General features: G+C 45.5%; 72 protein-coding genes and 1 riboswitch (2 of these 73 cut by a window edge). Of the genes, 11 read left to right on the top strand and 61 right to left on the bottom strand.

The window, feature by feature from the left end; all coding sequences use genetic code 11:
- The 28 genes from L6I86_RS01600 to L6I86_RS01735 form a co-directional block, all read right to left on the bottom strand.
- Positions 1 to 456 carry the start of an FGGY-family carbohydrate kinase gene (locus L6I86_RS01600; protein WP_236284162.1) on the bottom strand. The gene continues 1,065 nt to the left of window position 1, outside the view, so 456 of the gene's 1,521 nt are visible here — the first part of the coding sequence; it begins with the start codon at positions 454 to 456; its stop codon lies beyond the left edge, outside the window.
- Between the two features lie 10 nt (positions 457 to 466).
- Positions 467 to 3,496 (bottom strand): FAD-dependent oxidoreductase, encoded by a 3,030-nt coding sequence (locus tag L6I86_RS01605; protein WP_236284163.1) that lies wholly within the window; start codon positions 3,494 to 3,496, stop codon positions 467 to 469.
- Between the two features lie 31 nt (positions 3,497 to 3,527).
- Positions 3,528 to 5,660, bottom strand: a complete 2,133-nt coding sequence (locus tag L6I86_RS01610; protein WP_236284164.1) for a Sip1-related alpha-galactosidase — start codon at positions 5,658 to 5,660, stop codon at positions 3,528 to 3,530.
- 11 nt (positions 5,661 to 5,671) lie between these two features.
- Positions 5,672 to 6,649 carry an ROK family protein gene (locus L6I86_RS01615; RefSeq protein ID WP_236284165.1) on the bottom strand — a complete coding sequence of 326 codons (978 nt, stop codon included), beginning with the start codon at positions 6,647 to 6,649 and terminating at the stop codon, positions 5,672 to 5,674.
- Positions 6,646 to 7,278 (bottom strand): D-sedoheptulose-7-phosphate isomerase, encoded by a 633-nt coding sequence (locus tag L6I86_RS01620; RefSeq protein WP_236284166.1) that lies wholly within the window; start codon positions 7,276 to 7,278, stop codon positions 6,646 to 6,648. The genes L6I86_RS01615 and L6I86_RS01620 overlap by 4 nt, the downstream gene beginning before the upstream one ends.
- Before the next feature lie 25 nt (positions 7,279 to 7,303).
- On the bottom strand, positions 7,304 to 8,590 hold the full coding sequence (locus tag L6I86_RS01625; RefSeq protein ID WP_236284167.1) for a four-carbon acid sugar kinase family protein: 1,287 nt from the start codon (positions 8,588 to 8,590) through the stop codon (positions 7,304 to 7,306).
- Positions 8,587 to 9,246, bottom strand: coding sequence for a class II aldolase/adducin family protein (locus L6I86_RS01630; RefSeq protein WP_236284168.1), 660 nt, complete (start codon positions 9,244 to 9,246; stop codon positions 8,587 to 8,589). Before L6I86_RS01630 ends, L6I86_RS01625 begins: the two co-directional genes overlap by 4 nt.
- Complete coding sequence (locus tag L6I86_RS01635; RefSeq protein WP_236284169.1) at positions 9,247 to 11,679, bottom strand: alpha-mannosidase; 2,433 nt, start codon at positions 11,677 to 11,679, stop codon at positions 9,247 to 9,249.
- Between the two features lie 17 nt (positions 11,680 to 11,696).
- Positions 11,697 to 12,617 (bottom strand): class II fructose-bisphosphate aldolase, encoded by a 921-nt coding sequence (locus tag L6I86_RS01640; RefSeq protein ID WP_236284170.1) that lies wholly within the window; start codon positions 12,615 to 12,617, stop codon positions 11,697 to 11,699.
- Positions 12,618 to 12,665: 48 nt separating this feature from the next.
- On the bottom strand, positions 12,666 to 13,328 hold the full coding sequence (locus L6I86_RS01645; RefSeq protein ID WP_236284171.1) for an aspartate/glutamate racemase family protein: 663 nt from the start codon (positions 13,326 to 13,328) through the stop codon (positions 12,666 to 12,668).
- On the bottom strand, positions 13,318 to 14,697 hold the full coding sequence (locus tag L6I86_RS01650; protein WP_236284172.1) for a sedoheptulokinase: 1,380 nt from the start codon (positions 14,695 to 14,697) through the stop codon (positions 13,318 to 13,320). Before L6I86_RS01650 ends, L6I86_RS01645 begins: the two co-directional genes overlap by 11 nt.
- A 14-nt stretch (positions 14,698 to 14,711) precedes the next feature.
- Positions 14,712 to 16,754 (bottom strand): hypothetical protein, encoded by a 2,043-nt coding sequence (locus L6I86_RS01655; RefSeq protein WP_236284173.1) that lies wholly within the window; start codon positions 16,752 to 16,754, stop codon positions 14,712 to 14,714.
- Positions 16,754 to 18,022 (bottom strand): amidohydrolase family protein, encoded by a 1,269-nt coding sequence (locus L6I86_RS01660; RefSeq protein WP_236284174.1) that lies wholly within the window; start codon positions 18,020 to 18,022, stop codon positions 16,754 to 16,756. Before L6I86_RS01660 ends, L6I86_RS01655 begins: the two co-directional genes overlap by 1 nt.
- 67 nt (positions 18,023 to 18,089) lie before the next feature.
- Complete coding sequence (locus tag L6I86_RS01665; protein WP_236284175.1) at positions 18,090 to 19,394, bottom strand: ABC transporter substrate-binding protein; 1,305 nt, start codon at positions 19,392 to 19,394, stop codon at positions 18,090 to 18,092.
- 151 nt (positions 19,395 to 19,545) lie between these two features.
- Positions 19,546 to 20,397: a carbohydrate ABC transporter permease gene (locus L6I86_RS01670; protein WP_236284176.1), complete on the bottom strand. Its 852-nt coding sequence runs from the start codon at positions 20,395 to 20,397 to the stop codon at positions 19,546 to 19,548.
- A 14-nt stretch (positions 20,398 to 20,411) separates the two neighbouring features.
- Entirely contained in the window at positions 20,412 to 21,284 is an 873-nt protein-coding gene (locus tag L6I86_RS01675; protein ID WP_236284177.1) for a carbohydrate ABC transporter permease, read from the bottom strand.
- A gap of 16 nt (positions 21,285 to 21,300) precedes the next feature.
- Positions 21,301 to 22,302, bottom strand: coding sequence for a LacI family DNA-binding transcriptional regulator (locus tag L6I86_RS01680; RefSeq protein WP_236284178.1), 1,002 nt, complete (start codon positions 22,300 to 22,302; stop codon positions 21,301 to 21,303).
- Between the two features lie 422 nt (positions 22,303 to 22,724).
- The gene (locus tag L6I86_RS01685) at positions 22,725 to 23,534 is read right to left on the bottom strand and encodes a DeoR/GlpR family DNA-binding transcription regulator (RefSeq protein WP_236284179.1); all 810 of its coding nucleotides are present in this window, start codon (positions 23,532 to 23,534) and stop codon (positions 22,725 to 22,727) included.
- A 434-nt stretch (positions 23,535 to 23,968) separates the two neighbouring features.
- Complete coding sequence (locus L6I86_RS01690) at positions 23,969 to 26,566, bottom strand: glycoside hydrolase family 2 protein (RefSeq protein ID WP_236284364.1); 2,598 nt, start codon at positions 26,564 to 26,566, stop codon at positions 23,969 to 23,971.
- A gap of 16 nt (positions 26,567 to 26,582) precedes the next feature.
- On the bottom strand, positions 26,583 to 29,018 hold the full coding sequence (locus tag L6I86_RS01695) for an alpha-mannosidase (RefSeq protein ID WP_236284180.1): 2,436 nt from the start codon (positions 29,016 to 29,018) through the stop codon (positions 26,583 to 26,585).
- Between the two features lie 44 nt (positions 29,019 to 29,062).
- Positions 29,063 to 29,788, bottom strand: coding sequence for an MBL fold metallo-hydrolase (locus tag L6I86_RS01700; protein ID WP_236284181.1), 726 nt, complete (start codon positions 29,786 to 29,788; stop codon positions 29,063 to 29,065).
- A 93-nt stretch (positions 29,789 to 29,881) separates the two neighbouring features.
- Positions 29,882 to 30,799, bottom strand: a complete 918-nt coding sequence (locus tag L6I86_RS01705; protein WP_236284182.1) for a class II fructose-bisphosphate aldolase — start codon at positions 30,797 to 30,799, stop codon at positions 29,882 to 29,884.
- A 46-nt stretch (positions 30,800 to 30,845) separates the two neighbouring features.
- Entirely contained in the window at positions 30,846 to 33,548 is a 2,703-nt protein-coding gene (locus L6I86_RS01710; protein WP_236284183.1) for an alpha-mannosidase, read from the bottom strand.
- A gap of 11 nt (positions 33,549 to 33,559) precedes the next feature.
- Positions 33,560 to 34,441 carry a carbohydrate ABC transporter permease gene (locus L6I86_RS01715; RefSeq protein ID WP_236284184.1) on the bottom strand — a complete coding sequence of 294 codons (882 nt, stop codon included), beginning with the start codon at positions 34,439 to 34,441 and terminating at the stop codon, positions 33,560 to 33,562.
- Positions 34,438 to 35,388, bottom strand: a complete 951-nt coding sequence (locus L6I86_RS01720; protein ID WP_236284185.1) for a carbohydrate ABC transporter permease — start codon at positions 35,386 to 35,388, stop codon at positions 34,438 to 34,440. Before L6I86_RS01720 ends, L6I86_RS01715 begins: the two co-directional genes overlap by 4 nt.
- A 69-nt stretch (positions 35,389 to 35,457) precedes the next feature.
- Positions 35,458 to 36,810 carry an ABC transporter substrate-binding protein gene (locus L6I86_RS01725; RefSeq protein WP_236284186.1) on the bottom strand — a complete coding sequence of 451 codons (1,353 nt, stop codon included), beginning with the start codon at positions 36,808 to 36,810 and terminating at the stop codon, positions 35,458 to 35,460.
- Between the two features lie 322 nt (positions 36,811 to 37,132).
- Positions 37,133 to 38,746 (bottom strand): alkaline phosphatase family protein, encoded by a 1,614-nt coding sequence (locus L6I86_RS01730; protein WP_236284365.1) that lies wholly within the window; start codon positions 38,744 to 38,746, stop codon positions 37,133 to 37,135.
- 406 nt (positions 38,747 to 39,152) lie between these two features.
- Positions 39,153 to 40,826: a ribonuclease J gene (locus L6I86_RS01735; protein WP_276574785.1), complete on the bottom strand. Its 1,674-nt coding sequence runs from the start codon at positions 40,824 to 40,826 to the stop codon at positions 39,153 to 39,155.
- Between the two features lie 398 nt (positions 40,827 to 41,224).
- Here L6I86_RS01735 and L6I86_RS01740 point away from each other — a divergent pair, with 398 nt between their 5' ends.
- Positions 41,225 to 42,034, top strand: a complete 810-nt coding sequence (locus L6I86_RS01740; protein WP_236284188.1) for a hypothetical protein — start codon at positions 41,225 to 41,227, stop codon at positions 42,032 to 42,034.
- 120 nt (positions 42,035 to 42,154) lie between these two features.
- Positions 42,155 to 42,541 (top strand): WGxxGxxG family protein, encoded by a 387-nt coding sequence (locus tag L6I86_RS01745; protein WP_236284189.1) that lies wholly within the window; start codon positions 42,155 to 42,157, stop codon positions 42,539 to 42,541.
- 206 nt (positions 42,542 to 42,747) lie between these two features.
- On the opposite strand, the gene L6I86_RS35865 is transcribed toward L6I86_RS01745, so the two are convergent.
- Together L6I86_RS35865 and L6I86_RS01750 are read right to left on the bottom strand one after the other, a co-directional pair.
- Positions 42,748 to 42,876: a glycosyl hydrolase family 95 catalytic domain-containing protein gene (locus L6I86_RS35865; protein ID WP_420851833.1), complete on the bottom strand. Its 129-nt coding sequence runs from the start codon at positions 42,874 to 42,876 to the stop codon at positions 42,748 to 42,750.
- 133 nt (positions 42,877 to 43,009) lie between these two features.
- On the bottom strand, positions 43,010 to 45,592 hold the full coding sequence (locus L6I86_RS01750) for a GH116 family glycosyl-hydrolase (RefSeq protein WP_236284190.1): 2,583 nt from the start codon (positions 45,590 to 45,592) through the stop codon (positions 43,010 to 43,012).
- A gap of 55 nt (positions 45,593 to 45,647) precedes the next feature.
- Between L6I86_RS01750 and L6I86_RS01755 the strand changes: the two genes are divergently transcribed.
- Complete coding sequence (locus L6I86_RS01755) at positions 45,648 to 46,616, top strand: AraC family transcriptional regulator (RefSeq protein ID WP_236284191.1); 969 nt, start codon at positions 45,648 to 45,650, stop codon at positions 46,614 to 46,616.
- A 39-nt stretch (positions 46,617 to 46,655) separates the two neighbouring features.
- Here the strand turns inward: L6I86_RS01755 and L6I86_RS01760 are convergent, their stop codons facing one another.
- The 4 genes from L6I86_RS01760 to L6I86_RS01775 all read right to left on the bottom strand — a co-directional run bounded on the left by L6I86_RS01760 (position 46,656) and on the right by L6I86_RS01775 (position 56,446).
- A complete protein-coding gene (locus L6I86_RS01760) occupies positions 46,656 to 52,913 on the bottom strand; it encodes an OmpL47-type beta-barrel domain-containing protein (protein ID WP_236284192.1) in 6,258 nt (2,085 codons plus the stop codon).
- A 90-nt stretch (positions 52,914 to 53,003) separates the two neighbouring features.
- Positions 53,004 to 54,551 (bottom strand): ABC transporter substrate-binding protein, encoded by a 1,548-nt coding sequence (locus L6I86_RS01765; protein ID WP_236284193.1) that lies wholly within the window; start codon positions 54,549 to 54,551, stop codon positions 53,004 to 53,006.
- Positions 54,552 to 54,622: 71 nt separating this feature from the next.
- Positions 54,623 to 55,531, bottom strand: coding sequence for a carbohydrate ABC transporter permease (locus tag L6I86_RS01770; RefSeq protein ID WP_236284194.1), 909 nt, complete (start codon positions 55,529 to 55,531; stop codon positions 54,623 to 54,625).
- A gap of 12 nt (positions 55,532 to 55,543) precedes the next feature.
- Complete coding sequence (locus tag L6I86_RS01775; protein WP_236284195.1) at positions 55,544 to 56,446, bottom strand: ABC transporter permease; 903 nt, start codon at positions 56,444 to 56,446, stop codon at positions 55,544 to 55,546.
- A gap of 271 nt (positions 56,447 to 56,717) precedes the next feature.
- On the opposite strand from L6I86_RS01775, the gene L6I86_RS01780 reads away from it, so the two are divergent.
- From L6I86_RS01780 to L6I86_RS01795, 4 genes are all read left to right on the top strand, one after another.
- On the top strand, positions 56,718 to 57,569 hold the full coding sequence (locus L6I86_RS01780; RefSeq protein WP_236284196.1) for a helix-turn-helix transcriptional regulator: 852 nt from the start codon (positions 56,718 to 56,720) through the stop codon (positions 57,567 to 57,569).
- A gap of 278 nt (positions 57,570 to 57,847) precedes the next feature.
- Positions 57,848 to 60,181 carry a glycoside hydrolase family 2 protein gene (locus tag L6I86_RS01785; RefSeq protein WP_236284197.1) on the top strand — a complete coding sequence of 778 codons (2,334 nt, stop codon included), beginning with the start codon at positions 57,848 to 57,850 and terminating at the stop codon, positions 60,179 to 60,181.
- Positions 60,182 to 60,194: 13 nt separating this feature from the next.
- On the top strand, positions 60,195 to 60,845 hold the full coding sequence (locus tag L6I86_RS01790) for a D-sedoheptulose-7-phosphate isomerase (protein WP_236284198.1): 651 nt from the start codon (positions 60,195 to 60,197) through the stop codon (positions 60,843 to 60,845).
- Positions 60,842 to 61,810 (top strand): ROK family protein, encoded by a 969-nt coding sequence (locus L6I86_RS01795; RefSeq protein WP_236284199.1) that lies wholly within the window; start codon positions 60,842 to 60,844, stop codon positions 61,808 to 61,810. Before L6I86_RS01790 ends, L6I86_RS01795 begins: the two co-directional genes overlap by 4 nt.
- A 22-nt stretch (positions 61,811 to 61,832) precedes the next feature.
- On the opposite strand, the gene L6I86_RS01800 is transcribed toward L6I86_RS01795, so the two are convergent.
- From L6I86_RS01800 to L6I86_RS01815, 4 genes are all read right to left on the bottom strand, one after another.
- Positions 61,833 to 64,184, bottom strand: coding sequence for an AraC family transcriptional regulator (locus tag L6I86_RS01800; RefSeq protein ID WP_236284200.1), 2,352 nt, complete (start codon positions 64,182 to 64,184; stop codon positions 61,833 to 61,835).
- Between the two features lie 232 nt (positions 64,185 to 64,416).
- A complete protein-coding gene (locus L6I86_RS01805; RefSeq protein ID WP_236284201.1) occupies positions 64,417 to 65,514 on the bottom strand; it encodes an SGNH/GDSL hydrolase family protein in 1,098 nt (365 codons plus the stop codon).
- A 58-nt stretch (positions 65,515 to 65,572) separates the two neighbouring features.
- Entirely contained in the window at positions 65,573 to 68,056 is a 2,484-nt protein-coding gene (locus L6I86_RS01810; RefSeq protein WP_236284202.1) for a hypothetical protein, read from the bottom strand.
- Positions 68,053 to 69,495: an L-fucose/L-arabinose isomerase family protein gene (locus L6I86_RS01815; RefSeq protein ID WP_236284203.1), complete on the bottom strand. Its 1,443-nt coding sequence runs from the start codon at positions 69,493 to 69,495 to the stop codon at positions 68,053 to 68,055. Before L6I86_RS01815 ends, L6I86_RS01810 begins: the two co-directional genes overlap by 4 nt.
- 169 nt (positions 69,496 to 69,664) lie before the next feature.
- On the opposite strand from L6I86_RS01815, the gene L6I86_RS01820 reads away from it, so the two are divergent.
- Positions 69,665 to 70,453, top strand: a complete 789-nt coding sequence (locus tag L6I86_RS01820) for a helix-turn-helix domain-containing protein (RefSeq protein ID WP_236284204.1) — start codon at positions 69,665 to 69,667, stop codon at positions 70,451 to 70,453.
- A 67-nt stretch (positions 70,454 to 70,520) separates the two neighbouring features.
- Here L6I86_RS01820 and L6I86_RS01825 read toward each other — a convergent pair whose 3' ends face one another.
- The 8 genes from L6I86_RS01825 to L6I86_RS01860 all read right to left on the bottom strand — a co-directional run bounded on the left by L6I86_RS01825 (position 70,521) and on the right by L6I86_RS01860 (position 82,495).
- Positions 70,521 to 71,291: a sugar phosphate isomerase/epimerase family protein gene (locus tag L6I86_RS01825; RefSeq protein WP_236284205.1), complete on the bottom strand. Its 771-nt coding sequence runs from the start codon at positions 71,289 to 71,291 to the stop codon at positions 70,521 to 70,523.
- A 1-nt stretch (position 71,292) separates the two neighbouring features.
- A complete protein-coding gene (locus tag L6I86_RS01830) occupies positions 71,293 to 73,854 on the bottom strand; it encodes a glycoside hydrolase family 2 protein (RefSeq protein WP_236284206.1) in 2,562 nt (853 codons plus the stop codon).
- A 14-nt stretch (positions 73,855 to 73,868) separates the two neighbouring features.
- Complete coding sequence (locus tag L6I86_RS01835) at positions 73,869 to 74,966, bottom strand: SGNH/GDSL hydrolase family protein (RefSeq protein ID WP_236284207.1); 1,098 nt, start codon at positions 74,964 to 74,966, stop codon at positions 73,869 to 73,871.
- A 266-nt stretch (positions 74,967 to 75,232) separates the two neighbouring features.
- A complete protein-coding gene (locus L6I86_RS01840; RefSeq protein WP_236284208.1) occupies positions 75,233 to 76,033 on the bottom strand; it encodes a pyruvate, water dikinase regulatory protein in 801 nt (266 codons plus the stop codon).
- Between the two features lie 24 nt (positions 76,034 to 76,057).
- Positions 76,058 to 78,742, bottom strand: a complete 2,685-nt coding sequence (ppdK, locus tag L6I86_RS01845) for a pyruvate, phosphate dikinase (protein WP_236284209.1) — start codon at positions 78,740 to 78,742, stop codon at positions 76,058 to 76,060.
- Positions 78,739 to 78,927, bottom strand: a complete 189-nt coding sequence (locus L6I86_RS01850; RefSeq protein WP_236284210.1) for a GapA-binding peptide SR1P — start codon at positions 78,925 to 78,927, stop codon at positions 78,739 to 78,741. The genes ppdK and L6I86_RS01850 overlap by 4 nt, the downstream gene beginning before the upstream one ends.
- 260 nt (positions 78,928 to 79,187) lie before the next feature.
- A complete protein-coding gene (locus tag L6I86_RS01855; protein WP_236284211.1) occupies positions 79,188 to 80,225 on the bottom strand; it encodes a glycoside hydrolase family 88/105 protein in 1,038 nt (345 codons plus the stop codon).
- A 38-nt stretch (positions 80,226 to 80,263) separates the two neighbouring features.
- Complete coding sequence (locus L6I86_RS01860; RefSeq protein WP_420851828.1) at positions 80,264 to 82,495, bottom strand: rhamnogalacturonan lyase; 2,232 nt, start codon at positions 82,493 to 82,495, stop codon at positions 80,264 to 80,266.
- A 342-nt stretch (positions 82,496 to 82,837) separates the two neighbouring features.
- Positions 82,838 to 82,922, top strand: a riboswitch (cyclic di-GMP riboswitch).
- A 151-nt stretch (positions 82,923 to 83,073) separates the two neighbouring features.
- Between L6I86_RS01860 and L6I86_RS01865 the strand changes: the two genes are divergently transcribed.
- Entirely contained in the window at positions 83,074 to 84,816 is a 1,743-nt protein-coding gene (locus L6I86_RS01865) for a methyl-accepting chemotaxis protein (RefSeq protein WP_236284213.1), read from the top strand.
- 84 nt (positions 84,817 to 84,900) lie between these two features.
- A complete protein-coding gene (locus L6I86_RS01870; protein ID WP_236284214.1) occupies positions 84,901 to 87,963 on the top strand; it encodes an amino acid adenylation domain-containing protein in 3,063 nt (1,020 codons plus the stop codon).
- A gap of 175 nt (positions 87,964 to 88,138) precedes the next feature.
- On the opposite strand, the gene L6I86_RS01875 is transcribed toward L6I86_RS01870, so the two are convergent.
- The 15 genes from L6I86_RS01875 to L6I86_RS01945 all read right to left on the bottom strand — a co-directional run bounded on the left by L6I86_RS01875 (position 88,139) and on the right by L6I86_RS01945 (position 114,449).
- A complete protein-coding gene (locus L6I86_RS01875) occupies positions 88,139 to 90,868 on the bottom strand; it encodes an alpha-mannosidase (protein ID WP_236284215.1) in 2,730 nt (909 codons plus the stop codon).
- Between the two features lie 3 nt (positions 90,869 to 90,871).
- On the bottom strand, positions 90,872 to 93,985 hold the full coding sequence (locus L6I86_RS01880) for a beta-galactosidase (protein ID WP_236284216.1): 3,114 nt from the start codon (positions 93,983 to 93,985) through the stop codon (positions 90,872 to 90,874).
- The gene (locus tag L6I86_RS01885) at positions 93,982 to 95,301 is read right to left on the bottom strand and encodes a glycoside hydrolase family 125 protein (RefSeq protein WP_236284217.1); all 1,320 of its coding nucleotides are present in this window, start codon (positions 95,299 to 95,301) and stop codon (positions 93,982 to 93,984) included. Before L6I86_RS01885 ends, L6I86_RS01880 begins: the two co-directional genes overlap by 4 nt.
- A 45-nt stretch (positions 95,302 to 95,346) precedes the next feature.
- Positions 95,347 to 96,267, bottom strand: a complete 921-nt coding sequence (locus L6I86_RS01890) for a carbohydrate ABC transporter permease (protein WP_236284218.1) — start codon at positions 96,265 to 96,267, stop codon at positions 95,347 to 95,349.
- Between the two features lie 29 nt (positions 96,268 to 96,296).
- Positions 96,297 to 97,235, bottom strand: a complete 939-nt coding sequence (locus L6I86_RS01895; protein WP_028553304.1) for an ABC transporter permease — start codon at positions 97,233 to 97,235, stop codon at positions 96,297 to 96,299.
- Between the two features lie 75 nt (positions 97,236 to 97,310).
- Positions 97,311 to 98,789, bottom strand: coding sequence for an ABC transporter substrate-binding protein (locus tag L6I86_RS01900; RefSeq protein ID WP_236284219.1), 1,479 nt, complete (start codon positions 98,787 to 98,789; stop codon positions 97,311 to 97,313).
- A gap of 180 nt (positions 98,790 to 98,969) precedes the next feature.
- On the bottom strand, positions 98,970 to 100,490 hold the full coding sequence (locus L6I86_RS01905) for a response regulator transcription factor (protein ID WP_236284220.1): 1,521 nt from the start codon (positions 100,488 to 100,490) through the stop codon (positions 98,970 to 98,972).
- Complete coding sequence (locus L6I86_RS01910; RefSeq protein ID WP_236284221.1) at positions 100,483 to 102,306, bottom strand: sensor histidine kinase; 1,824 nt, start codon at positions 102,304 to 102,306, stop codon at positions 100,483 to 100,485. The genes L6I86_RS01905 and L6I86_RS01910 overlap by 8 nt, the downstream gene beginning before the upstream one ends.
- A 161-nt stretch (positions 102,307 to 102,467) precedes the next feature.
- Positions 102,468 to 105,620, bottom strand: coding sequence for a glycoside hydrolase family 2 TIM barrel-domain containing protein (locus L6I86_RS01915; protein WP_236284222.1), 3,153 nt, complete (start codon positions 105,618 to 105,620; stop codon positions 102,468 to 102,470).
- 82 nt (positions 105,621 to 105,702) lie between these two features.
- Positions 105,703 to 107,418, bottom strand: a complete 1,716-nt coding sequence (locus tag L6I86_RS01920) for a type 2 periplasmic-binding domain-containing protein (protein ID WP_236284223.1) — start codon at positions 107,416 to 107,418, stop codon at positions 105,703 to 105,705.
- An 82-nt stretch (positions 107,419 to 107,500) separates the two neighbouring features.
- A complete protein-coding gene (locus L6I86_RS01925; protein WP_236284224.1) occupies positions 107,501 to 108,370 on the bottom strand; it encodes a carbohydrate ABC transporter permease in 870 nt (289 codons plus the stop codon).
- 11 nt (positions 108,371 to 108,381) lie between these two features.
- On the bottom strand, positions 108,382 to 109,311 hold the full coding sequence (locus tag L6I86_RS01930) for an ABC transporter permease (RefSeq protein ID WP_236284225.1): 930 nt from the start codon (positions 109,309 to 109,311) through the stop codon (positions 108,382 to 108,384).
- Between the two features lie 12 nt (positions 109,312 to 109,323).
- Entirely contained in the window at positions 109,324 to 111,267 is a 1,944-nt protein-coding gene (locus tag L6I86_RS01935; RefSeq protein ID WP_236284226.1) for an alpha-glucuronidase, read from the bottom strand.
- Between the two features lie 231 nt (positions 111,268 to 111,498).
- Positions 111,499 to 112,296 carry an AraC family transcriptional regulator gene (locus tag L6I86_RS01940; protein WP_236284227.1) on the bottom strand — a complete coding sequence of 266 codons (798 nt, stop codon included), beginning with the start codon at positions 112,294 to 112,296 and terminating at the stop codon, positions 111,499 to 111,501.
- Between the two features lie 212 nt (positions 112,297 to 112,508).
- Positions 112,509 to 114,449 carry a beta-mannanase gene (locus L6I86_RS01945; protein WP_236284228.1) on the bottom strand — a complete coding sequence of 647 codons (1,941 nt, stop codon included), beginning with the start codon at positions 114,447 to 114,449 and terminating at the stop codon, positions 112,509 to 112,511.
- Positions 114,450 to 114,592: 143 nt separating this feature from the next.
- Here L6I86_RS01945 and L6I86_RS01950 point away from each other — a divergent pair, with 143 nt between their 5' ends.
- Positions 114,593 to 115,343, top strand: partial view of an AraC family transcriptional regulator gene (locus L6I86_RS01950; RefSeq protein WP_236284229.1) — the 5' portion only. 155 nt of this gene lie beyond the right edge of the window; the window shows 751 of its 906 coding nt (coding positions 1-751); its start codon is at positions 114,593 to 114,595; its stop codon lies off the right edge, out of view.

A 115,343-nucleotide genomic window follows, 5' to 3' on the forward strand; every position in this document is an offset into this window, starting at 1 on the left:
CCAGACGCTTCCATTCAGTGCCTCGGGCTGCGTATCTTGAATCCAAAGCAGCTTCGACAGTCCTTGCTTAAATGACGGGTGAAGTCCGCTTTGGCAAAACTGTTCATAAGCATCAATCTCCTGTTTAATCCGCCCCTCATGCGGGAGGGAACACGATTCAAACCACGGAATGATCATCGTTCTGACAGCGCCAGTTTGACGGTCCACTAAAAGCCCGCTTTCCGCCATACTCGTTATACCCACTGAACGAATCGAGGAGATGCCCTCCACCGCAGTAATGACTTCTCTGATAAGAGAACTGATGGTACTCCACAATTCGTGCGGGTCATAATAAACATATCCCTGCGAATGCTGATTCTTCAGATTGGCGCGAATTGCTGTAGCGAGAAGCCTGCCTTGCTCATCTACTACCCCAGCTTTTATATTGGTTGTTCCGATATCCAGCGCTAAAAACAAAGCAGCCACCTCATCCTGAGAAAGATCCCTTATATGTCCGTAAAATAGACTCACTGTTCGTTTCGATATCCAACTGTGTCTGAAGCGGATACGTATGCTGATAGGGCTGAACGGTATCCAGCCAACGATGTAAGCTCTCGGGGTCATTATCCAGCGCTTGCCCACCAAGCGCTCGTAGATGCTGGAATGCCTGCTTCGCTAAGAGCGATCGGCCATCACTTACGTATTGAATCAACACTTCATAGCCAAGCCTGCTTCCACAACGAGCCAGCGCCCTGCCAATAACCAGCTCCAGCATGGCTCTCCGTTCCAAAAAGTAGTCTGCTTGCGGAATACTCGTGCTCACCTGACCCTGTAAATAAGGAATCCGGTGCAAGTGTTCCAATACAGGAATGGCATTCCTATCTCCTAAACGCTCTGCGCCTTGACTAACCGCATCTATATAGTAGAAGAGGCCTAACCATGTATCTCTAAAGTCTTCTTCACTTGGCTTCATAAGCTCGACGATCCGTTCCCATACGGCAATTGCGCGTGAATCCTTCGTTTGTGCGAGGGAATATAACAAGTAAACGACATCAGGCATCGCACCATGATCAGGCGGCAGCTGGACATACATCATATCCGCAGTTCGCCGCGGAAGTTCGCTCCCTTCTAGTTCAGCCATAATCCTAGAGATCAATACTGGAACAGCCGCTTTGCTTCCTAGCATAGCTAATGCTTGCGCCAATCGGATCTCCCGCATCCCCGTTGCGTGCTCCATCGCCTCAATTAGGTACGGAACGATGATCTGTCCAAGGGAGCATATTTCCACAAAGGGAAGCGTCTCCCGATAAACTTCATTCATTCGCATGTTCGCGTATTCATAAAGCGGTTGATCCGATTCTATTTTATCAACCAAAAGTCTGAGTTCTGCGTTTGTATACTTCATTGGTGCAAGATGTCTCGTCTTAACGGTTTCAGGCAAAATCCCTTCTCGGATTAAGCGATCTTGCAGCTCCTCAATCCCAATATTCCTTGGGATGACTCCGGATCGAACAGCTAATGCCGCCGCAAGCGCAGCAACGCCGCCTAAATTCTCCAAATCAGACTGCATCCGTATAGCAGGTAGCGCATCATGCGTAGCAGAAATAGCTTTCCCTGCAACTAACAAGCCTTCAATCCCTTTCGGCAGCAGCAAGCGATAAGGAATTTCAATTTCTAAATTAGGAGGTATGAGTCCAATGTTAATCCAATCTGCTCCGCTGACCCCTTTGACATCATGGTTGCTAAAATGAATATTAATCACATCGGGCCAACTGCGTTGTAGAAGCTGATCAGATAGCTGCATAACAGTGTCCCCGACAATGTGTCGGCTTTCCCGCGTTGCCACATAAATGCCATGATCATGCAATTGGGGATCGCCCCTTCTGCGTCCAGCCATGATAGCGCGTGTATAGTCCAAAATATCCGATACATCCACCATACTTGTAAAATTGTTCTGTATCTTGTCCGGTTTGCTGTATTGCGCAAGCGAGTACCACATCACCGTGTGGTCTTTCGCAGATCCGTACACGAATTCCGCTCCTGCAAAAGCAGCCACATCGCCATCCCCTGTCGCGTCGATCACAACATCGGCGTAGATCGCAGCAGGTCCCCAACGGGTAGCAACCAGCACGCCGCATATTCGCTTCTCTTTCATCACCGCTGCATACGTAAAAGCATTCATCAGCAGATCAACGTGATTGCGCTCTGCTTCCTGCTGAAGAGCGAACATTTTGGCTTCGATGTTCCATTTATGGCCCTTGTACTCGATGGACTGCTGCACCTTCAGAACAGCATCATGAATACGAGCTGCGAAGCCTTCCCTTCTGCCGAACCAATAGCTGTCGACGCCACCAAACGTTCCTGTTCCACCCAGCCCTGGATTCATATCGACGAGCATCGTGCGAACGCCTTCGCCTCCTGCCGTGATGGATGCACAGGCACCGCTTGAACCTCCACCGATAACGAGAACATCGACATTTTTCATCGTGGGTACTTCCGTTTTCAACCTAATCCGCGAGTAAGCTAGATCAGTCTGTTGTTCGTAAGTTGTTTGAAGTAAATAAGCAGCCAGCTGCATACCCGCCTTTGTCGCTTGAATCGGATCTAAATTCTCAAGCGACTCTGGATTGACTTTTACTCCACCCTCATCGAATGCTACTGGACCGTAAAGCTCGAAAGACGACCCACAAAGCGTAGCCTTTCGGAATGCCTCAACAGACTGAATTAGAAATGCTGTCAACCCCATGCCTCGACGACGAGCTTCCAGTTCCCGTTCCCCAGCTGCTTCACGCTGATTCGCACTCCGAAGTTCCATCCAATATTCCACGTAGTAATGTTGCTTGTCTCGATATCCTTGAATCAGCCGTATTTTGTCTCCAAGCAAGCACAAACTTTGGGGAACCCTGACTTCTAGCTCTCCCTCAGCTTCTTCCGCCCACGCCACGCCGGTAAACTCTAACGTTCTTGCAAACGCTGCCGTTTTCCCAGAAGCAAATAAATCAACGGACTCACCGCTAAGCTGGGAGACGACACTTGTTTCCGTCATATCAATGATTCGATTGCAGCGGATAAATTGGCTGCCTGTTTTATTCGCAATCACAATGCCTTCCGATTGCTTTCCTGTTTCCTTTGTAACAATAGCAACTGGGAGTGAAGCATAAAGGAGCGCAACGCCGTTGGCTATCAGTATATCTTCAAGTGCCCGCTTCAGGCGGTCCGGATGGAGCGGCAAGTGTGTCCTGCTTTTCACAAACGATTCTTCCCAAGATTGCTCTATGGCAAATTGAATAAGCTCAGGGCAATGCGGGATATCACTCGAAGAAAGATCAAGCCACGGACGAAGAGGGGCGGTTAGTTCCCGCCCCAAATACGTTCGTGGCTCGATGATCATGACTTGTTGTCCGGCTTTAGCCAATTCCACCGCACAGGCGATACCGGCGAAAGACCCGCCAAGGATGACAACGTCTTTTCCTTCCAGTTCAGGTATGTCCGCTTCCCATTGGGCCTTCTTTTCCATGTCATCTCACCTCACTTGTACGTAGCTATTGTTATTCCGAAACGGAAAGAACGACCGTCAGCTTTCCTTCCAGCTTAGGAATGTCTACTTCATACAATTGTTCACTTACGGATACAACAGAAAGTGACTCGCCATTTACCCGTACAGCTATTTCCTTGCCTGCTGACACGAATCGGAACGTACCGCCTTCTTTTAATGAAAGAGATACGGTAGCACCTTCCGACTTCACTTCGCTTACTGCATCCGTAGCGATGTATTTATCAGTTAGACCAATTGGCGTTGCAGCTCCTACAATTGGAATAAATAAGTAAAGCGCGCATTGTGCTGGCTGAAGTACGAAATCATGCTGTTCGTTCAAACGCATCAACTTCATCTCGCCGGAGAAATGTTCGTAAAGCACGAATTGTTCGCCTTTTAATCCTGGAACGTCAGAAGGACGAACTGAGCCCTTCACTTCATCTGTAAACTTACCGATGTGGAATGCAGCTACAACGCCTGATCCTTGAGCCATATTCCATAATTTCAATGGGACTGTTTCTTTCGTAGGATCAAGGAATAGACAGTCTGCTGTAGGGCTTGGCGTTTGTTCACAGCGAATAATACGTCCATTTTGGTAAATAAGCGGCCATATTTTAGAAGCATCGGTGTTGCCTGGTGCATCGCTGAAATAAACGGGCCCACCGCTGACCGATCGCAGCACGGCATTTTGAATATCATCGTGATTCTTGGTCCAGTACATATCCCAGTCGCCGTAATAGAACGCCCCGTGATAGTACGAATTGTACGCATTTTGCAGCGCATGCTCAGCAAATCCAAATTCATCTTGCGGGACGAAGTCATCGCTGTTGCGAGAAACCGAAGATTTCGGACGGTGCCACATATTTTCAGCCGCCATCCCCATGCAGTTAATGATTGTGTTATTAAAATGTAACGACGCCGATGCTTCCAGCGCTTGATGGGCAGCAGCCGCAGCCTCACCGATCGACCACTCATGCTTCGTGAAATTTAAGACAGCGCTCTGGCTGTCGACTTTGACAAAGTCAATTCCCTGACGCTCAAGGAAAGAATGCCAGGCATGCCAGAAACCAAAGCCGCGCGCCGCATCCGGATAAGGAATTAAGCTCCCTCTAGCATTGTTGTAGAGATAGTCGCTATATTGCTTCGCCAGTGGAGATTCCGGATGAATGCCGCCCCAGTACCCTGCAATGGTATGCCAAACACCTACCCAACGAACACCATGCTGCTCTTTAAGCCTGCGTACCGTTTCGGCAAGCCCTTGAGGAAACTTTTCTTGATCCGCTTGGAAGGCGGATAACTTCTTATCGATCGTTTGTGACCAACCATCATCAATCATCACCCATTGAACAGGTAGTCCGGCCGCCTTAAGCTCTTCCGCTTTGATCAACAAACCTTCTTCATTGACTTGATGGTAAAAGGCATCCCAGCTGCACCAGCCCAGTGAATCCAGAATTTCAGGGTATGGCTTCTGAGCACGAGGCAGCGTCGGGTAATCAAGGGCATGCAGTGCAGCGTCAACATGCTGTTCTACTAATTGATAGGGATCTGTCCCTATGCCTAGGACAAAAGATAAGGTTTTACATTTCGATCTTCCGCCTTGATGTGAAGAGACCCTGATTTGCAAACCAGTCGCGGAGCCGCAGACATCGGTACGGAACTCAGGACCGCAGACGGGGAGCAAATGAAAATAGGAAGCATCTTTGCTCCACAGCAACGATTGCGTGCGTTCGGGTAAAGTTGACCAATCGTGATTAAAATGAGGTCTCGTCCACCAATCTTTATGTTGGTAGTTGGCCATTAAACCGTCTACTTGACCCATCTCTTCGATATGGAGGATGATGCCATTTTGTGCGGAAAAACAGCGTTGTTTTCCAAAATCATTTGCACTAATTAATTCACCCTGAACGGATGTTAGTACATAGGTTTCGTAACTACGAAAACGAAGATGTACAACAGCTGTATCTTCCTCATTGCCATAGGTTTGATTCGTTTCCGTATAAGTACCACGTTCATCCATACCTGGTGTTTCATCGCTAGCGCTAAATAGAAGCGGTATTGTCGAACCGGTGTCAAGTGTCACCGTTACGCTTATTCGACTTAGAATTGACTGCAAACCATTTGATCTTATTTCATTTCCTAGTACCATAAGGTCCTCCCTTAATTCCGCTGTTGTTCATAGGCATGAAGCGCAACCGATAAGCTGGCTGCATCTCCGACATGATCTTTTAAACCAGAAGGTACAATTCGGCAAACACCGAGTGAAATCGGTAAAGCCTCACGCTGCAGCTCCTCCATGACCAGAGGGGCAAGCATCGATTCCTGACGTTCATAAATGCTCCCAATGACAATGGTATTCGGATTAAGGATATCGACCAAGATTGCCAGTCCGCGGCCTAGCTGCTGACTAACCGTTCGAATGACCCTTAGGGCTAGTTCATCACCTGCATGGGCAGCATCAAACACATCTTTCGCTGATAGCTCATGGAGCTCCTTATTTACCAATAGAAGGACCGAATTCTTCACATGCAAACCATCTTCGACTAACTTTTGAGCCAGTCGGGCAATCCCGCCACCGCTGCAAAAACCTTCGAACGAGCCATATTTCCCATAGCCTAATGGTCCATCCTCCGCTAAGCGGATATGCCCAACTTCACCGGCCATATCATTGGCTCCCCCATAAATGCGACCGTTTAGGATAAGACCGGCACCCATGCCGGTTCCAAAGGTCAAGAAAACCATATTGTCCGAACCGCGACCAGCTCCCCATTTCCATTCGGCCAATGCACAAGCGTTAGCATCATTCTGCAAGCCAACAGGAACGCTGAAACGATCTCGAAAAGGCGTCAATACATCAATACGATCCCAGCCAGGCAGATTCGGCGGCGAAAGTACGAGACCATCTTTACTGCTCAAAGGTCCTCCACAACTGATGCCGATGGCTTGCAAAGTACCTCCGTTGTTGCGCTGCAGCAATAGTTCCAGTGCATCTCCAAGCTGCGTCAGTGCTTCTTCAGGCGTTGCAGGAGTGGGAAAGCTTATTTTATCTACAATGTGAATCGTATCTGAATTGCTAACACCAAGCACAGCCGCGCATTTCGTACCTCCAATATCCATACCACCTAGCAGAAGACTCATTCGAAGAATGCCTCCTCCAGCATCATACAAAGCGCATGATAGATCGGAAGATGGCGTTCCTGAATGTCTGGTGTTGAGCTGTAAGGTACACGAATGATGACATCGCAAAGGTCTTTTAAGCGACCCCCGCCTTCACCCGTCAGACCAATCGTCGTTACACCCATGGATTTGGCTACTTGCACCGCATGCACAATATTGGCCGAGTTACCGGATGTACTGAATACAACAAGTGTATCTTCTTGTTTGCCATACCCATAAACTTGTTGCGCAAAGACCATATCTGCCGCGACATCATTATTGAAAGCTGTTGCAAACGCCGTATGGCTAACAAGTGAAATGGCTGGAAGCGCCCCCTGCAAATGATCCGCTAAATAGGTCCCCTTTGCTTCACCGTGAACCATCATCTTGTCTCTTTGCTCCTTAGGGAGTTTACGTGGCGACATAAAACCTTTCATTAATTCGCCCACCACGTGCTCACAATCTGCTGCACTTCCTCCGTTACCGGCAAGCAGCATTTTGCCTCCCTTATCGAACGACAGCTCCATCGCTTCAAATGCTGCTTGGATCGAAGCGCGGCAAGGCGCCAAGTCGGGGTATTTCACCAAAAGTTGCTCTAACACTTTACTCATACTGCAATCTCCTTCCCACACATGTTTAGGTTTGTTTCAGATGTTCAATCGCTTCTATGAAAAAGGGTTCGCTGCCGAAGCTGCCTGATTTCAGAACTAAGAAACGCTCAGGCTTCTGGAGTGTTAGACAGGACGGCAGTCCTGGCTGAATTTCTTGCCATATGCATAGTCCGCCAATGCCAAGCTTCGCACAAACAGCTGCAGATGTTTCTCCACCTGCGATGAGCAGTCGTTGTTGTCCTGTCTCCTCGACGATAGACCTAATAACATCGGACAGGGCATCCGAAACGAGCTCAGATACCTCCGTATTATCGAAGCCAAGCTCCATCCCTTTCACTTTCGTCGCAGCCACCTTGAGCGGACTGTTCGAAGCGTGAATAAGGACATCGCGCCCTTCCTTGAGAAGGTTTGAAGCTTCGCCAATGATTTGGTCGCAATGTGACTCCCTATCCGAAGGATCGAATAACAGCAGAGAATCAAGCTCCAATGCGGGCAACCCCTGCCCTTTCGCGTAAGTAATTTGAGCAGCACTTTGGGGCATTAAGCTTCCTGCGACACATAAGACAGCTGATCTCCCAAGCTCAGGCAGTTGATTCGTAACCCCCGTTTGGATGGCACTCGGCTTTTCTAGCAGGGCTAGTTCCTCAGCTAAAGCGGAGCTGCCGCAAAGGATCGGTTCCTGATGAACCGCTTGCGCAATGATTTGAAGTGATTGCTGATCACGCACGTCTAGAATCAGGTAGTTGAAGCCATTGTTCTTCAATCTAATGATCTCAGCCATGATTACGGATGAGCCCTGTTCAATAATATCTATGGTTATGAGCCCTACACGCCTTGGCGTTTGTGACTGTAAAATATGAAGCAAATTGGATTCATGCATCGGATGGACAGGATCATTGCGAAACTCAGATTCTTCCAGTTTTTTACCATGCACATAATGAATGCCGTCTAAGGTTGTTCGACCATTTTTCGGGAAAGCGAGCACAACAATAGCAAAAGATGCCTCTAAGGCATCTAGCATGGCATCGAATTCAGCACCGATATTGCCTCGAAAAACGGAACACGTTTTATTGATAAAACGTGCGCAACCCGCTTCCTTCAGCTTCTTCGTCATCTGAAACACTTTATTATAGGCTTCCTCCGGCGTATCTAATCGGGAATGCGTGTCGAGGACGAGCACTTCCGGCTGCATACCGTCGTTCTGATACATCCATGCTTCCATTGGATAGACATGCGTCATGATGTTTGCCTTGGCATACATAATGCCGATGTCATTGGCCCCTGTAATATCGTCGGCGATAATACCAATCATTCCGAGTACCCCCTACGTGGCCGATAGCCCGATTCGTTCAAGAAGCTCTGAACCACATCTTCTGGCAGCGCTCGAAGCGTAATACCTGAGCTTTTTGCTGTCACAAACATCTTGCAAGCCATTTCAAGCGTATGCATGGCCATCCGTGCTTCCTTCACATTCGTATCGTAAACAAGCACACCATGATTTTCGAGGAAGAGAACATTGGCTTTGCGAGCTTTCTCACGCACCGCATCACCAAGCTCACGGGATCCAGGATGATAATAAGGAACACGTTCAATCCGTTCCAGGTAATACATCGTTTCAACAAACCATTCGGATGGCAGACGTTCTCCCGAGCAGGCTAGCATAGTACTGTAAAAGGGTGAAGCATGAAGTACGGCTCCTACATCAGGTCGTGATTCATAAATCGCTTGATGCATGGGCACTTCTTTCGATGGTTTCTTCCCTGCCACAGAAGACGTGGCACCCGCGGATAAAGAGCACTCGACGAAATCATTTTCGTCGAGCTCTCCTAAATCTGTACCGCTTGCTGTTATGAGATAATGGTCACCATGGGTTCGCGCACTGATGTTGCCGGCGTTTCCCCAAGCCAAACCATGATTTAGCATGTATCGCCCAGCTTCCTGCAACTGCTGCCAAACCGATGTTTCCATTTACTCCACGTCCCATTCCAGCATATTGGTTTCTTTGATCGGCAATTCCGGATTTTGCGGCACGCGGAAGGTTTTGATCTCGCATGGTTTAAAATCCGCCTTGATGACACGTTTCCATCGTGGCAATGCAATCTCAGCGGAGGTTGCTGATTTGTTCGTCTCATAGACACGAATAATGAGGTCATCATTATCTTCTGCCTTCTTAATTGCACTAACAACGATATTGTCTCGGTTGACGTTCACAAAGGAATCCGTCTGCGCAAGATCACCTTTATGGAACGATTCGATAACTGCAATCGGCTTGCAGTTTAGCTCCGCAGCGCGTTTCACTGTGCCTGCTTGCTCCCAAGTCCCTTCATGCGGCAGCAAGGAGTAGGAGAAACGCTGAATACCTTGATCAATGAAGGAATACTCGCCGTTCGGATCCGGTTCATAAGGCACATGATGCGCGTAAATAGGGCTTCTTAATACCGTCATCGCCATATCCTGGTTATGAATGCTATAGCTGTATTTAGCATCGTTCATGAGGCTGAGGCCATACATGATGTTGCCTTTGCGAGTTACGCCGGAATAATCAATCCACGTTAACCCTGGCTCTTCTTCACCATTATGCTCACGTTCAATCGTGCCGTACGGAATCTCATAAGTTTGCTTGCTAAAGATCACATTTACAGGGAACACCAGCTTCAACATTTTGAACGATTCACGCCAGTCCACCATCACCTGTACATCGATCTGATCGCGATCCGGGTACATAGCGAAATCTTGAACCAGTTTGGAATTGCCGTACTCGCTGACAACACGAATGACCGATTTCACAGGACCGTGTTCAACACGGAACACCTTTTTCGCTTTGAAGCTACCTGCTTTTTGGTTGAAATGCAGGACATCATGGCTCCACGTATCCGATTTATCATCAAGGACAATTGGCTTCGCCCCTTCGCCTTTCAACACTTCATGATCGACAACTTTATCATGCAAGCTTTTGATATACCCTGTTTCTTTATCAAACTCTAAGCGGAAACGCTTATTTTCCATCACTAAATCGCTAGCTTGGATGGGTTCACCAACAGGTTTATGTGAAGCTGATTCTGCTACCAATTTATACACACGATAACCCATGGATGGCAGATCAGCCATAAAACTAAGCCGGAATCGGCCATTCGCAGAGGCCTGAGATTGCACCGTCTGGAACGGTACCGGGTTCCCTTTGTCATCCAACAAAACGGTCGTTGGTTTAATACCGCCAACTTCGAGCTCCACATTCACTCGACTTTCCCAGACATGTGGATTGAATACAACGATTGGTTTCATCGTTACGTCTTGCTCTATGTTGATGTTCCAGGATAACGATTGAACGGCATAATTCAGCGATCGATCGGCTATAGCCATAGCTTCACCGTACAAATACATCGCATCTTCGTAAGCTGGTTCAAGACTCGTTCCCGCCAGAATGTCGTGGAACTGATTAAAGAGCACATTTTTCCAAGCTTGATTGAACTCAGCCGGATACGGTTGGCCTGTTATCCACGAAGCAAGTGCTGAGTATTTCTCTGCTGCCATAAGGCGATTCTCAGCCTTGCGATTCCAATGTTTAATGCCAGAGTGAGCCGCATAACAGCCACTAGCATGATGCTGCAAATCATCGTGTACAACGGGTAGGTTTAAATTCTTTTTCTCCATCTCCTGGAAATAGACATCTGGCGTTGCAAACTCAAGCTGAGGAAGCGATGGGTCCGCGTTCATGCGGCGAATACTTTCGATATTCTCCTTCGTTGGGCCACCACCGTGGTTTCCAACGCCATAGAACAACATCAGTTCGTTCAAAGGATCTTTGAATTCGCCTAGACAACGGCGAACATGGTTTTCCAAATCTTTGCCCCAAGACAAATATTCGTACATAATGCGGAAGGTCATAACTTGTGAGCCATCATCCGATTCCCACATGAACAGACGGCTTGGCAGCCCTTTTTCATTCGGCATCGGACGCATCATCACGTAATAATCCATGCCGCTCTTCTTTAGAATTTGCGGAAGCATCCCGTTATGTCCAAAGCTGTCTACGTTATAGCCGACTTTCGCAGTCACTCCGAATTTCTCTTTGAAATAATGTTGGCCATACAGACCTTGACGGACAAATGATTCGCCATTCGGAATGTTACAGTCCGGTTGAATCCACCAACCGCCTACAATGTTCCAGCGACCTTCTTGTACGCGTTTTTTAATTTCCGCGAACATAGCGGGCTCATTATTTTCAATCCACTCGTACATGGCCGCCGAGCTGGACGTGAAAATAAAATCTTCAGATTCCGTCATACGATCTAATGCGGAACGGAAAGTAGCTTTCGCTTCTTGGAAACCTTCCTGCCATTGCCATAACCAAACCGGATCTAGATGTGCGTTCCCAATCATGTACAGTTTGTTATCTTTCATTGAGAGAATCCCCCTATTTATTTATTGAAAACATCCGCTTTGCCAGCGCTGCTCAAAAATTCATTCATTTTTTCCATAACGGTTTGCGTTACCGCATCACGACCGATTTGAAGCATCTCTGGTGATAGGTTCTTACATTCTTCATTCGTCATGCGTTCTTCACGGCCAAGTGCCTTGAGCAAGGACAGCTCCAAATCCGTCGCAATATTCACTTTGCTGACTCCACCACCAGGTAGATGATAGGCATTTCGCATCATCTCAGGTGGTACACCGGAACCACCATGCAGGACCAGGTGTACCGGTGTTAATTTACGAATCTTCATTAAGCGATCGTAGTCAATTTTCGGCTGCTTCACGACATATACACCGTGAGCTGTACCACAAGAGACAGCAAGCGCGTCAATCCCAGTAATCGCAACAAACTCAGCCGCTTCGACAGGATCTGTGTACAATTCTTCATCCTTATCTGTCTCTACAAAATCAGTTGTTCCGATCATACCCAGCTCGGCTTCAACCGATACACCTTTGGCATGGGCATAAACGACAACCTCTTTACTTATGGCAGCATTCTCGTCAAAAGGCTTCTCAGAAGCATCAATCATGACGGATGTAAAACCTGCGGCAATGGCTTCTTTAATAGTTTCCAATTCCTTCGTGTGATCCAAATGTAGGACGACCGGAACAGTAATTTTCAACTCTTCAACTTGACGATAGAATTCTTCGCCGAACTCAGCTGCCGTAATTCCATAACGAATCAATTCTTTATGTGAAATTTGAACGATCAATGGAGAGTTCGCTCCTTGACCTGCTTGTAGAACAGCAGCAATCATCGGCGTGTAGCGCGGTGAGAAAGAACCAATCGCAAAATGGTGCGGTTCAGCTACCTCTAGTGCCTGTTTCAATGTGATAACGGGTGAATTCGTGGAAGTTCTTGTCATGGTTATAATCTCCCTATAATCCGATTTTTTATATCTATATTTTATAGTTTAAAGCTGCTCCATTACTTCTTTGACACGCATCATACCTAAACGTGGACTACTCAGAAATTGCGCTTGCTCCTCTGGAGCAAACTGTGAAATGACTCTTGCCATGGAAGCTTGTGCAAGAACGACCAGATCCGTCTTAGCAGCAAGCTCGCGAAGAACCTCCGCTAATTCCACATCATGACCCTCTTTATCCCCAGCTATCAGCTTCTGATAAGCCGATTTAGCGACAACAGATTCAATCAGGACCGTCTTGCCACCTTCCGCGGCTTTATCGGAAATCAATCGTTTCGTCGGTTGAAGTGTCGTTTCAAGCGTTGCAGCAACACCGATGGTTTCGGCTGAACGAACTGCAAACTCCGCCATCGCATCATCAATTCGGATAATTGGAATGCTCAGCTCAGGACGTACTCGGGCAACGAGCTCACCAATCGACGAGCATGCACTCAAGATACAAGCTGCTCCTGCTTTCTCTGCAATGCGTGCATATTGACGGAAGCGATCTGCAATTTCATCGATTTGCCCTCCGTTTGCCGCAAGCTGTGGCAAGATGGAATCATCCACCCAGTTCATCACTTCAACGCCTGGCAGAAGCTCATTGGCTAACGCTTTTAAACTATCGACAGTAACGGGTGTTGTATGAATAATGGCAAGTTTAGGCTTCATTTGTATCGCTCCTTTGCACCCTTTGTAGTGCTACTTCATAGTTTCTATATAATCCACTAGCGACTGAAGCATGAATGGCTGCACCGAACGCTGCTTCTTCTTTCACCTTTCCAAAGGTAATGGGCAGCTGCCATTTCAACTGTGCTAGACGCTGCATCGCAACATTGTGGCGTATTCCGTTGCCGGATGCGACGATCCTAGTTAGCTTACTGAGAATAGGGTTAGGAAACTGCTGTGTAAAACCAACTAATTCATCTAGGATGCCATGAAGGAAACCAGCTGTTAACTGTTGGGGATTGAAATTATCTGCTCGAATACCTTCAATAAAACCCGTGGATTGCGGATTCTCCCTAGTTCCGAAAAACTGGGTTCCTACTCGCAACGGCGGGATCGAAATCGTTATCGCTTCCTCCGCTAAGCGATTCATCGTCTCGTAGAGTCGGCATTCATCTCCCTCAGCAAATGCACCGAGCACCGCTCGGAAAAATTGTTCCAACACTTCATACGATTTACCACCGCTAAGCGAAGCCCCAACAAGCAAATACCCGTCATCTACAAACGGTCGCGTATTCAGCAATGGACATTGTATAAATTCAGGAGTGTATACCGACACCTGCGAACCGGTTCCCACATTAACAAGTAAATTACCTTTGAAAGAGGGAACCGCCCCCAGGAAGCTTGCTTGATTATCGCCGATCGCACAGACGACTGTCTTCCCATCAACCGTTTCCCCAACAAGTTGTCCGTTGGTTGCAAGCTCTGGCAAGAAGCTGTCATCCATCCCTGCATCGCTTAGTTTCTCCTTGGCAAATCGCCCAGTCTCTAGCGAATAAAGGCCAATACTTGCGGCATTTGTGCGATCCATGAACGGGGCAGCTTCCCCGCAGAGCCTCATCGCCACATAATCCCCAATCGTGCATAGCTTAGCAGCACGCAATGGAATTTCATCTTGCTGCGTCATATAAAAGTGCGTAACTAGGCCAAATCCTGTATGCATGGGATAACCTGTCCAGTCAGTTAATGTTGCTGCATAGGTCAGACCTGAAGTAAAATGCAAATCGCCACGACCATCCTGCCAAGTAAAGAGTGGGCTAACAGCCCGACCTTCTTCGTTGACATAGAGCACACCGTGCATTTGACAGGAAATTCCAATGGACTGAACGTTTATCCAGTCTTCGTGACAATCTGCGATTAGAACACCGACTAGTTCTACAATCCTATCCGCATTTTGGGTACGTTCCCAAAATTCCAAGGAGGGCATGGCTGAATCATTTACTCTAGAAACAGTCCGTATAACACGTCCATCTTCGCTATTGATCACGATGATACAAATGGATGTTGTGCCAATATCAATACCAGCCACATACATAGGGAGTTCTCCCTTCATCGATCGTTGAGATCTAGCTCATGTTCATAGGAAAGGGAAGCTTGTGACGCATATAAAATTAATCCAATGCACCAAGAATGGGACAACGTAAGCATCATGCCTTTGGGCTGAAAGCAATTGGTATTGTAGAACCTTTCGGTTACCATCCCTTTATAAGCATTGAAATCGCCATCTTCCCTTGCAATAAATTGCAAGAAACAAGAGATATGATCACGTGTACGATCGAGATAATAACGGTCACCTGTATACGTCCAAAGTCGTAACATCTCCGGTACGGCAAACAATCCATAATTGTGCAAGTGCTGGTTGGATGTCGATGCCTGATCCGCACCGCGTGAACAGTAATCGTATTGGGCAAGCAGGGAGTGCTTAGGGAATTGTAGATTATACGTCCAGCGGAATGTCATCATCCAGTCAGCTGCGCTTGACGCAAGCTCTAACCAGAGTGGTTGACGATTCCACTCATACAACAACACATACGAAACGACCGCATTGTAAGCATCTTCTGAAGTTGGTGTTAAATGAACGTCTTCTGGGGCACCATAGATGTACTCATCACGTATGAAACGTTCATAGTAGCTCCCTCCACGAACCGCAGCAGCAGAGAATGTCTCCTCTGCGAAGTAAGCAGCTCCTTCCAGTAAGGCAGCTATCCAAAGCATGCCGCCTGCGCCGTCCCACTCTTGCACTTCGCCAGTCTCACAATCGTAATAAGAGCCGAAGTTCCCATCGGAGCGTTGATGCGCAGTTGCATATCGAAGGTTGGACAGCACGGCGTGCTCCCAATCCGGATGTTCGATTCCTGCTTCTCTCTCGAATGCTAACGCCCGAACCAGGAATAGGGTTGCTTCCGATACTGTTCTTGCTTGAAGCCAAGTTCGTTTGGGATTCCAGCCAGCTGTCCAACCTCTTCCCAGCTCCCAGGAAGCCCAGAAAGTTCCGCTTGGCGCAAGCCCTGTAGCAATCTTGTTCAGGACTGCAATACCTGCATCCGTATAGGAAGCATTATTTATTCTTCTGCCGTACGTTAGTAATGCATAAGCATAAGGCACACCGCTTACCCAGCTGACATGCATATGCGGACGATCGCCCATACCTTTGACATTGTTGTTGAACTCTCGATCGAATGCCGCTGTTTCCCTTAAGATGTCGTTCTCTCGATCATAGTGCCATTCGTATAGTCCATGTGCGGTTAATTCTGCTGCTTGTTCTAAGCCCATCCATGGATTAAGTCCGTGATCCTTACGATGAATGGCATACATTTGACGAACAAAAGGATTATAACTATGTGGATCAGGTGTGCCCGCATACACATATAAATGAAGCTGAACTTGCTCACCTGGTTGGAAAGTATGCATAACGAGATCGGCAGGCGCTGGCACTGCGTTACCAATGAACGTGACCGGTTCCTCTCTGTAAGGGAAGTTAAGCCAAATCTCCGTACCCGATGCATTGCCTCGGAAGCCCAACCCACTAAGTCCAAGCGGGGACATTTCATCCGTACAAAGAGCACCGCACATGCCATCATTCCAAGCGAATACCGCAGGTAGAGCTGCACGGTCTGCACGGAAGGACCAATAGTCGGAGACCATTTGCTGAGGGTCTCCACCCTTAAAGTCATAACGCGGATAAGGACGCAAGTTCTTTTCAAATCGATTTTCTTTATAAAAAGCGCCCGGAATCATCCAATCCGGTTTACCCGCTCCTTCTAGCTGACAGCCAAACTGCAGGTTAACAGCAGAGGCTTCCTTGCCTGTATACTGAACATCTATAAAAACTTCGTAGTAGCTGCAAATATCGCTGTTTTGCTTCCAGCTGGAACTTACTTGAAAGTTCTCTGATTGCCCCGACACCTGAAATCCATCGGCTATCGACACTGCTTCACGCACAGGAACAATTTCTTTACCTCCGTTACGATCACTCACTGTTAATAATTGTGTAAACGATAGACTTGCTTCTTGCATGGATTCAGCGCGCATAATCTGAAATGCCTTCGTTCCACTTTTAGAACCGTCGTCCGCTACCTTCCACTGCATCATCACTGAACCTCCATGCCCTTCAGCTTATATATGTCAATTAAGTTCGTGCGGAAAATGCGATCGGCAAATGTCATCGCTTCGGATTCGTCAAGTGCGCTCTCGGCCACTTTTTCACTCAGAACATCTGCCACGACTTTCCTAGCCAACTTCTGATGCGCATAGGTGCCTTCGATAAAGTTATAATCGCCGCCAAAACCTTGTATTTTCGTCATAGGTACCATTTCAATGAATCCATGCAATATTTGTTTAGCTGCCGTAGGCGAAATAATATATACCCAAGTTAAATCGGCATACACGTTCTGGAAATTCTTCACGATGCTTAGATAAGGTAGATAATATGGATAGCCGCTGTGGAGCAGAACGAAATTCGTATCTTTGTATTCCAGCAACAATGGGATGAGCAATTCCACATTCGAGTTCGTGATGGTATTCCCATTGGATGAAACACTGACTTCATGGTGCCCTGTATGAATTTGAATGGGGAGACCGTAAGCCGTTGACCGTTGGATGATAAAATGAATCAAATAATCCTGCAGCGCCTGGGTTTCCGCTTGTGAAAGCGGCTCATCCAGCTTACAGCCCATTAGGCGATTAAAAGCTAGCTCCGCTTCATGAAAAGTCGGCTTTCCAGAAGCAAGGGAGCGCCAGTATGCATGCCCGAACTTCGTTGCAACCATGCCTTCCTGGACATATTTATGCAATAAGGTATCCACTGCATCTAAGTATTGGCTCAAATGATAGACGGTGACACCTGCCATCCGCTCAACAGTGGTAATATCCTTTAATGTTCGCAATTTGAAAGTGAAATCCATAAACATAATGGGACGAAAACGTTCGTATTCCAATTTCGTGGTTTGTATGAGTGTAAAAGCAAGATCAATACCAGACTTTTGGGCCATGACATGCTCATACCAATCAGGGTTGTGTGAGGCTTGCACGACTTTTTCGTTCGTCTCAAGTAAATTTTTCACGTTCCACTCGCTTAGACCATATAAATCTTCCATCGCTGTCCGAAACATCCGGGCATACGTTGTATTTTTTGTTTTATGCCAATAGTCCATAAATATCGAAGCTTTTTGTTCTACACTTATGGAATTTTGTCTTCCTAAAGCACCTAATTTCATGCCTGCGCTATGAAAATCCGAGTCCAAATAATGCAAAAGAGAGAATAAATCATGATTTTCATTTTTACGAATTTGCGGTGTTGCCAGATGTTCATGACCGTCAATGATGCGGATTTGGTTAACATAATCATGGAAGATGCTCATTAGCAGGTCTCTCTCCTTCTAAATATGCAGCTGCTTCTTTCGAAGCAGCCACTTTCTATATTTGCCATTACTGTAGTTCTGGGAACGCCGCTTTCACTTCTTTTTGGAAAGCTGCTACAACATCCGCATAGCTTTTGTTGTCAGTAATCCCTTGACCAGCTACTTTTCTCCAAGTACTAAGGATGGAATCGCTATATTTGTCGGACTTAATAACGGGCATCGACTTCATCATGGTGTAGTAAGGCTGAAGCACTTTCTGATCACCAGTAAGAGGAGATGTATATTTATCTACATTTGCATCATAAACGCTTTGAAGTGCTGGCAAGTTCCCTCTCGCTAGCAAATCTGCATTCTGCCATTCCGCACTTGCAGAGAACTTGATAAACTCATTTGCGATGTCTTTATTAGTCGTCTTATTGTAAATGGCGCGGAATGTTCCGCCGTTGTAGAAACCTTCCGGTGTTTTGGCAACGCCAAATTTACCTACCGCTTTATTATCTTTATTGCCAATCATGAACGATGCCCAAGCTGGCATGGCAACTAGAACAACACTGCCATCATTAAGCGCATTCCCCCAGCCTGCTGACATAAACGGAAGTTTAGCATCTACGTTGTTTGCGCGAATATTTTTCTGGGTGTTATATACTTTTTCCCACTTTGCATCGATATTTAATTTGCCATTCACATAGAAAGGTTGTGTATTGTAACTAGCAATGTCAAACAAATCACCCGTATTCGCAATCAAATGAACTTTGCCATCGCTATCTTTGGCTACTTTTTTACCAAGCTCAATGATTTTATCGTAGCTGTTCACCATTTCGCTGATTTGTGTTGGATCATCTGTTCCTAGGAACTTTTTCGCATTTTCTTTCAAATACCAGAAGCCGCCTGGAGAGGATTGGTCCGAGATCGCTTTGATTTTGCCATCTGATGATTTACCAAGCTCTGCAACGTATGGAATGTAGTTCTTAACAAGATCATTCGCACCAATTGGCGTCAGATCCATCAAAAATGGGGATTCTATGAATTTCCCAACATAGCTTCTTTCAAGGTCAAGCACATCGGGTACATCCTTGCCTGATTGTAAGGCAGACAACAATTTGATTTGATACTGATCGCCTGGGAACACCTTTACATCAACTTTTACATTTGGATATTTCTTTTCAAATGCTGTTGCAATCCCCTTTGTTCCATCGAAGAATGTCCATAGGGAAAGCGTACCCGAGAGCTTAGCCGGATCTACCGGTGCAGCTGTTGCCGCGGGACTGGTCGTCGCCGAATTATTCGTGTTCGATTTCGCTCCACATGCTGTCAAAACCCCTGTTGTGAGTACTGCTGTCATTAAAATAGATGCCCATTTTTGTGCTTTCAAGAGATATCGCCCCTTTGAAGTAAGTTGTATTGGTAGATCTACTGGCTTAGGAAATGAGAACAATGGCTTTGTTCCTATAGGATGAAAACGAATAGGTTAAGAACTTTCCTAACAAAATCTATCGAGCATCACTCCTCTCAATGCCTCTTAGTTATCCCTTAACAGCACCGGCTGCGACTCCGCTAATAATGCGTTTGGACATAAAAGAGAAGAAGACCAAAATCGGCACGACCGAGATCACGATCCCTACATATTGAGCACCAAAGTCAGAAGAAAACTGCGATTTGACACTCGCGATCATGACAGGCAACGTCTGCATATCGCTATCGAACAAAATAATCATAGGCACTAAGAAGTCATTCCATTTGCCAATAAAAGCAAAGATCGCTAACGTCGCAAGTGCTGGACCCATTAAGGGTAAAATAATCCGATGGAAAATTTGCATTTCGCCATATCCATCGATTCTGCCAGATTCGATAATCTCATTAGGCACTGAAGTATCAGCGAACTGTTTCACTAGGAAAATCCCGAAAGCGTTGTAAATCGAAGTAAGCAAAAGTGGATAGTACGTGTTTAGCATGTGAAAGACATCCATTAATTTATAAAATCCGATAATCCCTAACTGCCCAGGAATCATCATCGTTGCAAGCGTAATCATGAACAATACGCCTTTGTAGCGAAAATTGTATTTAGAAAAACCGTATCCAGCCAATGCAGCAAAATACACATTAATGAGGGTTGCTGTTACCGTGATGAAAACGGTGTTACCCAAACCTCGCCAAATGTTAACGGTCTCATTCAAGCGATGATAGTTCACTAAGAATTGATTGCCGGGTACAATCAACAGCTTCCGAGCAATGTCTGAGTTCGTATGTGTGGAAGTAATGAGCATGCTGTAGAAAGGAAGCAAACAAGTCAAAGCTATTGCAAGTAAGCCTACATAGATGATGATTTTCAAAACAAACAGATGAAGCTCAAACGGTTTCTTTTCACTTCTAACCAATGGATTGTCACCCCTTACTCATTTAGCTTGGAAGCTTTCGCTGTAATTGCCGTCAAAATCATGACAACAACGAAAATACCATATGCGACTGTCGCTCCATAGCTGTAATTGAAATTTTTGAACGCTGTCTCATACAAGTACATAACCATGGTTCTCGTTGTATTGTCAGGCCCGCTGCCTAGCATTAATGGGGCATCAAACAATTGCAGCCCACCGATTACAGAGGTAATGAAAGTAAATAGTAATACCGGACGCAGTAAGGGGAGCGTTATAAACAGGGTGCTTTGCCATTTGTTTGCACCATCGATCTTGGCTGCTTCATACACTTCATCCGAAATGGACTGTAAACCAGCGATAAATACAATCAAATTGAACCCGAAATATTGCCAGCAAATGACACCGGATACAATCGTACGTGACCACCAAGGACTGCTAAACCAGTTCACAGGTTCACTGACAATCCCTAGATCCATCAGCACCTTATTCACCGAACCTGTCTGCCAATCGAACATTAAACTGAACATGACTCCGAGCGTAATAGGCGTAATGATGTGCGGAAAGTAGTACACAGCACGGAAAAAGTGCTTACCACGAATCCACTTCTCATTCAAAATAATCGCAAGTACAAGTGCAATGATCAGCTGTGGAACAATCGACATGAGCCAGATAATCATCGTGTTCCCTATCGTTTGATAGAAGTACGTATCATGTAAAAGCCGTGTATAATTCGCAAAGCCGATATAAATTGGATCCGAAAATCCATCCCATTTGGTAAAACTCAAATAGAACGTATATAAAATGGGGATCAAACCAAAAATACCAAAACCAATAAAAAATGGCGCTATAAAGAGATATCCGTAATTCGACTTATTGATTTTTGAAATCATCGCTCACAACCCTTTTCTAAAGTGTGGTACAAGATTGACGAATGATCAGCGTTGGTTTATACAAATGGGCTGTACAGTCTACTTCTTCCGTGCCTTCGATTTGGGCAAACAGCCCTTCAGCAGCCTTAATTCCTACCTCTTGCAGCGGCTGGCGAACGGTTGTCAACTTGGGAGACACCCAACTTGATAACGTGATATCGTCAAAACCGACGATGGACAGCTGGTCAGGAACTTGAATTCCTGATTCTTGTATCGCGCGAAGTGCACCAATCGCAGTTTCATCACTGGAAGCAATGACGGCTGTGAATCCTTCTTGTTTCAATAGCTCTTTCATCGCTTCATAACCGCCTTGATTGGTCCAATCCGAGCTCACAATCCACTCCGGCCGGCATTCCATTTGTAATTCGTTCATTGTTTCATGTAGGCCCTTCAACCGATACTTGATCGGTCCCATATGAGCAGGACCTGAGATATAAGCGACACGTCGATGCCCTAATCCGTATAAATAAGTAACCAAATCTGAAACCCCAGATGCGTTGTCGATATCAACCGAAAATAACCCGTCCAATTCCCCATGATCGCCAATTAAGGCAAGTGGATACGGCACTTCCATCATTTGCTCCAGATCCTTTTGATCTCTTTTCTGGAAGCTAAGTAGAATAATACCGTCAACATGTCCTTCATATAGCAGATGTAGGAATGAAGCTTCTTGTTTAGAATTCGATGTTCCACTATAAAAAATACAATTGTATCCTTTTTTATTTGCAACGGCTTCTATGCCTCGAATAATGCCAGAGTAAAATATGTTCGAGATGTTATCGACAACGATACCGATTGTATTCGTCCGACTCATCACTAGTCTTCGTGCATTTTCATTCCGATGGTAATTCAGTGAGGAGATCGCCTTCTCTAAAGCTTCTTGTGTGTCTTTCTTAACTTTCTGTCCATTTAAATAGCGCGAAACCGTGCTCTTTGATGTATTTGCTACTCTTGCGACATCATGAATCGTTGGCCCCATCAATCTGCCTCCTATACGAATTGAATTTAGTTTATATGCGATGTGTTCTTCACTCGGGAACGTTCCCAAAATTAGGGAAGCGCAATCATTATCCTACCCAATAGACAGATTGTTTATTTCGGGAACGTTCCCATTTTTATCAAATTAAAAAGCATAATCTTCCGATTTGACTCATTTTCTAATTGGGATCGTTCCCATTTTACACTTAAAAAAAGACCAATCTGATGTTCAAGTCACGCTAAATTTCGGGATCGTTCCCAGAATCACTTGTGTCGTTTCTTCTTCTTCTTACATGTTATCGTTTTCAGCACAGAAAGTCAACGTTCAATTTCCACTCTTTCTACTTATCAAAATAAAAAAAAATTGAATCCTTTCAGATGCTCTCCAGCTTCTAAAAAGATCAATTTCCTAGTGTGTGCCTATTATCCTATCTCATCACCTTGCATCAAATGCTTCACAGGGCAGACCATCACTTGAACACCTGTTTGACTAATCTCTTCAAGAATACTGCTCTCAACCAAATCGCTCGTTACAAGGATGTCCACACCTTGAAAACTGGAAAACGAAATCAGTCCTTGTCGCTCAAATTTACTGTGATCGGCCACAATGACAATCTTCTGTCCAGCTGAAATCATAGCTCGTTTCACTTCAGCTTCGTAGAGGTCTGAGCTTGTAAATCCTTTACGCTTCGAGATTCCAGAAGCACCCAGAAATGAGAAATCCGCATTATACTTTTGTAATTCTAGCTCTGCCTGCGGCCCTACAAGGCTCATTGATTTCTTAATTAGCTTTCCACCGATTACAAAGACAGAGGCATCTTCATTCTGGCTACTTTCCTCTGCTACATTCAACCCGTTCGTAACAACCATTAAATTAGGGACATGACGTAAGTATCGAGCCACGCACCAAGTCGTTGAGCCCGAGTCCAGAATGACAATTTGTTGGCCTTCTACCAATGAGGCTGCCATCTTCCCTATAGCATCCTTCTCCTCGTAGAATTGAAACTTCCGCTGTTCCACAGGAGCAATGATTTGGCCGTTATTTTGCAGTTCGTCTACCAGAATAGCGCCACCGTAGTTTTTTTGGATAATGCCTTCTTGCTCCATGAGATTCAAATCGCGTCGAATCGTTTCTTCAGAGACACTGAATTCTTTTACCAGATCAGCTACTTTGACACTGCGCTCCTGAAAAAGCATTTCTTTAATTTTGGTTCTACGGTGTATGGCAATCATGCCTAATCCCCCTCTAATCCTCGAATACCTTTTCTTATATATTGGAGATAGATCGACTACACGTCATATGATATCATTTGCGTATAACAGTGTTAGGCGCTCTCCACCCCATATAACTGGAAAAACTCCATCTATTTATCCATTCCCAAGCTTAACTTTTAAAATAAATGGAAAAAAAACATCTAATTCTCTGTTTTCTTCCGCTTTCGACGTACGATCTTTCAAATAACTGCTTTCCTACAGTTATTTGAAGTGTGCAAAAAGACGAAATTAGATGTATGTTATCCAGTTATTCAAATACTGGAGTGTGTCAGGGGACTTAACATAATTAGAATTATTCACCTATTATGCAGATTCTAATATCGCTTTTCTTTGAAAGGTTGTCAATAGACATCCTTGCAACACTTTCATATCATGCAATGAACTGGCATTTACTAGTTAAATAAGTGCTGAATAGGACTGTTCCACGCGGATAATTCAAGGTGTCGCTCTGATTCCTTCACAGCGCTCCACTGCACCTGAATTTGTTTACTTTTTCCTGGGAGTAAGTGGAAGTCATTATCGGAATAATAAACAAACCCCTCTGCCAGGATAGGACGTGAATCTTCAAGATGTGTATGAAAAGCTGCTTGTGTACCTATATTGGTAATCGTTAACTGCCAAAGCGCCCCACTTTCAAGATTAACTTTTTCCACTCGAATGGCGGTTTCCTGCATGGACAGCAACGGTACCAAATTCGCTGTTCCGCTAAACGGATATCCATTCTGACAAATGACTTCATTGGCATCATTCATAAGACTGATCCGTAAGAAGAAAACGTCCTCATGCAGCTCCTTCATGGGCAGTTCCATTGTCCCCAACCACTTGGCGCTGTTTGCCTCCACTTCTCCATGCCATACGGCTTCGGCATATACTTTCCCACTAGCACCAACTAAGCTCCAGTGAGAAGTTAAACCATCAAGTCTGCCCCTGTCTGTTTGAACAGCCCAGATATCTGCGTTGAACGTTTCCTGCTCTCCCCAAGCAATCCTAGCAAAGCTGGCGGATACTTGAATCGATTGATAGGCTCTAGCAACTGCATAGTACACAGGTTTAGGTATTGTAAAATAATCAAGCGCAGAAGTACAATATGCGTTCGGGTAGGGTTCATTAAACTGCCAAGGCAATGTACCGCTATTCTGCCACATCCTTCGCAGATTTGATTCCACGGCATATCTTAGTCCCTCTGCTTGCAGCAGCTGACTTGCACGTATAAGTTCAGCAGGCTCTGAAAGTTGATGACCGAAAGATGACTGAATCATAGGTTCATTAATCCACCATGAGCCGCGGTGAAAGTAAACTGGATTATCTCGTGTTGCTGGCCACTGTTTCGATTCGGAAATCGTATGTTGCAGTGTTTTGTGATGCGTCATTCCCTCTACGCCGAACTCACTATGGAGCAGCGAGGTGCCTTTATTATAGAGTTCATATTGCTTAGACAACCCTTGAAACTCCCAAGGGCCATGCACATCGTGCTGTCCGGTAGGGTCCTGCTCAATATTGATCAGGCTATTCTCAAAGCATCGCCCAGTTGGCGAAGTAGGCAGCCACAGCGAATCTGGATGCAAGGCTTCAACGACTTTTCGAAGTGCTTCTAGCACGGGCTCTTCATCGTCAAGTGGTCGATTTTCAAGATCCTGTAGCTCATTTCCCCCACACCATAGGACTAGGGACGGGTGGTTTCGCTTCCTCGGAATGATGTGTTCGGCTTCCTTAACCATCATCGCAATAAATCCCTCATCTTCACTCGGCTTGTTCGCAATACCTGAGCTGGATTGAATGAATTCCTGCCAAACCATGATACCATACCGGTTGCAGAGTTCGTAGAAAGCATCCTTCTCTATCAAACCCCCGCCCCAAACACGCAGCATATTAACTCCAGCTTGTTTGGCTAGCATTAAAAGCCTTTCTAACTTAGCGGATTGTTCCCGCCCATACATGACATCCATGGGCACCCAATTCCAGCCTTTGATGTAGGTTTTATGCCCATTAACGAGCAGTACATAAGGTCTAGCCGTAGGATCAGGTGTATCGTTACGCTGCCAATCCACTTCTCGAATCCCACAAACCGTTTCTTTCGAAGAGCTAAGTTGGTAACTTACTTTCCCATGTTCATCAAGAACTTTTTCATATATATGAAGCTGTACTTGGTACAGATGAGCCTTGCCAGAACCGTTTGGCTGCCACAGCCGAGGCTGGCTTAGAATCACAGAGGATGTGAGTACGGTTTCCCCTTTATTTACAAAATGATAATTGGACTCGGAGCTGATCATTTCATCACCTGATAAAATGCGAGTTTCTAACCGGATTTCAGTTGGGTTCCCCGTAGAAAAGGTAGAAGTTATCGTGAGATCAGCCTGCCTATACTCCTCAGAGAGCTGCGACCTCACATAAATATCCTCGATACGAATTGGACCCGTGACATCCAAATAGACATCATCCCATATGCCTTGGTGAATCATCCGCGGACAGAAATCCCACCAATACGTCATCCGACTTTTGTGTTCACGCACATAGCTCGTTTTGCTCACTTGCGGCTGCTCATCAGGTGCTTTTTCAATCACAACAGACAATAAGTTTTCTCCCCCATAGTGGAGAGTGTCCGTAACATCAAATACAGCTGCCGTAAACATCCCTTTATGGTGACCAAGCTTATTGCCATTAAGGAAAAATTGCGCTTCATAATCAACCCCTTTGAAGTGGAGCTGGATATGCCGCCCTAAAAGTGAAGCATCGATATTGAACGTTTTCTTATAGATCCAAGTGCGTTCTGGCACCCACTCCGCCAAGAGGCTATTTCGCTCAAAATATGGATCTGAAACCTCACCATTCTGCCAGAGATCATGGAGGACGGTTCCTGGAACCGTCCCCTGCCTCCACCAGCGATAATCCTTGGTTTGTGGTTTTTCTGCATTTCGCCAGATCCAATCCTCACCCAAGAAGTCTTTATAGAGCCAATCGCTGCCGTTTAAACTGATTCTCTTCACTTCCATCGTATCACCTACCGCCTTACCACTCAATGAGATCGGTTTCCGTAATGGGTAGGCTCGGATCGGCAGGAACTCGGAAAGTTTTAATTTCACATGGTCCAAAGCGAGCAGAAATTTCTCGATCCATTCTAGGCAATCGAATGATGGCCTCCGTTGTTTCTCGGGTTGTCTCATAGGCACGAATAATTAAATCGTTGCCTTCTTCAGCTTTTTTAACAACGCTGACAATGATATTATCCTGATCAACGGTCAAAAAAGAATCCTTTTGCGGAAGCTCACCTTCATGATAGGATTCGATAATCGTTGTCGGACGTTGATTCAATTCCATCGCATGCTTAACAGTGCCAGCCTGTTCCCAGCTTCCTTGGTGCGGCAAGATTCTATACGTAAAAGTCTGAATCCCTTGATCAATAAATGAATAGTGACCCTGAGGTTCAGGTACAACTGGATCATGGTGGGCATAAATCGGGCTGCGAAGCACCGTGATCGCTAACTCTTTATTCATAATACTGTAGCTGTACTTGGCATCATTCATCAACGACACACCGTAAGATGTCCCTCCATGTTCGCCTCCATCCCTTAAAATACCGCCATAATCAACCCAACTTTGACCTGGTTCTTCTTCCCCATTGTGTTCTCTTTCCTTGAAACCATAAGGAATTTCGTATGTTTGCTTCGTAAATATCAAGTTAACGGGGAATACCAGTTTCAACATCTTGAACTGCTCACGCCAGTCCACGGTCACTTTGACATCAATATAATCCAATTCTTTAAATAGGGTAAAATCCTGAACGATTGTAGAGCTGCCAAATTCACTTGATACGCGAATGACGGATTTAACAGGGCCATGTTCCACGCGTTGCACACTTGTCGCCATGAAATCACCAATTTGGTTATTAAAATGGAAGACATTATGACTCCATGTATCTGACTTATCTTCAATAACAACAGGTCTAGCTGCGGGACCGCGGAATACTTCATATTGTACTTTCTTATCAAGTAAGCTGGAAATGAACCCTGTCTTAGGATCGAACTCTAGACGGAGCCTGTCATTTTCCAAGGCAAAGTCGTTCGCTTTGATCGGTTGCGCTGCTAACTTGGGTTCCGAGGAAGTTGTCTTTACCTTATACACCCGATACCCCATGGAAGGCAGATCTGCTATAAAGCTTAGACGGAATCTTCCGCCTGCCGTTGCCTGTGATTGTACTAATTGGAAAGGAACCTGTTTACCCGTCTCATCAACCAGTACTGTTGTATCTTTAATCCCACCAACCTCAAGCTCTACATTCACTCGACTTTCCCATGAATGAGGATTGAATACGACGATCGGCTTCATGCCATCTTCTTGTTCAATGCCGATATTCCAAGAAAACGATTGAATCGCATAATTCAAGCCACGCTCTGCAATCGTCATGGCTTCTCCATGCATGTTACGCGCATCCTCGTAAGCCGATTCTAAACTAGTTCCAGCGAGAATATCGTGAAATTGGTTAAAAAGGACATTTTTCCAGGCACGGTGATAATCAGTCGGATAAGGTTGTCCCGTCACGATTTCAGCCAGAGATGACCATTTCTCCGCTGCAAGCAATGTATTCTCGGCTAGGCGGTTCCAATGCTTAATACCAGAATGAACCGCATAGCAGCCACTCGCATGGTGTTGTAAATCGTCGTGAACGACTGGAATCGGCAGATTCAAGGCTTCCATATCAGCGAAAAATTCATTCGGCGCAGCCATTTCCATCGCAGGAAATTCAGGAAGGGCATTCATCCGCTTGATGCTGTTGATATTTTCCTTCGTCGGACCACCGCCATGGTTGCCAACACCGTAGAATACCATCAAGTTGCCAAATGGATCCTTAAGCTCTTCCATACAACGGCGTACGTGCTTTTCCAAATCTTTGCCCCATGTGCAATACTCGAATGGAATCCGATACGTCATGACACGGCTGCCATCATCCGATTCCCAGTGAAACAGTCGACCTGGCAAGCCTTTCTCATTCGGCATGGGACGCATAAAAATATAATAAGGCATACCGCTTTTGAGCAAGATTTGCGGCAGCATGCCGTGGTGTCCGAAGCTGTCAACGTTATAACCAACCTTGGCCGTTACGCCCAATTTCTCTTTGAAATATCGCTGACCATATAAACCTTGACGGACAAACGATTCCCCGCCAGGAATGTTACAATCTGGTTGAATCCACCAACCGCCGACAATTTGCCATCGGCCTTCCCGAACACGTTCCTTAATCTCTTCAAACATTTTTCGGTCGCTGTTTTCAACCCATTCATAGTTCGCTGCAGAGCTGGAAGTGAAAATAAAATCGTCATATTCCTTCATGCGATCAAGAGCAGAACGAAAAGTTGCTTTCGTTTCCTGAAAACCTTCTTGCCATTGCCAAAGCCATACTGGGTCTAGATGGGCATTACCAATCATGTAAAGTTTTTTATGTTTCATCGATTTCCCCTGCCTTATATAATAATTTGTTTATTCCATGATGATTAGTATTGAAAGGTTTCATACATTGGTTTAAACCATGGGTTAAAATAAACGCCTAGCTGTTTTCTCGCTTCTGCTATCTTGGTTTTGGCATCATAAACCAGTGTCGGGGGCAAATGACCGAAGGTCATCAAGTCAAAATCATAGGTCAACAACTTATCCAAAGAATAGCCCCAGGCTTCAATATCCGATCCTACTTTGGCATGGTAGCCTCCCCACAGGGTATCCCCGGCAATGAGAACTTTGTGAATGCCGTCCTTTAGTAAAATAGATACACTTCCTGGGGAGTGACCTGGTGTATGAATGATTTCCAATGAGAACCTGCCAATTCTCAATACCTCGCCATCGACTAATGTTCGGTGAACCTGTAAAGCAGGAAAAGGCATACCATATAGAAAAGCACCCGTTCGGTCATAATTCCCTAGTTCTACCTGCTCCCGATCATCTTCATGAATCCAAAATTCTGCTCTACTCTCCTTAGCTAACTGAGCATACCCTGATACATGATCCCAATGACCATGAGTCGCTATTACTTTCGTAATATCCTGCGGCTGAAGTCCAAGCTCCCCTAGGTTGCGCTTCAGTGCGGGATAGCCTTCCGAACTTCCACAGTCAATCAGCACAGGATCACTCCCGGTAAGTAAATAAGCACTTGCATCCCATGGATGTGTCAGCTTATCTCCAGAAATGACGTAGAAATCTTCGGCAAATTTGACTGCTTTTAACATGGGGTCTCCTCCTTATATAAAAATAACCCGAGACGCTAGTCTCAGGTCGGGACATTGCCTGCTCAACTAGCGTCTAGTTTTACTCCAATTCCATTAAACAAAATGGTCTGCTTGAGCCTTACTTCCTAGGAAATGACTCATTTTATCAATGACTGTGTCTTCTACAGCCGCTCGGCCTTTTTCCAAAAGCGAGGATTCCAGCGCCTGACATTCTGCATTCGTCAGCCTTTCTTCACGTCCTAGTGCTCCTAAGAAAGCAATTTCAAGATCCGTTGCGATATTCACTTTACTCACACCACCGCCTGGAAGACGAATGGCTCCTGCCATCATGGCAGCTGGCACACCGGACCCGCCGTGTAGTACGAGATGGACAGGTGTAAGTGAACGAATCGCCTGCAGTCGATCAATGTCAATCTTAGGCTGTCTGACCATGTAGACACCATGGGCAGTTCCGCAAGAAACAGCCAGCGCATCAATATTCGTTTCTCGTACGAAACGTTGTGCTTCTTGTGGGTCGGTATATAACTCCTCGTCTTTATCCGTCTCCACAAAATCTGTCGTTCCGATCATGCCAAGCTCAGCTTCAACGGAAACACCTTTAGCACGGGCATATTCGGCAACCTCCCGAGAAATGACGATATTCTCTTCTAAGTTCTTTTCAGAGGCATCAATCATAACGGAGGTAAAGCCTGCGTCAATCGCTTCCGCAATGGTTTCTAACTCCTTGGTATGATCCAGATGCAGGACAAGAGGTACGGTGATGCCCTCGGTTACCACTTTTTCATAAAATTCATCAGCAAACTCTTTCGGTGTAATCCCATATCGGATCAATTCTTTGTGCGAGATTTGGACAATTGCCGGTGATTTCATTTTCTCAGCTGCTCTTAAAACTGCCGCAATCATCGGTGTATATCTAGGTGAAAATGAGCCAATGGCGAACCCGTATTTTTCAGCTACCTCTAATGCTTGTTTAAGTGTAAGAACGTTCTTCGGTCTAATTCCAGTTGTCATGGTAATCTCTCCCTTATCTCTAATTATGTTGTACTCCGTTGCAATTTTAAAAGCTGATTTCCAGCGTAATAATTTCTGCGGCTTTGGCATTCACAGTAAATGCACCATCAGCTTGGATAGGTACGTTTTCCCTGTCCAACGGCTGCTCATTTAATTTCACATAGCGGACCTGCTGAGCTTTCTTCTTCATTTTTATTGTGGCCGTGGTTGCTTCCTTAGCCGTATTCCAGAAGCGCAGTAGGAGCGCATCGTTTTTTTCGGACTTTTTACAGGCACTAAGCATCAGCGAATGGTTGCCTTCTAAATCCAGAAGACCGCCTATTTTCGCTAAATCGCCATCATGCTTCACGGTTACTGAGCCATAGCTTGGTGTTAGATATTCATGTACCTCGGTACCTATCTTAGCTTCCATCCAATCGCCTCGATGGACAAAGATCGCGTACTCGGCCTCGTTCATCCCTCTACTCTGCGCTTCAGGCACAGGTGTTTCTGGTCCTGCTCCACCATGCCTAATCAGTGTATCTTCGCGTGATAACCAGCCGACAGCTCTTAACAAGGTGATAGCCAAGCTACCCTGCTCATCATCCAACATCTCATACTCGGTCAACCCTTTATTGGCAATCGTCATGCCTTTATCGCTGCCTTTTACACTGACAAATCCTTGCTGTGGCTTCTGCGGAACGTACGTTTCTGGCCAGCCATTCCCGGCATCCAACACTGCTGCTTCTCTTTCTACCACATCAAAATGGCCTTCTGCCTGTGAGACTCTGAATTTCTCTCCTAGCGGGAATAGTACCCTCAATCGATGGTCTTCCGCCTGATTGTTCCAAACCGTACGTACATCCACTCTATTAGATCCTGCCGCAAGTGTTACGTAATTCGTCATGTGGTAATCGACATAGACAACTTCTCTGCTTAATCGATTATCGCTGAGTTTCTTCGGTAACGACCAATCGATATCCACTTGAAGTGTTACTTTCGCATAGCCAGTCTCTGCCGCCGAAACATGTACCTTCAAGGGATTATTCTTCGTGGACAGCACTTGATCAATTAAAGGAGCTGCATAATTATAAGTGTCTCCAGCATCTCCACTGCTTTCGAATGCACCTAAATCCTCATAGATATGACCGGTTTGTTTGTTTGTGATTCGCAGTGTACCGTTGCGTTGGTTGACTTCCACACGAAGATAAGTATTTTCTATGGTATTGGAGCCAACTTGCACATCAGACTTGGGCTCACTACCTTTTATCTTGGCGGATGGCTGTAAGGTATTAACATACATCTGTTTAGGATCGCAAGCTGTTTCTCTGACTCGTAAGTAGAATGTCTTATAACCGAAGCCTGGAAGGTCAATGGCTGGAAAACTGATTTCTGTATAAAAATGTTTATCCGTCATCGGCTTCATTCCGCTGACATCTTTGACCTGGAAAGGAATCTCCACACCTTCTGAGTCCTCAAGGATATGCGATTTAGGATGAATCGCATGTTTCCGATCGACCCATACAGAAGCGATATCACTGCGCGTCCAGCTAAGTGAATTATGGATGACAATCGCCAGGGCATCTTCCCCCAAATCACTAGTATCAATCCGACTGTTGATATGCTGCACGCTTTTCTCCGTCAAAATATCAGCAATTTGTTTGGATTGGGCAAATCGAGGCAGCATCTCCCGATGAACTTCATCGATACTACAACCGCAAATACTATCATGCGGATGATTCTGAACGAGCAGCTCCCACGCCGTCCATAAGAGTTTCGCTTCATACTTGCGACCGTTCAACCAAGCTAGTGCTGAGAAGGGCTCTGCATAACGTTCCATAGCTAGCTGTCCGATGAAATTGTGACGTTTCAGATACATCCGAGCCGATAAGACGCCAGGTAACATATGAGGCAACTCTGCACCAAAATGACGAAGCTCGCCGTTGATAACCTCTAATGTAGGGTTCTGCTCACGAACAGCCTCGATAAACGACTTCGTTGTTCCCCAGTGCAGCTCAGCAACCTCGTTCAAATCCTCATTCACCTGACTGATTAATCGCGGTAATCGTGTATCGATGAGTCTGTGATCACCTCCGTAGGGCATTAGCAGACAATCTGTCGTAGCCCTAGGTGCCCCGCGCTCAATGGATTTTCTAACTCTTCCGTAGGTTTCCTCATAGGTCTTAACTGGATTATCAAAGTGGAGGAAATCCACCATATAATAGCCATCGGGGAACCAGTACGTAAACACTTGTGTACCATCTGGAGCTTCCCAGAGAAATTCTTGTTTAAAGTCGGGGGAAGAGCCTCCCACCCCTCGCCATACCATCGCATTATCGATCCCAAAACCATGAAGTATCTGCGGCATTTGTGAAATATGGCCAAATGTATCCGGAATATAACCGACATCTAAGTTCGTAAAGCCCAACTGTTCTGATAATCGATTCCCTAACATTAAATTACGAATATGCGCCTCACCACTGACGAGGAACTCATCCGGCAAAATGTACCAAGGACCACATTGAATACGATTTTCATGAATGAAACGCAGTAGACGCTCTTGATTTTCTGGCCTAATCTCCAAATAGTCTTTCAATACGATCGTTTGACCGTCTAGTAAAAAGCAACGAAATTCCGAATCATTTTCCAATGTATCCAATAGTTCATCTATGAGCTCGACCAATCGGATACGGAAATCCTGCATCGTCGCCCACCATTCTCGATCCCAATGGGTGTGATGGTAAACAAAAACACGATATTTACGATCCAATCCATTCCCTCCTAACCTTTTGTACCAGCGCTGATGTTCATACCTTCAATAAAATATCTTTGGAAAATAAAGAAGATGACGATGACTGGAACCATCACCATGACGGAACCTGCCATCAGTAAGTGCCATTGGCTTGTGCCCGAACTGACCTTGAAAGCTTGTAAACCAATCTGTAAGGTATACTTTGCTTCGTCATTCACATATAAAAGAGGACCCAAGAAATCGTTCCATGCACCTGTAAATGTCCCAATGGCTACCGTAGCAAGTGCTGGTTTGGCAAGAGGCAGCATGATCGAACGCCAAATGTAGATATGGCTTGCGCCATCGATTTTGGCAGCTTCGACGAGATCATTGGGTATTCCCAGATAAAATTGGCGGATCAGAAAAATATGAAACGCACTACCAAAAAAACCAGGAATGACAAGGGGTAAATAAGTACCTACCCAGTGTAATTTTGAAAACAAAATGTACTGAGGAATCAGTGTGACGAATCCTGGAATGATCATCGTTCCTAGAATAATGGAAAATAACAGTCCCTTCCCAGGAAAACGAATTTTAGCAAACCCATAGGCAATGAAAGAATTTGAAACTACATGTGCACACACAGCAACAGTAGCGATTAACAACGTATTCGCGGAGTATCTAGCAAAATTGCCTGCTTCCCATGCCTCTTTATAATTGGACCAAACGAATTTCTCAGGAAACCATGTTGGCGGATACGAAACGACCTCCTGCAGCGATTTCAATGAGGTTTGAATCATCCACCAAAATGGCATCAGAAAAGTAAGACTGCCGGCAATTAGAATTAGGGTTACGATCCATTTGGAGATCCTTTGTTTGGTTCGGCGGCTTTGATGATACGATTTCTTAGTGACTGTTGCAGCAACCGTCATCGCGAATCTCCTCCTTCATAGTGAACCCAATACTTGGAGAGCACCATGTTAATTATGGTAACGATAATGGCAATGAGGAAGAGGAACCAGGCCATCGCCATGGCATACCCCATGTCAAATATTTTGAACGCTTTTAGGAACATATGCAGATTGTAAAATAAAAGGGAGTTCGATGGTGACCCCGGAGAACCAGGATCATCAGACATCACGTAACCCTCTTGGAAAATTTGAAAACCGCCAATTAGGCTAGTAATAACATCAAAGAAAATAACTGGCGTAATCATCGGCACCGTAATATGCCATAGCTTGCGAAGGCTTGATGCCCCATCAATCTCAGCTGCCTCATACAGATGATCAGATACCCCCTGCAGAGCTGCGAGAAACAGCAGCATCCCACCGCCGACAGCCCACATTTTCATCATGACAATCGCATTCTTCGTCCACGCGGGATCCGATAGCCAAGCAGGTCCTTCGATCCCAATCCAGCCAAGCACGGTATTAATAAGACCTGATTCTGGGTTAAGCAGCATCATCCAAAGCATATAAACAGCTACACCGGACAATACGGTTGGCAGATAGTAAATCGTCCGAAACCATCGCATGCCGGGAATTTTCACATTCAATAAAACGGCAAGTAGCACAGACCCCATTGTTGTTAAGGGAACCGCAAGGGTAACATAATAAAGCGTATTTCGAAGCGATTTCCAGAACAACGGATCTTCTGTAAACATGCGCTTATAGTTGTCGAACCCAATGAAATCCATGCGAGACGTAATGTCATAGTTCGTAAAGCTTGCGTATAAAGAAAATAGCAAAGGACCCGCTGTAAAAACTAGAAAACCAATAAACCAAGGAGCAACGAAACCATAACCTTCAAGCGCTTCTCTCTTGTCTAACGACCATTTCCTTCTTTTTGGGGTGGTTGCTTTATGCAATTGGGGATTCACTTCTTTCCCTCCTTATGATAAAAGGGTGGCGCAGTAGTACACTACGTCTCCACCCTTATGATCTAATGCTTATTTAGTATTTGCTTTAACCAGATCTTCAACAGCTTTCTGTGCTTTGTCTAATGCTTCCTTCGGAGTTTGCTTACCTAGGATCGCATCATCAATTTGAGGATTCACCAAGTTTAAGAAGTCAGGCGCTGTTACAGGAACTGTTCCCAGTACAGTATCTTTCAAGTTATCTACCGTAAACTTATAGATAGGATCTTTAATCAACTCTGGATCATTGGAAGCTTTAATGTTGGAAACGTTGTCGAAGTTGAACTGTGCCCAATATTTCTGTGCATCAATATCCGTCATATACTTCAAGAACTCCCAGCTCTCATCCGGATGCTTAGCGCCAAATGGGATTTCAATTGTAAAGCCTCCGCCGTTACTCCAGTTTCCGCTGCCTGGTTTGAATTCAGGCATTGCTGCAACACCAAAGTCTTCTTTCTTAGCGGCAAAGTCACGAATTTGCGTCCAGAATGTGCCCGCATCAATTTTCATTGCTAATTTGCCTGCAATAAGCGGATCATTTGTTTTGCTGCCAAAGCTAGCCTTGAAAGCATCAACTTCCTTTTTGCCTAAACGAGTATCCCAGCTGTTATACCATTCCAGGGCAGCGATTCGGTTTGGTGAGTTGATATAAATCCCTTTGTCATCCAGCCATGGTCTACCACCATCAGCGTTGTTCAGGAACATATCTTGCCCACCTGCTATGCGAGGATGAAAGCCTAAGCGCTCAATTTTGCCATTGTTAATTTTATCGATTTTCTTAGAATACTCTTCTAATTCCGCCCATGTTTTTGGCGGTTTCTCTGGATCCAGTCCTGCTTCTTTGAAAAGGGCTTTGTTATAAAATAGGACGCGCGTATCTGTTACGAATGGCAGCGCATACACTTCGTTTTTGTACTGCATAGCATTTAATAAGTGCGGGAAGAATCGATCTTTAATATTTTCCTTTGCCAGGTAAGGCGTAAGATTCATCACTTGTTTTTTGCTTGCGCGCTGAGCCACTTGGCTAATATCCTGGATGATGACATCTGGCGGATTACCTGCAGCAATGGCGGCTAATTCTTTCGTCCAACCATCTCCATAAGGTAAGAATGTATGTTTTACCGTGATGCGATCTTGAGAAGCATTAAAATCACTAATAATTTTCTCAATAATAGGACGGCGTGTTGTAGAGCCCCAATGTGTCCAAAAATCAAGTGTAACTTTACCCTTCGGTTTCTCTACCGCAGCACTTGCCGCTGGACTTGCACCTGTTCCTGCTGATGCACTCGGACTAGCCGTTTTATCTGCGCTGCAAGCTGTCAACACTAATCCGGTGCTGAGCGCTGTACTGAGTAGAACCAACATGGATTTATTTGCTCTCTTCATACGGTTTCATTCCCCCTAATAAAATGATTAGACATACAATACCACATCGAGGACAAACAACCCCACACAATCAAGCGCTTACAATGTGGCTTCATGAAGCCTATACACATATAATACTCGCAATCCGTATATTGTCAATAATTTTTTAAGCGCTTACAGATGGTTTTCTGTGTTATTCAATTACAAAAACCACTAAAACCCACATATTATTGCAATAAGCAACAGTAGCTTTAAACGTTATAATCGGTGAAATGAGGTACGATAAGTAATCCTTGAAAATCAAATAACCCTACGATTTCTCGTAAGGTTTACTGTTCAACCATTATTGCCTTTTGGTATTCTCGTGGCTAATGAGTTCAAGTAAATATGACTTTAAATCGACGATTCGCTGGCTCCGGGGGCGATGTTCCGTCCCCGCAATGAGAACTGGAAATAGCGAGTCTGATTTGTGCAAAGAACCATGGGCTCCTCCCCCTTGATGTGCTGGGTTGCTTTTATCTATAAACTCGAACCCGGGTTTGGACGTAACGACGAAATATTCCCCATCATGAGAATTCAAAGCCGCGGATAGACGCTGCAGCGCATCCGGATAGTCACCATAATCTACCGTATTCTTTGCCTGATTCCATGTAAGATCCAGGACTTCGACACTTCCCTCGAGCGTCCATTTTTGTTTATAGGGATCTGTAAGGATACCATTCGGTTTATACCTCATTTCTTTCAGGGTATTCCCCTTGATGACGTTAATCCATCCGTTCTCTCTCCAAGCAATCATGTCGATCCGCTTTTCGGTACTTAATCGATCGGCGATATTGCGGTTGCTATATTTGCCATTGGCATTGTACACATAGGTCATTCTTTCGTTTGCAGCTAAGATCAAATCCGTTTGTTCCGTTACTAGTTCACCTGGGGTATTCAAATTGTAGTTTTGAAAAAGCTCGGTTAATTTTATAACCGGATTATCCCCTCTTGGTTGGACTTGGCTTACGCCGCTATCTCCTGCCACAATAAAAATCGCTTTACGCAGTGCTTCATCAAGAGAACCGTAGTTTTGCATAATGCCATTTATTTGCTGATCGACTTCAATTACCTTTTTCATATGGGATGGACCATCCCGATGTAACGCCTGATCCAATTCAGGAAAAAAAACATATAGAAAATCAGGGACTTGGCCGGTCTTTATTAAATAGGATGCGACATTCGCCGCGTATTCATTATTCATACCCATATGTTTCGTTGCATTCTCCGGTAAGTCTATGATACCTCGGAGGGGATTGGAAAAAGCGGCGAATGTGAAGAAATCCGGGCCTTTCACGGTCACTTCTTCGGGTAGCGATGTAGGAGCTGATAACCAGCTAGGAAAACTGAGCTGATGATCAGTTTTTCCTCGGTAGATGATTCCGTTCACGGCCCCTGACTTTAACCCCAGTTTGGCCAGGTCCTCATAGATCGTAGGTACATTTTTACTAAGGTGTTTGTTATTCAAATCAATGAAAACCTGGCTTAAAAAAGGATTGGGACCTCTTCGCATAACGTCTCTAACGCCTGTTCCATAATTGATCACGTCTTTATCAGCAGATGAGTACCAAACCAACCCAGGAATCCGATGCTTGTCAGGATAAGTTCCCGTTAGTAGCGTACTGTCTATCGTCACGCTCATCGTCGGAAACGAGCTCACAAATTCTTTGTGATATTGACCATGTTCCTTCAAGTATTTGAAGGTTGGAAGCCTATTTTTACTAATTCCTTCATCAATTGCGGAAGATAGCAAGGAATCCACATGTAGGAAGATAACCGGTTTTACCGAGATGGGTTTATCTAACGCTTTCATTTGGACGAGATCATTTTCTTTATTATCCGGTTTCCCGCAGCCAATTACTAAAACGAGTAAGAAAATCAATACTATCAGTTTGGTTCTTTGCAGATATCGATTCATAACATTCACATCCGGTACTATTATTTACTTATAATACTTAATATCTTCCAAAAAGTATTGAATGATTCACTCTAATGTGAAATTCCCAGATCTTTCGCAATCTCCCGCTACGTCCGCTATATAGAACAACCTCACTTCAATTGAAGTGAGGTTGTTTGTTGAGGCTACTGAGTTGTTTAATTATTTATTAACCGCCAGAATTATTATTTGCATCATCAATACCGTTATGGCTGCTGCTTTTGTTATTGTTACTTGGCTTTTGGTTTTTTTGCTTTGCTGATTTTATGCTTTTTTTCTGGTTTGTCATGACTTTCGCCCACCCATCTTAAGTAATTTGAAACATCGATATTATATGTTTTTAGAATTAATTTACACCATCCATATAGTGGTCGTTATATTACGAATATTAAACCTGAATGATAATTGGCAATATCATTGGCCTTCTTTTGGTCTGGGTATATAAATATTTGCCAATCGCTTCTTTTAGAGCTTGCTTATAAAGCCCCCATTGATTCGTTTTCGCATCTTGTAATTGTGTGATTGTCGTTAATGCAATCCGATGTACATCCTCCATCAATCCCTCGGATTCTTTTACATAGACGAATCCGCGGGATATGATATCTGGCCCCGATACAATTGTCCCATCCGACTTACTCAGGGTAAGCACAAAAATTAATATTCCGTCTTCAGATAAAACTTTTCGATCTCGTAACACAATATGACCAACATCTCCAATACCAAGCCCATCAACTAATGTATTTCCATTTGGAACATGACGCTCTTTACGAGCTTTGGAGCTTATAAAGTCTACAACCTCGCCGTTATTGATTATATAAATATTATCAGAATCTACACCAACTGCTTCAGCTAATAATCGGTGCTGATGAAGCATTCGGTATTCCCCATGTATAGGGATAAAGTATTTTGGCTTCATTAATGTCAGCATTAGCTTTAATTCTTCTTGACTTGCATGACCAGATACATGCATGCCTGTTACGGATCCAGATCCGTAGATGACTTTAACCCCTCTTGCAAACAAGTTATCTACAATGCGCGCTACGTTTCTTTCGTTACCAGGAATTGGCGTTGCCGCAAGTATAACTGTATCACCTGGGGAAACTTCGACTTGACGGTGTGTACCGCTGGCCAAGCGAGCTAATGCTGCCATGGGTTCCCCTTGGCTTCCCGTACAGAGGATGACGAGCTCATCGGAAGAATAACGATTCACATCTTGAGCTTCAATTAACATATCAGGGGGCATTCTCAAGTAGCCTAGGGATACAGCTATGTCTACGACATTGACCATGCTTCTTCCTAAAAGGGCGATTTTACGGTTCGTTTTCTCTGCTGCGACAATGACTTGCTGTAACCTGTTGACGTTAGATGCGAAGGTCGATAAAAATATTTTTCCAGTAGCCTTTGCAAATGCTTCCTCAATATGATCGCCAACGAAGCGTTCAGAAGGTGTGAATCCTGGCCGCTCAGCATTCGTACTTTCAGAAAGTAGAGCAAGTACACCATTTTGGCCAATGGCTGCCATTTTATGTATATCCGCATATTGTTCGTTTACCGGTGTTAAATCAAATTTGAAATCTCCAGTATGCACGACAGTCCCTTGCGGGGTATCGAAGACGATACCTAGGCAATCCGGAATGCTATGGTTCGTTCGAAAAAAGCTTACTGGAATGGCCCCTAAAATAAGGCTAGAATTTGCATCAATCTCATTCAAAGTAGTCGTGTTAAGAAGACCATGTTCTTTAAGTTTCCCCTTTATAAGGCCAAGGGTAAGTCGTGTAGCATAAATTGGCATATTCAACTGTTTGATTATATAGGGAATACCACCAATATGATCCTCGTGTCCATGAGTTATAACCAAACCCCTTACTTTATCTCTATTTTCAAGTAAGTAGGAGATATCAGGGATAATTAGATCTATTCCTAACAGGCTTTCATCTGGGAATTTGGACCCACAGTCGATAATGACGATATCTCCGTTATATTGAATAACGTACATATTTTTGCCAATTTCATTTACACCTCCTAGGGCAATGATGGAAAGCTTATCCTGGTTTGAGCTCAATATAAAAACCTCCATAGCTTGTACGATTAAGTTTTAGGTGAATTTCGACGCTTAACAATGGTACATATAAAACATTTCGCTTTTTTTCCTTTTAACAATTGCTCATTCTCGCAAAGTAAACAACGCATGGGATCACCTCTGTTGTATTGTACCCAAAAGAAATAATCAAAAATTCACTTTATAGTTACTTTATTCTATATCTAGGGGAACTCATGATCGACAAGTGGATTATCAATATTGGCTGCTGATTTCAATAAAATAGCTATCCCCGACATGGACGTTATATCGATAACGCATGGGTAAATAACCATTAATTCACAGGATAAAAGCAGGTTGAATCCTAATAATAATGTAGGCTTCTACGGCCAAGATAGATAATTTAGGAGGGACTAATTCAAATGAATCAATTCGGACAGCAAAGCCTAAACAATGCATCTCAATCATCCTATACAAACGGATACGCTAATTCTAATACTTCGCAGGACCCGGTCATTTCTCATTACGGCGGCTATCAAACACAACATACACAGGACAACGCATTTTCACAGAATGCTTCACAACCAGTCATTTCTCATTTTGGAGGTTACCAGGCTCAAAATCGGGAGCAGAGCGGACAGCCCTACCATCTATCTCAAATGAATGCTTTCTCTCAAAGCGCTTCACAGCCGGTCATTTCTCACTTTGGCGGCTATCAGGCACAGAATTCCCAGCACAACATGCAGCCAAGCCATGCATCCCAAATAAATGCATACTCTCAAAGTACATCGCAGCCGGTTATTTCTCATTATGGAGGCTACCAAGCACAGAGTTCCCAACACAACATGCAGCCAAGCCATGCATCCCAAATAAATGCTTACTCTCAAAACGCTTCACAGCCGGTCATTTCTCATTACGGCGGCTACCAAGCACAGAATTCCCAGCAAGGCATGCACCCTAACCATGTATCCCAAATGAATGCTTACTCTCAAAACGCCTCACAACCGGTCATTTCTCGTTACGGTGGCTACCAGGCACAGAATTCCCTGAACAGCATGCAGCCTAACTATGCATCTCAAATGAATGCTTATTCTCAAAACGCCTCTCAGCCGGTCATTTCTCATTATGGCGGCTATCAGGCACAGAATTCCCAGAACAGCGGATATCCACAACAAGGATCCATACCGTCATCACAACCGGTCATCGCGCATTACGGGTATAGCAGCAACTAATTTAAAGAAATAAGTAATTTGAGGACCTTCACTTCTAGTGTTAAGGGAGAGGAAAGTCCTCTTTTATTTTATGCCAAACTAGCGATGCCAAATAAAGAGTTGAGAGGAGATAGGAACATTATGAAAAAGATTCAAACTCTTACGTTTGCTATTTTATTAACATCAGCATTAAGTTTTGGAACAGTTGGAGCACATGAAAATGCAGGTGTTGGAATGAATTCTCCAACAGGTTCAACAAGTATAAATACAAATAGTAATGTGAATAATTACGGTCCTTATGGCACAAATACAGGAACGATTAGTTCACCTCCTGCGTCTCCCAGTACTAGGCTAAACCAAACAAATTACGGAACTGGGCTAAATACTTACTCTACTAATTCGAATACTATCCGCGCTTATGACACTGTAAATTCGGGATCGAATGCTTCGAACTGGGGTTGGCTTGGATTGCTTGGTCTGATTGGCCTAGCTGGAATGAGATCAAGAAATAACGTTGGAGAAAGATAAGCTAGTTGGTCAAGATTCACAGATCCTGAAATTTCAGCCAACATATATCTAAAACAGCGGAGCTCGGATCCCTTAACATCAGTGGGATCCTGCTCACTTTTTTTTAACAATGAAAATAACTTGGATTCAATCGATGGCTAATGATATCGACTGGCGTAAATTCATAGCGAATGATTGACTTTGTTTCAAACCTGACCATGTCACTTCTAATCCTTCAGTTTCGACCTTTGCGCAGCTTCGAATAGCTCAGGTTCCGACTCCGCTGTCAGCTGACTGCCTGGAAAGACACCAAACAAATGAGACACATGCCTATGATGCCTAGCCTTGTCTCTCAGATAGTCAAGGTCACGTCCGAAAGCATAATGCTCCCATACATGCTGACTTTACCAAGGTACTGCATTAGGCCAACTGGCCCAGACTGGATCTCCGACTCCAAAGTCCCTAACAGGAACCGCATGGCACCAAATGTCACTTACGGAGCTTTATTACAAGCGGATGTGTCGTATCTAGCGTATATCCACCAGCAAAATGTATCTCATTATCTTCGATTGTGTACGCCAAGTTATCGCCATTCGATTGAATTTGTTCAATAGCAATAAGTTGCTCCGCGGGAAGTTTAAATACCTTTAAGTGGAGTTGCCCTCCTAAAATTTGAAGGCGTATTTGCTCCTCACATTTCTCGAAGGTCCCCCAGCCTGCATCGAGTGACCAGAAGATACGGAATATCCCCTCTTCGAATTGTTCGGGTTTGAAACCAATCATGCCATTAACCATATTGTACTCAAATCCGCTGAAAGCCTGCAGCAAGGAGTAGCTTGCCATCGATCTTGCATAATTACTGCCGCACTCGATTTCGTTCCATGGATTGCGTTTTTCGCCGTCGTAACGATTACGAATAGCTTCCACGATTGATATCCCCTCTTCGATGAATCCTTCTTGAATCATGTGCGAGGCTGCTTGATATTCAAACCCCGTCATTGTTTCCGTATTGTACGTCAATGGAATAGCTGGTTTACTTATTCCTTCGGGCCATGTGCAGATCACAAGTCCCCCCTCATTACCCAGCGAGTACAACCTCCAGGTATTGGCCTCGTGTCTCATGCTGGTTTTAAAATTATATTGATACAGTGACTGCAAGGCGGTACGAGTTTGGCCTTTATCAAAAATTTCGCCTAACCCCGATAAATTAGCATGCCACTGCGCAATGACTTGGTCGATCACACAGCCTTCGGCTACCTGATATTTGATTTCCCCTAATTCCACATTCCAATAGTGACGAACCGTTTCCTCGTCGAATTGATCTAGCAAGGATTTATCCGATAAATCCACTCGTTGAACGTAATACTGGCCATTGAATAGGTGCTCATCTACCCACTGTTTACCGGTTTGAAACAAGTTGCTGAATTCCTCTGATGTCTTCTGATCGCCTAAGAACTCAGCCATTTCGGCTCCCGCTTTGAGCGCAGCCAAATAAAATCCGCTCAACCAGGAGTTTGGACCGTAAAGCTCCATATCCAACGTATGGTGTTGTTTGCCTACAAGAACTCCTCTCTTTTCGGTGTCCCACTTGTCCTCATTGGTGTCAGACCAAGCATATTCAATCGATTGCTTGATGGCGGGCCAGACAGATCGCAACCACTCCGTATCTCCTGAGATTTTCCAATCGCGATAAACTTTCATGACACCGCCGAATTGTCCGTCCGCACAGGCGCGGAAGTCCATCCTCTCGCGACCTAGAGGGAGCATCAAGCGGAATGACATTCTGCCATCCTCGCGTTTATTGTACGTGAAATCTAGATCCCTCATGCTGCGTTCCAGCCTCGGAAACAAAAACGGCAATGCGTAAGCGTAGTTCCACACATGTGTACAAGATCCTTCGCAACATCCGGTGTCCTCGATGACACCTTCAAATCCATAAAAAGAACCATCGGTTAGACGTAAGCTAGTCGCCGATTTAAGGACAGATAAGTTCGCGGAAACCGCGTCTTTGACAACATCAGGCACGGTGGAAGAAAACAGTGCTTCTTTAAATGTAAGTGTCCTTTCGTATAAATAATTCCAATGTTTAAAAGCATACTTCGCGCTTGCCCGAGAATCTTCAAACAGGGTCGCATAGTAATTTCGCCAGACATTAGGACCATCTGGATTCGGATTCCAATAATTATTCACATTCGGAAAGCTCCAACTAATTGTGAATCTAATCTTTTTCTTCTCGCCAGGCATCAGTTCCGCATGCGCAGCTAGCGATGCTGTATCTCTCCTGCGCACAGGTGGCTCATCCTCGCGGTACTGCCTGTTGTTCAATTGCCCAGGCTGCGTAAAGTCATGCCAGAACATCTCAAGATTATCGCACCACCCGCCACGGTACCAGAATTCTTGGTAGCTAATAGCTGCCGCATCTGTGGCAATCGTTATATCGCCAAAATAAGGATCTTCACTGTTAAACTGATTCGATCCTAACAGAATCGAATGGACGCCATCGCTTTCACTGTACTGGTGAACAACCTTCTCTGTTGGAATCGGATTGCCGGCAGACAGACATAACGTATAGGTGAGCGGCACTTCGTCCGTATTTTCCAGCTCCCACTCGAAAAAGGCAGCGGGAATACTGGAATCATCCTCTTGAAGGGGGATAAATGGATTAAAAGCTACTAATTCAATACGTCCTGGGAACCTTGATTCCGCGAACGACATTTCAGCAAATGGGAATTCTCCCCTGAACTCAACTTCTTCGAAATGCGGCATGCCTGCCATTGTCTGGCTCTCCGGTCCGAAGCCATATCCGCTATGTAAAGGAGCGTTTCGAACATGTTCACCTACGTAAGAAGCTTGCAAATCTCCATTTAACACGCGTGCATTAAGAACTTTCCCATGCCTTTCTGCTTTTATTGCAAAGTGGCTAAAACCGTTGAAGCTCTTTTTGTTTGGCCGATTAAAGATTTCCCAATCCACCAATCTTCCATTCCCCGACAAGCCTATACATCCACTTCCTATCCCACCTAACGGAAAGCTGATTTCTCGCGTTTTGGCGCCTTTATACACGTTTTTCATGTGTATCCTCCCATTGTAAAATGCTATACTTAAGTCATCTACTCCCTTTATCATAATGGAAAAACAAACTAAATTCTTTGTGGATAAACCGCTTTTTTTATGTAAAAAACAACTGCAATCGCATCGTGAAAGAGGTGTACTATTTGTGATTTTAGAAAATTATGCGGTTGCTCCTTTTATTCGTATCGCGGGTTATGCAGTCCGACCTCCGTTTATTTTAGGTGAGCGCAACTTGCTGGATTATATCCTCTTTTATGTGCAGGAAGGACAGTTTGAAATTCAACTTGGCGGTGATACCCATTTGTTGAAGGAAGGCGACCTCTGCCTGTTTCAGCCTGGTGATGTGCATACCATTAAGGGGATTACTCCTACGATTAATCCATATATTCACCTTGATTTTTTCTATAATCCTTTGAGGGAAAGCAGCTTTGTAACCCTGCCTGGGCAATTGGACATGACTCCCTACGCCTCTTATATGCAACCTAGGATGCATGATTGCCAGGATCTCCGAATCCCATTTAAGCTGGAGACGGCCCACTCGAATAAAATGAGAGATCTGGTGCTGAAAATGATCGAGTGCTGGCAGTCTCAAACGTATACTGGCGTCATGGAAGCCAATCAGCTTGCCCACGAATGGCTGACTCTTGTATTTAAACTCTATATGAAACCCCAAATGGTGTCGGTATCTCCCCAACCTTTTTTGAATTGGATCACGTCTTACTTTGCATTTCATATTTCCGAACCGATCAATGTCATCGATATGGCCAATAGAGCCGGGCTTTCGCCGTCTAGATTTAACGTGCTCTTCAAACAACATTTTGGCACGACACCTTACCAATATTTGTTGCATTTACGCATCGAACATGCACGAGAATTATTAAACGAAGGCGTCTCTATTCAGAAAGTGAGTGAATACTGCGGCTTTACGGACGTTCATCATTTCTCCAAAACATTTAAATCCATTATAGGTACTAGCCCTGGTACTTATAGAAGAAACGAAAAAAAAGAATGGTCTGCCTTTTGAGCGCAGCCATTCTTTTTCAAATGATGAGATCGACTTCTTTTACAATTGAAATATAACTGTAGGATCCGTTGCTACGTTCCGTACCAGTTCTCTGTACGTCCCATTGTAAGTCATGCCAAATGTATACGATCCAGGCAATAACTCCTTGCTAACGCCTCCGCTTGTTGTAGCGCCAATCGTCTGCCAACTTCCCGCATAGTAGGTTGCCACACCACCGTCTAACAGATTCCCTTGACTGTCCTTCAGCTGTACAGTGACCTTGACCGTCTGAAATACGACTACGGGGTCTGTTCCTGTATTTTGTACTATTTCCTTATATCTTCCCCCATACGTCATGCCAAAGGTATAGGAGCTAGGCAGTACCTCCTTGCTGATCTCGCCTCCGCTTGTATTGCCGATGGTCCGCCAGCTTCCTGCATAATACTTCACCGTACCACTATCGAGGGGATTCCCCAGACTATCCTTTAACTGTACCTTGGCCTTGACGGTCTGAAATACGACGACAGCGTCCGTTCCTGTATGTTGTACAATCTCCTTATACGTTCCCTCATACGTGATGCCAAAGGTATAGCCCTTATCCTGTAAAGATTTGCTTGCATTTCCCAAGGCATCCGTTACGCCAAAATCTTTCCATCCGCCGTCGTAGTATTTAACCACTCCGCCGTTTAAGGGATTGCCGGTACTGTCCTTGAGTTGAACCTTCACCGTTGAAGTGGCAAGATTGAAGCTTATGCTCTTGGCTGTCTCGCTGTTGCCCGCTGCGTCGGTTGCTCGGTATAGGACCGTATAAGCCCCCTGCTTATCAAAGGTGAGCGAAGTCGTATAAGGCGTCCATGTCGCGCCGTTATTCACGCTGTAGACGACCTGCCAAACGCCAGACACGTTGTCAGTAGCGCTTAATGTGACTGTAACAGGGCTGACGTAGGTACCGCTTGGTCCGTCAGGCGCAGATGGGGCTACGACGGACGTTGTTGTTGGAGCCGTTCCGTCGATACGGACATTGACGGTTTGCGTCGCTTCCTGATTACCAGCCAAATCCTTGCTGTAATAATCCAGCGTATGCACACCTTCGCCAGTGATAGAGATCGTATTCCCAGCGATGTAAGCTCCATGATCCAAGCTGTAGAACGTGCCCGCGACGCCACTTCCTGAGTCACTCGCAGTCAAGTGAATAACTTGAGCCGATGTCTGCCAGCCGGATGGTGCATCACTGACCGTAACGGGAGGCACATCATCGACGGTCAATGGTCTGACCTCTACGTCATCAACATAGAACGGAGTGCCGTTACCCTGAGTTTCGGTGTATAAAAACATGGTCGTTTCGGTTACAACACCCGTTTCATTAATAATCAGACTCCCTTGCACTTGTTTCCATTCTGTAGCATTTAGCGATGGACTGACGAACACAATATACTGCCTAATCACAGGATCACCGTCTACCTTATATTGCAAACCGATCCTGATCGTCTCGGTTGCGGTAGGAGCAGATGCTAGTTTCGCCCAGGTTGAATAGTAATAGGGTTTGCCTTTTACAAGTGGGACAGGAAATTTAACGCCTCCGTATTTATCTGTCTTCGTCAACAATAAGGACTGCTGGCCCGAATGATGTTCCGTCGAAGTCAGGGAAGGCACGGCCTGATAAGCGTAATTAGGAGGGGCTAACGTACTGCCTTCCATGCCAGGATCTACAATAAGGTTTGTGCCTTTTACCGCGTTCGTCGGTGCTGTTACCGTAACCGTTGTAATGGCCCCAATGCCCGAATCATCCGAGGTTGCTTTAATTTGGGTTATGCCCGTACCCACGCCTGTAACCATCCCATTGGCATCGACGACCGCCACAACCGTATTGGCGGATTCCCATTTGATCACCTTATTCGTTGCATTGGCCGGTGTTACCGTCGCGACAAGCGTTTGCTGATTGCCGAGCGGCAAGCTGAGTGAAGTTGGTGTTAGCGACACCCCAGTAACCGCAACCGTAGCATCTACGGTGACAAGCACAGATGCGACTTTCCCGCCATCTACCGTCGTTGCCGTTACGGTTGCCGTGCCCAAGCTTGCACCATACACCATGCCGTTCATATCCACGGTCGCTACACTTGGATTGCTCGAACGCCAGATTAATTCTTTATTGCTTACATTCACTGGTGTGAACCCAGGAACCAATGCTTTGGTTTTACCAACACCTACCATCATTGAGGTCGCACCAAAACTTATATTCGATGGATGAACCCAAACCGAACTTCCCGAATCTGTTATTGGCTTAACCGCAACGTCATCGACATAGTAAACGCCGCCTGGATTGTCAATCTCCGTATAGAGATACATCAGAACATTCGTTACGACTCCTGATTCTTGAATCGTGTAAGTACCTTCGATCTGTGTCCACTCTCCCGCTTTCAGACCAGGGCTTGTGAAAATAATGAGTTGCTTGGGAGGACCCCCGTCCAAGTTATATTGGATTCCCACCCTTAAAAATTCATTGGTCGTCGTGCCTGTTGCCAACTTGGCCCAAGCTGAGTACGTATACGGCTTGCCTTTTTCCACATTCACTGGAAAACTAATACTGCCGTAACGTGTCGATTTCGTGATCTTGACGGACTGATGGCCGCTATGTGATTGTGTCGTATCCTTTGCAGCAGTCGCATTCTGCAGCATATATTGTGAAGTTTTACTTCCTTCAAATCCCGGATCTTCAATGAGATTATCTCCTTTTAGTGCAACAGTTGGCTTTATTTCCAATTGTACGGAATCCAAACTGAAAGCTCCGGAAGCCGTAGTTGGCACAACTTGGAGCTGTTTGATAGTTCCCGTCCAAGCAGCTAAGCTTGATGTATCAAACACATACTCGCGATAAACGGAATCATTTGGGAGAATATGGGAAGAGATCATTTTCGCCTCATTCCAACTGGTATCCCCGGTCGTCGTAAAATAAATCTTCGCCTCTTCGCCGCTTGTCATATTGTTCATGCTGACTCGAATCCGCCTAATATCAGAAGCCGCAATATCCAAAACGTCCGGTGAAAGAATAGCAGGCTGCACACTTCCGGAAATCCCATTTGAAGTTCCGCTGAATACACCATTCGCCACGACGGGATTCGTGATTTGGCTGTTAGCCGTCCAACCGCTGCTCGTCGCAAAATCCCATGTGATCGCCGTTGGATACACACTCACTTTTTGCGCAGTGGCATCCCACTTCGCAACTGCGCCAAATGCTTGGCGAAGATAGCTGAGAGGCACCATCACCGTTCCGTTCGTAAGCTTGACAGGCGCATGCTCTAACGAAATCGCCTGACTTCCCTTATAAGCGATGCTATCGCCAACCTTTACTTTATAGACAACGTTATCTTTCACAGCCAACAGAGTATTCGTCGCAGGGTCCCATTCCGGCTTTGCGCCGATTTGCAGGTACATATCTTTCATGGGAACCATGACGATGCCATCTTGTAAAAGCGCAGGCTGGCTGAACGGTTTGTAAGTGCCGTCCACGTAAGTCCGAATACCCGGCTGCGGAGAATAAATTGTTCGAATGTAATCAATACTGATCGGTCCTACAGCCGAAATTGGATCGATCCGCATTTGCCGGATAGTCCCCGTCCAGTTCTTGTTTCTCCACGCCTCAACAATGTACTCCGTATAACCACTATCCAACGGATTTACAAAGAAGCCGACAGCTTTAGCCTCATTCCAGGTTCCATCTGTCTCCGTCGTAAAGAAGAAGCGGCCGTCAATATCATTCGCACTGTTCTTCATTCGAATCACAATATAAGGAATATCCTCTGCCTTAATCCCGAGGTGATCAGTGGAACGTATGCCGGGATCGGTATTGTTCGTTACCCCCGAAAAACTGCCGTCCTGTACGGTCACGCCCACAATCTGCTTCTCAACTGTCCAGCCCTCCGCGTCGCCAGGCGTATTGAATTCCCACATGTTCCCGTAGACATTGGTCATCACTGGCTGTGGTTGGTTCAAATTAGGAACCACTCTCCCCGAAGGATACAAGGTATTGATCCGATCCTTCTGAGTCTGCGTCGGTACGCTGTCCGTATGCTGTGTACTGCTTCCAAACACATTGCGAATGGAATCCACATAACCGAAACCGGCCAGCCCGGCAGGCATAATAAAGTGACCTTCTCCAAACTCATTCCAGTTATCTAACATCACCAGCTTCTTGCCAAGACTGCCCGCAGGAAGCGATGGCATAAAGCTATCCTTCGTCCACTGCGCCAATGACTGGAATTCCGACGGCGTCGCATAATAACCGAAGTTCAGGCCCCAAGCCGTATCATCTCTCCCCATGCTCAAACCGGGGATAATATCAATAGCACCAGCATCTTTCTCTTGCGTCATTTTCAGTTTCTGAAATTCCGGATGGCCACCGAAGGAGCCCCAGGAATACGCATATACCGCATCAAAGCCGACCGCTTTGCGGTTCAACAATTGCTGCGAATCCGTCCCGTTATACACATTCAGCAGAATAATATCCGCAAACCCCGCTTTTTTCACTTCGCTTCGTAAGTAGTCCAGTTCCGCCTTAGCGGTCGAAATACTGTTGCCAAAGGCTTTTATCATCTCCTCATAATTGTAGATCGTAAAGACAGGTTTATTATCAATGGTCAAATAACGCGGATCTTTAAAGTAATATTCAATCCAGTAAGGAACTAAGTTCGTTCGGAAATCTGTTGCGTCTTTGACTTTAGAGTTTAGATTTTCAAACATAATCGCAAATTTAGTTGTATGGCTATATTCGCTATTAAAGTAGCCGTTATCCAAAGCATGGGATAAATAAGAATCTTTAATCGGCATCCTATTGGTGTCTCCGCCAATGGGCCTGAACCAGCAGGACATCTGGAAATCGATGCCGTGCTCTTCCAGCCATTTCGACTCCCAATCCGCCGTTTCCGGATTACCTTCATCATAAAACCCAAGAAGAGGCGTCCGATCCGGGTAAGGCTGAATCATATCCCACCCCAGATGATGGCCTTCCCGCCACATCGGGCAGCTTTGAACGCCCACAAGCGGAGCGTCCATGCTCTTACTGACGGCAACAGGGGCCAGCACATAGTCGGCCGGGAGCGGCACCATTTTATACAAGAGAATATCATCGAGCCACATCTCTCCCCGATACGAAGCAGGGGTTGTAAATTTTATGCTATCAATGGCTGTCACGCCTGAAGCGAGCGCCACACCTTCCTCTTGAAGCTTATCATTGATATAGATATCCGCTGTAGCCGTCGCCCAGTTCACTTTGATCTGAATGTGCGTCCACAGATTTGCTAGATACTTGTAATCCAACGAGACAGTTTGCCCGCTGCCGTTGACATATGCCAAGTAATCGCCCGCTGTCGTTAATTTGATGACGCTCGTCGTTCCGCTCCTTAGCTCAGCTTCTAATACATCCACCTTCTGCTTGTAAAGAACCTTGAAGTCATAGGTAAAATTATCCGACATTGGCGATATCGCTTTCGACAGACTCATACTGCCGGTCGCACTGGCCGCACTCAGCTTCATACTATTGATATCTGGCTGAGGCGAACTAAGCATGCTGCCGACCGTGATTGCGCCGCCTGACGTAACTGCCGTCCAATCCTGCGGAATCGCACCACCGTCAACGACCGATATGAGCCTCTCATTCACGGCGTACCCTTTATAAAGTTTTAAAGGACCAAAGTAGAAATCCCCCATGGAGGCACCGCCTGTTTGCACTTGAAACCGGTTCAGTGTCGTTACCGCATTTTTGAAGGGTGCACCGTTCGCCTTCATCACACCATTGATATACACATCTGTTGTGTGCGTGTTCAGGTTGATAACGACCTTGATGCCATATTCGATGTTCGCCACATAGGTTTGCAAGGGAAGCACAGTGGTTGGGGACGTTTCCAGACTAAGCATATTGTTTTGTGTAATTAAGCTGACGCCTACGACCTCATCGCTGAGCAACTGCCACTTCAAGCCGTCAATGACTGACATAGGCTTAATGCGAAATTCCATGGTCAGATTACCTGCGCTCTGCGAAACAAACTTCTTGTTCATCGAAACAGGCAGTACCATGCTCGTATCGCTGATTTTGAAATTCGTGTTATACAGGGAGACCAGCGCCCCTCCTGCAGCACGAACATCCCACCCGGACGGCTGGCTATTCCCTGGCGTCAAGGCTGACATGAACGAAAAATCGTCGTCAATCAAATAACCCACTTCCGGATTGGCGACATCCGCTCTAACTTGCGTTGGCTGAAACATGAAAATGACAGCGTATACAAATAAAAATGTAACGATTATGCCTAACAGCTTTTTACCCATCATTAAACTCCCTTTCCTAATGAATTAGCTTTTATAAAAACAATGACCCTACTTATAATTAGTAGAGTCATTGTTGTCACGAGTTTAACTTTATTTATTACCAGCCTTCCAAGCATCATATTGCTTCTGGATTTCAGCCATCACTTTGTCTATGCCAGCATCCACCAGCTTTTTCTTCGTGTCCTCGACGTACTTCGGATAATCCGGCATGGATCCCGTCGTAAAGATCGGGTTCGCCTCTTTATTTACGGCATTGATTTGCGCAATCTCCGTTTTGACCGGCTCGTTATTAAAAACAAATCCGAGCAGACCCGAAGCCTTACCATTGTCATTTGTTTTTCTCATCGCTTCCAAAGCTTTCGTTGAATTCCAGTTGGAATCCCATTGATCCCAAAGCGGCCCAAGCCAGTTGTGCCAAATCGCCCACGTTTGTTCAGCACCGCTCTTGGCTTCGATCGTTGGGTTAGCATCTTTAACCGTACCCGATTTAACCGTGTAATTTTTACCTTCAACGCCATAAGCAAGTGTATTCAATAAGTACTTATCACTCCAAATATAATCGAGCAGCATCATCGCTCTTTCTGGATTCTTCGACGTTGCACTAATCGCTGTCGCAGCAGCAGTCATGGAAGCAGTTGAAATGGTCGGCTGGGAGCTGAATGTTTCAACCGTTGGGAATCCATAGGTGCTCGTCGATTTCGACCCATCCTCGGTATAACCACCTGAATCGCGCAGCACGGCATATTTCCCTGATTTCGCTTCAGCTAAATAATCCGTTTTAATCGCTGCATCCTTGGCAATATAACCTTTCTTATAGAAATCATTCATAATTCTATAATTTTCATAATTTTGCGGAATATCGAGCGTTTTGACGAATTTACCATCTTTCTCGCTAAAAGATATCCCGCCTACAACGGTTGTATAGTCAGGTAATCCTACGCCAGAGGTTGCTCCGTTTGCCGTCGCAATGACCGGAATGATGTTCGGCTCATTTTCCTTAATCGTTTTCAGGAATGGCTCTAAGTCACTAAGACTCTTAACGCTTTTATAATCAAATTTATATTTTTCAACTAAATCCTTTTTAAATACATACGCAGATGCCGGACTGTAAGGTGTCTGTGCAGGAATCGCCATGATTTTCCCTTTATACGTAACAGCTTTCCAAGCGCGAGGATCTACTTTCTTTAAAATATTTTGACCATACTTCTGCAATAAGTCATCGAGGGGCATAAAGGCACCCTTTTGCACATTCGCATTTAAGTTATTGGACGAATTGGAAGTAAATACGAGATCATAGGGCTCACCGGCAGCTGATTTCAGCTTGATTTTATCTTCCCAGCCCGCATTATCAATTAAATTAAAGTGTACATTGGCGTTCAATTTTTCCTTGATCAGTTTGTTCGCTGCCGCTTCAACCGCTTCCTGATCCTTCATATTGTCGATCGGTTTTGGCATGTACCAGCTAATATCCACATAATCTTTCGTCGGATTCGTACTGGCTGCCGTACTAGCAGCTGGGCTAGCGCTTTCACTCGTTTTGTCAGTTGTAGAGCAGCCGCTAATCACAATCGTTGTTGCAAGCAAGACGGATGTTCCTGGTCCGAACCATTTTGAAACTTTTGTTTTTTGACCTTTCACGTGGATTGCCTCCCTTATATTGTCTTTATATAATTTACAGACGCAGCGCGTTTCTCCTGCACCTGAAACTACTAACCTTTGACAGAACCTACCGTTAATCCCTGGACGAAATACTTCTGAAACAGCGGGAAAACAAGCAACATCGGTCCTGCAGCCAAAATACACATCGCCATGCGAGCACTTAAAGAAGGTACTTGCATACCTGGTTTCACAAGTCCATATTGGATGGCTTCACTCGAATTCAGATACTCCATATTTTTTAGAACACGAATAAGTAAATATTGCAGCTTCATTAAATTGTTCTGATCCATATAAAGCAAGGTCAGCCACCAATCATTCCAGTATTGGAGTGCAAAGAACAGACCTAAGGTCGCCAGCGCTGGTTTGGATATTTGCAGAACAATTTGGGTAAATATTCGCAACTCGCCTGCGCCGTCCATTTTAGCTGACTCAATAATGGCATCTGGTATCGTTTGCAAGAAACCTTTCATCAACAGCACGAACCAGCCGCTAATCAGATAGGGCAAAATGAGTGCCAAGATGTTGTTGCGGAGTCCCAACCATTTCACCATGAGGATATAGGAAGGAACCATCCCCCCATGAAAGAGCATCGTGAAGAAGATGAAGAACGCAAGGAACGTACGATAGGAATAATCTTTACGCGAAATGGCATAAGCGTAGGTCGTGGTTACCCACATCCCAATCAAAGAACCGATGATCGTCGTTCCGATCGTAACTAGATAGGAATTTAGCAGAACGGTTGGCTCACGCAGAATCACCTTATACGCATCTAACGTAAAGTTCTTAGGTATCATGGAATACCCAAATTTGATAATGTCATTTTCGGTTTGAAATGAGGTGCCGATAATGACAAGAAAAGGAAACACGCACACGGCACACAACAAGATAAATGAGATATGAATCACTAATTTTCCTATTGTCAGTGTAGGTCGTAACCGCATAGCTTTGTGTGGATTCATAGTCGATGCTCCTTAGAAAAGTGAATTTTCAGGATTAATCCTTCTTACGATCGTATTGGTAATCAAAACGAGGCAAAACCCGACAATCGATTGGAAGAAGCCTGCTGCCGATGCCATCCCAATATCCCCCATATCGATCAGTGAGCGATAAACGAAAGTATCAATGACGTCTGTCGTCTGATAAATTAAGGATGAATTCAACGTCACATTGTAAAACAGACCGAAATCACTGTAGCAGATACTTCCGATTTGAAGGATAACCAACATGGTAATCATCGGTTTGATCATCGGAATTGAGATCGAAAAAGCTTGCCTAAACTTACTCGCTCCATCAATTTTCGCTGCATCATAATACTCAGCATCAATACCCATCAGAGCAGCGTAATAGATGACCGATCCATACCCAAGCCCCTTCCAAACAGCAGCTGCCACTAGGATGTACGGCCAATACTGAGGTTCGCTGTACCAGAGGATGGGTGCTTTACCCACAGCAACCAAGATACTATTGATAACACCGTGATCCATATCAAACAGCGCCCTGAAGGCAAATCCAGCAACCACCCAGGAAATAAAGTAAGGAATAAACAAAATCGTTTGATACACCTTTACAAATTTTCGACTCAACTCAAATAACAATAAGGCAATGACGATGGAGAGAAATGTCCCCAATATTATGAAAACCATGTTATACAGGAGCGTATTGCGCAGAACGCGATAAAGGACATTGCCACTAAATAAGAAACCGAAATTGTCAAACCCGACCCAAGGGCTATTCCAAATTCCCAGATTGTACTTATAATTCTTAAAAGGGAGCAGCAATCCGTAAAGCGGCACATAATTAAAGAGTAAAATCAACAGGAAGCCTGGCAGTGCCAGCAGGGTCACTCCGATATTTTTCTTGAAAATTCTTACCATCCATCCAACACATCCTAGCTTTGTAATTTTGACTGCCATCTCGGTCGTTACCCCAACTTTAGGGGATGCCCTGGCGAATGTATATTATGAACTAGGTATTTTCCTCTAAAAATGTGTAGGTTAGGTCCCTTTCGACAGGATAGAAAACTCCAAATCAAGTGAGTTCCTCTAACCTTCGTAGTCATGGAAAGGAAACTGTGTTGTATCCTCCTCCTAAGGCGAATGACATTGTATACTACACACATGGGAAGACATGGAGAGGAGCGTAGACATGCGAAAAGGATCAGTGCCATATCGCTATATGATCGATGAATTTCTTACTCCGTCTTTTCATTTCAGTATCTCCGAATATGAAGTAAGCCGGTTTCACGATTTGCATGGTCATGAATTTTTTGAGATGGAAATTATTTTATCTGGAAAAGGCAAACAGATTTTGAACGGAGAATCCTCTCGACTCATCCCCGGCTCGGTTTACCTTTTAACCCCTGTCGATTTCCATACCATTATTCCTGATCCTGGTTTTCCACTTCGTTTAATTAATTTGAAATTTACCGAGGAGTGGCTCGATGAGGAATTGCGACTCTTACTCTTTAGCCAGCCTAATCGCTTGTCCATTTGCTGCGAGAGCGAGCAACTCATTTACATCGAAATGGAGTGCCGCCGATTATTGGCGGAAAGCATGGCGTCTCAAATCGGCAAAAAACAAGCAATCCGCGCCACGTTGGACAGATTGCTTGTTGATCTGCTGCGTATGATTCCGACTGATCCTCAGACTATCCTAGAAACGCCTTCCAGCGATGTGCCAGAACGGATCAAACTGCGCAAAGCCTTAAACTATATCGATTTCCATTTTCGTGAACCGATTACACTAAAACAAGCTGCAGCACATACACCATGGAGCCCGAACTATTTTAGCGAAAAATTCAGTACCATCATCGGTCAATCGTTTCAGCAATATGTGCAGGAGCACAGGCTTCATTATGCCCATAGGCTGCTGCTCAATTCCAGCTTGCCCGTTACGGAAATAGCGCTGGCATCCGGCTTTAATTCCTTGCCTTATTTTATTCGTTGTTTTAAAAGTAAGTATGGGGTGTCTCCGAGTGCTGGGCGGCGGGCTTTGTGAATTGCAGCCACTTCATTTACGATCCCAGGCTGGTTAGCTTTCCCCCTCAAATCTGGCGATGAATCTCATCCATATGCAATAACTCATGCTGCCTTCAAACCTGCTACACAACTCCACTTTAGGTGATGATCTCGGGAAAGTATATTACACATTAAGCAGTTTCATTCAAATTTAGTAATATCCGAAAATCGTGCAATTTTTCTGAACATACGGCAAGTTTTATCCTAACCTCCCTTATACAATGAGTTCATTGGCACTTAATTGAGGGAGGGTTTCTAATGACAAATGAACTGTGCCTGGACGGACAATGGAAGCTTGTTTATTATCCGCAAGGAGAATGGCAAATCCACCATCCAGATGAATTGAGCAAATTAGGTTTACCTTCTATTCATGCTTCTGTTCCCGGGAATGTGGAGCTGGACTTGGTAAGCAGCGGCCTGCTTCCTGAGCCCTTCCTAGGTACGAATATTAGTGAGCTTCGTCCTTACGAACTTTATGAGTGGTGGTACAGTCTAGAGTTCATCGCTCCGCCCCAGATGGAAGGCAAGAAAACCGAACTGGTCTTTCAAGGTGTAGACTGCATCGCAACCTATTGGCTGAATGGGGAGGAGCTTGGCTCCAGCGACAATATGTTTATCGAGGTAAGACTCGAGACAACGAATTCACTGCTCTGCCATAGTGTAAACAAGCTTTTTGTACGGTTGCGTTCCCCCATTATAGAGGCCGGGCTTCGCAGCACTGACGCCATTTGTTACGGGCCACTTACGAATGGCGAGCAGCTATACGTTCGAAAAGCGGCTCATAGCTTCGGATGGGATATTATGCCCCGCGCGGTTTCTGCAGGCATATGGCGATCCGTATCGTTGGTCGCAATTGAGGAGCATGCGTTGAACGATCTGTATTTCTATACAGTATCTGTTGAAAAAAATCTTTCGGCTGCAGAAATCGGACTGTTCTACAGAGTGGCAACTGATCCTGCGTATTTTTATCATGGATTGGAGATTCGGGTAACAGGCAAATCGGGAGCATCGGAGTTTCAGATTTGCAAGCCAGTGTTATTCAATGTAGGTTCCTTAACCATATCCCTCAAGAAACCACTGCTCTGGTGGCCGAATGGGTATGGGGAGGCCCATCTCTATGAGGTTACGACCGAATTGCTACATCAGGGACGTGTACTCGCTTCGCGTACGGAGCAGATCGGCGTGCGTCAAGTCCATTTGTTTCGCACAGAAACAACCACAATGGAAGCTGGCGGCGAATTTCTATTTAAAGTCAATCACACCTCGATCATGTGCAAAGGCTCAAATTGGGTTCCGATGGATGCGTTTCATAGCCAAGACGCACGTCGCTACGAGACGGCTCTCCAGCTATTCACTGAAACAGGCTGCAACATCGTCCGATGCTGGGGAGGAAATGTCTATGAGGACCATGCTTTTTTTGACTTCTGCGACAGTCATGGGTTGATGGTCTGGCAGGACTTTGCAATGGCTTGCGCTGTCTATCCACAAACGCCCGAATTCCGTGATGCCATGCGACTTGAGGCTCGCTCCGTTGTCAAAAAATTACGGAATCATGCTTCGCTTGTTTTATGGTGCGGGGATAACGAATGTGACGAGGCTTATCAGTGGTATGGTTTGCCTGATCCTAGTATGAATCAGATCACCCGTACACTGCTTCCGCAAGTTATCCAGCAATATGATCCTCACCGGGCTTATTTACCAAGCTCTCCCTACTTGTCTCCTGAGGTTATCCGATCAGGGAACATGAACTTAGCTCCTGAACGACATCTTTGGGGGCCGCGCGATTATTATAAAAGCTCCTTTTATAAGACGAGTACGGACCATTTTATCAGTGAAATCGGCTATCATGGCTGTCCGAATCTATCGTCAATCCAGAAGTTCATCGAACCCGATCATCTATGGCCATTTAACAGTAAGGATGAGCAATGGGTCGCCCACGCAACGGACGTTAGCGGCTCACAAGGTCATAACGCGACGCGTATCCAATTGATGGCGAATCAAATTAAGGAATTGTTCGGAGCCATTCCTGACGCTTTGGAGGATTTCATACTCGCATCGCAAATTTCCCAAGCTGAGGCCAAGAAGTTCTTCATCGAGACGACTCGGCTCAAAAAATGGCGTAAAACAGGGATCATTTGGTGGAATATGATTGACGGTTGGCCGCAATTCTCAGATGCCGTCGTTGATTATTACTATGGCAAGAAGTTGGCTTTTCATTACATCCAAAGAAGCCAAGTCCCTGTCTGCATCATGATCGATGAACCTGAGAATTGGCATGTGCGAGTAGCTGTAGGCAATGACTCCCGAGAATCCGCTGCTGGTTCATATCGCATTTGGGATGCCGATTCCAAAGAAACGCTTATGGAAGGTAGGTTCGAGGTGGAGGCGAACGGGACTGCCGAGCTTGGGAAAATCCCAATTTCCCATTCCAACCAGCAATTGTTTCTATTGGAATGGAACCTCAATGGACGAACCTATGGCAATCACTATCTGCTTGGCTTCCCAGCGTTTTCCTTGGAAACCTATAAAGGCTGGCTGCCGCAAATTGCCGCAATTTCTAACGATTTCCGAGCCGATGAGATTGGTCGATAAAGGGGATTTTACTATGGAGCGAATGTTAATCGAAAACTATATGCAGCAACTCGTGGAGCGATACCCAGACTTGGAAAGTTGTACATCTGACATTATTGCAGCATTCCAGTTATGCGCAAACACGTTCCATTTATCCGGTAAAATGCTGCTATGCGGCAATGGGGGGAGCGCCTCCGATTGTGATCATATTGCCGGTGAACTGATGAAAGGCTTTCTATCCAAAAGGCCTGTCCCCGTATCTTTTCGTGGTTCCTTAGTCAAAGCGTGGAATGAGCAAGAGGGAGCCTATTTAGCAGATCATCTGCAGCAGGCACTTCCCGCCATTTCACTTACCAATCACGCTGCCTTGATAACTGCGTATGCTAATGATGTAGAACCGGAGATGATTTTTGCCCAACAAGTGTATGGCTATGGGAAAAAGGGAGATGTCCTCCTAGCTCTCTCCACTTCCGGGAATTCTGCGAATATCCTTCGGGCTGTTCAGACCGCAAGAGCGATAGGAATGTCTACGATCGGATTAACCGGAAAACAGGCAGGCCGGTTAAAAGAGTTATGCGACGTGACCATTAGGGTGCCTTGGGAGCGTACACCGGATATCCAGGAGCGGCACCTTCCGATTTATCACATTCTATGTACGATGTTGGAAAGGGAGTTTTTCGGATGATGACGATCCTTGCTGGCATTGATATTGGAGGAACCAAGTGTGCCGTTACCGTCGGACGACGGAAGGATCATAATGAGATTACCCTACTTGGCAAAGTTCAATTTCCCACTCCCACAGATCCGTATCAGACCACTACGAAGCTTAATTCTGTCTTAGCGCAATTAATGCTTGAACAAGGTGGTTCACTCGCAGCGATTGGCATCAGTTGCGGGGGGCCGCTGGATAGCAAAACAGGGGTCATCCTTTCACCACCGAATTTGCCTGGCTGGGATCACATCCCCATTACTTCGTTAATCAAAGAACACTTTGGTGTTCCCGTTGGCTTACAGAATGATGCCAATGCCTGTGCGTTGGCAGAATGGCGCTGGGGTGCGGGCGTTGGAACCCGGAATATGATATTCCTGACCTTCGGTACGGGTATGGGCGCTGGCCTTATTCTGGATGGCAAGCTATATACGGGGACCAATGATATGGCTGGTGAGATGGGTCATATGAGGCTTGAGCCTACAGGACCCATCGGTTATGGCAAAGCCGGTTCCTTCGAAGGCTTCTGCAGCGGAGGCGGCATCGCCCAATTGGGTCGAATGAAAGCCGCGGAAGCTTTGGCGATTGGGCAACCTCCGAGCTTTTGCCAGTCCGAGTCGCAATTGGACGCGATGACAGCTCAGCAGATCGCGGAGGCCGCGCAATCAGGCGATCTTTTAGCCTTACAAGTATTTCGTACTGTGGGGGTACAGCTTGGAAAAGGGCTATCTGTCCTGGTGGACCTTCTAAACCCCGAGTTAATCGTAATTGGCAGCATTTATGCCAGACAGCGGGACCTGCTTGAAGCTTTCGCACTTGAGGAACTTCAAAGGGAGGCGCTCCCTCACGCTCATCGTGTATGCCGCGTTGTCCCTGCCGGGTTAGGAGAACTTGTAGGCGATTACGCTAGTCTGTCCGTTGCGGAATATCAGGTGATGTGACATAGCCAATGGCTTTGCTATCTTACTTTTGAATCAAATTCGTCATATTTCTCCGTAAGGCATATTCCTTCGGTGTGACCTTATATTTCTTTTTGAACAAGCTGAAAAAATAGGTTTCATTCAAGATCCCAACCTTTTCAGCAATTTCGTACACACTAAGGTCATCTTGGATAAGAAGGTCTGCCGCTTTGGCTAATCTAAACTCGTTAATAAAATCAGGAATCGAGATACGGGTAGCTTCCTTATAGGTCTTGCTTAAATTCCTTGTCGATATTTTCATCATCGAAGCGATCGAAGTCAAGCTCAAGGAAGGGTCTTGATAGTGGTTATGAATGTATTCTGTGACCGCATCTACCAAAAAGTAATTTAGTTTATTGGCATTTCCCTCGAAATCTTTTTTGAACGAATCTTGCAGGGCACCTACAATGATCTGATGAATCTCGGCAATCGTCTCCTTCTCCAAGATATTGCGACTGATCGAAGAGATGTGCAAAGATGGCGCAGCTGTCACTTTCATTTCTTCTAGCGTCTCAATAACTACATCTACAAGTCTAATGATGGAGACTAAAGCATTGTGATAGTTTAGCGTGCCCAGCTCTTCAAATAGATTCCCCAAAACCTCTTCTATTACTGCGGTGTTGCTCGATTTCATCGCTTCCACAAGCCATTCCTCATGATTTTTGGAATATCCTGTTTTTTTGCTTTCCACATTTTTCTTAACCGTTTCGTAGGTAATGACGGAGAAATGTCCTAGTAATAAGCGATACATCCCCTGATCGAGAGCCTTATGATACATGCCATTCAATTCCTGCATCTGACTCGTCTTTTCACTAATCGATGCCGTAAAGGAGATTTTAAAAAATCGGGAAACATTCTCTTGAACTTCTTTTATAAGCGAGTAGATATGTGATTGAAACTGATCATCTTCTTCCGGCATACTGACAATCAATACGACATGATCGTCCTTCATATCAAGTCCTTCGTTAGGGTACTTTCTAGCCATAATTTCTGATGCAATATTGATCATAGCAAAGCGAATCGTATCTTTATCCTTGGCATGGAACGCAAGTTGAAATTCCTTATAGTTATCAATCTTTAATAAACATATGGCATAGGAACCATCCAAAACCAAAGAAATCCTCATTTCTTTAAAAATGCTTTCCAATTCTGACCTGCCGATCGATAAGCTTTCCGTGAGCAGTCTGCTTAACCAATAATGCTTCATGACGTCTTTGTATTGCATCTTCTCCTTATCGTAATGATCGAGCATTTCCATAGATTGTCTATAAACGGTGTTCAAATAAGAGATCTCATCGACGACCTCGTCTTTGTCCGATCTCCGTATCCGATCCAGCATGATCGAATTCACCAGTTTCCCCACTGGACCATATATTTTCCGGGAAATAACAATGGATATCACAATTGCCATGACAAGAAAAATGAGCGTGATGATGATAATGCTATTTCTTAAGCTGTTGATATAGGTATAGATTTCAAGAACAGGCTGCGTTTTTAACAGCGTCATCCCCGTGTTGTCGACATTTGTGTAAGTGACTAAATATTTCGTTCCGCCATGCTTGCTTTGAAAAAAACCATCTCGATCGGCCTGTGGATGTGCTGTTTTATACGCCAAAAAGTCAGTTTTCAGCCACTTCTTGATGGCAGCATCATTGGTACCATTATCCAAGTACTCGCCAACCTGATCCAGAATAAAAACGTTGTCTCCCTTTTGTTTATCAATCATATTGATTAGATTAATATTCTCCAGCAACCACTCCGGTTTAACGTTAATAACGACAACGCCATCCGGCTTAGCCCCACTCACCGTCGTTTCGTATATGAAATAGGAGAATACATATTCAGGTTCGGTTACCCCATTTACCAGTTTCTTGATATCACGGAAAATCGGTTTCAACTTTGGCAGCGCTTGATCCGAATTAATAAAGTCGTAGAGCATCTGATCTTTAAAAAATAAAGGAAAACCCGTACTATAGGATTGATCCAGATTCCGATTATAAATGCCAATCGAGTGAATATAAGGAATAGCTGAAGTGACAGAGCTAACGACTTTAGACATGTGGCTTGACACTTCAATCATATCTTCCTTTTTCGCATACATAATAGCGGTTACATCACTGTTCAAGTAAAGAAATTTCGATAAATTGGAAATCGTTTGATCCATAAAAGACATATTATACTTGACCTGATAAAGTATTTTCTGATTAGCTGCATATTCATTTTTGACCAAAAGATTTTGCGAATTAATATAAATAACCGTTGAAAGAACAACAACAAGAATCAATATAGCTACGCTAATCCAAAGAACCATTTTTATAAAATAGGCTTTAGCTCCTAAAAAAGCTTTTATGTTCATGTCTTTATATTCCCCTTTATTCGAAGTGAAAGCGACTGGCATGCACCAGTCCCACCGCGCAATCCAATGCCTATACACCTACAATTTGGGTGTCATCTAAATGTAATTGAATGAAGTTGGAATGTATACTTTAATATAAGTCATTTCCTATAAATAAGGGAACTTAAAAAAAATCGCCCCGCCCGGAACTACGATCCGGACAAGGCGATTCACAAAATAGTCTAAAACGCTGTTAGAATATCAGCTTACCAAGAATAGGGCTAATTGTTTCCGCTATCCGAAAATAGCCTAAATCCGAAGGGTGAATACCATCTGTGGTACATTCCTGGTAATCCGCCCCTAACAACTCTGCACCGTCACAGAAGTGGAGATTCGCATCCCCTTCTTGCTGCAATCGCTCAACGATAGCCATTTGAAGCTGTTTGCGTTCTTCGCGACGGCGAAGCATGGTTTCGTCAAAAGCTTCCTTCGCTAGTCGAATCTGTGATAGGACGAGAATTGGAACTTCAGGATGGCGGGAACGATAAATCCGGATAAATTCAGGCAATGATTCCTGAAGCCGTTCTGTACTAGGCGTATTCGCTTCATAATCCAGAACAAGCAATGCCGGTTCATCGATTTGACTGATCAAATGGGCGAGCTCCGGCTCTCCTTGTGCATTTCCAGAGAAACCGAGATTCACAATTTCAATCGGAAATTTCCGACTTAAAATGTTGGAGTAAGCCATACCAGGTCTCGACGCGCAAGCGCCATGGGTAATGGATGTCCCGTATATAAGTACTTTCTTGTTGGTTGCAAAGCCAGGAAATTCAGCTACCGATGAAGAAGGATCCACACCTATCCAAATCTCCTTCACGCCTTGATATAGCGGAAGATTAAGTGTGATTTCCCGCATTTCCCATGGTAAGGATTCAAAGAGTATGGATTCGTATTCATTTTGCGACTGATCAAAGCGAGTGGTATTTACATAAAGCTGAGCTCCCGTTGAACCGATATAGCAATCAACCCCACATTGACCAGTGGCAGGCATTTGGTACATAGTGGCCCTGTCAGCCAGAATAACCCTTACAGAAAGTTTAGGTGAATCTGTCTGGAAACGAATCTGCACGCCTGCTGTATAATTCGCAAGCCGATCTACCTCTGATCGAATCGGATGGCTTGGTTCAAGTGGCAATCTTCGATATACGCCGTCTTGTTCCAGCCAAGGCAGTCCTGTTATCCGAAAAGGTTCACTTCGCGGTGAGTGCCATTCCCAGTCGTTTTTGGTATCTACTTCAACTTTCATACTACTGTCCAGCTTCTCGATCTCATTCTTCCTTGATGCATTCATCCGTTTTCACCAACCTTTTATATAACTGATGGTTTCAAGTAACTAGACGATTAGACGTCTACCATGAAATATCAATGCTCCCGCTAATTTGGGTTAATCGTATACAATTCCCCACCACTTTACCAAATAATTCCAAGTATTGCTCACCGTTCCTCACTTCAACGTCACCTGCTTGCAGCTGTGCAAGAGGCGGATAAATAGTAAGATCGGCCTCAATCAGATTATTCACACTAAAATTACGAAGCGTACGGTTATGCTTCCGAGGTGTTGGATCAGGCGATTTTTCTTTACACGTAATGCGAGATGTTTGCTTTTGCTTAACAAACACGCGGCATTCGTCATGAAACGTTCGATCAAGTGTATAAGCCGCAGTCGTTCCTTCTCCAATCATAACGGACTGCCCGATAATAAGTGGAGCGCCATCGGGGAATTGAAGCTGCAGCCCAACAGATGTATCCTGCTTACAGCCAGTAAGGATAAACGCATTGTCATTCCTTGTGATGAACATCAATGCTGATTCAGATGCTGCCTCTTCCTTCACCTGATACAAGGAGTAACCAAATTGTTGCAGGACATACCGTACGAAGAGCGAGGAATCCAGAAATTCTTTTTCCTGACGAATCGGCAAATGCGATACACCAGCAGATTGGAATGGCAACGAACCGCGTACCCACCCCACTTTGCCTTCATCCCATTCAGGTAAAGCTCTAGTTATCGTAAATGCACGTTCTAGCCCACTCTGATTCACACTTGCATGAATTTGCGTAGAGCGATCAGCCAGATCGTCCACAACTTCACTTAACCCACCCCCTGAAATGTGTGGATGATGGTGTAATTTATGATTCCCATCTCCTCTAATAGGCTCCTCATTCTTGATCGTATCTCCAGGCAAGGTAAGGTTAACGGAAAAAGCACCTTCAAGCTCAGGCTCGTTTCTGAGATTCAACAGGTTGAGTAGATCCGGATCAGCGACACGGCCATAGAAAATAATCTTTCCGCCACGACGAACATACTCGACGATTCGCTCCGCTTTCTCCCCTTTGATCCAAAAGGCCGAAGTAAATAAGATCGTATCTTGCAACTTATGGAGGGCCTCGTCCTGCATTGCGAAAAAGTCATCAGTACTAAGCACCGTATTCAGCGGCAAGCCTTGGTTAATTGCATTGCGCACAAACCAATCATGAAAGAAAACGTCGCTCGAATGCTCGCCCGATTCCGCCATCGCTTCATGTAATTCTCGGAACGGGTATAACCATGTTAAGATCCCTGGCTGGTCTGGTGCGTCTTTTAATGCTTTTTTAATATGAGGGATAACTTCCAACGGGATATCTGCATCCATATCGCCTTTTTCAGAATCGATGGTCAAAATCTCTACGACACCCGGACTCTCCAGTTCGCCCTCCGTGTTAACTCGAGCGACGGTGAGTGGACAATAAATGTCATGTGGCTCCCGATCATAGAGATCCCACCACGGATTTTGCCAGAACCAAGGATCATTGGCGTAGAAACGGAAGAGGTACGTCTCTGCAGGCAATACAGCGATACGGGACATATAGCCCGTGAGTTCTAAACCGAAATCATAGTTAAGAGCGCCCCATGGTGAGTTCGGCGGCGGATATTCCACATATTTTCTCTCATACAGATCAAGTAAGGGAATACAATCTTTGGCAAGATCCATGCCCGTTCCGTAGTTCGTCCCTCTGATTTCTGTCCGGAAATTCGGGCACTCTTGCTTGAAAATTTCCCAGAATGACAGCATCTTGGACGATAGCTCTTCATACTCCGCCATCGCAATCTGCGTGCCATCATAATTAGCTCCTAAATACGTCCACGGAAAGTACGACAGCGCGAATCCATTGGAAAACCATATATAATCAAAACCTAATGTAGGTAAAAAACTGGCACACTGGCGCCCCAGAAACTCGCCAAACGCTGTGCTTTCGGGAATGCCGTCAGGATAAGCCGCATAAGCTACGTGGTCCTCTTTCAGCTTCGACCAACTGCATACGACGGTATAGTCCGCCTTCAGTGAAATGAATTGCCCACCAACTTCGGCGCGATTGATTTCCGGGTGCAGCTTATATTTGAAATCCGAGTAGGCAAATTCAGGTCCTGCGTCAAAGGTGGCCCCCACTTCCATGCATATGCCATAACGCTCGGCTGCAATTCTTTTAAAAGACGCAATAATAACTTGCAAATCACCATAGGTGATTCGTGCCGGTTCACTCATGTAAGGCGTGGCGATGCGCGGGTCTTTGTCGTCCTTGATGTGGCCGAAATACTCCTCATTGGCAAATCCAATATAGCGGCCCCATTCAATCTCGCGCTGCAAATCGCCGTCCCAAACTAGGATCTCGCTTCCATCAGCGACCCACAGCAAGATCGAACAGCTGTCTGCCATGCCGATTAGTGGAAGCCATTGCCGAATAGCCTCGGTACACACAGCTTCGATAGCCTCAGGTGCCATACTCTTGAATGGCTTTAGACTCATTTCCAGTGTAACTCTCTGCAAGGACTTCTTTGGTTTTACGCGTATTGTCATATTACTTCCACCTCAATGCCTAGCACTTTGGCTACATGACGAATCTTGGAACCCACATGCCCTACACCAAGCGCAAAGTGATGCGTAGGACCTGCTGAGCACCATTTTTCCACGAATTCTGAAACACTGTAATCAAATTTACAACGTGTATTGGTATTGCCAGTCTGTGGAATTTCACCTTTGATGGATTCACCTTCCGTGGCGATCATTTTGTATTTGCCATTAGCGGTTTGTGAAATACTGAGCAAAGTAACAGGGCCTGATTTGATGCTGAATTCAACGCCGATGCCAGCTCCGCTTTTACCATGAAACAGATCCAATCCACGAATGATCGGCTGCCCGTCGCTAATTTTAATATTATGCGGCCCGTCATGTCCGACCAACACGATATCGTCGACAAAGTCACAAGGATGCAGCTCCGCGAACGAGCCTCCAGCATCTAGACGATCCATGATTAGCATCGCTGCGCATGTCTTCAAATCGGCTTCTCCGGCAAGCGGAACTCCTTTGCCTGTCAACAGCGAGTTGCCGAGCACCATGTTCGATCCGATCCTTTCATATTCATTATTGTCGAGACCCCGGTAATAATAGGCCAGACCTGTTAACCCATTTTCCACAATCAGCTTATCCAGCCCAACCGCAACTTTAGCTGACCAATCAAGATCCTCTTGTTTGATCGGCCTTGTCACGGGATCGATAAAAGGATCGGATATTTTGAAAACGCTTTTAATTTCATCCAGTTTAGTAGCTGTTTCCTTAGCCGTTACACCATTGACCAGCTTGGCTAAATCGCACATCTCCAGCATTTGCACATGCGAACCAAAAGCAGCCGTAAAAGCAGTAGGATCGGAGTTCATATCATACATACCTTCATAGGTATGTCCCATATAGCCGATCTTGGCATATTTGAATGCTCTGCGCGTATTGGCGACTTGGCACCAACCTTGTAACTCCGTCATCGCGCGTGGATCGTCATAAAGCGTTCCTACAATCATCCCTGCCGCAGGCTTTCCTGCCCGCACTAGCACGCCACCTATTTCTGGAAGTGAACAAATATTATCGTTAGCCAACTGCATATACGTCGTCGTATTTCTATAGTCAAGACGCTTCCTTGGCTGCAACGCAACAAGTACCGTCGGAACCGACAAGTTCAGGATCGGGGTAGCCGCCGTCGAAGACGTCACATACGTGCTCAAGAAGCAGAATAGGAAGTCAACATCCTGGCTTTTCAAATAGGATGAAGCGGCAAAAGACTTATCTACGGTATCGACAAAGCCTGCCGACACCACTTCAACGTCATGCTTACGAAGCATTTCCTCGAATTCACGTCCGTAGCCTTCCAGCTCCTCTTTTAACCCCGGAAATTGTACCCAATATGGCTCGTGACCTACCGTCATCACGCCAACACGCGCTTTTGCCTTTTGGAATAAACTACTCATTTCTCCCTCATCCTCTCCGCATATCTTTCATCTTAAGCTTAGTAAAATCAGGCTATTGAAACAATGAACTATACAATAATTATTTCAACAATTCTACGATTTCAGTTATACTATGAGAATGAGCACAAGACCTGACAGAGGCGAGAGTATCGTCCATAAGGAGCACGCTATGATCCAACCTGTTGCTATTTATTTCGAGCATTGTGAGCCGAATTGGCATGTACCCAAGAGTAAGACGAACAACCACATTTTAATCCTCATGACCAATGGAACCATTCACTATACCGTTGAAGATCACACCGTTACGATGCAAAAAGGCGATCTTTTATTTGTCCCTCAAGGTGTTTGGCGCAGCGCGATGAATTCAACCAAGGAACCGCATGATATGTACGTCGCACACTTTCATTATCAGGGGGATGGGGATGGACTTCCGCTGCTGATCACACCTGATCGCTGCTTAACCAGACCCTTCAACTTTGATTATATGAAGCAAAGATTTTCCTTGTTGACCCAGCACTGGCTGCGCAAATCCGTCTATTCAGACACCATCTGCCATGGCATCCTGCTTGAAATGCTCGCGGTAATCAACGAAGAAATTGATTCGCAATCCACACAGGGCAAATCCTATAGCATCGTTATGCTGCTTCAAGCCTACATACTCAATCATTATCACAGAACCATTACTTTAAGCGAATTAGCCGAATACGCGGATCGGACCCCTAACTATGTCAGTACGATTTTCAAACAAGTTACCGGACAATCCGTCACGGACTATATCCAGCAAATTCGGATTGCCGCCGCTTGCGACCTGTTGACCAATTCTCAGATGAATGTAGGAGAAATCTCCGATTTTCTCGGATTCTGCGAGCAGTCGTACTTTAACAAGGTGTTTAAAAAATGTACCGGCACCCTGCCCTCCACCTATATGAAAGAGAAAGTTCAGGTTTGGAAGTCTTAGGGGATAACTTACGTTCCCTTGCAAAATAAAATAGAGGCTCTCCCTTACGGGAAAACCTGTATTAGGACTATGTATTTTCCCCAAGTCTTTCTGCAATTCGGTGTAAGTTCTTTAAGCTAAGCTTCACGCAATCCATGGGATTACTTTGACATACATCCTGCTCCACAACGTACCACTCCACCCCATTCTGCTCTCCCCATAGCAAAATAGGATCGAAATCGATCACGCCTGTGCCAATTTCAGCAAACGCCCCTCGCTCATCGTTGGTCATATCTTTTAGATGCATCGTTGGCATCCGGTGGCTATATGGACGAATGAAAGCAGCTGGATCTTTGCCAGCTTTCTTCACCCAATAAACATCGATTTCCGCCAATATGGCATTATCCACTGATGGATCAATCACATATTCCAGAGCACTCTTACCATCAATACTTGTCTCAAACTCGAAAGCATGGTTGTGAAAGCTTAGTGTGAAGCCATCCTCCTGTACTTTCTTCGCAATCTCATTTAACTGGTTGTGAAATTGCCGGTAGCCCTCCTCATTTCGAAGCTCATGGGGGACGGAAGGACAGATTAAAGTTGTCGTACGACATAGTCGCGCCTCCGTAAGCACGCTCTCCAACTCACTACTTAAACGCTGATAAGAAACATGCATACCTGCCGTTTGTAAGCCTGTTTCTTGCAGCACGTCGGAAATCTCTTCTGCTGAGTAACTATGTAGACCTGCCAGTTCAACCCCTGCCCAGCCCATCTGCTTCAGTTCTCTTAGCACCCCAGGAAAATCTTGCTCGCATTCGTTACGCAAGGTATACAGTTGTACCGCAAATTTCTGTTTCATTTCATACGCCGCCTTCGCTATGATTTCGTGTAATTGATCGTGGCACAATCTGGTCTGTTGTGAGGGGAATTTCCCCGTGTCGTATCGTAATCTCCCGCTTCTCACCTGGAATCAAGTCAAAGTATTCGTCACTCAACTGAATCGTTTCATCCAATCCAAAATGCACCGCATGCGCAAAAGCTTCACTTGTAACCGTACAGCGAATTTGCCCTGGTTCAATGGCATGAATGTTTGACAGGATTAGTCGTGCGTCAGGCAAAATGAGATTGCGAAACACTTCGTTTTGTATCATGGCTGGCAATATTTCGCTGGATTCACCTAACGCTCTGACAAACAAACACGCCTCTCTCGAAGAATAGTCAAGTGCTGCCCATTGTAAGACGACTTCCCGCGAGAATGGCTGGAGTTCAACTTTTGCCTCCGTCGATTGCGTCCCGCTCCCATCATAGTAGATAAGTCCGTATTCTAGGACTTCACGAATCACGGAGCTAGTTTCATTGATCGCCGTAAGCTGAATCATCCCATCCTGCTCGCGTAAAATGAGTTTAACCGGTGCTAATGCTCGTTTCACAAAATAATACGAAATTTTGCGCGTTAGGTAATAATCAAGGATCGACCAGCCTACCTCCCCCCAGCAGTCATTGTACATCCAGAATAACGCGCCGGAACAAAACAACTTGGATCGAATCGCCTCAAGCGAATACCCCAGCATGACACCCTGACATAAGCCTGCGTATAGCAAGTAATCGTCGATTCCCATGTGTTCGGTAGTCAAATAATGCTTGTTTATACCGGCAAGTACCGTATCTTTTTCGAAAACATTCGTATGAAGCTGCCAAAGCTTGCTCTCGCGATCCAGTTCCTCACCATTGTGGTACTTATCCATGGAAGCCTTCCGACAAGGGCCAATGTAACCATACTCAGAGACAAACTTAGCGCTCACCTTGTCATATTCCTCTGGTGTGATTCGCTTTTCCATGTCGGCATGCATCATGCAATCATTCCAATGATGCGTGTCGCCCGATTGGTTGCCATTCGGATGGGCACCGCCGTAAGGCGAGCTATTCCAATAGGGAATAGCCGGGCAGTTCCGCTGAACAAGTCGGGGCGCGATGTCATTGTAACAGTCCGCTCCCCCATAGAAATTGGCAGCCTCCGTCTCATTCCACCATTCTTCAAAACCCCAATGATTCTCATTGTTGCCACACCAAAGCACGAGTGCAGAGTGATTACGAAGCCGCCGAGTTTGGTAATCGATCTCCCGCTCTACTTCGTCCCGAAACCAAGCCAAGTGATCTGGATATTTCGCGCAGGTAAACATGAAATCGTGCCAAATAAGAATCCCGTACTCGTCACATTTGTCATAGAAAATGTCTCTTTCGTAGATACCTCCTCCCCACACACGCAGCATATTGAAGTTCGCTTCCTTGGCTTCACTGAGCAGAGCTTCATATTTAGCATCCGTGACCCTAGCATAGATGGCATCAGCAGGAATCCAGTTTCCACCTTTACTGAAGACAGACACACCGTTAATTTCAAAAGTGAACGAACGTTCATCCTGACTCTCCAGGATTTTATCCATCTTTAGGTTCAACGTGCGTATCCCATATGAAAAGGAGGGATATTCCACAGCATGCGTTGTCGTCTGCAGCGTTGCCCGAATCGCATACAGCGGCTGCTCGCCCATCCCATTGGGCCACCAAAGCTTAGCATCAGGCACCTCCATCGGAATTGTGACGTAGTTCAGCCCGGAACGAAGACAACAATCCTTTTGAATAAGATGCACTTCCTTGCCATTAAAAAGCAGTGCCAGTTTCAACTCGGTTTCTAACGTTTGAAAAGGGTGCAGATTCAGAAGCTCCAATTGAAACTGTAAGTGTGCGGTTTTGCTCGCAGCATCCAAGCTTGTCGTGGTTACGTGAATGTCTCGAATTTGGAAACGATGGGCAAATTCAATACTCACCTCTCCCATGATCCCACACGTCACGACCCTTGGTCCCCAATCCCAACCAAATACATATTGCGGTTTTCTCAGCATGCCTCGACGATGATCGCCTCTGTGCCCGATCTGCTCGTTCTCATAAACCACTTTGGCCTCACTAATTAGCGCAAGATCATTCTCCGAATAGAGCTCCAACCCTGAAGTAACACGCACAAAGAGTTGATTAACCCCTTGTTGCAACTTGCCTTTCACATCACATGCAAACGGATAAAAAGCGCTGCGATGATGGCCCAGATGGCCATCATTCAACCAGATATCGGCTTCTACATCCAAAGATTCAAATCGAAGAATTATTTGGTCTGAAAGTAACTGCTCATCCGTCAGCATAAAAGTCTTCTTAAACCACCATGAGCGGTTCTCCGTCCATTCACTCGCAAAGCACTGATCCGCTACTAGCGGCTCTGCGATAATCCCTTGCGCGATGAGCGGCATATGCACATCGCAAGGCAAATCAGCCCGCAGCCAATTCTGCTGTTTATTTTTAACTTGTAAATAATCTGCCGTCTGGCGATAGAGCGGCTCCCACGTTAGCTGCCATTCTTCATTAAGAAGTAGTTTCATCGTCATCGCACCTCTTACTTAACTATTCCGATAAGTCCCAAATGAAAATTCGTCCCCGTGCAGTCCTCTCTATTGCCGTGAACAACCTCCAGCTCCATATGATGCAGTCCGTCCTCCAGATCATCTGCGATCCAGTAGATACGAAACCAGCCGCTATCTCCGCACCAATTAGGTCGATCCCGACAACTCGTGATCGCAGGACCTCCGTCGAGCTTATACGTGAATTCAGCTGATTTTTTGCCAAAATCAAAGGCTAACGCCACTCCCTTTCCTGTAAATGAAAAGGAAAGCTTCGCCCCGATCGCTGATGTGCTCAATATCTGATCAATCCAAGGCATATGAGCCGCTGCCCGTCTAATCATCCATGGTCCTTCCAACTGAACTTCGTCGAAGGAAAGCGTATTCACATGCCCCCAGTGATTGTTATTAAGCGGCGCTGCGAGCGGTATATAGATTTCGTATTTCTCCTCATCGGGAGACGCTAGCAATTCTTTTACCAAATAGTCGATTACACACTGTCCATAACTCAGACTGCCTCGATGCGTAGGATGAAGTCCATCCGGCAACCATTCGTCCCAGGTCATTCGGCCTTTCTTCACTTCCTGCCAGGCATGCAGTCCGACCCAAACCGTGTTAATGCCGTAGTGCTCGGCTAGCTCCTCGAATTCAACAATGCTGGCAGGGACCATACCCCTTGACATGTCCTCGTACATTTTCTGACAGTAGGTATAGACGAAAACGAGCTCACTACGCCCATCTGCCAAAAGTTTGCGAATCAAACCTTCTCTCGCCCTCATCCGCTGTTCAGACGGTGTATTGTAGTCATTGACGGCAAATTCAATGAAAATCAGATCGCATTGACGGTTAATCAATTCCCGGTCTGCACGGAAAACAGCCAAATCGCTGCCTGTCGCACCAATCGCTGCATTCTCTACAGTAATGCGTGCGTGAGGAAATGATTCTACAAACCAACGCGCGACTGGCTCCGGCCAATTCGCCATCACTTTGCTATCTGCGGTTATAGATCCACCAATGAAACCCAACGTTAATTGCCCTGTTTGCAACTTACTTTTGACTTGCGTTAACCGATTTCGAAACTGTATTGTCTCCATTGTGCATTCCTCTCCATGTGATTTTCGAGTGTGGTGAGCCATCTTGGCAGCAACCCAATCCTTCGTTTAAACATAGCTAACACAAGCTAGAAAGTATACTGTAAATTAGGTCAAAAATTCTAAAAATTGTACTAGTTAAGTTCTCTTAAAAAATAAAAAATGCGTTCACCCTATAGAGTGAACGCATTCGCTGAGTACGGTCAAATGTCCTATACATATTCGTCTTATATCATCAAGGTGTTTATTTATTTTTGCGATCGAGATCCTTACATTGCGTCCAATATAATGCCAGCTGTTTCCTCAATAGCTTTCTCCGTGACATCTATGACCATGCATCCAAGCTGTTTATACAAGCCGTACGCATATTCCAATTCTTCGACAACCCTCTCTAACGCTGAGTATTTAGCGCCAAATGGCAGCCCTACCGCTTTTAGCCGTTCGGTACGAATCTTGACTAGTTGATCGGCGCTCATCGTCAACCCAACAAGTTTGCTTTTGTTTAACGTAAACAAGCTCGTTGGCGGCTTTACTTCCGGCACTAGCGGATAGTTGGCCACTTTGTAGCCTTTGTGAGCCAAAAAGATGCTTAGTGGTGTTTTCGATGTTCTAGAAACCCCAAGTAGAACAATATGCGCTTGTTTTAATGCACTTGTATCTTTACCATCATCACATTTGACAGCAAACTCAACGGCTTCCACTCTTTTATAATATTCTTCGTCCATTTGATGCAGTAATCCAGCTTTCTTTTTAGGTGAATCTTTATACGTATCCATAAACGCTTGCATAACAGGACCTAAGATATCTATACTAAGCACATTTAAGCGTATTGATTCTTGACGCATCATCTCTCTTAGTTCCGGAAGAACGAGTGTGTAGACTACAAAACTGCCTATTCGAGAAGCTTCTTCCATCATTTTTCGAATGTCTTCTTCCGAACGCATGGATCCAAACCGTTTCACATAAATCGGACTAGTATTAAATTGACGGATTGTCGCTTGAACGACTGTATTCGCTGTTTCCCCAACTGAATCCGAACATACGAATATCGTATGAACTTTCTCTTCCATTCTTGCCTGCCTCCCATATTCCTATCAAACTACTTGACTTATTTTTATTTCATTAGGATTACCATGTAGGATGAATGCTTGTGCAGCAGCAATGCGTGCCAAAGGAATGCGGAAAGGGGAGCAACTCACATAGTCCAGTCCCATCAAATGACAAAAGAAAATCGATTCTTTATCTCCGCCATGCTCACCGCAAATACCTGTTTTGAGCGAAGGCTTCATGGAACGCCCTCCATGCACGGCTAATTCAATTAATTGTCCGACCCCTTCGGTATCTAACACTTGAAAGGGGTTATGCGGAAGCAGCTTATGATCGACATAATGGGTTAGAAATTTCCCTTCCGCATCATCACGGCTGTACCCATACGTCATCTGTGTCAAGTCATTTGTGCCAAAGGAGAAAAAATCCGCATAGGCCACAATTTGACGCGCAGTCAGTGCGGCACGTGGTACCTCAATCATTGTCCCTACCTTATATGGGCATTCTCTAAGGTTGTCTTTTCCCATCACCTGTTCGGCGACGAAATCAACTAGCTCCCTTAATACTTTAAGTTCATTCGCATGGCCAACTAGTGGAATCATAATTTCAGGAATGACTCGAATACCTTTGTTATTACACTTCGAAGCTGCACGGAAAATGGCCTCGATCTGCATATCATAAATCTCTGGAAAAACAATGCCCAATCTGCAACCCCGCTGTCCTAGCATGGGGTTCGTCTCATGAAGCGCTTGTACTTTGCGCAGAAGATTAGCTGTCTCTTCTCGTTCCGAATCTGCCCCCTCTGACTCAAAGGTCAGCTGTATATGTCTTTTTTGCAGTTCCTCGATGTTTGGCAAAAACTCATGCAAAGGCGGATCTAACAATCTTATTGTTACCGGTAAACCGTCCATTTCCTCGAATATTCCTTCAAAATCGGATTGCTGCATAGGAAGCAGCTTCGCAAGTGCTTGCAATCTTTTCTCCTTATTATCCGCTAAGATCATTTGTTGAACGACAGGCAACCGAGTTGGGGAGAAAAACATATGCTCTGTTCGGCACAATCCGATTCCTTGAGCACCTAATTTTCTGGCCGTTTTGGCATCCTCCGGATTATCTGCGTTAGCATATACGTTCAGTGTTCGAATCTCATCCGCCCATTGGAGTACAGTTAGCAGTTCATCTGTCATTTGAGCTTCTCGCAAAGGCATAGCACCAAGAATAACGCGCCCGGTCGCTCCATCAAGGGTAATCCAATCTCCTTCTTCAACGATCCTGCCTCCAGCCGTCATCTGCTTATCTTCAAGCATAATTCGAACTTCTTCACAGCCGCAAACACAAGGCTTACCCATTCCTCTTGCCACTACTGCTGCATGGCTTGTCATCCCACCACGGCTTGTAAGAATACCTTCGGAGGCAATCACGCCATGAATATCCTCGGGAGTCGTTTCATTTCTTGCCAGAATAACTGACTTACCAGCACGGCTCCACTCTGCCGCAGTATCCGCGTCAAATACAAGCTGTCCGACCGCAGCACCCGGCGAAGCTGGAAGTCCTTTTGCCAATACATCCTTAATTGCCTCTTCATCCATTCCTCTGTGCAAAAGCTGATCAAGATGAGACACTTCTATGCGTCCAATAGCTTCCTGCTTTGACAATAATCCTTCGTGGACCAGATCGACCGCAATTTTCAGAGCAGCTTGGGCATTTCTTTTCCCATTACGTGTTTGAAGCAAGTAAAGCTTATTATTTTCAACCGTAAATTCGATATCCTGCATATCTTTGTAATGCTTCTCAAGCTGCTTGGAAGCCGCAAACAATTGCTCGTAAATCTCCGGCATCTCTTCCTTCAAAGCAGCAATCGCAAGCGGAGTCCTTATACCTGCTACAACATCTTCGCCCTGTGCATTAATGAGATATTCACCGAAAAATGTATTCTCACCTGTAGATGGATTTCTTGTAAAAACAACGCCTGTGCCACAATTCCCTCCCCTATTACCAAAGACCATACTTTGAATGTTGACTGCTGTCCCTTGATCATCTGGGATCCGATTTATTTTACGGTAAATGTGAGCCCGTGGGTTGTTCCATGACTTGAACACAGCCTCTATCGCCATTCTCAATTGCTCATAGACATGCTGCGGGAAAGCACGACCTGTTTTGGCCAAAATACACTTCTTATAATCCTCAATGAGAAGCTTCCAACCGATAGCAGAAATATCTTGATCATGCTCTGCACCTTCATTCTCTTTCAAGCGATGCAATAACTGTTCGAAATGGTAGGATTCAATGCCCAGAACCACGTTTCCAAACATCTGCATCAAGCGACGGTAGCAATCGTATGCAAATGTTTCATTACTTGTAAGAGCGGCCAACCCTTGTACGGTGAGATCATTAAGTCCAAGATTCAAAATGGTATCCATCATACCTGGCATCGAACTTACAGAACCCGATCGCACAGAAACCAAAAGGGGATTGGTGTCATCCCCGAACAATTGTCCTTTTTGTTTCTCAAGCGCTTTGAGCGTTGCTGAAATCTGATCAAACAACTCATCTGAGATCCTATTTCCCACTTTAAAAAAAGTTAAACAAGCCTCCGTCGTAATTGTAAATCCCGGAGGGACAGGAAGGCCAGCACGAGTCATCTCTGCTAAATTAGCCCCTTTTCCTCCGAGAAGCATTTTCATTGAAGCGTCTCCTTCTTGGAACAGCAGCACTTGTTTCTGAGTCTTCATTGGTTAGCCTCCTTATTTTTTTCGATACACGTCATATCCTTACACAAGCCATAGAATTTCACATGCCTATCCGTTGGTAACGTAGTAATCACTTCATTGCACGATTTGCAGATCAGGATACCCAAATCAAAACGTTGAATAGCCGCTAACTCTACATGAGCTGTTCCACTTATCCCAACTCTCATCACTGGCCCCCCAATCGCAATCCATTATTTAGTATGTCATAAATATATCATCACATTATTAATGACACAATATATATTTTAATCATTATATAAAACGTACTATATAAATAATTTAAAGGGATTAAACGTCATATAATATGTCTTATTAAAAAAAACAACACGATCCCAGCTCACACTTGGTTCATAAGGTCATCAACGAAAAATAGCCTGTCCCACAAGGTCTAAATTGACCTTTGAGACAGGCTCTTCCTATGCACCACTTAAATCTTACTTACAATCTTCCTGTTCTGAAGCAATGCAACTAGGTAAGCCAAGGTCAATCCTTGCCCCCATCCCTGAACCCGCTTCTTGGAAATTACTTTATAGTCATCCGCCGAATACATAACTGCCGTACCAGCCGATACGTTCCGAACCGATCCGTCCTCATCAATGTTGGCCAGGATGCCCGCGTACGCATTAGCCATAAAGTTTTGATGTAAGGGATGTCCATTAATAGACATCGCAGCGGCGATGCCGGCGGAGGCGGAGGTTTCCTCATAGGAGGTTTCATCATTCAGTACCGTACGCCACAGCCCATTAGGCGTTTGCAGCCTCACTAGTGCGCTCAATTGGTCGCCAAGAGCGCCGCCGATTTGCATCCACATGGGCATAAACGGGTTCAGCATCTTGTAGGCCTGGGCCATGGTGTATGCCGCCCATGCGTTGGCTCGACCCCAGTAAATACCGGACAGATGGTCCTTCCTCACGTTATCCCATGCATGGTAGAAGAGATTGTTTTTGGAGTCCTGAAGATATTCCTCGTGCCAGTAGAATTGGTTCAGCGCATCTTCAATGTATTCCTTGTTATCTAATTTGAAGCCTAGCCTCAGCAAGAAGTATGCCGCCATGAACAGCGTGTCCGCCCATGCCTGCTCGGGAAAATCGTTCTCTGAGGAAACCGTGTGCTGGAATACGCCTTCTCCGAACCGGATGGCCTCTTTGCGGAGATACTCGGCCTTCATCAAAGCCAGGTCCAGATATTTTTTATCGCCAGTAGCCTCATGCAGGGTTATCATTGTATGTCCCATAGCACAGGCATTCACCATCATCGGTGGAAGCCCCAGTTCCAGATATTCGTCCACCCAATTCACCAGAAAATCGATATATTCCTGATTTCCTGTTGCTTCCCAAGCTTTGGAAATTCCATAAAAGGCCACTCCGCATGACCAATTCCAGGTAAAATCAATATTCATTGTTCTGCGGACAATCCGGTCAATAAGCTCCTTCACTTCAGCTTCGTTGCATTCAAACTTGCGCATTCCATCCATCTCCTTTATTTCGATGCGTATTGGATTTTTCAAAATTCTGTTCTTAACAAAAGATCTGGAACAGGCACTTTGCCCCAATTCATATCCGTACCTAGATAAAAGCTGGTGTAGCAGGGCTGGTTGTACACCACGTTCTGCCAGGCTACCCCTGTTCGGTACTGGGGATCATGCATCAGGGTGTACAGTTTTCGATCTGTCACCTCAGTGCTCATGTAAATGCGGATGGCCTTGCTATCCGTCGTTCGCACCACCAGTTCCTCCCTCCAGTCTCCGAACAGATCCGCCACCAGGCACGGATTGCCCTTGGTGCCATTGTTGGAGCGAGTGCCTTCGGCCGTCAACAGCCGGCCCCGCTTCCAGTCTTCGATGGTAACCGATTCGTCAAAGGTGCCACTAATGAACTGGCTAGTCATGTCTGCCGCCCATTTGATGCTCATATTGGTACCGGGGGCCTTCTCATCTAGCCTTTCGCCCTTGGCCGACCGCAATCCCCGAGACGGCTCATGAGCCAGATGGCTTTCGCTGCACCAAGTTTGCAGCCCGGGGACCTCCGGATCTACTTTGCCGATCATGCCACGGCCCACATCCTCCTTGGCAAATGCACCGTACAGCACCTCTCCGGTTGCCGCATCCCGCAAGGTATATCCATAAGGGCCATGAATGCCAGCCTCATGGACCATATAGATCTGAAGGCCGGCCCTATCAGGATCGATAACCGCCACATGCAAAGCATCCCCGTGACCCAGCTTGGCATACTCCCCTGGATCCGCGCTCCCCTCCGGCAGAATCCCCCCGGAGCTATACAGGATGCTGCCGTCTTGATCAATGGTCGCCGACCCGTAGACGATTTCCTGACAGCCGTCCCCGTCCACGTCAGCGGTCGATAGTGAATGGGCCCCCTGCTTGGCCAGCCCGCCGAAGCGAGGGTTCCGGCCGTCCTGAAGGTGCAGCGTATCCCTGAAAGGATTGTTCATCGTGACCCATCCGCTGTCGGTGAACCATATTTCCTTCAGCTCCTGACCGTCCCAGCTGTAGGCTGCCATGGTAGCCCGGGTGTAATACCCACGGGCAAATAAAGCATAAGGCTTGCAGCCGTCCAAGTAGGCAACCCCTGCCAAGAATCGGTCAACCCGGTTCCCTGGCTCAATGCGGTTCCAGGAATAGTCCCCCCACATAAGCCCGTCGTCATGGCGTCCCGGTTTGTAGCGGAGCGTCTTAAGCTCTTCTCCCGTTTCACCGTGGAAGACACTAAGGTACTCCGGACCTTTCAGGATAAAGCCCTCGAATTGGCGCAGCTTGTTGCGTTCACTTCTTCCAGGTGCATACACATCTAGGAAATAATCTGCCAGATGCACTGCATCCTCCCGAGAGAGCGGATAGTCATACTGGGTGGAAATACCGAAGCATTCCTCTAGCGTAGCCGGCCAGCGTCCTTCCATTACTTCCTCATGCTTGTGCCAACCCTGGAACATATCCGCCACATGCTCCGCATAATTGGCGCTGCTCATGCGATAATCATCATCATGACTGCAGCCGGCTTCCACATCCTCCGGCAGTAGAGTGATGAAGGTTTCGGAAATGGGAGCACCGTCCTGATACCGGATCACACGGGTACCCGGGGCAGTCTTGAACATGAGCTCTGCCTTGCCGTCCCCGTCGAAGTCATAGACTAGGAACTGCGTGTAATGAGCCCCCGCCCGAATATTGACCCCCAGATCGATCCGGTACAAGAGGGTGCCGTTTTGCTTGTAACAGTCCAGGAACACATTCCCCGTATAGCCTACATGGGAGACATCTTTGGAGTTGGACGGATCCCATTTGACGAAATATTCGTATTCCCCATCTCCGTCCACGTCGCCTACACTCATGTCATTGGCGCTGTAGGTATAGGACTGACCCACAGGTGTAACTCCGTCCGCAGGCTTCTGCAGCGGAATTTCTAGATAGGGAGCTTCCCACGGGCGGATTTCGGCACACCATTCCTGCTCCTTCCCGTCCATCACTACGGCTACCGAATAAGCCGATTCTCGGGTACCGACTTTATCCAGATAATTGGTACTGTCGCCGATCTCCGCAACAAGTAAACCGTTGCGGTACAATCGGAAATCCGCGCCAGTTAGGCCGTGGTCCGAAGCACCTGTCACCTCATGCCCCAAAAGCCGCCAGCTGATAAATATCCCCTCGGAAGTGCATACTGCCGCCAACCCCCGGTCCAAATTCTCCATTTGTACACTCATTCCAGATCCTCCAGTACTTATCATACATATTCACAATGACCCACACGGGCAGCCTTTTCCCATCTAAGCCTTGTGGATGACAAAGCTTCAAAAAATCAACACCTGTAGCGTACTTCCTCGCGCAACTTCCGGCAATGGGACATTTTTGTCCAAAGTTATACTATTTTGAGCGGATGCATCTCCATTTGGAGTGACTAATGCCATATACCTATGTAACAAGCCAAATTACGATACTTAAGTATGACCTTAAAGTCACACATTTCACAATTTGTATACAATTCATATATACATATAGTATTTACAGAAATGTATCATTAATTTATAATAGTCATAATTTGTAATAGTCATATTTTGTAAGGAAGCAGTAACTGTAAAGGGCAAACTTATCGAAAGGTAAGGGCGCAAAGTTATGGGCCTAAAGCTACGAAGCTATGGCTGCCAAACCGCCAGTTTGTGATAGTAAGCCTATCCCGAACCTTTGGGATAGGCTTTTTTATGTCTCTATCACTACTGAGTCTTCAAAAAATGTCGAAGAATGGGGGATATTCGCAGATTATAGCGTTTCATGTCAATACAAATAGCATCTAAGGAGTGCAGTTAAATTGAAGACCAAGAACTATTTCGGCAAAAATCTTTTATTCTCGATGTTGAATTTGCTAGTCATCGGGGTAGTGCTTATTTCCATCAGCGCTTATTTTCAGAATCAAATTTTAACAGATACATTGAGAACGCAGACCCATAATATGACATCCGTGTGGGCACAAGGTATAACCTATAAAGACGTCCAGGGTGCACTAAGTGATAAAAGCTATGAAGCAAGCGAGCAACAACGATTAACCAAGCAATTTGATAGTTACACTGCCTTCAATGCCAATGTAGCGCAAGCTTACATATTTGGGGTTGAGTTAGCGGATGGGAATAAAACATCGTTGATTTCGTTCCCGAGTCACGTTGTTAAAGCATTTAAAGAAGCAGGTTTGAACATCGGAGATATGTATGAGCAACCGAAAGGGATCGTCAACGGTTTGAAAACCATGTTGAAAACCAAAACCGAGACCTTCACTTCTTACTATAAAGATGATTACGGCACATGGGTCAGCGTTCTTTACCCAATTATGGACGATAGTGGCAATGTTGCAGCTTACTTTGGCGTGGATGTAGACGCTAAAGTAATTCCCGATGCTCAAAAATCGTTCCTCCTGAGTTCGATCATTTTACTCTTAATCGCCTTGGTGATTTGCAACGGAGCGCAATATTGGGTGGCAAGAAGAACGCTTATGCCGATCAACCAATTAATGCGTGGAATCGAACAAGCCTCTAACGGAAAGTTCAATTTCACATTGGAGGAAAACGGCGGTTTCGGCGAACTAAACAAGAAATTTAATATGATGCTTTCTAATATTCGCGAAATATTATCAAGTATTAAACAAACAGCTTCAAGTGTATCCGACGCTTCCAATGAACTGTTCAGCATCACTGAAGACAATCGTCACAGCATCGAGCTGATTACAACAGAAATCAGAGACATGAATACGCATGTCGACCAGCAAAAAAATTCTACAGAAGAATGCGGACGATCCGTTGAAGAAATTGCAGCTTCTTTGCAAGTCATCGCTCAAAACGCAACCGAAGTTGCCAATGCTTCTCATGCTATGAAAAATCTTTCCGAAGAAGGCAATATGGCCGCTCAAACGATATCGGATCAAATGGGACGCATCAATACGAACTCGATTTCTACCGCTGGTACAATCAAGCTCCTTGAATCGAAATCAGAAGAGATTGGTAGTATTCTCAACCTCATTAAGGACTTAACTGCTCAAACCAACCTACTGGCATTAAACGCAAGTATTGAAGCTGCTCGAGCTGGCGAACATGGCAGAGGATTCGCAGTTGTAGCGGCTGAGGTACGTAAGCTTGCCGATCAATCGAAAAATTCGACAAGTCAGATTGAAACGCTTGTTGCCGACATTCAATCAGAGACTCACAACACAGCTACATTCGTGACACAAGGTACAAATGAAACCAAAAAAGGATTGGAAATTGCTAAAAGCACAGGTGAATCCTTTACTAATATTTTGGATGCCTCGCAGGTCGTATCGAATCAAGTTATAGATATTTCATCCGCTACACAAGAAATGTCTGCAAGTACAGAGCAAGTGACTGCCATGATGGGTGAATTAGGAGGAATATCCAGGAAAACCGCACACAGTACTAACAAAATTATGGAATCGGTTCTGACTCAGGAATCATCCTTACAAAGCATTTCTACTTTCGCCAGCAAGCTCTCAACGGTTGCTGAGGAATTGAGCAATATGGTAGGCAAGTTTGATATAGAGATGAAATAAACGGATAGGAATTCCGGATTACATGGCGGTTGTCGCCCTGTAATCCGTTCCAATAAGATAATTCACATATAGAGGAGAGAGACCATGCTGAATCTCGTCAAAGAAAAACCGTCCATCTACAGTGAAATCAACCAGACGGACGAAGCCTACCCAGAAACAGAAACGATATCCTCCATCTTTCGGCGCGTAGCAACGAGATATGCAAGTAAAGCAGCAATTTCTCATGGTGACATTGAAATTCTTTACGCCGATTTGTTCACGCAGAGCTCTCAGGTTGCGAACGCTTTGACCAATGCCGGCTGCCGTAAAGGCGATTTTGTCGGTATTTATATGGAGCGCAGCCCCGAAACCGTTATCTCCATTCTTGGAGTATTGCGTATGGGCGGTATTTATGTCCCTATTGACCCGGAGCATCCTATTGAACGCAATCGGTATATCGTACAAAACGCTAGCTGCAAACAATTGATCATCAAGAAGAACCACCTGGAAACTGCTGCAGAGTTATGTCTTACCTTAGGTGTCGATACCCCGATTTCGATAGAAAACTGTTTTTCGAACAGCGCAACCAGATTCGTGGATGCAAACATCACTCCCGATGATTTGGCTTATGTGATTTACACTTCCGGCTCCACCGGAAATCCGAAAGGTACACTGATTGCTCATAGAGGCGTTGTAAATCTTTCGAATACGTTCACCAACAAATTGGAGATTTCGAGCGCAGATGTGCTTACTCAGTTTTCTACATTTAGTTTTGACGCCTCTATTTTAGATACGTTCAACTGCTTGCTCAACGGTGCAACGCTTGCTATTTTAACTAAGGAAGAGCAATTGACGCCTGATCTTTTTTTGTCACTTCTTGAAAGCAAAAAAATTACTATCATTGGTTGTATTCCCACATCTGTATTTAATCGTCTAACTGAGACAACAATTTCCAATCCCAAATCGATGTGGCAGACGGTAAGAAACATTACCGTAGGCGGGGAAGCACTTCTCTCCGACCATGTACGCAAGTTCCAAGACAAGTTTGGCATGGGTACCGTCATTTTTAATGCTTATGGACCAACAGAGTGCACTGTCGTTACAACGACCTTCAAGATAACGGACTATTGGAACAGCAATTCGATAACTGTCCCTATCGGCTCCCCTATCGGCAATTATAAGATTTATGTTGTTAAAGCTGACGGAACGCTTGCGGAAGTCGGCGAAGAAGGAGAGCTTTTCATTGAAACCTTCGCCCTTGCCAAAGGATATTTGAATCTCCCTGACAAAACGAACGAAGTTTTCATTACGAACCCGTTCAGCAGCGCTCCTAACTCCAAGGTTTATAAATCGGGTGATATCGTCAAAGTGCTATCCGATGGCAATCTCGAATTTCAATATCGTAAAGATGGGCAATTAAAACTGCGTGGCTTCCGCATTGAAATTGGTGAAATTGAGAACGCTTTGTCCAAGCATCCTTCCATTCTCGATGCAGCCGTAGTCGCTATCCAAGAGAACAATACCGTAAAGCATCTTTCCTGCTTTTACTCGACAAAATCCCATGTATCCAGCACTGAGCTGCGTGAGCATATCAAATCTTACGTCCCCTATTATATGATTCCAAGCTTTTTCTATAACTTACAGGAAATACCGCTCTCTCCTACAGGCAAAGTAGACAGGAAGAAGCTACTCGCCATGGATAATATCGATTTTGCAGACACGAATAGTCCTTATGAAGAGCCAACAGGCGAATTAGAGCATGCCATTGCATCGGTATGGTCTAAAATTCTAGGACTTGCGCGAGTCGGTCGCAACGAAAGTTTCTTCGAGATTGGCGGAGACTCTCTAGGTGTTATGGCGGTTTTATCACGTTTAAAACAGGATTACCTCAACTTGCGAATGAATGATTTGTATCAGCATCCAACAGTGAAAGATTTGGCTGCCTATATGTCTACATTATCCAGTAATACTGACGAAGTTGAAGAAACGCCTTTCGCCGAGTACATGCTACTTAGGGAGCTGCCCATACTTCCAAAGGTGCCTACTAATGGGCAAGACGGTTTAGGTTCGGACATCTTGCTAACCGGGGCAACCGGATATTTGGGTTCACATTTGATATATGAGCTATTGACAACCACTGATGCGAATATCCACCTACTGGTTCGTCCCAAATTTGGTCATAACGGGATTGCTCGGGTTTGGGAAACCTTGGACTCCTATTGGGGGCAAACGTTTTTTGCCAAGTATACGAATAGGATTTTCGTACTCGAGGGCGATCTGGCGAATGCTGACTTAGGCTTGGGCGCCGAAGAACGAAAGTTTGTTTCTACTAAAATCACTTCTATTATCCATGCTGGTGCGGATGTTAGACATTTTGGCAGTATGGATGATTTCCATGCAACCAATGTGATTGGCACTCAAAACCTGCTGAAATTGGTATACGATAGGCCAACTGTCCCCTTCCACTTTATTTCTACAATAGGCATACCAGAAGATATGGCATCATCAGGATATTGGGAAACGGTATCGCAAAATTTTCAGGAGTTTTATAGCTTGAAATTGGAAAATGTATATACAAACAGTAAACTTTTAGCAGAAAAAAGTGTCGTTGAAGCCATTAGTGCGGGGCTGCCATGTTCGATATATCGAGCAGGCAATTTGTCGTGCCACAGTGTGACCGGTCGCTTTCAAAAAAATATACATGAAAACTATTTCTATCGTATGATCAAGGCATTCTTGCTTCTAGGTAAAGCGCCTATCGTAGACGCATATATGGATATCTCTCCTATAGACTTTGCAAGCAGCTTTATGATTTCCTTAATGAAGCAGCGAACATTCGGTGAAATCTACCACATTTGCAATCCGGTTCAAGAACATTATGATGCATTCATTGAAGCGCTGAGAGAACTAGGATATGCCATTGACCTATTACCACAAAAGGAGTTTGAAAAGTGGGTCATTACAGTAGGCAACAACATCAGTAAGGAAGCTGTTCAATTAGCCATTCCATTATTGGAAGGCGACGGGGTTAGAACTTCACCGTACCTTTATAGCTGCGAGAGCTCCATTCAGAATGCTAGGTCCTTAACTCCCTTGCCAAGCTTGAGAACGTTGGTATCCGCATTGGTCGAACATGCAGTCGATCGTGGATATTTCCCCAAACCGTAGAACCTAACATCTGAGGGCTCTGCGGCAAGGCATCATACTGAATAACGGATAGACAAATTGAATGTTAGTAGGGGCAGACAAATTTTTCAATTTGACCTGCCCCTTTAACAACAAAAAAAAGCCTGCAAAGACCAGAATAGCCTAAGCTAATCATGTCTTTGCAAGCTAGTAATGACTACCGCTGAATCCCGATCGTCACGATCTCACAGGGACCCACTGGCAACGTCAAGCCGCCGTCTGCCTCCACGGCCAAACGCTCGCCTTGTGTTTCCAAGATCGTGCTTTTATAGAAATTCCGCTGCGGAAGTTGCGTGCTGACCTTAACCTCCGCATGCTGTGAACGCATGTTGTACCAACGAAGCAGCACATCACCTGATGCTTCATTCATTTTCATCGAGGATAAAGCCAGCCCTTCGCCTTCCCATTGGAAAGGAGCAAATGTCGAAGCAATTCGGCCATAATGGATGCCGGTTTGTGCCACTGTCCAAGGAATTTGGAACTGGTATGCAGCCGTATAGGCTTCATATTGGGCGCCATCACCATTGTGCGGGAAGATCGCCAATCGAACCGTATGTTCCCCCAGACATTGAGCCTCCGGAGTCGGGAACAAGCCCCAATCGCCGAGTTCGCCAACCGCGCGAAGAAGCGTAACGGCGATTGTATTCCGCCCATCGCGCAGAACTTCGTATTCGTTCAATCCGAGATTGGCGACGACCAAGCCCGCCCCAGCTTCCCTGACATCAACAAATGTTTGTTGATGCTGCGTATTGCTTGGGTTTTCCCACTCTGCTGCTGGCGTATTATCGCGCTGTACGACTTCAAACATCGAATCAGCATGATGCGTTTCCGTAGTCAGATCGGTTGGGAATAACATCCGCAATCGATGATCTTTCGCCTGATTGTTGTAGGATGACTCGATCTCAACTCCCTGGCCAGCTCGGCTCAAACCAACCACCGTGCGGATCCGCATAGGAACCATACGTGTTGAACGCTGTGCTTTACGGTGCGGATAGTACACTAAGTCACGTTGTTCAACGTCCAGCATATCGTCGCCCGACGCAGGAATTTCCCAATCATGGATAATTTCGACGGAAGCTTGGTAGGCCGTATCTTGAAGCACACGGATTTGGGCTTGCAAGCCGCTCGTTGTCAACGGCTTTTCGCCATCTGGTTGGCGGAACATATACTCGTTGCCAATATCTCCGGTATTCTCGTACACACCCAAATCCCGGTACGTGCGGCCGTTCTTCTTATCCGTCAGCGTGAATGAACCGTTATCCGCGATTTCAATCTTGATCGCTGCATTTTCCATGACCCGCTCATCTGCGAACAACGAGGTAGCGGCCAAATCTGCTTCTCTCTTCACCCATGCGTAAGTCTTCAAACCTAATGCCGGCACATTGTCGGCTTCGAACGTCAACCTCACTTTTCGGCACATATACGGCTGACGGAACTTGTCGTCCGGCAAATCGTATCCGAATTGCAAGCCGAGATCCTCGACTGTGCATGGGAGAGACTGCGAAGACGCATCCACGAGTACTCGTCCTGTAATATCCGCCGCTTTGACAAAAGCGCTTGCTTCTTCCAGCGTATACCCATCTCGGAAATAGAGGCGTAAAGCATCGATCTCGATACTTACAACCCCCGAGCGTTCCCAACCCGATGTATTAAACACAACTACGGGAAGAGCACCTTCACCCGCCAACGTAAAGTCAAACGTATCAATCGCATCTGCAATGGCTTGCTTGCTGTCATCGATAATGGCTTCAGCAACATGACGGCTCTTATCGAAGCGCGTAACCATTTCACGGTGCACTTCGTCCACCGAGCAGCCGCAGATGCTATCATGCGGATGATTTTGCATTAAAGTTTTCCAGGCGTAAGTGAACAAATGATGCGGGTACTTCTCCCCGACTTTGAGGACATGGGCGAAAGCCGCCAGCGGCTCTGCCACTTTTTCCAACATTGCTTGTCCGAGCTGATTCATCTGTTTCAAATACACGCGCGCCGAAGCCGTATTGACAAGCGTTGACCATCCGTCCGTCCGCTGGCTGCGCAGCTCGCCTCTGACTGTCGAAAGTTCCTGCTTGCCTGAACGCTGAACGGCCGCCAAATAATCGTTAAAATTCGAATGAACAAAGGTTGTATCCGGGAATAGCTTACTCACTGCTTGAATCGCTTCCGGCAGATCCAACTGAACAGGCTGATGATCACAGCCATTCATGAAGAGCAGTTCACCTGTGGAAGCGTATTTCTCAGCGTCCGCCAGTTTGCGTTCCCAGTATGCTTTGGCTTCTTCCTTGTCAACCGGGATCTCATTGCCGTTGGAGTACCAGTTGGCAAAAAGAATGCCCAGCACCTGGGAACCATCTGGCCCCTCCCAAATCAGCTCCGAGAAGGAGGATTCAAAATCACCATCCGAGACTGTGTTGTTGAAACCCGTCGGCTTCACGCCTCGGCCGAATAAGGCATTCGTGATACCGGACTGCTGCATCAATTGCGGCGTCTGCCCGACTAAGCCGAATGTGTCGGGAAAATAACCGATTTTCGAAACATCGCCATACGCTTTCGCATCTTGATGTCCAATCTGCATATTGCGGACATTGGCTTCGCCGCTCGTCAAGAAAGCGTCCTGCAAAATATACCAAGGCCCGATGAGGATACGGCCATCCTGAATTAATTTGCTTAGGCGATCCCTTTGTTCGGGTCTGACCTGCAAGTAATCCTCCAGAATAATCGTCTGACCGTCCAGAAAGAAACTGCGATAATTCGCATCTTGATCCATTTTATCTAATAACGTATCTACGAGTTTAACTAGACGCACGTGGTGCTTCTCATAAGGTAAATACCACTCCCGGTCCCAATGGGTATGGGAAATGATATGAGCCGTTCGCTTGGTACTCATGGTTTAGCTCCTTTCAATATGGACTTCATCTTGGCGGTAAATGGAAATAACTTGTCCTTGTCTATCTGCGGCAAAGAGCACGGAGCGCTCTTTCTCCAGCGTGAAAGTATATGTCGTCTCACTGTCGGTATCCAGAACTTTAACATTCACATCCCAGGCAAATTCGGAGACAAATACGTACAAGAATCCACCCTTGAACCGCAGCTTCCTTCCGTAAATCCCCGCGACATCGCCTTGAATCCACTGCAATCCGCTGCTGCAACCCGCTTTATTTACTGCGTATCGGTACAGCGCCTCTACGGTATCCATTCGGTCGTTTATTTCCACTGGCAGCGGACTCCATATCAATCGGCCATTGCCTAAAGGAAGATCAACAACGCGATCTCCGCCAGCACTTGGCTTCGCTTCCGAACTTCCAAGTCGTACTTCTTTCAACGTTTCAGCAATTCGGCGTCGCCCATAGGAAACAGGGTACAAAGTGCCTTCCAGCTCAAGCATTTCTTCACGTCGTACATTGTGAAGTTCTGCTTCACCCAGCTCACCCTGGAGCCGTGGCTTTTGTTTCCAGTACGCATCCAGACTGATTGGACCTGTAGCGAGTAATGTCGCACCCGTGCGCTTCACAATCTCGATCAGCTTTATCCATGCTTGTTCATCCAAATTATGCACGCTTGGAAGCATAATCAGCTTCGCTGGCTGCTGCTCCAGCGCCTCCAAATGATATTCCGAAGCCGCGCGGAACGGCAGCTTCATCCCGTATGACAGCACGCGAGTCAGGGACGTCGTGGCATCGAACGCTAATTTCCGGTTGGAGAAATCGTTGGAATAAGGAAATACTGCCACGATATCTTCCAGCTCCCGCTCCTGGAATAGATCTCTGATCTCGGCCATAAAGCGACCGAAATCATACGAAACATCCGCTTCCGGTTTCTCCGTGCCATCGGCACGAAGCGCTCCGATATGCGACTCGTTCGCGTTATCCATATAGAAATTGGTGTTCCAAATCCAATGAATAGCTCCTGCGCCTCCGGTTGCGAAGGCGTAAGCATATTTGCGCTCCAATATGCTGCGCAGCTCGATCTCCGAACGTTTAGCACGTCCATCCGGGGTTTCTACGTACATAATGCCAGTCTCTTGAATCACATTCGGTTTATTGGCAGTTTTGGCAAAGATCCCATCCCAAACGAGGTTATCGTTCAACCACCACGAATGGACAGTTGTGTAATCTACCGCTTCTTCGTAGAAAAGCGGTGAAGGCCGCTGCGCGCCAAGCGCTTCATCCTGACCGACGACAACGAGATGTTCAGGCACAATTTCTTTGATTGTGTCATACAGCTGTTTGGCCCACTGGTTGTGCATCTCCATCGAGAATAGGCAGTAATCGAGCCAGCGTGTCCCCTTTTTCGCCCGGTGCATGTCCTGTACGTCGAAATTGATGTCTGCCGCCTCCGGAATGACAGCCGCTTCATAAGTCGGAAGCTGCATAGGCGTCATATTCCAGCGTTCTTGCAGTAGTTCAATACTCTCATGACGCTGCTTGAGCCACGCAATGAAAGCTTCTTTCTCATATTTGTCCCGACTGGAACGAGGGCCATCCGAGAAAATCTGAGCGGGATCAAACATCGATGGCTCGTTAATCAAGTCCCAATCCACATGGGTTGTCGCCTGATGTCGGGAAACGATGGAGCGAATAAATCGCTTCTGAGCTTCCACACTTTGCGGATCGAGATAGGGATTAACCCCTTCCCAAGTTTCTGGTGTGAAGGAGAAGAAGGTAAACGTCACCTGAAGCTGATGTTTTTTGGCCGTCAGGAGGAAGGCATCGATGGCTCTCAATACTTCCTCCGAAGCATGACCATCCACCTGCATGATATTGCGGTAGGCGGTCCAAATGCCCGTACGAATCCAGTTAATGCCTGCTTTGGCCATTTGGGCCATATCCCGATCCCATACATCGCTATTGGGCAGGAACAGGAATTTCCGAGCTACATCGGACGTCATGTACGTCATGCCAACTACGGGCAGTGGACGACCATCCTTGATGAAATAATCGCGTCCGCAAGTGATGGGCTGACCTTCTTCGAGCAGCCCTGCATCATGCCCCCAGAAACCTTGACGAAGCAAACGGTGCTCGCCGTCTTCTGAGACTGCCTCGCACGTTACGCGATACAAACCGCGCTGTATATCAAGCGGTACGGGAATCCGCACCACATTGAATTCCTTGTTGACTTGAACAGTTAGACGATGCGTCCAAACATCCTGTGTATCTTTTTCATGTTCGATACGAAGATCCAGTGTCCACGTCTTAACGGCATCAGTAACCCCGATAAGTTGTGTCTGAATCGTCAGCTTCGCATGCTCACCAGCTTCATAGCTGGCGTAATTCGGCTTGATCCACAGCTCGGTCACACCGCTCGCACAGAATCTCGCCCATTGGATCAATTGCTGGGCGCCACCTTCGCTCCAGAACGAGAGACTCAGCGGCACATTGACGAACATCCAACGCGAACCGATAAACGCACCGCGCGAATTTTCCCATAGGACGACAGGAGCCGCTACTTCGCGGCCTGTCTTGCCAATGCTTTTCAGCAGCGGATAAATCTGCGTGCTCATCGTACCCGCCGCGCCCATCTGATGAGGCAAATCACTGTCTCGCGTCGTATGCGGTACCATATTCCAGGTATCGGCAAGCGCGAACAAGGATTCTTGACCTTGCAGCAGCGGTAAAGTTTCTAACGCGATATTGGAATGGATTGGCGTACCTTCAACTCGCAGAATTTCATGAATATGCAATTGCTGGTGGTAGCCAGTCTGCTCCGATTCCACATGCCAATTCTCATCTTCCCAGCGGACAGGACGCTTGAAGGCTGCGCCACCAACACTCAGCAGGCCGCCGCCGCGCTGCAAGAACGCCAGAATCTCAGGCCACGCCTCTTTCGGAAAATATGGCGCATGCAAATTGACGAAACATCCAAAATCTGCTGATCTCAGTGCCTCTCCAAGTGCATGGGCACCTACTACAACAGCCCCTTGCGCCGTCAATTGCTCGATTGGCATATCGCTAAACGAACTACTCGGGAATCCGGATTCATGGAATATAAGGACCGGACGACTCATAGAAGACCATCCTTCATTGCTTGATAAACCAATTGAGAGAATAGGCTGTTCGACCACGCAAACCATTTGCGCGTGAAAATCGTTGGGTCATCGACGTGAAAACCTTCATGCATGAATCCCGTATCTGCATCTGTCGCTTCCAGCATCGCGATCATCTCCAGCTTCTCCTCTGCCGTCGATGCCGTAATGCCTTGCATGGACAGAGCCATATGCCAAATGTAGTCGTCCGGCGTATGCGGACTGCCGATTCCTCGCGCCACCTTGCCTTCAAAATAGAACGGGTTCTCTTTGCTAAGCGCAAAGCGTCTTGTGTTTTGATAAATAGGATCGTCCGCGGTCACATAGCCCAAGTAAGGAATCGACATAAGCCCCGGTGTCCCGGCATCATCCATCAGGCAGTAATTGCCGAAGCCGTCCGTTTCATACGCATAAATGGGACCAAATGTCGGATGACGATATATCCCGTACAATTGAATGCCATGATCAATGTCCGCTTCGAGCGCTTTGAGTTGTGCGAGGAAATCTATGTCCCGGAACACCCATTCCGCGAATTCTTGCATATGGCGAAGGGCGACTACCGCGAACATATTCGCTGGAATGTTGTAATGAAAGTCACACGCATCGTCACTGGAACGGAAGCCTGACCACACCATCCCCGTATAATTCACAGGCATACCCAAGCCATGATTGCGGAGAGAATCGGTTGGTATCCCGTTGTTGCGGGTAAAGCGATAAGGCGACTTTTCAAAATGATGCTGCTCGGTCAGGAACAACTCATAGATCTTAACCATTGCGGCTTTAAAGCCAGCATCAAAGATATCCGTCAATTCGGTTTCCTTCCAATACGCATAAGCCAGACGCATCGAGAAGCACAAGGAATCGAGCTCAAATTTACGCTCCCATACCCATGGCGACATCTCTGTTTGGTCTGCTTTATTCCAATGCCAGTCATTGGCCGACTCATTAAATGCATTCGCATAAGGATCAATATGAATGTACTGAATATGACGTTTAATTAAACCGCTAATGATGCGTTGAAGATCCCTATCTTCTTTGGCAAAAGGCACGTAATGCATGACCTGTTCGACAGAATCACGCAGCCAGGACGCCGGAATATCTCCCGTGATGACAAATGTGGTGCCATCTGGCATCAGCTTGGTTGTTGTTTCTAATGTATTTGGAAAACAATTTTTAAATAATTGCAGGAGTTTAGGACGATGCGCCAGCTTTTCTTCGGCTTCCAACAAGACATCTTGAATGGCTTGGGGCAGTTCCAGCTTGGGCATCGGAATTTTCGGCAGTCTGAATTGTTCCACGGTAAATCCTCCACATTTCTATAATCTAAGAAGTTGATTAGGGCACTACTCTTTTACAGCACCGATCGTCAAGCCTTGAATGAAATAACGTTGGAAGAACGGATAAGCGAATATAATCGGTCCTGTCGCAAGCACAACCATGGCCATCCGCGAAGTATCCTGCGGCAGCGATTGCAGCAAGCCTATGCCAACCGACGGGTTGCTCGTGTTCTGAAGCAGGAACTGCATGCTGTTCTCAATCCGCATCAGCATCGATTGCAGCGGCACCAAGTTCGGCGTGTCGATGTACAGCAGCGCATTGAACCAATCATTCCAGTACCCCAAGGTACTGAATAACCCGATCGTCGCCAGCCCTGGCAGGGACAACGGCAGCACGAGCTTGACGAAGATACCGAATTCGCCGGCGCCGTCCATTTTGCCTGATTCAATAATGGCATCCGGTACAGATGTACTAAAGAAAGTACGCATAATCATGATATAGAATGCGTTGCCCGCTAATGGCAGCACCAAAGCCCACAGGGAGTCCTTGAGCCCGAGCAGTTGCGTCATGACAATATAAGTCGGCACAAGTCCACCGTTGAAGAGCATCGTAAAAAAGGCGAAAAAACCGAAGAAATTCCGGAATTTAAAGCTTTTCCGCGAAATCGCATAGGCGAATGTTGCGGTCAGTATCAAGCTGACAAGCGTACCTACGACCGTCACAAGGATTGTGACCCCATAGGACATTAGCAATTGATCGCCTGCTTTGAAGAGATAACGGTAAGCTTCCAGGCTCCATTTCTCCGGGATGATGCGATATCCGTTCGTATTCAGCGATTTCTCATCGGTGAACGAAATAATCGTCACAAACAGAAACGGGAACACACAGGCAATGGTAAAAAGACCCGCGGCCACATGAGCAAACATATTCAAAAGTGGCGGCAATTTATGAAAGTCTTGTTTTTTCATCGCTTTGACAGCATTCATTATCAGTTCCTCCTTTCCGCAATCCTAGGTTAAAAGAGTGCATTGTCTTTATCAAATTTTCTAACGACATAGTTCGAAGTCATCACGAGAATGAAGCCGATCACGGACTGATACAAACCAGCCGCTGTACTCATCCCGATTTCTCCTGTAGATTTAAGGCCGCGGTATACGTACGTATCGATAACATTGGTTACGGAGTATAACGTCCCGGAATCTCTAGGCACTTGCAGGAACAATCCAAAGTCTGCATAGAAAATGCGTCCGATCGCGAGCAGCGTCAGAATCGTCATTAACGGTTTTAGCATAGGGAAGGTAATGTTGCGGATTTGCTGCCATTTGCTCGCACCGTCAATCATGGCTGCTTCATAAAGCGATTTATCGATCCCCATGATCGCCGCCAAATACACAACAGAGCTGTAGCCGACTGATTTCCAGAGGTAAACGAGAATAATGATTAGTGGCCAATACGTCTTGTCGTTGTACCAACGAATCGGATCCACGCCAAACCAGGGAAGTATATGATTAAGCATTCCTTTATCCACACTTAGGAAACTGAATACGAAATAGCCAACGATGACCCAAGATAAGAAATAGGGCATGAACATACCTGTTTGATAAAGCTTAGCAAGCTTTTTATTCGTAATTTCGGATAACACAATGGCGAGTCCAACGGACAACACCAGACCTGCAATGATGAACACAATATTGTATAACAGCGTGTTGCGCGTAATGATATAAGCATCGTTGGTACTAAAAAGGAATTTGAAGTTCTGTAAGCCAACCCACTTGCTCTCCACAATACTTGCCCAGAAACCATCACGGCTATAACGGTACTGCTTGAAAGCAATGACCATGCCTGCCATCGGTAAATAAGAGAAGAACAGGAACCAAAGCGTTGCTGGTAATGCCATGAGCAGCAGCACTCTGCTTTGTTTAACATCTTTGAAAAAAGTTCCTATTCTGTTCATACAATCACCCCTTCGCTGATATTTAGACAAAGATCAGGTGAATGCAGAACATTCACCTCATCCTTAAACTTGCCTCTATTTTTTGTTAGCTGTTTTCCAAGCGTCAATTTGACTCTGTGCTTCTGCCATAATTTTATCCAGTCCGGCTGCTTTGAATTTCTCGTTAGCAAGCGGAATGTATTTATCTGGATCAACGGTACCCGTCATCAGTGTTGCCCAGAACTCTTCTTTCACGTTCTGTACAGCGGCGATTTCGTTGATTACTTTGGTTGGATCGAAGTTAAAGCCAAGCAGCGGCGCAGGTACGCCTGTATCGTTAAATTTCTTGAATTCTTCCCATTTGTTCTCAGGATCTTTGACATCTCTGTATGTCAACAGCACATTACCAAGGGAGAAAGTCGGCATATCGTAGTTTTTGGATGCCGGTAAGTTTTCCATTTTGTCGTTGTCGACTTTTTTATAATGTTCGCCTTCAATACCGGAATCGACTATGTTGCGAAGGACAGGATCTGTGTTGAGCAGGTTCAGGAATTCCATCGCTTTTTCCGGATATTTGGAGTTGGCCGAGATCGCTTGCATGGAGCCCATAACGGACCAGTTATAAATTAAAGCAGGGCTTGCTGGTTTGGATACAACAGGGTATCCATAGCTTGCTGACCAAAGGTTGTCCGCGAAAGGTTGATTTGTCGCTTTATCGGAGAACCACTTGCCAGTCACTTGTACATCATTCAAGGATGTCAGCGTGGATGCTTCTGTTGGAATGTAGCCGGCTTTGTAATATTTATTCATTGTTTTCAAAGCTTGTTTCATTTCTGGTGTATCTAAAATGTTAACGACTTTTAAATCTTTGTTGTCTACGCTAACAGCCATTGGCATTTTCTCAATGATGTAATCGTATGGCACATAAGGCATGTAGTTTTTATCAACAGCCAATCCGTAAGTGTTCGGCTCTTTGGCTTTAATGACTGAAAGCAGCGGCTCTAAGCTTTCCAGTGATTTCACGTTATCCAGACTAAGGTTATATTTGTCAGCCAGGGTTTTGTTGAAACGCCATACGTCTTGTGCTGGCAGCTCTTTGTTAGCTGGAACACCGTAATTATGTCCATCTACTTTGGAGCCGTTAAGGAAAGCAGGGTCCAATGCTTTGACGATGCCTTGTCCATTTTTTTGCAGCAGCTCGTCAATCGGCTTGAATGCGCCTTTACGCGCATTTTGCACATAATCAAATGCCCATGAAGACGTAAACATAATATCCATAGGAGTGCCGGAAGCGGTCATTACTTGCATTTTTTGGGCATAATCGCCCCAATCCGTCATATTCATCTTCACCGTAACACCGATTTTCTCCGCGGTGTACTTGCTGACTTCAGCCATAACGCGATCCACATCTTTCTGTGGCGTTCCGATCGTATACCAAATTAATTCAACGGGTTTATTCGCTGTCGCATTCCCTTTCGCATCATCGGCATCTTTGCTGCCGCAAGCGCTAAGCGTCATAGAAACCGCTAACGTCAATCCTAGTGTAGTGACCAAGTTTTTTTTCATTTTGCTCATTTTTTGAGTCCTCCCTAGTGAATACTCGTTCGTTTGTCTATGCCCGTAGGGGCTATATTTACAGTACTGCATGAAAGCAATTACAAATAGACGATAAACTAAATGAACCCTGTCTAAAATAAAGAAAAAAACGCTATCAAATCATTTTCGCACAAAAAAAAGACTGCTTCTAAGTTTTCCCTAGAGCAATCCACGATAATCCGTTGGCGAGATGCCAACATACTTTTTGAATTGTTTATAAAAATAACCCAATTCGGAGTAACCTACCTCTTTGGCAATCTGATGAACCTTCGCATGCGTTGTCTTGAGCAGGTCTTTCGCCTTCTCAACCCGGAAACGGTTCATATACTCCGTAAATGTCTCATTAATCTCTTTGTGAAACAATTGCCCTAAGTAAACAGGATGGATGTGGTAGTAGGCGCCCAACATTTTGAGCGAAAGCTCCTCCGCATAGGACTGCTGCACATATTTCAACACCTGCTGCACAATCGGACTGCGAACATCCGAAATCAAAAAGCCAATTGTCGTCTCGGCAATCTCCAGGATGGCAGCTTCCAGCTCTTCCAGCGCAACTGCCTCGCGAATCCGGTCAAAGGCAAGATGATACGCCTCCAATTCTTCGGTATGTCGGATTGCTTTGATTTCCAACTTGAAATGAATGACCATCTCAAAAGCAATATTCTGAAAATCCCGCGGCGTAATTCCCGGCACGGCTTGAATTCGCTTGAAGTCGCTGCGAATGCAAGCACGCAGGTTTTCTATATCTTTGGCAATAATAAGTTTGGCATAGGCCGGCCAATCAATGATCGAGAAATCCACCTTGGGATTGTCTTGATGCATGGCTAGCTCCTGATAATCAATCACTGGCAGCTCAGGATATATCCAGAAATATTCCTGTGCTTTTTTGGCGGTCTCATAGCTTTGTGCGACGCCATCCGGCAGGTGACCGACGGTACCTATGGAGATGCGAACCGATTGGTATTGAAGCGCGGTAGAAAGCTGATGAAGCAAGGACATCAGTTCTTTTTTGCCCTCTTCCATGTGATCTATGGATGCAAGCAGCAGGATATCTCCGTCCATATCGCGGAAAACGGTCACCCATTCGTAGGCGTCCAGCCGGCCAGTGATAAATTCAATGTCCTTATCTGCATCAACAGGCATTCGCAAAACGGCTGCAACCATATAGGCACTTGCTAAGTTGATGCCTAGAAGTTCTGCACGCTCATAGAACTCGAGCGGCGCAATCTGCTGTGTCAACCAACGATGCAGCGTGTTGTCCTTCAAAATTTGCTTGCTGTATGCCTGAACCAACTGTGTTTCGTTCATGGTATTCAGCTTCTGTACGGTATTTTGCAGCGACGCTTTAAGTTCTTGGATGTTAATGGGCTTGAGCAAGTAATTTTCGATGCCTAGCTGCATGCCCTCTTTCAAATAAGAAAACTCATCGAATCCACTGAGCACGATCACTTTCAATTCCGGATGAATGGATCTTGCATGCCGAATCAAATCCAGCCCATTCATAATCGGCATCGAGATATCTGTCACCAAAATATCTACGGATGTTTCCTGCAAAGCGTCCAAAGCTTTCTGTCCATTGCTGGCATGCCCCACAATTTCCAATCCGACTTCCGCCCAGTCAATAATGTCATACAACCCTTCGATAATGAAAGGTTCATCGTCCGCAAGAAAGACCCTAAACATCGTCCACCTCCGCTCCTCCGTCCATCGGCATCCAGATATCTATGGTCGTTCCATGACCTGGTTCACTATGTAATTTCACACCGTATTCACTGCCGTACAGCAGTTTAAGCCGTTGATTGATGCTTCGCAACCCAAAAGACTCCCCTTCCAATTCCTCATCTTGCAGAAATAACGCCAATTCCTTGAGCCGCTGGGGTGCAATCCCGTTGCCGTTGTCTTCAATCTGCACATGCAGAAACGCTTCTACCTGCTTCACCCGGATGTGAAGCTCATTATCCGAGCTTTCGCTTCGCAAACCATGCACAATGTAATTCTCAATGATCGGTTGCAGCGACATTTTCATCACACGCACAGACCCGAGCCGCCTGTCCCAATCCATGGTATACGTAAATTTATCCTTATATCGAATTTGGAAAAGTTCCAGATACAGACGACAGGCTTCCAACTCATGTTTGAGCGTGTAGATTTTCTTCTGTTGGACAAAACTTCGGAACAACGCCGATAAGCTGTAGATCATTTCCCCAACGTCGTGTGCGCCTTGCGAAATTGCCCGCATCCGAATCACTTCCAGCGTATTGTAGAGGAAATGAGGATTAACCCTAGCTTGCAGCGCCGTCAGTTCTGTCTGCTTTTGCTTAATGTTCGCTTTATACACCCGATCAATATAAAGGTTCAATTCCTCAATCATCTCGTTAAAGCTCCGTGATATTTGCCCGATCTCATCCTCTCGCACATCGGGTATCCGCACACTAAGATCGCCTTGCTTTACCTTTCGCGTGAATCGGATGATTTGATTAGTCCGTTTGGCGACACTCATCACAACCAGGAACGGAATTAGGATGGCGAAAAAAATACAAATCGCACTGATGAGGAAAATCGTACTACCGATTTTCTTTGATGAAGCATCCAGCTCTTTGCGGGGGATGATGCTGACCGTGCTGAAATTCCCCTTGCTTTGCGTAAGCTTCGTCACATAGTCGCCTTGGCTGGATCCACCATTCTCATACATCGCATTGATTTGATCCATATGTGGATAGAGCTTCCCAACGTATTGATTGGAAGAATCGAACAGCACACCGCCGTCCGGGGCCAAGACAAGAATCATCCCCTTCAGCTCGTCCTTATCGTTCTGCAAAATCTTCCAAATCCCATTCGTACTAAAATAAACGACCTGCTGGCCAATCGTCTTCAGCGTTAACTTGTCTGTGATTGGCGTTCGAATCGCATAAAGGTTGGGATCCCATTGTCCGATCGCTTCACGCACCCAAATATTCGGCAATTCCACACTCTTGCTTTCGAGAGCCATCACATCCGGGATATAAGAGCGTGCGCGATTGGCGGTAACGAATTTCATCTGCCCATTTTGCCCCAGCGCATATAACGTCTGCTGATCCTCACTGTATAGCAGCAAATTACTGATATCTTTGTTATCTTCCACCTGATTTTTAAAATATTGCAGCCCATCGCTCCACATGCTGTTACCGCCTAAATTATACTGCTCCAAACCGTGCTGGACATATTCTTGAAAAGGATGCTGCAGCATAAAAGACACACCTGAAGCCAGCGAGCTATCCCGATAGAGGCCGAATAGTATGGACTGGGCTGAATCATATTTTCCACCCAAATAATTGTTAACGTTCGTCAGCGCTTTCTTCTGTATATCCAACTCTCGGTTGATCGCCGCTTGAGACATCGAGTAGTACATAAAATAAGAAAACGAAATAATCGTTAGAACTGTAATCATGGAAAAGAGGAGCAGCAGCCTCATAAACAAATTATTTTGCAAATAATTCCGATATATCTTGCGCAGCACCATCCAGTTATCATCTCCTGCTGTTAATCGGGTACATTATAGCATAAAAATCTAAAAGGGATGAATTTCGGCCCACTCGCACAGAAACCAAAAAGAGCTGCCGGGAGGCAGCTCTTCCAAGTTAAACTATCATTAGCCGTTTTAGATTAAAAACAACGTCAATGTTAATGGATAAATCGAAGCCAGCCCATGTCGATGTTGCAGCCGGGGAGAAAAATGAGTGACACGGTGTTTTTGCCTGTGATCGATTCGTCTAGACTGAACACGCTACTTGCGTACTCATCTCTGCTTGCCACTTCTATCATTTTTCTGATCTCACGCTGGCCATCGGTAAACACGAGCTGTATCGAATTTTGTGCTATTTTTGAACGCCAGCAAATTTCAATTTGTCCTGCACCTAATTTACCAAAGTCCATATTTTCATACACGAGAGATACGTTATTCCCTATATTTTCAATCGTATCCTCACGAATGGTAAAGCAATCGCCATAAACCCTTGTAACTTCAGTGGCCTTCAACTTTTGGAACGCCTTTTGATACTCGGCAAAGGTAAATCCTTTGATGTGTACCTTTTGTCTAAACACAAGGCATAAGGTGGTCAAACCTATCAGTCTACGCGGAAGCTTACAAACCACTTCCTGGTAAGTATTCCAAATTGATCCTTTGTCATAGTGGACGGTGCTGAGATGCTCGCCTCCATCCAAAGGCATTCCCTCCCAAATTTCAAAAGTAAAAGGGTCTTTACTCAAAGGGAATAGAGGCAAAGTAATCTCATCCGACCCGTAATCTCCAAAGTCCAAGTCTTTAAACCCGACATGACTTTCGCCATCTCTTAACGTAGCTATGCCACGCTCATTGCCATTGGTCAGCTCTACGTTGCTCGCATTGTACAGTCCGCCGGATACGAACTCATAAGGATTAATAAAGGTTTTTCCTAAGCCTTGAATTTGCAGGGTAATCATCGAGATAAAAGCAAAATGATTTCCGCCATTTTTAGGGGAACAACGGACATAGACTTCGCCGTCTCCTCTAGGCTTGATGGTTGCGCTTTGTCCATCTTCAGATACCACAATCGTGGCCAACTGGCTATCAATCCCAGCGGAATCTGTGACCCGCCAATATAAGTCGCTATAGGTTGCATGTTCTGGAAATGTCTTTGCCATCACATGGTAACCATCCACTGTTAATTGGATTTTGCGAATAGGTACGTCATTCTGATCTAATTTTGCATGAATGACAGGAACACTATGACCAACCCGCTTTACGATGGCCAACAGCTTCCCGCTAAAGAGCCGCCTGGAGTCCGTCTGATACGGGTCATAGTCCGTAGCATCGCCGTTATCCAGTGCGAGCAATGTTCCGCTCTCGATGGATACCTGGACACGACAGTTGGCATTTTCAACGGGATTGTCTTGGAAATCCAAGGCTGTAATCGTTGAAAAAAGAAGCTCGCCTATGATTTCGTTCTCTATCTGTAGCTTTACAGCATCACCAAACGATGTTCTGCTCTGCTTAGCAATCTGTTTGCCATTATCATCGTAAGCCACTGCGCGAAGCGTTCCAGGGCGATATTTGATTTGCCAATCCGCAACGATTTTATCGTGATCCAAGGGCACAATACCTTGACTCTCCTCATTTACAAACAATTCTACTTGAGCCGCGTTGGAGCAGACTCTTACATCGATGACCTGACCTTCCGAAAAATCCCAGTACGGATACAGATGGACAAAGGGCTCTTTTCGAGCGTCGGTCCATGCAGCTTTAAACAAGTAATACGAATCTTTAGGAAAGCCTGCCGTATCTACATGTCCAAGATAGGTGTTCTTGGTGTGGTAAGGTGTTGGCTCGCCAAGGTAGTCCTGGCCTGCCCAAATAAACTGTCCAAGCGAGAAAGGAGTGTCTGCGTCTGCTTTGATACACCATTCCACGCTTTTGGCTCCCCAGCTTGTGGCGCTGTTGCCTAGAGCCGAACATTGCAGGTCATCGTCCGCTAAAATTGATTGTGACAATGGAAAATGGTAAATGCCTCGGCTTTGCACCGTGGAACAAGTCTCGCTGCCATAGATGATCCAATCCGGATGATCAGCATGATGCTTTACGTATAATGGCTCAGCGTAGTTATAGCCGATTAGTTTGATTACGTCGGCGCATTGTTGCGTATTTTCCCAGGGCATGTAGTTGGAACATAAGGTAACAGGCGCGTGAACATTGGGATCATGCTTTTTCACCAAATCCATAAGGTAAGTCATCGTTGCTTTTCCAGACTCTGCATCTGCATGAGTATCATGAACTTCGTTGCCAATGCTCCACATGATAATCGAAGGATGGTTGCGATCACGTCGAATCCAAGAGGCCACATCCTTTTCCGCCCATTCATCAAAGAAACGCGCATAGTCATGTTTCGTTTTGGGACGTTTCCAAACGTCGAATATTTCACTCATGACAAGGAAACCCATTTCATCTGCAATATCGTTAAAAATGCTAGCGGGCGGGTTGTGAGCCGTACGGATTGCGTTGACGCCCATTTTACGGAATATCTCAAGCTGCCTGCGAATGGCGTCCGGGTAAACTGCCGCACCCAATCCGCCGAGATCGTGATGGAGGCAGACGCCATTTAACTTGACATGCCTGCCATTGAGAAAAAATCCCCGATCTGTCGTAAACTCGATCGTCCTAAAGCCAAAGCGGGTATCCACTGTATCTGTCATCTCACCGTTAACAAAAAGTTCGCTTAGCAGGGTGTAAAGCTGGGGATTCTCAACGTCCCACTCAACGATTTCGTCATTCTTTTCTAAAAGCGTGTGGTGAACCTGATAAGGCATTCCTTCGGTTTCTACTTCCACATCTACTTCGTAACTCCACTGACCGCCCACTTTACGGGTCGTAATATAGATTCCGTCAGATACGAAGTGACAGGCGTTTTTTATGATCAGAAACACATCCCGATATATGCCCGCCCCTGTATACCATCGGGAGTTTGGCGCTTGATGAACGACCTTGAGCAGAATGGTGTTTATGCTGTCTTTGCTTATAAAACCTGTAATATCAAATTCAAAAGCCGTGTACCCATACTTCCACTGCCCCACCTCTTTGTCGTTAACAAACAAAGTACTGTCCATATACACGCCATCAAAGCGGATCAACAGACGCTGTCCGTCTTTTACGATACTTGCGTCTAAATCACGCTTGTACCAGCCAATGTCATCTTTGTACAAATTTTTGGTATCTGCAATCAACCAGTCATGAGGAACGCTGACGGGTACAAACTCGTTTGGCTCCCCTTTTGCAAACTGCCAACCGTCATTCAACATCTGCATACGAAATCCTACCTCCATAAAAGCGCCTAGAGGCTTGCATACGCAAACCTCTAGGCTTTATCAATGTTTTGTTCGTAGAATACTATTTCAGCTTTGTTTCTTTTCCGAAAGCTTTCTCCCATGCAGCTGTTCGCTCGTCGATAATCGCTTGACCGCCTGAACCGAGGTAATCCTTCATGCCAGCGTCATATACAGCGTCAAATTTGTCAACAGGTGCCACAACAGCCTTGTTCAAGAGCGTATCACGTTTCTCTTTAAGTGCTTGACCTTGCCCGTCTTCTGCCTTAATAGCACCCACATTAGCATTCTTGCCTACACGTCCGTCATGCGTTGTAATTTGATTCGCTTTCTCAATATATTTGGCGTCAATACCCGCATAACCGTTGGCAATTGATTTGACTGTCTTCGCTGGATCGCCAATATCAAGACCATTGCTTGTGATCGTGTAGTCGATGTTTGCTGGAGAGTTCATAATTTTTTCGCCTGTTGCTGCAATTGTCTTCACGGAACCGTCAGGCAATGTTTGGCGAGTAACACCTTCTTCTCCAAATTGCAGGAATACGCGATTGTCAAGCTTGGAAATCCAATCTAAATAAAGCAGAGAAGCAATTGGTTCTTTATTTGTAGCTGGGAAAAATATTTTACGGTCAACTGGACCTGATAAAAATTTCTTATAAACACCTGCATCGTTGGCAAATGGTTCAACAGCAATATAAGCTGCATCTGGGCCAACAAGCTTCTGAATGCCTGCCTGAATGCTGTCAGCGCCGTTACGATACGGGTAATCCCAGTTGTGCATAAATGCGCCCACATAGCCTGCTTTCATGAGATTATCTTCCGTTTTATCTCCGGCAGGATAAAGTGCGAAATCCTTCCAAACCAGACCTTGGTTATACCACTTGTTTAACGTTTTTATGCCTTCTTTGTAGTTCGGATAGAGAAAACGTCGATCGTCAAAGTCGTGCGTGTAGATGTCCTTGTCTGTTATATTAGAAGGCACGTAGGCCGCAGTCAAATGATCTGTACGCCAACCGACGTCAAAGCTCGTTGAAAAAGGAATCATCTTGGCGGCATCTTTTCCTAAAAGTGTGGAGGCGTTATCTTTAAATGCCTTTAGCATGTTTTCAAATTCCGATAACGTTTTTGGCGCTTGAAGATTGAGCTTCTTTAACCAATCCTCGCGCACAAAGGTATTCGTGCGGTTAAGGGTGTTCAAACGAGACTCTATTGCCCACAAGGTTCCTTTGCTAGGATCCTTGTCCCAATAGATGTTTGCTTCGGTTAAATAATTCCACATGTTTGGCAGAAGGTCTTTGTTATCTTTGAGAAGAGGGCCTAGGTCAAGGACACCACCCATATTGGCGTACGTTTGGATGGTTGGATAAGAGTAGGTGAGACTGATATCCGGCGCTTGATTCCCTGCCAATAGGTTGTTAATCGCCTCGCCCTCTGTCCAACGTGGAACAGGAACAAAAGTAACGTCTACATTGTGGTCACGAAGCATTCCGTCTTTGATATATTTGGTATAGACGTTGTTCTCTGGTTTGGTTCCCCCGGGATTTCCACGGTCATAAACCTCTACCTTGATTTTACGAGTCTCCTTGAATTTGAAATTGGCATCGAGACCTAGCTTTTCTAGTGCTGCGCTGCTGTTGCCAGGAGCACTAGATGCAGGCGCTGAAGCTGATTGAGCTGGTGAATCTGATGAAGCTGGTTTGTCGCTGGTGGTACATCCTGAAAGTGCTCCAGCAAGAATGGTACTAGTCGCTAGAACGGACAATGCTTTGCGAAATTTCATATTTATTCCTCCTCATTCTTATTTACTATTTCTCATTGATTTATAAAAATTGACGTAGCCAATTCCTATCATGCCGTTAAAATTAACCTTTTACCGCGCCGATTGTGACGCCGGAGATAAAGTATCTCTGCAGCCACGGATAAATGAGCAAAATCGGTACAGTTGCAAACATAACTGTTGCTGATTTAATCGTTTCAGACAGACCTGGGCTTGAAAAGCCTTCTTGCGTAGCGACCTCAATACTGCTGACACTATTTAGTATGTTGTATAGCAGCAATTGTATCGGGAAGTAGGTTCTATCGGACATAAACATCAAGGCATCAGAGAACCCGTTCCAGCGGCCTACTGCATAGAAAAGAGCCAGCGTTGCAAGCACAGGAGCGGAAAGCGGTAGATAGATGTTGATGAGTACCCTAAGAGGTCCTGCTCCATCAAGTTCAGCAGATTCTCTAAGACTTTCCGGAATCCCGAAGAAGAAGCTGCGCATGATGATAACATTAAATACACTAATGCAGTTTGGCAGAATCAGTACCAACGGATTATTGAGCAAGTGCAGCTCTTTCAACAGCAAATAGGTTGGGATTGTGCCTGCACTAAAGTACATTGTAAAGATAATGAGTGCCGTGATAATCCTTTTCCCTTTCAGGTTGTCATAGGTAAGCGGGTATGCACACATAATTGTCATGAACATCGACCAAAGTGTGGTAATCACGGTTAGTATTGCTGTCCACAACAACGCCCAAGTATATTTGGAATCTCCAAGCACCGTTGAGTAAGCATCGAAATTCAGTCCTACAGGCAGAAGAAAAACTTCATTTTTCACCAAGGAACCCGCAGAGCTTAAGGATCGTGCCAATATATTCAACAACGGCAGGAGACAAACTAAAATACACAAGAAACACATGAAAGCGATAATCCAGTCTCCGATTCTAGTCCCTTTTGATTTAATCATGTTACAGCCTCCTACCAGATGCCACGTTCGCCAAATTTTTTAGCCAAAGCGTTTGCTGCAAACAAAAATATGACGCACACAACGGATTGAAATAGACCGACGGCAGTGGTGAGAGAGAATTGCAATCCACGAATACCGTTGTTATAAACGAATATGGAAATAACGTTGGAAACTTCTGAGACAAGCTTATTGCTGAGTGCGTAAGGTCTGTCAAATTCACTGCCCAAAATGCGTCCAAGGCTTAGAATCAGCATAACTATGATCGTAGGACGAAGCCCTGGCAGCGTAATGTGCCAAATATTTCGTAAACGACTTGCTCCATCCACCGATGAGGCCTCGTACAGTTCTGGGTTGATCCCTGTAATAGCAGCCAGATAGATGATGGTATTCCAGCCGCAGCTTTGCCATATACCCAGTAAAATATAGGTGACCACCCAATACGAAGGTTCATTCAGAAACGGAATGGATGCAAAGCCCATCTTGTTTAGCACGATGTTGATAAGCCCAGTAGTCGGAGCAAAAAGCTGTAGTGCCATACCTGAAATGATAATCCATGATAAAAAGTGCGGCATATAGACGATCGTTTGGGTGAATCGCTTAAAACGTTTGAAGGCGAGTTCATTTAAAAGAATAGCCAGAATAATAGGTGCAGGGAAGCCAAACAGTAAGTCAAGAAAGTTAAGACCGATCGTGTTTCTAAGTGAATAAAGAAAGTCGCGATTGGAAAATGCCTTAATAAAATACTCGAACCCATTATTTCCTGCCCAATCCATCTCCGATGGGCTTTTTACAATGCTATAGTTTTTGAATGCAATTTGAATATAGGCCATGGGTATGTAACGGAACACGAGAAAGAAGGCAATCGGGAGAACCAACATTGCATAGAGTATCCAGTAACGTTTCATATACCTGAACGATTGGCTGTTCTTTGTAATTACCATATCTGCACCGCCTTACATATAAATTTTTCTTCCCTTTTCATCGTCAATTCCTGTTTTGCGATAGAAATATGTATTCACTTGATCTCGCCACTCACGAGCATTGAGAAGTTGAAGTTGAAGTCGCGCTTTCACCGAGTTAAAGACTTCCTGTGGAACTCGGTTCTCCAGAGTCTCCCAGGATTGTAACAATGCTTCCGCTTGCTGAGCACCCTCAAAGTGACTGTCATATATGTACTGAAGCAAGGTTCGTCCGTCTTTCATTTTGTAGTCGTAACGAACTCGATGGAAAAACAGCAATAGTTCCTCCGGACAACTTTCTATATGGTCATACATCCTTTGTAGTGATTCTGGATACTGAAGCGTGAATCCCGTTCCTTTGGAAGTTCGATCGACACCAATCGCATCAGAGCTTGCTCTGTGATAAGTTCCCCAATGTGAAAACTCATAGCCATCAACATTAGGCCCGTAGTGATTACTTGGATTTACCATAAAGCCAATACCAAGAGGCGCTGTATAGCTCTCGTAAATCCCTCTTGATGTAAGCAGCATCTCCTCGATCGTTTGGCGTCCATGCGCATCTGTTTCAAACGTGATCTGAATCCACTCACGGATCAGTTCTTTTGCAGTAAGCTCCGGATTCCACGCCATTCTCCCAAAGGCATACAGATTGCACTGTGCAAGGATGTTACCTGTCCAGTTCATGTTATTGCCAGTATTTGTAACCGCTGTCACGGCAACGATTTCTTGACCAAACAAACTTTTCAATTGCTTCCCTTTATCAACTTCAGCTGCCAAAATTTCTTCCCACTGAACAGCCAGACTGTACAGGTCGATTTGCTGGCCTGTGTACTCCTGAGCAATTTGAAACTCAATGGCCTCACGGGTGTTTTTAAGGTTTGAAAAAAGAGGCGATACTGGCTCTCTCGTCTGAAAATCTACAGGGCCATTTTTGATTTGAAGAATGACGTTCTGATCAAATGTACCATCCAGTGGCTGAAAGTGCTTATAAGCCGCCATTGGACGGTCGGTTTGCGCATCTCTCCAGTCCTGCTGGCAGTTATACACGAAGCAGCGCCAAAAGACCAACCCTCCAAATGGAGCGACCGCTGCGGCAATCGTATTGGCACCGTCTGCCTGAGTTCGTCCAAAGGCCTCTGGACCGCCTCTAAACTCTGAGTCCGCTTTCACCAAATAACCTAAAAAGTCTGGGATTTTATCATATACAATAGCGGATTGAGCTTTCCAAAATTCCTTTACTCCCGCATCCAGCGGATCAGAGGTTGTAAGCCCACCGACGATCATCGGTGCGTCAAAATGTACGGATACCAATAATCGAATGCCGAAAGGTCTAAATAGTGCAGCTAGTTCTGCCATGTCAGTAAGCAGCGGTTCAGCAATCAGACCAGCGCTTACTTTGTTCACGTTCACATTGTTAATACAAATTCCGTTAATTCCAATAGAAGCCATCAGTCGGGCATAATTTTTAATTCTTTCTTGATCATAATCAAATTTATTATTAAGGAAAAAGAAAGAATTACCGGCATATCCGCGTTCAATGTGCCCATCCATGTTGTCCCAATGATTAATAATTCTATAGTCCACTTTGGGTGCTGAGTGTTCATGAATCTTTTCCATGCTCTCTCCAGTGGCAAGCCGGTTTAGGAAGCGATAAACACCATATAAAAGAGCATTCTTACTGCCGCCTGCGATTTCGAATCCATTTTCCAGTGGGGTAAGTGAAAACTCCTCATGCTCCAAGTCATTCATTTTTAAATGCAGCGTGTACTCATCGCTTTCTTGAATTTCTCCCCATAGGCGAATTAGACCTAGACGACATTCTTGATGAATAAAATCTAAATCGAAGCCTGCTTTAATTCGCAAAGCTTTAGGTTCCAGACTGGATTTTGACTGCAGCCAAGCATTATATTCCGAAAATATCCGTCTCGCGTGATCCATGATGCACCTCTATCGCATAAATTAAAGCGTTTTCATAAACTACAACATATAGGGTCTGAATTTAACATTTTATTCATATTAAGTTCATCGTGCAGCACCTACGAAGATAGCCAAAACACTTTTGTTTCTTAATTAAGAATTTAGCATTGAAGATACCTTTCAACAATAGTCTGAATATAGTTAACCATGCCTAATTAAAGATATTATTTGCAAAAAAAAGACTAGCTTACGCTAGTCTGGTTGATTTCTGAGACATTGTGATGGCGAATAGCCTTTGATCATTTTAAATTGCTTTCGAAAGTGCGACAGATCGCTATACCCGCAACGCTCTGCAGCCTCGGTTACGTTGCATTCGCCATTTTGCAGCATGTCCTCTGCATGGTTAATTCTCGTTTGCGTCAAGTATTGATTGACCAGTATGCCCGTTTCATTTTTAAATAGTGCCCCAAAATATACGGTATTGAGCCCTACGAGATTTGCAATCTCTTTTACAGTAACATTGCTCGCGTAGTTTTCAGATATATAGTTGATAGCCTTTTTCACCCGATAGTCTGATCTTGCCGTGTCTTTTTTTAAGAGAATCAGCTCATACAATCTGTGCATGATGACAAGCAGCAAACCTCTGGTTTTTGTGTGATACCCAGTTTCCTTACGAACCCAGGCATTGGATAACTCGCGAAAGAGCCCGACGAGGTCGCTTTTAATCCCAATATGCGTCAGCAAAGGAAGAGGCAGGTCGGCTTGTTGTCCATCCATGTCATAGAGTTTGAAGTTAGCGGAGTACACGTTCATAAGGTCATCGACAATGCATCGGGCCATACGGATACTTCCGCGTGGAATGCAGAGAAGATCACCGCGTTTCACCTCGTATTGTACGCCATTAATTGTATAGATTCCTCTCCCTTCTATGATATAGGTGATGTCACAAAATGAGATTTCATTTTTGGCGATTTCCCATGTTGGTGTGCACTTTCTATATATTAAGTAGCCGATATCAGGAACTAAGAAATCGTTAATTTCCGCTGACAAGGTTGTTCTCCTCCCAAAACCATATCTTTAATTTATACCCTATAACTTTAGTTCGACCATTGTCAACAAAAAATGTAAACGCTATGATTCGTTTGAAAAAAAGGGAGACCCAACCTATTGCATTTACCTTGTTAACTGAAATAGCCCTACGATTTCTCGTAAGGCCAATATCCATTACAATCTTAAAAAGGGACGCCACGGCGCCCCTTTGTTTATGTTTCTTTCTTGAGCAAAATAACCATACCGTCATTCGCCGGCAGACAGCACAATGCAACATTCCCAGAAATAGATGGATGTTGCCCATACCAGCACCCATCCACCTTCCACCCGTTAGCAAGGTTAACGGGCTCACTGCTTGCAACAGGTGAATAGTTGATGATTACTGCGACTCTTGTCCGCTCATCGACCGAATGCTCGGTAATTCCCCAATTCGGTCTGTCCACGGTCACAACGCGACTGCTGCTGCGTACACTAGCTGACATTGCCGCATACAGCTTCCAATACGGATTCTCCTCCGGACGGAAGCTCGTCGCTTTGTCTTGTACCATCGCCAATTCAACAGGCACGGATAAGAAATAGACTGTTCCCTTTCCATATGCAGCCTTCGTCAATACAGGGTTGCCGCCCAGCTCCTCAGCCAGCACTTCAGCTCGATCATTTCGGAAGGTGAGACAGAATGAAGCCGGGATAGTCATCTGCACGACACCGCTATCCATCTCCAATCTGAGTTCCACAGGTTCGGCACGACGCTGGCGGTTCATCACAGTCAATCCTGTCAGCTCAGCAAAATTGAGTGCATAGCCGTCATCCGTTGACAGGTACAAGGTTGCACCATCGGCCACTCTGCGCAGCAGTTCTTCCCAACGCTGCTTAGGAATACCCAGTACGCCGCTTAAGCTGGGCAACAAGTAGAAATCTGCTTGCTTTAACGGCTGATCCTCGAACTGGTACTCGAGATCAAACCCCGCCTGCTTCGCCAGCATAAAGGAACCTAACGCTGCAGCCCAGTGATCCTGGGACGCATTTATGATACAGACTGCCTCTGTTAACCGAGGAGGCAACTTAGGCACTGGCAGCGATTCAATCGCTCGCTTTAGCTTGCCCATTTCCTGCAATGCCGGTTTGACGCGTCCTTCCTCCGTCATAAGTCCAAGTTCACCCTCACACGCAACCCAGTCATAAGGCGCATGCTGAAGCTTCGTCTGATCATTGGCACACCACCACAGCAAGCCATCCAATCCATGTGCCCATTGGGACAGCATGCTGGTACGTGCAAAGACAGCCGCCGTTTCCTCGCTGCACACCATGGGGCCCATTGTTCCCATCTCTTCTGCAAAACAGGGTTTGCCGCCAATCTGACCATAAAACAAGCTTTCCGCCGTCGCATGGATGGTGGGTCTTATCGTATCCAGTGGATCAAAGTCCATATAAGGCGTCCAGAAAGGATAAGGATGTGTGGTTAGGATATCCGTAAGCTCTCCCTGATCCTGCATTGTCCATTTCCCTGCAGGGAGCAGGCTGTGCATCCCAGAAACGAGCGGCCGGCTGTTGTCTGCTGCTTTAATCGCATTCGCGATCGATGAAGTCCACAGCCAAGCTTCTTCCCGGCTAGCAACTTCGCCCATCTCATTGCATTCATTGCCCAAATCCCATGCGACAATCGTAGGCTCGTGCTTCATCTCCAATATAAAATACCGCACAAATCGAACCTGCCATCGAATCGCGTCAGGATCGGTCAAGATCGGCTTGCCCTGCAGCGCCGGAGGCACAAACAGCCTGCCGCTCATCCATCCTGTAAGCAGTCCCACAATCAGCTTCAATTCATGCCGTTCTGCAATTGCTGTAAAATCTCTGAATCTTTCCATCATTATTTCGGAAACGCCGGCTTGTCCTGCGGGGCTGTCTGGCAGCCGCTCTTCACCGAATCGATGCCCATTCGGCTTTCCGCGTCCCGTATACAGCGTATGGATCGGCTGAAAATCAGGCCATAGCGGAAAAACACGCAGTATTTCAACGCCTGCTGCAGCAAGCTTTTCCAAATCTGCCTCAACTTGCTCAGGACGCCAGTCCGACCACATCGCAGTCCCAGCATGCGACGCCCAGTAATTAACCCCAAGAAAGAATGAACTTTCTACATTGAACATAGCATTCATTTTTTATTATCCCCTTCCGTACACAGCATACTATTCACGTTTCTAGCCTACTAAAGAACAGAAAAGTAAACTATAATGATCATATTAAAAAATATAACAATTCTACTATTGCTTTATTGGCTGAAAGGAGTCTCGGTATATACATGACGAACATCACACCTTACTGGGAAGCGAACAAAGACCAGTCGCACAGCGGCAACCTTGAACGACCGTTCTATATCGGATCGCTTAAAACCACCACAGAAGGTTATCGGATTGGTCATCATTGGCATTACCATATGGAAGTCGTATATTGGGCTGAAGGAAGTGGCACTGTGACGACAGGCAGTTCAACATTCAACGTTCAAGACGGCGACTTGGTTATCATTCCCCCTTGTGAAGTTCATGCTGTGCATATTGAAGCCAATCTTTCAACGCTCCATTATGTCATTGGCTTTGACACTGAACTGATGTCGCCAATGCCTCAGCTAGCCTTCGACCTAACGTATCGACTGCCTTTTGCTATCAATCGAGCGCCCAATTGGAATTTACTCAAACTTTCTAAGGATCAGCATCAACGTTTAGAAGGAATGATTACAAATATGTATAACGAATTTACTACTAAGGAAATCGGCTTTGAGCTCACCGTTACATCAGGGATCCATCAACTTATGCTGTTTTTGCTTCGTGACAGTTCCCTGCTTACCCACACTGCTCCAGAGGGGGTGTCGCATGGCGCTGAACGCATGCAAGCTTTCAGCCAGGTGTTCTCCTTCATTAATGACCATTCTCATGAGGAATTGAATGCCGTCGACGTTGCCCGAGTGGCGATGATGAGCTACAGCCGCTTTGCCACCGTTTTCAAACAATTCATGCACATGCCGTTGGTCAAATACATTACGTTTCTGCGCATAA

It is taken from the genome of Paenibacillus allorhizoplanae, from assembly GCF_927798215.1.
Taxonomy (GTDB): domain Bacteria; phylum Bacillota; class Bacilli; order Paenibacillales; family NBRC-103111; genus Paenibacillus_E; species Paenibacillus_E allorhizoplanae.

What these genes read in the sequence shown, in the direction of transcription:
- L6I86_RS01605 (WP_236284163.1), bottom strand. Translation starts at nt 3,496, where the DNA reads ATGGAAAAGAAGGCCCAATGGGAAGCGGACATACCTGAACTGGAAGGA.
- L6I86_RS01610 (WP_236284164.1), bottom strand. Translation starts at nt 5,660, where the DNA reads ATGGTACTAGGAAATGAAATAAGATCAAATGGTTTGCAGTCAATTCTA.
- L6I86_RS01615 (WP_236284165.1), bottom strand. Translation starts at nt 6,649, where the DNA reads ATGAGTCTTCTGCTAGGTGGTATGGATATTGGAGGTACGAAATGCGCG.
- L6I86_RS01620 (WP_236284166.1), bottom strand. Translation starts at nt 7,278, where the DNA reads ATGAGTAAAGTGTTAGAGCAACTTTTGGTGAAATACCCCGACTTGGCG.
- L6I86_RS01625 (WP_236284167.1), bottom strand. Translation starts at nt 8,590, where the DNA reads ATGATTGGTATTATCGCCGACGATATTACAGGGGCCAATGACATCGGC.
- L6I86_RS01630 (WP_236284168.1), bottom strand. Translation starts at nt 9,246, where the DNA reads ATGGAAACATCGGTTTGGCAGCAGTTGCAGGAAGCTGGGCGATACATG.
- L6I86_RS01635 (WP_236284169.1), bottom strand. Translation starts at nt 11,679, where the DNA reads ATGAAAGATAACAAACTGTACATGATTGGGAACGCACATCTAGATCCG.
- L6I86_RS01640 (WP_236284170.1), bottom strand. Translation starts at nt 12,617, where the DNA reads ATGACAAGAACTTCCACGAATTCACCCGTTATCACATTGAAACAGGCA.
- L6I86_RS01645 (WP_236284171.1), bottom strand. Translation starts at nt 13,328, where the DNA reads ATGAAGCCTAAACTTGCCATTATTCATACAACACCCGTTACTGTCGAT.
- L6I86_RS01650 (WP_236284172.1), bottom strand. Translation starts at nt 14,697, where the DNA reads ATGTATGTGGCTGGTATTGATATTGGCACAACATCCATTTGTATCATC.
- L6I86_RS01655 (WP_236284173.1), bottom strand. Translation starts at nt 16,754, where the DNA reads ATGATGCAGTGGAAGGTAGCGGACGACGGTTCTAAAAGTGGAACGAAG.
- L6I86_RS01660 (WP_236284174.1), bottom strand. Translation starts at nt 18,022, where the DNA reads ATGAGCATCTTCCATGATTATGTTAACCAAATCCGCATCATTGACGGT.
- L6I86_RS01675 (WP_236284177.1), bottom strand. Translation starts at nt 21,284, where the DNA reads ATGATTTCAAAAATCAATAAGTCGAATTACGGATATCTCTTTATAGCG.
- L6I86_RS01680 (WP_236284178.1), bottom strand. Translation starts at nt 22,302, where the DNA reads ATGGGGCCAACGATTCATGATGTCGCAAGAGTAGCAAATACATCAAAG.
- L6I86_RS01685 (WP_236284179.1), bottom strand. Translation starts at nt 23,534, where the DNA reads ATGATTGCCATACACCGTAGAACCAAAATTAAAGAAATGCTTTTTCAG.
- L6I86_RS01690 (WP_236284364.1), bottom strand. Translation starts at nt 26,566, where the DNA reads ATGGAAGTGAAGAGAATCAGTTTAAACGGCAGCGATTGGCTCTATAAA.
- L6I86_RS01695 (WP_236284180.1), bottom strand. Translation starts at nt 29,018, where the DNA reads ATGAAACATAAAAAACTTTACATGATTGGTAATGCCCATCTAGACCCA.
- L6I86_RS01700 (WP_236284181.1), bottom strand. Translation starts at nt 29,788, where the DNA reads ATGTTAAAAGCAGTCAAATTTGCCGAAGATTTCTACGTCATTTCTGGA.
- L6I86_RS01705 (WP_236284182.1), bottom strand. Translation starts at nt 30,799, where the DNA reads ATGACAACTGGAATTAGACCGAAGAACGTTCTTACACTTAAACAAGCA.
- L6I86_RS01715 (WP_236284184.1), bottom strand. Translation starts at nt 34,441, where the DNA reads ATGACGGTTGCTGCAACAGTCACTAAGAAATCGTATCATCAAAGCCGC.
- L6I86_RS01725 (WP_236284186.1), bottom strand. Translation starts at nt 36,810, where the DNA reads ATGAAGAGAGCAAATAAATCCATGTTGGTTCTACTCAGTACAGCGCTC.
- L6I86_RS01730 (WP_236284365.1), bottom strand. Translation starts at nt 38,746, where the DNA reads ATGAATCGATATCTGCAAAGAACCAAACTGATAGTATTGATTTTCTTA.
- L6I86_RS01740 (WP_236284188.1), top strand. Translation starts at nt 41,225, where the DNA reads ATGAATCAATTCGGACAGCAAAGCCTAAACAATGCATCTCAATCATCC.
- L6I86_RS01745 (WP_236284189.1), top strand. Translation starts at nt 42,155, where the DNA reads ATGAAAAAGATTCAAACTCTTACGTTTGCTATTTTATTAACATCAGCA.
- L6I86_RS01750 (WP_236284190.1), bottom strand. Translation starts at nt 45,592, where the DNA reads ATGAAAAACGTGTATAAAGGCGCCAAAACGCGAGAAATCAGCTTTCCG.
- L6I86_RS01755 (WP_236284191.1), top strand. Translation starts at nt 45,648, where the DNA reads ATGGAAAAACAAACTAAATTCTTTGTGGATAAACCGCTTTTTTTATGT.
- L6I86_RS01760 (WP_236284192.1), bottom strand. Translation starts at nt 52,913, where the DNA reads ATGGGTAAAAAGCTGTTAGGCATAATCGTTACATTTTTATTTGTATAC.
- L6I86_RS01770 (WP_236284194.1), bottom strand. Translation starts at nt 55,531, where the DNA reads ATGAATCCACACAAAGCTATGCGGTTACGACCTACACTGACAATAGGA.
- L6I86_RS01775 (WP_236284195.1), bottom strand. Translation starts at nt 56,446, where the DNA reads ATGGTAAGAATTTTCAAGAAAAATATCGGAGTGACCCTGCTGGCACTG.
- L6I86_RS01780 (WP_236284196.1), top strand. Translation starts at nt 56,718, where the DNA reads ATGCGAAAAGGATCAGTGCCATATCGCTATATGATCGATGAATTTCTT.
- L6I86_RS01785 (WP_236284197.1), top strand. Translation starts at nt 57,848, where the DNA reads ATGACAAATGAACTGTGCCTGGACGGACAATGGAAGCTTGTTTATTAT.
- L6I86_RS01790 (WP_236284198.1), top strand. Translation starts at nt 60,195, where the DNA reads ATGGAGCGAATGTTAATCGAAAACTATATGCAGCAACTCGTGGAGCGA.
- L6I86_RS01795 (WP_236284199.1), top strand. Translation starts at nt 60,842, where the DNA reads ATGATGACGATCCTTGCTGGCATTGATATTGGAGGAACCAAGTGTGCC.
- L6I86_RS01800 (WP_236284200.1), bottom strand. Translation starts at nt 64,184, where the DNA reads ATGAACATAAAAGCTTTTTTAGGAGCTAAAGCCTATTTTATAAAAATG.
- L6I86_RS01805 (WP_236284201.1), bottom strand. Translation starts at nt 65,514, where the DNA reads ATGAATGCATCAAGGAAGAATGAGATCGAGAAGCTGGACAGTAGTATG.
- L6I86_RS01810 (WP_236284202.1), bottom strand. Translation starts at nt 68,056, where the DNA reads ATGACAATACGCGTAAAACCAAAGAAGTCCTTGCAGAGAGTTACACTG.
- L6I86_RS01815 (WP_236284203.1), bottom strand. Translation starts at nt 69,495, where the DNA reads ATGAGTAGTTTATTCCAAAAGGCAAAAGCGCGTGTTGGCGTGATGACG.
- L6I86_RS01820 (WP_236284204.1), top strand. Translation starts at nt 69,665, where the DNA reads ATGATCCAACCTGTTGCTATTTATTTCGAGCATTGTGAGCCGAATTGG.
- L6I86_RS01825 (WP_236284205.1), bottom strand. Translation starts at nt 71,291, where the DNA reads ATGAAACAGAAATTTGCGGTACAACTGTATACCTTGCGTAACGAATGC.
- L6I86_RS01830 (WP_236284206.1), bottom strand. Translation starts at nt 73,854, where the DNA reads ATGAAACTACTTCTTAATGAAGAATGGCAGCTAACGTGGGAGCCGCTC.
- L6I86_RS01835 (WP_236284207.1), bottom strand. Translation starts at nt 74,966, where the DNA reads ATGGAGACAATACAGTTTCGAAATCGGTTAACGCAAGTCAAAAGTAAG.
- L6I86_RS01840 (WP_236284208.1), bottom strand. Translation starts at nt 76,033, where the DNA reads ATGGAAGAGAAAGTTCATACGATATTCGTATGTTCGGATTCAGTTGGG.
- ppdK (WP_236284209.1), bottom strand. Translation starts at nt 78,742, where the DNA reads ATGAAGACTCAGAAACAAGTGCTGCTGTTCCAAGAAGGAGACGCTTCA.
- L6I86_RS01850 (WP_236284210.1), bottom strand. Translation starts at nt 78,927, where the DNA reads ATGAGAGTTGGGATAAGTGGAACAGCTCATGTAGAGTTAGCGGCTATT.
- L6I86_RS01855 (WP_236284211.1), bottom strand. Translation starts at nt 80,225, where the DNA reads ATGCGCAAGTTTGAATGCAACGAAGCTGAAGTGAAGGAGCTTATTGAC.
- L6I86_RS01860 (WP_420851828.1), bottom strand. Translation starts at nt 82,495, where the DNA reads ATGATAAGTACTGGAGGATCTGGAATGAGTGTACAAATGGAGAATTTG.
- L6I86_RS01870 (WP_236284214.1), top strand. Translation starts at nt 84,901, where the DNA reads ATGCTGAATCTCGTCAAAGAAAAACCGTCCATCTACAGTGAAATCAAC.
- L6I86_RS01875 (WP_236284215.1), bottom strand. Translation starts at nt 90,868, where the DNA reads ATGAGTACCAAGCGAACGGCTCATATCATTTCCCATACCCATTGGGAC.
- L6I86_RS01880 (WP_236284216.1), bottom strand. Translation starts at nt 93,985, where the DNA reads ATGAGTCGTCCGGTCCTTATATTCCATGAATCCGGATTCCCGAGTAGT.
- L6I86_RS01890 (WP_236284218.1), bottom strand. Translation starts at nt 96,267, where the DNA reads ATGAATGCTGTCAAAGCGATGAAAAAACAAGACTTTCATAAATTGCCG.
- L6I86_RS01895 (WP_028553304.1), bottom strand. Translation starts at nt 97,235, where the DNA reads ATGAACAGAATAGGAACTTTTTTCAAAGATGTTAAACAAAGCAGAGTG.
- L6I86_RS01900 (WP_236284219.1), bottom strand. Translation starts at nt 98,789, where the DNA reads ATGAGCAAAATGAAAAAAAACTTGGTCACTACACTAGGATTGACGTTA.
- L6I86_RS01905 (WP_236284220.1), bottom strand. Translation starts at nt 100,490, where the DNA reads ATGTTTAGGGTCTTTCTTGCGGACGATGAACCTTTCATTATCGAAGGG.
- L6I86_RS01910 (WP_236284221.1), bottom strand. Translation starts at nt 102,306, where the DNA reads ATGGTGCTGCGCAAGATATATCGGAATTATTTGCAAAATAATTTGTTT.
- L6I86_RS01915 (WP_236284222.1), bottom strand. Translation starts at nt 105,620, where the DNA reads ATGCAGATGTTGAATGACGGTTGGCAGTTTGCAAAAGGGGAGCCAAAC.
- L6I86_RS01920 (WP_236284223.1), bottom strand. Translation starts at nt 107,418, where the DNA reads ATGAAATTTCGCAAAGCATTGTCCGTTCTAGCGACTAGTACCATTCTT.
- L6I86_RS01925 (WP_236284224.1), bottom strand. Translation starts at nt 108,370, where the DNA reads ATGATTAAATCAAAAGGGACTAGAATCGGAGACTGGATTATCGCTTTC.
- L6I86_RS01930 (WP_236284225.1), bottom strand. Translation starts at nt 109,311, where the DNA reads ATGGTAATTACAAAGAACAGCCAATCGTTCAGGTATATGAAACGTTAC.
- L6I86_RS01935 (WP_236284226.1), bottom strand. Translation starts at nt 111,267, where the DNA reads ATGGATCACGCGAGACGGATATTTTCGGAATATAATGCTTGGCTGCAG.
- L6I86_RS01945 (WP_236284228.1), bottom strand. Translation starts at nt 114,449, where the DNA reads ATGAATGCTATGTTCAATGTAGAAAGTTCATTCTTTCTTGGGGTTAAT.